This window comes from Paenibacillus sp. FSL R5-0517 (assembly GCF_037974355.1).
Taxonomy (GTDB): Bacteria; Bacillota; Bacilli; order Paenibacillales; family Paenibacillaceae; genus Paenibacillus.
Genome location: NZ_CP150235.1, coordinates 3,806,314 through 3,921,656 on the forward strand (window position 1 = coordinate 3,806,314; position 115,343 = coordinate 3,921,656).

99 protein-coding genes (2 of these 99 only partly in view) are annotated in these 115,343 nt (G+C 46.9%); 22 read left to right on the top strand and 77 right to left on the bottom strand.

Features of this window, described 5'->3' with window-relative positions:
• The 8 genes from MKX40_RS16720 to MKX40_RS16755 all read right to left on the bottom strand — a co-directional run.
• On the bottom strand, window positions 1–1,176 hold the beginning of the coding sequence (locus tag MKX40_RS16720) for a WG repeat-containing protein (protein ID WP_339234167.1). Its footprint begins 1,332 nt before the window's first position; 1,176 of the gene's 2,508 nt are visible here — the first part of the coding sequence; the start codon lies at window positions 1,174–1,176; its stop codon lies beyond the left edge, outside the window.
• Window positions 1,177–1,383: 207 nt separating this feature from the next.
• Complete coding sequence (locus MKX40_RS16725; RefSeq protein WP_339234169.1) at window positions 1,384–1,662, bottom strand: hypothetical protein; 279 nt, start codon at window positions 1,660–1,662, stop codon at window positions 1,384–1,386.
• Window positions 1,649–3,481 (bottom strand): hypothetical protein, encoded by a 1,833-nt coding sequence (locus tag MKX40_RS16730; RefSeq protein WP_339234171.1) that lies wholly within the window; start codon window positions 3,479–3,481, stop codon window positions 1,649–1,651. The genes MKX40_RS16725 and MKX40_RS16730 overlap by 14 nt, the downstream gene beginning before the upstream one ends.
• 4 nt (window positions 3,482–3,485) lie before the next feature.
• Window positions 3,486–7,040, bottom strand: coding sequence for a DUF4132 domain-containing protein (locus MKX40_RS16735; protein WP_339234174.1), 3,555 nt, complete (start codon window positions 7,038–7,040; stop codon window positions 3,486–3,488).
• Window positions 7,041–7,059: 19 nt separating this feature from the next.
• Window positions 7,060–8,283, bottom strand: coding sequence for a VWA domain-containing protein (locus MKX40_RS16740; RefSeq protein WP_339234177.1), 1,224 nt, complete (start codon window positions 8,281–8,283; stop codon window positions 7,060–7,062).
• Window positions 8,268–10,736 (bottom strand): DUF5682 family protein, encoded by a 2,469-nt coding sequence (locus MKX40_RS16745; protein ID WP_339234179.1) that lies wholly within the window; start codon window positions 10,734–10,736, stop codon window positions 8,268–8,270. Before MKX40_RS16745 ends, MKX40_RS16740 begins: the two co-directional genes overlap by 16 nt.
• Entirely contained in the window at window positions 10,724–11,824 is a 1,101-nt protein-coding gene (locus tag MKX40_RS16750) for an AAA family ATPase (RefSeq protein ID WP_339234181.1), read from the bottom strand. The genes MKX40_RS16745 and MKX40_RS16750 overlap by 13 nt, the downstream gene beginning before the upstream one ends.
• 417 nt (window positions 11,825–12,241) lie before the next feature.
• Complete coding sequence (locus tag MKX40_RS16755) at window positions 12,242–13,219, bottom strand: aldo/keto reductase (protein ID WP_339234183.1); 978 nt, start codon at window positions 13,217–13,219, stop codon at window positions 12,242–12,244.
• Window positions 13,220–13,407: 188 nt separating this feature from the next.
• Here MKX40_RS16755 and MKX40_RS16760 point away from each other — a divergent pair, with 188 nt between their 5' ends.
• The 4 genes from MKX40_RS16760 to MKX40_RS16775 all read left to right on the top strand — a co-directional run bounded on the left by MKX40_RS16760 (window position 13,408) and on the right by MKX40_RS16775 (window position 16,843).
• Window positions 13,408–14,607 carry a cytochrome P450 gene (locus tag MKX40_RS16760; RefSeq protein ID WP_339234187.1) on the top strand — a complete coding sequence of 400 codons (1,200 nt, stop codon included), beginning with the start codon at window positions 13,408–13,410 and terminating at the stop codon, window positions 14,605–14,607.
• A 40-nt stretch (window positions 14,608–14,647) separates the two neighbouring features.
• Window positions 14,648–14,995 carry a ribosomal protein L7/L12 gene (locus MKX40_RS16765; RefSeq protein WP_339234189.1) on the top strand — a complete coding sequence of 116 codons (348 nt, stop codon included), beginning with the start codon at window positions 14,648–14,650 and terminating at the stop codon, window positions 14,993–14,995.
• Between the two features lie 130 nt (window positions 14,996–15,125).
• On the top strand, window positions 15,126–15,413 hold the full coding sequence (locus tag MKX40_RS16770) for a metalloregulator ArsR/SmtB family transcription factor (RefSeq protein WP_278294764.1): 288 nt from the start codon (window positions 15,126–15,128) through the stop codon (window positions 15,411–15,413).
• Window positions 15,414–15,658: 245 nt separating this feature from the next.
• Window positions 15,659–16,843: an MFS transporter gene (locus tag MKX40_RS16775; protein ID WP_339234191.1), complete on the top strand. Its 1,185-nt coding sequence runs from the start codon at window positions 15,659–15,661 to the stop codon at window positions 16,841–16,843.
• A gap of 120 nt (window positions 16,844–16,963) precedes the next feature.
• On the opposite strand, the gene MKX40_RS16780 is transcribed toward MKX40_RS16775, so the two are convergent.
• From MKX40_RS16780 to MKX40_RS16820, 9 genes are all read right to left on the bottom strand, one after another.
• Window positions 16,964–17,719, bottom strand: coding sequence for an SDR family NAD(P)-dependent oxidoreductase (locus tag MKX40_RS16780; protein ID WP_278294762.1), 756 nt, complete (start codon window positions 17,717–17,719; stop codon window positions 16,964–16,966).
• Window positions 17,720–18,041: 322 nt separating this feature from the next.
• Window positions 18,042–19,769 carry a ubiquinone-dependent pyruvate dehydrogenase gene (gene poxB / locus MKX40_RS16785; protein ID WP_339234198.1) on the bottom strand — a complete coding sequence of 576 codons (1,728 nt, stop codon included), beginning with the start codon at window positions 19,767–19,769 and terminating at the stop codon, window positions 18,042–18,044.
• A gap of 498 nt (window positions 19,770–20,267) precedes the next feature.
• Window positions 20,268–21,029 carry an SDR family oxidoreductase gene (locus tag MKX40_RS16790; RefSeq protein WP_339234201.1) on the bottom strand — a complete coding sequence of 254 codons (762 nt, stop codon included), beginning with the start codon at window positions 21,027–21,029 and terminating at the stop codon, window positions 20,268–20,270.
• Window positions 21,030–21,180: 151 nt separating this feature from the next.
• Window positions 21,181–21,486, bottom strand: a complete 306-nt coding sequence (locus MKX40_RS16795) for a Dabb family protein (protein WP_339234203.1) — start codon at window positions 21,484–21,486, stop codon at window positions 21,181–21,183.
• A 438-nt stretch (window positions 21,487–21,924) separates the two neighbouring features.
• Complete coding sequence (locus MKX40_RS16800) at window positions 21,925–22,176, bottom strand: type B 50S ribosomal protein L31 (RefSeq protein WP_278294759.1); 252 nt, start codon at window positions 22,174–22,176, stop codon at window positions 21,925–21,927.
• Window positions 22,177–22,320: 144 nt separating this feature from the next.
• Complete coding sequence (locus MKX40_RS16805; protein ID WP_339234207.1) at window positions 22,321–22,596, bottom strand: HPr family phosphocarrier protein; 276 nt, start codon at window positions 22,594–22,596, stop codon at window positions 22,321–22,323.
• A 171-nt stretch (window positions 22,597–22,767) separates the two neighbouring features.
• Entirely contained in the window at window positions 22,768–23,835 is a 1,068-nt protein-coding gene (locus tag MKX40_RS16810) for an NAD(P)-dependent alcohol dehydrogenase (protein ID WP_339234209.1), read from the bottom strand.
• An 81-nt stretch (window positions 23,836–23,916) separates the two neighbouring features.
• A complete protein-coding gene (locus MKX40_RS16815; protein WP_339234212.1) occupies window positions 23,917–26,058 on the bottom strand; it encodes an alpha-glucuronidase family glycosyl hydrolase in 2,142 nt (713 codons plus the stop codon).
• The gene (locus MKX40_RS16820) at window positions 26,055–28,244 is read right to left on the bottom strand and encodes a glycoside hydrolase family 52 protein (RefSeq protein ID WP_339234214.1); all 2,190 of its coding nucleotides are present in this window, start codon (window positions 28,242–28,244) and stop codon (window positions 26,055–26,057) included. Before MKX40_RS16820 ends, MKX40_RS16815 begins: the two co-directional genes overlap by 4 nt.
• Before the next feature lie 219 nt (window positions 28,245–28,463).
• Between MKX40_RS16820 and MKX40_RS16825 the strand changes: the two genes are divergently transcribed.
• Window positions 28,464–29,375, top strand: a complete 912-nt coding sequence (locus MKX40_RS16825; RefSeq protein WP_339234216.1) for an AraC family transcriptional regulator — start codon at window positions 28,464–28,466, stop codon at window positions 29,373–29,375.
• 31 nt (window positions 29,376–29,406) lie between these two features.
• On the opposite strand, the gene MKX40_RS16830 is transcribed toward MKX40_RS16825, so the two are convergent.
• Both MKX40_RS16830 and MKX40_RS16835 read right to left on the bottom strand, forming a co-directional pair.
• Window positions 29,407–30,810, bottom strand: a complete 1,404-nt coding sequence (locus MKX40_RS16830) for an aldehyde dehydrogenase (protein WP_339234218.1) — start codon at window positions 30,808–30,810, stop codon at window positions 29,407–29,409.
• Window positions 30,811–30,900: 90 nt separating this feature from the next.
• Window positions 30,901–31,203 (bottom strand): metalloregulator ArsR/SmtB family transcription factor, encoded by a 303-nt coding sequence (locus tag MKX40_RS16835; RefSeq protein WP_076331658.1) that lies wholly within the window; start codon window positions 31,201–31,203, stop codon window positions 30,901–30,903.
• 285 nt (window positions 31,204–31,488) lie between these two features.
• Here MKX40_RS16835 and MKX40_RS16840 point away from each other — a divergent pair, with 285 nt between their 5' ends.
• The 5 genes from MKX40_RS16840 to MKX40_RS16860 all read left to right on the top strand — a co-directional run bounded on the left by MKX40_RS16840 (window position 31,489) and on the right by MKX40_RS16860 (window position 35,471).
• A complete protein-coding gene (locus MKX40_RS16840; protein ID WP_339243107.1) occupies window positions 31,489–32,163 on the top strand; it encodes a GntR family transcriptional regulator in 675 nt (224 codons plus the stop codon).
• A 40-nt stretch (window positions 32,164–32,203) separates the two neighbouring features.
• A complete protein-coding gene (gene uxuA / locus MKX40_RS16845; RefSeq protein WP_339234221.1) occupies window positions 32,204–33,271 on the top strand; it encodes a mannonate dehydratase in 1,068 nt (355 codons plus the stop codon).
• Window positions 33,268–34,131 (top strand): SDR family oxidoreductase, encoded by an 864-nt coding sequence (locus MKX40_RS16850; RefSeq protein ID WP_150366785.1) that lies wholly within the window; start codon window positions 33,268–33,270, stop codon window positions 34,129–34,131. Before uxuA ends, MKX40_RS16850 begins: the two co-directional genes overlap by 4 nt.
• Before the next feature lie 213 nt (window positions 34,132–34,344).
• The gene (locus MKX40_RS16855; RefSeq protein ID WP_339234224.1) at window positions 34,345–35,073 is read left to right on the top strand and encodes a DUF421 domain-containing protein; all 729 of its coding nucleotides are present in this window, start codon (window positions 34,345–34,347) and stop codon (window positions 35,071–35,073) included.
• A 26-nt stretch (window positions 35,074–35,099) separates the two neighbouring features.
• Entirely contained in the window at window positions 35,100–35,471 is a 372-nt protein-coding gene (locus MKX40_RS16860) for a DUF4363 family protein (RefSeq protein WP_339234225.1), read from the top strand.
• Window positions 35,472–35,572: 101 nt separating this feature from the next.
• Here MKX40_RS16860 and MKX40_RS16865 read toward each other — a convergent pair whose 3' ends face one another.
• The 6 genes from MKX40_RS16865 to rpmG form a co-directional block, all read right to left on the bottom strand.
• On the bottom strand, window positions 35,573–36,274 hold the full coding sequence (locus MKX40_RS16865) for a M50 family metallopeptidase (protein WP_339234226.1): 702 nt from the start codon (window positions 36,272–36,274) through the stop codon (window positions 35,573–35,575).
• A gap of 43 nt (window positions 36,275–36,317) precedes the next feature.
• A complete protein-coding gene (locus MKX40_RS16870) occupies window positions 36,318–36,800 on the bottom strand; it encodes a hypothetical protein (protein ID WP_339234228.1) in 483 nt (160 codons plus the stop codon).
• A 165-nt stretch (window positions 36,801–36,965) separates the two neighbouring features.
• Window positions 36,966–38,048, bottom strand: coding sequence for a metal ABC transporter substrate-binding protein (locus tag MKX40_RS16875; protein ID WP_339234229.1), 1,083 nt, complete (start codon window positions 38,046–38,048; stop codon window positions 36,966–36,968).
• On the bottom strand, window positions 38,035–38,928 hold the full coding sequence (locus MKX40_RS16880; RefSeq protein ID WP_339234231.1) for a metal ABC transporter permease: 894 nt from the start codon (window positions 38,926–38,928) through the stop codon (window positions 38,035–38,037). The genes MKX40_RS16875 and MKX40_RS16880 overlap by 14 nt, the downstream gene beginning before the upstream one ends.
• Window positions 38,874–39,581 carry a metal ABC transporter ATP-binding protein gene (locus MKX40_RS16885; protein WP_339234234.1) on the bottom strand — a complete coding sequence of 236 codons (708 nt, stop codon included), beginning with the start codon at window positions 39,579–39,581 and terminating at the stop codon, window positions 38,874–38,876. The genes MKX40_RS16880 and MKX40_RS16885 overlap by 55 nt, the downstream gene beginning before the upstream one ends.
• A 49-nt stretch (window positions 39,582–39,630) precedes the next feature.
• Entirely contained in the window at window positions 39,631–39,780 is a 150-nt protein-coding gene (rpmG, locus tag MKX40_RS16890) for a 50S ribosomal protein L33 (RefSeq protein WP_036613813.1), read from the bottom strand.
• A 169-nt stretch (window positions 39,781–39,949) separates the two neighbouring features.
• Here rpmG and MKX40_RS16895 point away from each other — a divergent pair, with 169 nt between their 5' ends.
• The gene (locus MKX40_RS16895; protein ID WP_339234236.1) at window positions 39,950–40,807 is read left to right on the top strand and encodes a hypothetical protein; all 858 of its coding nucleotides are present in this window, start codon (window positions 39,950–39,952) and stop codon (window positions 40,805–40,807) included.
• A gap of 66 nt (window positions 40,808–40,873) precedes the next feature.
• On the opposite strand, the gene MKX40_RS16900 is transcribed toward MKX40_RS16895, so the two are convergent.
• The gene (locus MKX40_RS16900) at window positions 40,874–42,073 is read right to left on the bottom strand and encodes a GTP-binding protein (RefSeq protein ID WP_339234237.1); all 1,200 of its coding nucleotides are present in this window, start codon (window positions 42,071–42,073) and stop codon (window positions 40,874–40,876) included.
• Window positions 42,074–42,296: 223 nt separating this feature from the next.
• On the opposite strand from MKX40_RS16900, the gene MKX40_RS16905 reads away from it, so the two are divergent.
• Complete coding sequence (locus tag MKX40_RS16905) at window positions 42,297–43,331, top strand: permease (protein ID WP_339234239.1); 1,035 nt, start codon at window positions 42,297–42,299, stop codon at window positions 43,329–43,331.
• An 83-nt stretch (window positions 43,332–43,414) separates the two neighbouring features.
• Window positions 43,415–44,395 carry a TIGR03943 family protein gene (locus tag MKX40_RS16910; protein ID WP_339234241.1) on the top strand — a complete coding sequence of 327 codons (981 nt, stop codon included), beginning with the start codon at window positions 43,415–43,417 and terminating at the stop codon, window positions 44,393–44,395.
• A gap of 121 nt (window positions 44,396–44,516) precedes the next feature.
• Here the strand turns inward: MKX40_RS16910 and MKX40_RS16915 are convergent, their stop codons facing one another.
• The 6 genes from MKX40_RS16915 to MKX40_RS16940 all read right to left on the bottom strand — a co-directional run bounded on the left by MKX40_RS16915 (window position 44,517) and on the right by MKX40_RS16940 (window position 51,336).
• Window positions 44,517–45,818 (bottom strand): pyrimidine-nucleoside phosphorylase, encoded by a 1,302-nt coding sequence (locus MKX40_RS16915; RefSeq protein ID WP_339234243.1) that lies wholly within the window; start codon window positions 45,816–45,818, stop codon window positions 44,517–44,519.
• 282 nt (window positions 45,819–46,100) lie between these two features.
• Window positions 46,101–46,808 (bottom strand): purine-nucleoside phosphorylase, encoded by a 708-nt coding sequence (gene deoD, locus MKX40_RS16920; protein WP_017688193.1) that lies wholly within the window; start codon window positions 46,806–46,808, stop codon window positions 46,101–46,103.
• 99 nt (window positions 46,809–46,907) lie between these two features.
• Window positions 46,908–48,086: a phosphopentomutase gene (gene deoB, locus MKX40_RS16925; protein WP_339234244.1), complete on the bottom strand. Its 1,179-nt coding sequence runs from the start codon at window positions 48,084–48,086 to the stop codon at window positions 46,908–46,910.
• Between the two features lie 30 nt (window positions 48,087–48,116).
• Window positions 48,117–49,304 (bottom strand): NupC/NupG family nucleoside CNT transporter, encoded by a 1,188-nt coding sequence (locus MKX40_RS16930; RefSeq protein ID WP_339234246.1) that lies wholly within the window; start codon window positions 49,302–49,304, stop codon window positions 48,117–48,119.
• A gap of 228 nt (window positions 49,305–49,532) precedes the next feature.
• Window positions 49,533–50,183 carry a deoxyribose-phosphate aldolase gene (deoC, locus tag MKX40_RS16935; protein WP_339243108.1) on the bottom strand — a complete coding sequence of 217 codons (651 nt, stop codon included), beginning with the start codon at window positions 50,181–50,183 and terminating at the stop codon, window positions 49,533–49,535.
• A gap of 214 nt (window positions 50,184–50,397) precedes the next feature.
• Window positions 50,398–51,336, bottom strand: coding sequence for a sugar-binding transcriptional regulator (locus MKX40_RS16940; protein ID WP_339243109.1), 939 nt, complete (start codon window positions 51,334–51,336; stop codon window positions 50,398–50,400).
• 234 nt (window positions 51,337–51,570) lie between these two features.
• Here MKX40_RS16940 and MKX40_RS16945 point away from each other — a divergent pair, with 234 nt between their 5' ends.
• Window positions 51,571–52,197, top strand: coding sequence for an FMN-dependent NADH-azoreductase (locus tag MKX40_RS16945; protein WP_339234249.1), 627 nt, complete (start codon window positions 51,571–51,573; stop codon window positions 52,195–52,197).
• Between the two features lie 160 nt (window positions 52,198–52,357).
• Here MKX40_RS16945 and MKX40_RS16950 read toward each other — a convergent pair whose 3' ends face one another.
• From MKX40_RS16950 to MKX40_RS16965, 4 genes are all read right to left on the bottom strand, one after another.
• On the bottom strand, window positions 52,358–52,708 hold the full coding sequence (locus MKX40_RS16950) for a hypothetical protein (RefSeq protein WP_339234251.1): 351 nt from the start codon (window positions 52,706–52,708) through the stop codon (window positions 52,358–52,360).
• A 358-nt stretch (window positions 52,709–53,066) separates the two neighbouring features.
• Window positions 53,067–53,729 carry a class II aldolase/adducin family protein gene (locus MKX40_RS16955; RefSeq protein WP_339234253.1) on the bottom strand — a complete coding sequence of 221 codons (663 nt, stop codon included), beginning with the start codon at window positions 53,727–53,729 and terminating at the stop codon, window positions 53,067–53,069.
• A gap of 71 nt (window positions 53,730–53,800) precedes the next feature.
• The gene (locus MKX40_RS16960) at window positions 53,801–55,291 is read right to left on the bottom strand and encodes a rhamnulokinase family protein (RefSeq protein WP_339234255.1); all 1,491 of its coding nucleotides are present in this window, start codon (window positions 55,289–55,291) and stop codon (window positions 53,801–53,803) included.
• A gap of 125 nt (window positions 55,292–55,416) precedes the next feature.
• Window positions 55,417–57,207, bottom strand: a complete 1,791-nt coding sequence (locus MKX40_RS16965; RefSeq protein WP_339234258.1) for an L-fucose isomerase — start codon at window positions 57,205–57,207, stop codon at window positions 55,417–55,419.
• A gap of 412 nt (window positions 57,208–57,619) precedes the next feature.
• Between MKX40_RS16965 and MKX40_RS16970 the strand changes: the two genes are divergently transcribed.
• Entirely contained in the window at window positions 57,620–58,636 is a 1,017-nt protein-coding gene (locus MKX40_RS16970; RefSeq protein ID WP_339234260.1) for a LacI family DNA-binding transcriptional regulator, read from the top strand.
• A 185-nt stretch (window positions 58,637–58,821) separates the two neighbouring features.
• Here the strand turns inward: MKX40_RS16970 and MKX40_RS16975 are convergent, their stop codons facing one another.
• From MKX40_RS16975 to MKX40_RS16985, 3 genes are read right to left on the bottom strand one after another with little or no spacing between them, the layout of a single operon-like run.
• Complete coding sequence (locus MKX40_RS16975) at window positions 58,822–59,715, bottom strand: NAD-dependent epimerase/dehydratase family protein (protein WP_339234262.1); 894 nt, start codon at window positions 59,713–59,715, stop codon at window positions 58,822–58,824.
• A 27-nt stretch (window positions 59,716–59,742) separates the two neighbouring features.
• Window positions 59,743–60,465 (bottom strand): SAM-dependent methyltransferase, encoded by a 723-nt coding sequence (locus tag MKX40_RS16980; protein ID WP_339234264.1) that lies wholly within the window; start codon window positions 60,463–60,465, stop codon window positions 59,743–59,745.
• A gap of 30 nt (window positions 60,466–60,495) precedes the next feature.
• Entirely contained in the window at window positions 60,496–61,476 is a 981-nt protein-coding gene (locus MKX40_RS16985; protein WP_339234266.1) for a Gfo/Idh/MocA family oxidoreductase, read from the bottom strand.
• A gap of 381 nt (window positions 61,477–61,857) precedes the next feature.
• Between MKX40_RS16985 and MKX40_RS16990 the strand changes: the two genes are divergently transcribed.
• Window positions 61,858–62,442 (top strand): bifunctional transcriptional activator/DNA repair enzyme AdaA, encoded by a 585-nt coding sequence (locus tag MKX40_RS16990; RefSeq protein ID WP_339234269.1) that lies wholly within the window; start codon window positions 61,858–61,860, stop codon window positions 62,440–62,442.
• Complete coding sequence (locus tag MKX40_RS16995) at window positions 62,439–63,257, top strand: radical SAM protein (RefSeq protein WP_339234271.1); 819 nt, start codon at window positions 62,439–62,441, stop codon at window positions 63,255–63,257. Before MKX40_RS16990 ends, MKX40_RS16995 begins: the two co-directional genes overlap by 4 nt.
• Before the next feature lie 167 nt (window positions 63,258–63,424).
• Here MKX40_RS16995 and MKX40_RS17000 read toward each other — a convergent pair whose 3' ends face one another.
• The 6 genes from MKX40_RS17000 to MKX40_RS17025 all read right to left on the bottom strand — a co-directional run bounded on the left by MKX40_RS17000 (window position 63,425) and on the right by MKX40_RS17025 (window position 70,283).
• Window positions 63,425–64,531: a Gfo/Idh/MocA family oxidoreductase gene (locus tag MKX40_RS17000; protein ID WP_339234273.1), complete on the bottom strand. Its 1,107-nt coding sequence runs from the start codon at window positions 64,529–64,531 to the stop codon at window positions 63,425–63,427.
• Window positions 64,532–64,627: 96 nt separating this feature from the next.
• Entirely contained in the window at window positions 64,628–65,353 is a 726-nt protein-coding gene (locus MKX40_RS17005; protein ID WP_339234275.1) for a ThuA domain-containing protein, read from the bottom strand.
• A 79-nt stretch (window positions 65,354–65,432) separates the two neighbouring features.
• Complete coding sequence (locus MKX40_RS17010) at window positions 65,433–66,605, bottom strand: Gfo/Idh/MocA family oxidoreductase (RefSeq protein ID WP_339234277.1); 1,173 nt, start codon at window positions 66,603–66,605, stop codon at window positions 65,433–65,435.
• A 54-nt stretch (window positions 66,606–66,659) separates the two neighbouring features.
• On the bottom strand, window positions 66,660–67,709 hold the full coding sequence (locus MKX40_RS17015; protein ID WP_339234280.1) for a LacI family DNA-binding transcriptional regulator: 1,050 nt from the start codon (window positions 67,707–67,709) through the stop codon (window positions 66,660–66,662).
• Between the two features lie 280 nt (window positions 67,710–67,989).
• Entirely contained in the window at window positions 67,990–69,072 is a 1,083-nt protein-coding gene (gene glpX, locus MKX40_RS17020; RefSeq protein WP_339234282.1) for a class II fructose-bisphosphatase, read from the bottom strand.
• Between the two features lie 692 nt (window positions 69,073–69,764).
• Window positions 69,765–70,283 (bottom strand): GNAT family N-acetyltransferase, encoded by a 519-nt coding sequence (locus MKX40_RS17025; RefSeq protein ID WP_339234285.1) that lies wholly within the window; start codon window positions 70,281–70,283, stop codon window positions 69,765–69,767.
• A gap of 129 nt (window positions 70,284–70,412) precedes the next feature.
• Between MKX40_RS17025 and MKX40_RS17030 the strand changes: the two genes are divergently transcribed.
• Window positions 70,413–71,003, top strand: a complete 591-nt coding sequence (locus MKX40_RS17030; RefSeq protein WP_339234287.1) for a YitT family protein — start codon at window positions 70,413–70,415, stop codon at window positions 71,001–71,003.
• A gap of 133 nt (window positions 71,004–71,136) precedes the next feature.
• Here MKX40_RS17030 and MKX40_RS17035 read toward each other — a convergent pair whose 3' ends face one another.
• The 19 genes from MKX40_RS17035 to MKX40_RS17125 form a co-directional block, all read right to left on the bottom strand.
• Window positions 71,137–73,716 (bottom strand): X2-like carbohydrate binding domain-containing protein, encoded by a 2,580-nt coding sequence (locus MKX40_RS17035; RefSeq protein ID WP_339234289.1) that lies wholly within the window; start codon window positions 73,714–73,716, stop codon window positions 71,137–71,139.
• A 381-nt stretch (window positions 73,717–74,097) separates the two neighbouring features.
• Complete coding sequence (locus MKX40_RS17040) at window positions 74,098–74,616, bottom strand: (2Fe-2S)-binding protein (protein ID WP_339234292.1); 519 nt, start codon at window positions 74,614–74,616, stop codon at window positions 74,098–74,100.
• Window positions 74,613–77,069 (bottom strand): molybdopterin cofactor-binding domain-containing protein, encoded by a 2,457-nt coding sequence (locus MKX40_RS17045; RefSeq protein ID WP_339234295.1) that lies wholly within the window; start codon window positions 77,067–77,069, stop codon window positions 74,613–74,615. Before MKX40_RS17045 ends, MKX40_RS17040 begins: the two co-directional genes overlap by 4 nt.
• Before the next feature lie 32 nt (window positions 77,070–77,101).
• On the bottom strand, window positions 77,102–78,016 hold the full coding sequence (locus MKX40_RS17050) for an FAD binding domain-containing protein (protein ID WP_339234297.1): 915 nt from the start codon (window positions 78,014–78,016) through the stop codon (window positions 77,102–77,104).
• A 272-nt stretch (window positions 78,017–78,288) separates the two neighbouring features.
• Window positions 78,289–78,954, bottom strand: a complete 666-nt coding sequence (locus tag MKX40_RS17055; protein ID WP_339234299.1) for a nucleotidyltransferase family protein — start codon at window positions 78,952–78,954, stop codon at window positions 78,289–78,291.
• Entirely contained in the window at window positions 78,920–80,194 is a 1,275-nt protein-coding gene (locus tag MKX40_RS17060; protein ID WP_339234301.1) for an XdhC family protein, read from the bottom strand. Before MKX40_RS17060 ends, MKX40_RS17055 begins: the two co-directional genes overlap by 35 nt.
• A gap of 41 nt (window positions 80,195–80,235) precedes the next feature.
• Window positions 80,236–81,558, bottom strand: coding sequence for a 5'-deoxyadenosine deaminase (locus tag MKX40_RS17065; RefSeq protein ID WP_339234304.1), 1,323 nt, complete (start codon window positions 81,556–81,558; stop codon window positions 80,236–80,238).
• A 95-nt stretch (window positions 81,559–81,653) separates the two neighbouring features.
• Window positions 81,654–83,249, bottom strand: coding sequence for a gamma-glutamyltransferase (ggt, locus tag MKX40_RS17070; protein ID WP_339234307.1), 1,596 nt, complete (start codon window positions 83,247–83,249; stop codon window positions 81,654–81,656).
• Window positions 83,243–84,484 carry an alanine--glyoxylate aminotransferase family protein gene (locus tag MKX40_RS17075; RefSeq protein ID WP_339234309.1) on the bottom strand — a complete coding sequence of 414 codons (1,242 nt, stop codon included), beginning with the start codon at window positions 84,482–84,484 and terminating at the stop codon, window positions 83,243–83,245. The genes ggt and MKX40_RS17075 overlap by 7 nt, the downstream gene beginning before the upstream one ends.
• Window positions 84,485–84,490: 6 nt before the next feature.
• Entirely contained in the window at window positions 84,491–85,798 is a 1,308-nt protein-coding gene (locus MKX40_RS17080) for a M20 family metallo-hydrolase (RefSeq protein ID WP_339234312.1), read from the bottom strand.
• Window positions 85,795–87,198: an allantoinase AllB gene (allB, locus tag MKX40_RS17085; protein ID WP_339234314.1), complete on the bottom strand. Its 1,404-nt coding sequence runs from the start codon at window positions 87,196–87,198 to the stop codon at window positions 85,795–85,797. Before allB ends, MKX40_RS17080 begins: the two co-directional genes overlap by 4 nt.
• Window positions 87,199–87,241: 43 nt before the next feature.
• The gene (gene uraH / locus MKX40_RS17090; protein ID WP_091019526.1) at window positions 87,242–87,619 is read right to left on the bottom strand and encodes a hydroxyisourate hydrolase; all 378 of its coding nucleotides are present in this window, start codon (window positions 87,617–87,619) and stop codon (window positions 87,242–87,244) included.
• Window positions 87,619–89,124: a factor-independent urate hydroxylase gene (gene pucL, locus MKX40_RS17095; RefSeq protein WP_339234318.1), complete on the bottom strand. Its 1,506-nt coding sequence runs from the start codon at window positions 89,122–89,124 to the stop codon at window positions 87,619–87,621. Before pucL ends, uraH begins: the two co-directional genes overlap by 1 nt.
• A gap of 238 nt (window positions 89,125–89,362) precedes the next feature.
• A complete protein-coding gene (locus MKX40_RS17100; RefSeq protein ID WP_339234321.1) occupies window positions 89,363–90,985 on the bottom strand; it encodes a PucR family transcriptional regulator ligand-binding domain-containing protein in 1,623 nt (540 codons plus the stop codon).
• Between the two features lie 427 nt (window positions 90,986–91,412).
• On the bottom strand, window positions 91,413–94,157 hold the full coding sequence (locus MKX40_RS17105) for a CHASE3 domain-containing protein (RefSeq protein ID WP_339234322.1): 2,745 nt from the start codon (window positions 94,155–94,157) through the stop codon (window positions 91,413–91,415).
• Between the two features lie 178 nt (window positions 94,158–94,335).
• A complete protein-coding gene (gene fumC / locus MKX40_RS17110; protein ID WP_074095411.1) occupies window positions 94,336–95,724 on the bottom strand; it encodes a class II fumarate hydratase in 1,389 nt (462 codons plus the stop codon).
• 131 nt (window positions 95,725–95,855) lie between these two features.
• The gene (locus tag MKX40_RS17115; RefSeq protein WP_339234323.1) at window positions 95,856–96,866 is read right to left on the bottom strand and encodes an aldose 1-epimerase; all 1,011 of its coding nucleotides are present in this window, start codon (window positions 96,864–96,866) and stop codon (window positions 95,856–95,858) included.
• 179 nt (window positions 96,867–97,045) lie between these two features.
• A complete protein-coding gene (locus MKX40_RS17120; protein WP_339234325.1) occupies window positions 97,046–97,855 on the bottom strand; it encodes an MBL fold metallo-hydrolase in 810 nt (269 codons plus the stop codon).
• A gap of 180 nt (window positions 97,856–98,035) precedes the next feature.
• Window positions 98,036–98,302, bottom strand: a complete 267-nt coding sequence (locus tag MKX40_RS17125; RefSeq protein ID WP_339234326.1) for a hypothetical protein — start codon at window positions 98,300–98,302, stop codon at window positions 98,036–98,038.
• Between the two features lie 239 nt (window positions 98,303–98,541).
• On the opposite strand from MKX40_RS17125, the gene MKX40_RS17130 reads away from it, so the two are divergent.
• The 4 genes from MKX40_RS17130 to MKX40_RS17145 all read left to right on the top strand — a co-directional run bounded on the left by MKX40_RS17130 (window position 98,542) and on the right by MKX40_RS17145 (window position 102,858).
• The gene (locus MKX40_RS17130; RefSeq protein WP_339234328.1) at window positions 98,542–99,774 is read left to right on the top strand and encodes an aminopeptidase; all 1,233 of its coding nucleotides are present in this window, start codon (window positions 98,542–98,544) and stop codon (window positions 99,772–99,774) included.
• Between the two features lie 87 nt (window positions 99,775–99,861).
• A complete protein-coding gene (locus MKX40_RS17135) occupies window positions 99,862–101,094 on the top strand; it encodes an aminopeptidase (protein WP_339234330.1) in 1,233 nt (410 codons plus the stop codon).
• A gap of 242 nt (window positions 101,095–101,336) precedes the next feature.
• A complete protein-coding gene (locus tag MKX40_RS17140) occupies window positions 101,337–101,927 on the top strand; it encodes a sigma-70 family RNA polymerase sigma factor (RefSeq protein WP_339234332.1) in 591 nt (196 codons plus the stop codon).
• Window positions 101,905–102,858, top strand: a complete 954-nt coding sequence (locus MKX40_RS17145; RefSeq protein WP_339234333.1) for a hypothetical protein — start codon at window positions 101,905–101,907, stop codon at window positions 102,856–102,858. The genes MKX40_RS17140 and MKX40_RS17145 overlap by 23 nt, the downstream gene beginning before the upstream one ends.
• Window positions 102,859–102,860: 2 nt before the next feature.
• Here the strand turns inward: MKX40_RS17145 and MKX40_RS17150 are convergent, their stop codons facing one another.
• The 13 genes from MKX40_RS17150 to MKX40_RS17210 all read right to left on the bottom strand — a co-directional run.
• The gene (locus tag MKX40_RS17150; protein ID WP_339234334.1) at window positions 102,861–103,373 is read right to left on the bottom strand and encodes a hypothetical protein; all 513 of its coding nucleotides are present in this window, start codon (window positions 103,371–103,373) and stop codon (window positions 102,861–102,863) included.
• Window positions 103,374–103,655: 282 nt separating this feature from the next.
• A complete protein-coding gene (locus MKX40_RS17155) occupies window positions 103,656–104,972 on the bottom strand; it encodes a hemolysin family protein (protein ID WP_339234336.1) in 1,317 nt (438 codons plus the stop codon).
• A 372-nt stretch (window positions 104,973–105,344) separates the two neighbouring features.
• On the bottom strand, window positions 105,345–106,928 hold the full coding sequence (locus MKX40_RS17160; RefSeq protein ID WP_339234338.1) for a sigma-70 family RNA polymerase sigma factor: 1,584 nt from the start codon (window positions 106,926–106,928) through the stop codon (window positions 105,345–105,347).
• Window positions 106,929–107,142: 214 nt separating this feature from the next.
• Complete coding sequence (gene gerQ, locus MKX40_RS17165; protein WP_339243111.1) at window positions 107,143–107,544, bottom strand: spore coat protein GerQ; 402 nt, start codon at window positions 107,542–107,544, stop codon at window positions 107,143–107,145.
• Between the two features lie 159 nt (window positions 107,545–107,703).
• A complete protein-coding gene (locus tag MKX40_RS17170) occupies window positions 107,704–108,126 on the bottom strand; it encodes a cell wall hydrolase (RefSeq protein WP_278294688.1) in 423 nt (140 codons plus the stop codon).
• A 160-nt stretch (window positions 108,127–108,286) separates the two neighbouring features.
• The gene (locus MKX40_RS17175) at window positions 108,287–109,972 is read right to left on the bottom strand and encodes a hypothetical protein (protein WP_339234341.1); all 1,686 of its coding nucleotides are present in this window, start codon (window positions 109,970–109,972) and stop codon (window positions 108,287–108,289) included.
• 204 nt (window positions 109,973–110,176) lie between these two features.
• A complete protein-coding gene (locus MKX40_RS17180) occupies window positions 110,177–110,926 on the bottom strand; it encodes a glucose 1-dehydrogenase (RefSeq protein ID WP_339234343.1) in 750 nt (249 codons plus the stop codon).
• 147 nt (window positions 110,927–111,073) lie between these two features.
• Window positions 111,074–111,466, bottom strand: coding sequence for a DUF2500 domain-containing protein (locus MKX40_RS17185; RefSeq protein ID WP_339234346.1), 393 nt, complete (start codon window positions 111,464–111,466; stop codon window positions 111,074–111,076).
• Between the two features lie 355 nt (window positions 111,467–111,821).
• The gene (locus MKX40_RS17190; RefSeq protein WP_339234348.1) at window positions 111,822–112,970 is read right to left on the bottom strand and encodes a collagen-like protein; all 1,149 of its coding nucleotides are present in this window, start codon (window positions 112,968–112,970) and stop codon (window positions 111,822–111,824) included.
• Window positions 112,971–113,283: 313 nt separating this feature from the next.
• Complete coding sequence (locus MKX40_RS17195) at window positions 113,284–113,877, bottom strand: C39 family peptidase (protein WP_339234351.1); 594 nt, start codon at window positions 113,875–113,877, stop codon at window positions 113,284–113,286.
• 41 nt (window positions 113,878–113,918) lie between these two features.
• On the bottom strand, window positions 113,919–114,461 hold the full coding sequence (locus MKX40_RS17200) for a GNAT family protein (RefSeq protein WP_339234354.1): 543 nt from the start codon (window positions 114,459–114,461) through the stop codon (window positions 113,919–113,921).
• Window positions 114,462–114,504: 43 nt separating this feature from the next.
• On the bottom strand, window positions 114,505–114,999 hold the full coding sequence (locus MKX40_RS17205) for an AAA family ATPase (protein WP_339234357.1): 495 nt from the start codon (window positions 114,997–114,999) through the stop codon (window positions 114,505–114,507).
• Between the two features lie 34 nt (window positions 115,000–115,033).
• Window positions 115,034–115,343: the 3' portion of a GNAT family protein gene (locus MKX40_RS17210; protein WP_339234360.1), read on the bottom strand. The gene runs 233 nt beyond the window's last position; 310 of the gene's 543 nt are visible here — the last part of the coding sequence; its start codon lies beyond the right edge, outside the window; its stop codon occupies window positions 115,034–115,036.

The following is a 115,343-nucleotide window of genomic DNA, read 5'->3' on the forward strand; positions in this document are numbered from 1 at the left end:
ATAACCATACAGACTCACCGTTCCATCTGTCTGACCAGGATTGGAATCGTAAAACAACGCTCGGCCGTCCTTCATATTCGAGATATACGGGTATGCCCGTTTGATCAGAACTGTGCCTTGTTCATTAATCATCTTAAATCCTTGAGAATCAATGGTTATCGCCCGTTCTTCAGAAAAGGAATTGATGGAATCGTATACAGGTTGAACGACATACTTCCCTTGAAGATTAATTACGCCGGCATGACCATCCTTCACAACCACAGCCAATCCATTGGGCTGGAACGCTTGCGCGTCATCCAGAACTGGCTCAAGCCGAATGTGACCTTGGGCATCCATATACCCCCAACGCGTCCCATTCGTGGTTCGAATTGAGATGGGGTATAACCATGTTGTTACCCGAGCCTGGCTTATGGGGACCATCGCCTGCTTAATTTTCTTTTCCAGTTCCTGTAGTACTTCCCTGGAAGGATACGCTTCCGGGAAACGGAGTGCCTTCTGAACGGAAACGAGTGCTGCCGGATACTGACCTGCATGGTACTGAGCATCCGCAAGGTAATACCAGTAGAAGATATAATCAGGATATTGCTGGGTTAGTTGCTCGTAATATTGCACCACTTTGGGATAATAGGTTGCATATACGTCCGGTGCAGGAACCCATTTCCCGTTCTGCCATCGGATAATCTCTACACGATAGGCTTCACCTGTGTCATGAATCCAGAGTGCAATCTCCACCTTACCATCTCGACCATGCGGACCAGGCATATCTATAATCTCTGCATAGCTATAATATAGATCGTCAGGCGCCAGATCTTTGAGCCCTGATTCAGTCCACTCATATACAGCAAGCTTAGACCAAATAGATCCAATCTGCCAACCAATGATGAGATTGTTCCTTGCCGTTGAAGTTACAGGGGAAGCAGTCATTAAAGTCACCCCATAACCCAATCCCTTAATTAGTGCCATCTTGATCCAATGCCCTTGAACAAATTTCAGAATGAGCAAATACAGCTCACCATTCAACTGATAGACTGCAGCAATCTCCGGCATACCGTCACCGGTAAGATCTGCCGCATAGATTGCTTGATGTTGAACAGGTTTATCAATAGTGACGACCGTTGCACCAGCCGGAATATGTTGATTCACAATTTGCGTTAACAGCGGTTCGCTCATGGACATCTCAGTTTCCTCCCTTATGACCGCATTCGCCTAATGGTATGCGTCATAAATTGGGATATGACATGTAATTCATTTAATCTTACTCCACGATAAAAAAGATTTGCAGTGACCTTGTGGCCTTCTGCAAATCTTCTTATTTCTATGCTATATCTTATTTTCTACATTATATCGCTTCATGTGCCTTCGCTTCGCGGTTATTATCCAGTATCACGTCTCTTCTTGCACACTAAGCTGTACATATTGCGTGAGACGGCAATACTGAAATAACAGCATCTCTTCATTACCTTGTCCCAGAGCCACGCTACGCCCTTCCTTGATCATGTGATTTAACAACTCGTGAAGGAAACTCATCTGCAAACGCATGGATTCCGCTGCCAGCTGCTCAAGAACTTCAATATCTCGGATCGCAAACTGGGATCCCCCCCGCAGGAGCAACTCTTCAGACCAGCTGCTGATTCTTTGCATGAACTGATTATGCTCTTCCAAGTCTTCCCATCCTTCCATTCCCGATATCCAGTTTAAGACTAAGCACCGTTTGACCCTTCAGGAAACTGATTGGGCTAATCCGTCTTGATTCCACACGCACGAACGCATAGAAGTGTTCAAGGGATTGGGAACCATATCCTGATTCCAGTCTTTGGATCATGGTCTGCCAATCTGTTGAATACGGGAGAGTGAGTGTCAGTAGTTCTCCATCGGCACTCTCAACCTTTAGGACAAGATCTTGCGTTTGTTTGACAAAGCTATGGTCCACAATTCGAGCAACTTTGATCACAGCCAGTCGTTCTCTAGGCGCAGTGAATAAGTCAAATGTTCGCGATTCCTCTTGAAGTACAGACGATGCATCCTGCATGATTTTGCCCATATTCAGCGTTTCCACGCCCGAACGTGGCAAAATGGTAAGCTTGGCGCCTTCTCCGGAGGAAATCCGGTGTTCTTCATTCACTTTCACGGAGTGGAATTGAACTTCTTCACCCACGAACTGACGAAAGGTCACATGAGGCAGCCATGGTGTAAATGCACCATAATGCTCTGTATATGAGAACTGCTGATCATCATAATACACAGCACGTACATCGCTATAGGTGTAGATTTCCCCATCATCGAAACAATAGAAGTAATAGGTGATACCACGGAAACCGGATCGTGTCTCCCATGCATCGGCTCCCAGTCCATATAGGTGAAGTGAAGGAACCGTAAAGTATTTACTTCGAAAACTGCCAATGAGCTGACTCTGTTGAATGGTTGACACCTGTTTCTCTTCAAGAGCCTGGAGTGCAAGATACAGCTTGCTTACCCGATCCAGCATGGATTGCATGGAGAAACGGATATGTCTGTTGAGAAACAACTGTAGTTCGCCTTGAATCCCTCGCAGACTGCGTTCGATGTCAGGCAGGTTGCCACTATGGGCAGCAATGGCCAGTGTCTCCAATTGTGCCATATAGGACTGCGGAAGACGGGCCAGTCCCGTCTTCAACAATCCTGCCAGCATCATGCGACATTCCTGCACGGTCTGCAAAGAAAACTTGGCTTCGTACACTCGTCCACTTAATGCATCCGTATCATCCAGCCCTTTTAGTGCACGATACCGTAACAATGCTTCAAGCTTGGCCAGCTTTCCGGCTGTCTGCGGCACCTTGCAAAGAGCTTTCGCAAGACTGGCTTCCTCAGTAAAAGACACCTCCATGTTCTGGCTTGTCAGCTGTACCGTAAGAAGTGAATCTTCAATGATCTTCACCTCTTCAGGGTACCTTAAGCGGAATACAACTTCCTCTATCATGGAGGCACTATATGGTTTAATTAACACGCTAGGATCAGACTCCGTCATCCAGCGGAAACGAGACTCGATCTCACGAGATGCTCCATGCGAAACTACGTTTGAATCATCCCTATTTGATCCTACGTTTGACACAGAGTCTGGTACTGTTAAACCTTTTAATACGTCCAAGGAATTCTTTTCCGATATCCCTGAGTCCTTATCTGGCATTTGCTTCTCGTCAACACTGATCGAATCCTCTAACGAATGTTTCCGTTGATCATATAGAATTGCAATCAGCACATGCTTGCAGATATGCTCTGACGGACAGGAACAATTCCAATGATCCAGCGTATCCTCAAGCGTACATTGTGTCCCATCACTTAACTCGCAGCTCACGGATGATTCATTCCATGTGTATCTTACAGTTACACCATTGTCCAACTCTTTCAAAGACCTTTTGTACAATCCCTTGTTGGCGTAACGGATCAGATAATCCTCTGCACACAGCTTCGAAAAAATCCGGAATTTCTCCTTGAACGCACTCACGTTATCAACGCCCCGTTGCTCTCAAAATATCGTAGATCGTTTCACTGAATACGCGACCTGAAACGTTGCCCAAAGCAATGGGTTTGTTGTCACCGTAGTAATAATATTGCTTGTTATTCGGTTTGAAGAAATGCAGGGATTCCAGGGTAATGTCATCCAATCCTTCGTAATACGTAATACTCGTACCACTGAATTGCAATTCCGCAACAAGATCTCCGTACTCTTTATAAAATTCATGATACCAGCCGCCGTCCTGTGCAGGCCCCTTGATCCAGCCGTATTTCTCCAGTGCTTTGGGGAAAGACGTTGGTGAGAAATCAGACTCAGGTAGACGATCGTATTCATTCTTGGTCTTGTCCTCATCTTCAGGCTGATGAATTTCACGATTCAGTTGTTCAAACGGCTGCTTGATCTCGTAATCCTCCAACTGCGTTATCCAACCTTCAAGCGTCGCCTGATCCAGTTCCAATGGGTGTATAAGTCCCACTTGTGCACCTGAAGGCAGATCAACCTCATCTTCATCCACGGAATTAAAGGTGCCGTCCTCCATATAACGGAACGTGCTGATCAGAACGCCATCCTCATACGTTCCCCAGATCAGACCAACAGCAAATTTTTGCATGATGACATTATCAACAAACAGAGATTTCCACTCATCGGCAGACCACAGACGTTGCTTGGACAATGATTCTTCCAGACGCTGCGCCTGAATGTTAACCATGGATTTGAGATCTTTTTTCAGCTGCGTAAAACGTGCCTTGGACTGTGCTGCGAGTTCAGCATCGTCTTTCTGTGCAGGAGCAGGCAGACTCTTCACGGATTTGCCCGTTTCTTCATTGAGTACAACCACTTGCAAGTCTCCATTCACCTTAACCAGGAAGGAGCGCTCCCCGTAACTCAGCTGCATGGTCCCTTTTTCATCAAAACCAAGTGTAGTGACCAACCGATCTTCCAATTGTTCCGAGGTAAGTCCCATATTATCAGCTGCAAGCTGCAATGCTTCTTCAGCTGCACCTTTCACTTGGCGGTTCTTCACACCACGTTTGATCTTGTCAATCGCCATAAGAGCGGATGGATCTTTCAGATAAGCGAGCACTTTTACAGCATCCGCTGCAATCGCACCACGACTGTTTTCGGTCCATTCCTTAATTTGCGGAGCCAGAATATTTACAATCTGAATATCACCAAAGAGTGCTGAAACATACATCACCCACTTCTCTTTCGCGGGAGCACCTTCCTGAATCCAGACCTGAAGCAATTCACTTGCAAAACGAGCGAGCGATGCCTCACTTACGTAGTCCCGTAATTCATTTAACCTTTCATTGGGACCAGATGTATGATCCAAGGATTGCACCAGCACATAAAGCTTAATTCGGTCATCTACCTTTTCATTATCCTCTGTCCGTATCAGGGAAGGGAGATCTTTCAGGGACAACCAGCTTAGTCTGGACAGCTTTTTGCTATCTGCCTGATCAGCAAGCGCAGCATGGGCATACTCCGGGCTCAGATCCGCGGTATCGAGCAGAATTTGAATCAGGTTCTTCCAATCGGCTGCCTTCTCCTTCTTCAAAAGCTCACCGTACAGCTCCTTGCTGTTTTCCAAACTGCGGATTGCGGTCAGAGCCATCTCTTTGATTCCCACTTTTTTCTCCGAAAGGTATACGAGTGTATACAAGTCCTGATCAGGTATCCGATTGAATTCGGCTAACGCCACACCGTTGGCCTTCTTGGACGAATCCTGCAGTCCGGCACGAATCGCTTCGGACAGTTGTTTCTTCGAGAGCTCATCACGCTGTTCAAAAGTAATCTCCAGAATTAAAATGCGCGTATCCGTTGGCAGTTTCTTGTACTGTGTCAGTGCATAGTCCAGATTCTGCTGAATGATTCGGCGGTATTCGTCATGTGGCATGGCTTTGTATCTGTAGTCGGTCATGCCATTGAGAGAGATCAGGCTGGTCAGCAATTTTTCACGTTGCACCTCAGGATCTTGTCCATAACGTTGAAGCAGTTTCTCTCCACTAAACGCGTATGAATTATACATGTCTGAGACAATATCCAGCGTCCAATCGGGATGAGTGGTCAGGATTGCGAATCTGCGCATTGCTTCCGACTCCAAGGGCAGAAAACTAATACTGATGAGAATATGAACACGCTTCTTGTCCCGATTCAGTTGATTAAACAACGCACGACTATTCGAGTCTTGCCAATATTCCTCAAGGGTGTTTTCCCCACTTAAGTATCTTGCAATCGCAATTCCCTGGCGCCCCCCATCCAATGGATGCCGCAAAGCGCTGAATACTGCTTGCTCCAATGACTCCTCTGCATTGGGCAGCTCCAATCCCTGATCCTCCATGAATTTTTGAATGCAAAGTTTGAGGAATGGCGTTTTGATCAACTCGTAAGCTCGAATTGCTTGTTCAGGATGATTCGTGACCGCGGATCGTAGCATGTTCCAGGATATGGTATACATATTAAGCTCGTCTCTCAGCATTTCAACCAACTGATAAGGCTCATCCAGAGGCACAAGTCCAGCAAGCAGATCATTGGGACTCTTTGCTCTCGGGTCCATACTCAGCAAGTAACTTCGAACTTCAAGTGGATAAATCTCATGTAACTGATGCAGGGTGTGAAGCAAAACATTCCCAATCTCACTCTTTGCATCAAGAAACCGTTGTTTGCCTCCACTAATATTAATCAGGTACAGCAAGGCACTGCTCACCAGTACCATCGTTTGATGGAATACAGCGTGTGAACATTGCTCTTTAGGAGAGAAAGACGTATTGGGATACAGCTCAGCTATGAGCTGACTACGCTTTTGCTTGAGGAATTCATCTTTTAATTCTTGGGAAGAGCCGTTATGCTTCCCTTGAATGTTACTGACCACTATAGGTTCGATCAACGTATGTAGCTCATTCCGCAACTGATCAGGATCATTCGCCATCACATGTTGAAACAACGCTGGCAACGATTGCGCAGCAGATTCAACCTCTGCATGAGAAGAGGTATCACTTAGCTTCGAATATAGTTGCAGGAGCATTAATGCATTAATGACATCCCGATAATTCCCCTGACTGTCCGCTTTTTTGGAATCAAAAAGCCACTGGGCACGTTTTAATTTGCTCTTCAATTCAGCCAGAATTTCGTTTTCGCCCGCAAACTGTTGGATCTTCTCCAACCTGGCCAACAACCCGCCCATGCGATCAGAACTTTTGCTCTTCCCGCTTAAGCCGTAGGCTTCAGAATCATTTCCCATACAGATGGTAAAGGCATCCGTTCTCCATGTATTTCTTTTGGAATAAGTCGATTCCAGATATATCACAATAGCCCCGGCACGGTAAAAGATGTCTCCGTCCTCTTTTTTGGCGAGCTTCATGAGCAGATCAATCGTCTGATACACATAATGACTCGAATTTCCCAACATATCCGGGAACTTGTCTGTCGTTCCCAAGACATAATCAATAATCTCGGAGCTTCGATCTGTTTTTAATGAATACTCGTTTGAACACGTTACTGCGAATTTCTCCACCAAAGTTTCTACTGCACGATCTGTGGTAAGCATTACACATTCCTCCTTGAATTTAAGTGATGATCTCGCCAATCCAATCCGCAAGCTCGTTTGGGGTAATTGCTGCTACATGTGCGCCCATATTGGTCAACGTCTGTGCGGCATGTTGGTTATAGACTGAATCTCCGTTAAAATCGAGCGCAGTGAGAACCAGCAATTTGCAGCCTGCGTCGATGATATCTTTACAGGCTTTGTACATCTGCGCGATTGGGTAACCTTCCTCCAGGTCACTGACCAGAATAAAGATCGTTTTGCCTGGATTATCGATTAACGTCTCGCCGTAACGCAACGCTTTGGTAATATGTGTGCCCCCGCCGAGCTGAACATTCATGAGCACGTCTACGGGATCCTCCAGTCTGTCGCTCAGGTCAACCACCTGCGTATCAAAAATGAATAATTTCGTGCGCAGCGCATTCAAGCGATAGAAGATGCTGGCCATCACCGAACTGTAGATAACTGAATCCAGCATACTGCCACTTTCATCCACCCCAATAATGATGTTCCACTTGTTATGAGGTTGTATATTCCCGTCGAAATAGAGGCGATCAATCACAAATCTGCGCTTATTTTTATCATAATTTTTCAAATTTTTGGTAATGGTTCTTTTGAAATTCAGATTGCGCAAGGATCGTACTGAACTCGAAGTATAACGACTGCGCTTACCCATGATACTGGCTCGAGTCTGAGATTCCAGCTTGCTGCGGAGTTCCTCAACCACCGTTCGCACGATCTCTTTGGCGCTCTTTAACACCTCACCTTTCATCCGTCCTTTGAACTGCATAATGTTCTTGAGCAGATTCATGTTGGGTTCAAGGGACTCAAGCAGCTTTTTGTCTGTTAACAATTCAGTCAGTCCATAGCGGTCGAGTGCCTGCTTCTCCAATATTTCTACCGTTGGTTTGGGAAATAGGTCCCTGACCTTGTGTAACCATTTCGGTACAGTCAGGTTGGACGCACCGCGTCCTCCTTCTTTTCGGTAACCTTGTTCTTCACCGTATTCACGGTTGTAGAGATAGCCCAGAATCTCATCCATTTCCGTATATTGAAATTCACTCGAAGTGTATTGGTCTGTATTGCACAGCCCTTCTTCGGCCGATTCACCAAGAATCAGACGCCAGCGATTTAAGGTTTCAGCAGAAGGATGCTCCCCTCGTTTGCCTCCATCCAGATTGGAACTTTCCTTGATTACTCTGGGTTCGCCCGCGCTCCGATTCGCTTCATTCATATTAGCTTCCATGCGGCAAACTCCTTTCGAAGCGCTTCGTCCCATGCTTTGGACTGGATCAGCATCTGTTCATCAACCGCAGGTCTTGACATCTCCACTGGTTCAACCTGATGCAGACTTGCCACCCGTTCAGCAATCAAGCCTGTTTCCATTGGTGTAAAGTAAGTGAATGCCAGCCTTAATTCCGGTACCATGCTGATGAAGTCGTCGTATGACAGCTTTTCAATCAACACATTCAACTCGGATAAGAGCTGATCTTCATATAAAAAAGCGTCACGTGCGACTGTGAATACGCCCTGTAAAAAAAATGCCGTTTGACGGGTCTGATCCGGTGTACCATGGATATACCCGCGAGCACGATCAACAATCTCATCTCGGGGCCTGTCGCCGAGCCCTGAGGAAATAGCCACACACACACCCTCCAGCTGTGCAGGAAGCTGGTGATCAGACAAAAGCTCATTCAGATGAATTCGGAATGTCTCATCCTGAAAATACGCCTCCGATGACTCCGCGAGCATGGCTAGCAGCTTCAGTCCCTGAATAATGGCTTCATGTTCATCCGGATTGGCTCTGGAGAGCTGCAACAACTTGTCCACGGCGTTCCTATAAGCTTCGGATACCAGGTCAGGGAGATGTTGCTCGTCAGATAATCCCAGCAACCTGCGGTGTTGATGAATTCGGTTCAAGACTTGCAAGCTGTTACATAAGGATAGGAAATTCCCGTCGGTTCTCAGCGCCGAGCGCACCTGTTCATAGAGCTTCATTGCTGTGTTCTGAAGTCCCATGAGCAGTGCTTGAAGCATGAGCCCGGCAAGTTCACCGCTATGATGATCCGGGATCTCCTGCATTTGTTCTTCCATTTTGCGTGTGGCTGCTCCAGCAAGCGTTCCGCCATAAAGGGAGTTCTCTATCAATCTGGCCTCAATGCGGGAAGAGTACATATAAACCCAGGTTTCACGAACCAGATTCATGTCACGCTCTGCGATCCAGTCTGGCCCCGATTGCCGTTTTGCGAATTCTGGAACCAGATACGTGATGCATTGAATCAATTGGCTGATCTGACGATGCTCCGGTTTCGCATACAGATCCAGCACTTTCTTGTGTTGTCCTGTTGTGCGAATCTGCAATTTGTAGACTGTACAACGCGCCTTGAAATCCTCCACGATGGGGATACTGAATGAATTGGGAGCCACGCTTCCAATGACGTCTCCTGTCAATAACTGCTGTAGCTCTTGCAACGGTTTATCGGTAGCCAAGGTAAGCTCCCCCTTCACAAAGGAAGAGAGTGCTGCATCCATCAACTCGTACACGCCGCCTTCCCTTTTACCCCGAAGACCGGCAAGGCCCTGAATCATACTGTACGCCTCAATTGCATCACTGGTTGATACATGTTCGTGACCGTCCCGTAATTTGCGCATCAGCCGAGATAACAAGTCCAGAGCCGTTAGATTGTATGGTGTACTCTTCTTGCGAAGCAGCTGGTTCCAGATCTGATCGTAATAATTCACATAAGGCATGCCGCTTGCATATCCATTAAGCCGATCTGCTTCAGCAAAGGTATAGACCATCGGGTACATCTGTTGGTGAACCGCACTTGGATCAAACGCACTGTGTGGAGACCTACCTGGTTTACCTTGTGCATCCAAATGTTGTTCTGCATGTTGTTTATCCATTTCTGGCTGTTCCAATTCTGATTCATGTTTCTCTGACATCAACAGTCCATAAGTATGAAATCCACCGGTAATGACAAGCACACGCTCATGCTCAAGTACCGCTTGTTGAATACGTTGTTTCATATATGCTTCTCTTGCCAAATCACCTGAAGACTGTAATCGTTCCGTGGAATAACACATTCGGGATAGCGTACAATACGTGAATACATCCTGCACGAATTCCTCAGTAGATTTCTCCAGTCCACCAATCTCAAACACCTTTTCCCACAATTCATCAAAACTGCGACAGTTTGTTTTTTGGCACAATCGGTTGATAAATTCCGACCCTGCAAGCAAGGTTTCGTCTTGGATGGAGATCTCCTTTTGCTCTATCTGGCCGGATTTGGATGCATGAGTGGAGAAATGTTGGTAGTCCAGGTCAATAAACTTCGCCGGAATGCCCAGTCGTTTTGCTTCTTTCATGGCCACATATTCAGGCGAATAACGAAGCATCGGATAATAGCAGGCTTCTCTCTGCAACTCACTCTCATAGGTGTAGTACAGACTGACAGGAGGCAAGGTTGCCTCATCACTCAGAACCGAAATGAATGGATTACCGCTCTCTGGTCCTTCGATCAGAATGATATCCGGCTTGTACTCTTCGATTAATCGTAACAAGTGATATGAACATACAGGACTGTGGTGTCGTATTGGGTAATAGACCGTATGATTACTCAGGTTATAGACATGGGACTTGAACAAGGATTGTAACTGATCAACATCAGGGTCCAGAACTGCTGTTAACCGATCCATTTTCTCTCCTCATAATAGTCCTTCCATATTCCCTCTTCCCTGGAACGTTCTTTAACAACCTTGGAGAAGTAGGTTTTGAGAATGGACAGATCCTTGTCGTTTTCCTTCGCAATGGTCCCTAGCATGTTCTGCACTAATCGATCCAGCGCAATAGCCTTATCTTCGTAGTAATAGGAAGTCATCGCACTCTGGACATAGACTGACACCGCTTCTGCTGTACTCATAGAGGCTTGAGGTGTATCAAGCTTGTAGCCCTCCCGTGTCATGCCGGTGCGCAGTTCCATAAAGGTTGTAGCCAGCAATTCAACCACATCCGGGTTAATTTCAATATCAATTCCACTATGTAATAACAGGCTTCTTGCCTGGGATTCAATAATTTTGGCTTCCATCTTCACGTTATGAATGGGCTTGATCGTTTCAAAATTGAACCGCCGTTTCAAGGCACCGCTCATTTCGTTAACACCTTTATCCCGAATATTGGCTGTAGCAATAACGTTAAATCCCGGCTGGGCAAACAGTACACCGCCATCCAGTTCGGGAATGCTCATAACCTTGTCACTGAGAATACTGATCAGACTATCCTGCGCTTCAGCGGGACAACGTGTAATCTCTTCAAATCGGGTAAGAATGCCTTTCTTCATTCCGTTATATAACGGCGATGGTACAAGCGCCGCTTCCGAAGGGCCTTTATCCAGCAACATGGCGTAATTCCATGAATACTTGATCATGTCTTCCGTCGTACCTGCTGTACCTTGAATCGTGTTCAGGCTGGTGCCGGAGATCGCTGCGGTTAATAGTTCGCTAAGCATGGTCTTGGCTGTTCCGGGTTCTCCCACAAGCATTAATCCCCGATTGCCTGCCAAAGTGACTACTGCACGTTCGATCAACACGTCATTGCCATAAAATTTGCGGGTAATCGGGATTTCTTCTCCATTCCATAGCGCTGGCTTATCCCTGCCAATAATAAAATCACGCACATAGGCGGGAGATAACAGCCAGTTCGGGGGACGTTTTCCCTGATCCTCTTCTCGCAGTGCACGTAATTCAACCTCGTATAATGTCTCGGCGGGTGGTTTAAGCATCTCCATCGTCAAGGTGTCTCCTCTCACATAAACAGATCGTATGTTCTTATTCCTATCATTTTATCACAGCACCCTGACATCTACCCGGTAAAACGATAAAAATGGTTGAAACGTCCTTCTTATCAGCACTCTTCCTAAGCCCATGGACATATCCTCTAGCACAAATATGAAGTTGAATTATCCTTATAGTCGTTTCGACACACGGGTTTCGAGCAAAAGAGCATGCTTATGACTAGTACATTCGCAGTGTAGGTCATATGATCATAGGAATCATTACACTTTCCATATTGTGTTTCAACCAAATGAGGCCAGATATCACAAAGAAAGACACAGCTCAGCAACCGTGTCTTCTTCTACAATCATCTTTCACACAATATCTATTAATTTTTCGATCAAAACGAAGCAATCCTCTGATATCTCTAGTTACATCCTACGCCCGCATGAAGCGGAATACAGCTCGTACCACTCATAACGGGTAAGCTCCATATTTGCTGCATCACGACAGGCCAGAATACGTTCTGGTCGAATCGAACCAATGACTGGCTGAATCCCTGCTGGATGCTTCATTAACCAAGCCAGTACAATAGATTCCGGTGTCACCCCACGCTCCTTGGCCATTCGATCAACCAGCCCAGCCGTATGCGCAATCTCCGGGCGTTGCCCTTCGACGACCCTGCCCGTATATCGACCTTGAGCAAGGGGACCCCAAGCTTGCAGTTGAATATGTTCTGCCTGACAATATTCCATCGTGCCATAGGGAAATACGTTGTCTCTGGCTTGGGGGCGATTCACCGTCACACCAGCTTCTACGAATCCAATTTTGTCCAGACTCATCTCCAACTGATTCACAATCAGAGGTACTTTACTATGAAGTTGAAGAAGGTGAATCTGTTCAGACCCCATATTGGACACACCAAAATGGCGTACCTTACCGGAATGATGCAGCTCAGCCAGTGCTTCTCCAATCTCTTGTGGATGGGCTAGTGGATCAGGACGGTGTAACAGCAAAATGTCCAGATAATCGATGCCAAGCCGTTCCAGGATACCGTCGACACTCGCCAGGATATGTGCACCTGAAGTGTCATAACGCTGCGGTCCTTCATCATCACCCACAAGACGTATACCACACTTCGACTGTATAATGATCTGTTCACGTAAGCCAGGAGTTTCGGATAAGACTCGCCCCAATACATGCTCTGCCTTACCACGTGTGTATATATCCGCCAGATCAAAGTGATTAATCCCTATTTCGATAGCCGCTTCGACCGCTCGATGACCCTCCACGACAAGATCTGAAGTAATGGGAAACCCGTCCCATTCGCCCCCAAAACGCATACAGCCAAGAACCATTCGACTTGCCGGAATCCGGTGTTGATGCAAAGGAAGTTGTGTGTAAGACATGTCAGCGTTCACCTCGTTTTCATTTTTACCAAGCATATTAATCATTTCTATCTACCATGTCTTCTTCCATCTTCCTCTATTTTCCTGCTCAATCATTCACCTGGACCAAAAACAAGGTTTCAAAAGCCTACGTATTGAATATATAGAAGGTGCAGACATATGAAGGAATATGAGAGGAGATTTTGCATTTGAAACCGAATGAAATAAACGAATCCTCAAAGCCAGCGTTTTTTACCAAAGAATTCACACATAACCCTTACCCGGTGTATGAAAAGTTAAGAAAAGATGAGCCTGTTTTCAGAGTCATGTTTCCACATGGAGAATTCGGTTGGATTATTACCCGATACGAGGATGCAGTCCAGATTTTGAAAGATCCTCGCTTCAGCAAAGACATGGTCCGACGTTATGGCGCTGAAAATCAAAGCATTTTCTCGAATAATATGTTATTCTCCGATCCGCCAGATCATAGACGTCTTCGGGGACTTGTGCAGAAAGCATTCACACCCAAAATGGTCGCTAACATGCGAAGCCATATTCAGGACATCGCTGATGAACTGCTGGACAACCTCCCGTCACAGGAAAAAATGAATCTGATCGATGATTTTGCTTTCCCGCTGCCCATCATTGTTATCAGTGAAATTTTGGGAGTCCCTGCCCAGGATCGTGACCAATTCCGCATATGGTCCAATACGGTAATCGACGCTTCCACAGCGGAGAGCGCTGAGCTGTTTGAGCAGCATTCGAAGGAATTTACGGATTACCTTACGGCCTGGTTCGCGAAAGTACGCCAAGACCCGGGCACAGATCTGATCAGCCAGCTCGTCATTGCAGAAGAATCCGGGCAGCAGTTAACTGAACAAGAATTGCTTGGCGTGGTCTCCTTATTAATCATTGCCGGTCATGAAACAACCGTTAATCTCATCGGGAACGGCATTCTCGCCCTGCTGGAGCATCCGGAGCAACGCGAACTGCTGATCAAGCAACCCGAGCTTATTCACAATGCCATTGAAGAGATGCTGCGTTATAATGGATCGGTAGAGTTCAGCACATCCCGTTGGGCTCTTGAAGATATTGAATTCCGTGGACAGCATATTGCTCAAGGTGAACTTGTCATCGTTGCGCTTGATTCCGCCAACCGGGACGAACAGCAGTTTAAGGATGCTGATATCTTCGACATTACCCGCGAAAAAAGTTCACATCTGGCTTTTGGCAAAGGCATTCATCTCTGCCTCGGAGCCCCGCTTGCTCGTCTGGAAGGTGAGATTGCAGTCAGCACACTTCTGAATCGTTTTCCAAATATGCAGCTTCAGGCAGATGTGAATGAACTGGAATGGAGACCTGGCATGATTGTTCGTGGTGTCAAGGAAATCCCGGTTCAACTTAAATAATGGCTAATAAGGAATACATGAAAGCGAGGCACATGACATCATGGAAATGAACACCTTGATATGGATCGTTCTGTCGCTTCTGATCCTAGTAGTATTGATCCGAGTTACCAGCCTGCAACGCCAATTGAATGAATTGAAAAGAGATGTGGAGCGTCTGGAGAATGGTTCAACCGCAATCGCCAGCCCACGCTCCGACTACAATTACACCTTGTCGCCGAAGGAAGCATCTCCTTCACACACAAGCCCACCGGGTCAAACTGATCTGGATTTGGAGCTGCTTGCACTTATACAACAAGGGAAAAAAATTATGGCGATCAAACGACTGCGCGAGGCCAGAGGTCTTTCGTTGAAGGAAGCCAAAGACTATGTTGATTCCCTGGAACGGTAATATACAACTATATACAACTCACATCACTCTCGGGGGAAGAATCTTCGTCCGAGAGTTTACTTTTCAAATGGCATATGATACTGTATTTCTATATTACTAGAAATAAGAAATAAAGACGAAAGGACGGATGATGATGCAACCAAACCCGAATGAACTTGAACAAGTGGTCAAAATTCATAAAGCACTTGGTGAACATACACGCTATAAAATCATTCAGATTCTATCGGGCGAAAGCAACCTGTGTCCTGCCGATCTGGAGAGTCGCCTTGTTACCGTTGCCCTATCAACTCTGTCTCATCACCTGAAACAGCTGTCCGATTGCGGCTTGCTCACCTCACAGAAGAAAGGTACGTATATCTACTACAGCCTGAACACGGAGACCGCACAGAAGTATGTTCCCTATCTTCTAAATAAATAAAAAATTTAAGTTATATTTCTATATAATTAGAAATATCGAAACAGTGAACAATTATCATTGTAGAATGAGGTCACATAAGTTTATGCTTATGCCAATCTTCAGGATCTCAGTTGTTACATCACCATTCGCAGATGGGTTACATTTCACATATGATTTGCATTCACAGATTCATGCCTTGTTCTCTCGTCTTTATTTCTATATTTCTAGAATTATAATAATTATGAACAGAAAGAGGTTATGTATCCATGTCTTCTACGCTCAAAATCTATGTTCTTGCCTTGGTCAGTTTCCTTGTAGGAACGTCCGAATATGTCATTGCCGGCATTTTGGATCGCATTGCAGATACCATGAATATCTCTTTGATCGCTGCCGGGCAACTCATTACGATTTTTTCGCTCGTATATGCGCTTGGTACACCTGTCATTATTGCACTGACTTCGCGCTGGGATCGTCGCAGGCTGTTGCTGTACTTCCTTGGTCTGTTCGTTCTAGCGAATGTACTTGCTTATCTGTTGCCGGGCTATGGTCTGTTCGTCGCAGCACGTGTCTTGATGGCTCTGGGTGCAGGCGTCGTTGTTGTCACGGCGTTAACAGTCGCTTCCCAAATAGCTGCCGAGGGCAAACAAGCTAGTGCAATTGCCACAGTAATCACTGGCTTTACCGCTTCATTGATTGTTGGCGTTCCGCTAGGAAGGCTTGTAGCTTCATCATGGGATTGGAAGCTTGTTTTCGCAGGTATAGCCGTTCTCGGCATTCTCGCCATGCTGGTTATTGCGGCCACCATTCCGCCTTCAAAAGCGGAAGCATCTGTTCCACTGAAGAAACAACTATCGTTGCTCAAACAGCCACGAATTGGTTTAGCACTGCTCGTGACATTTTTCTGGTTAGGTGGTTATTCCATTGCTTACACGTATATTTCACCTTATCTCGTAACCGTTGCAGGAATGAGCGAAGCACTGCTCAGTTCGGCTTTACTCGCATTCGGCATAGCTAGTCTGATTGGTTCAAAAGTAGGAGGATTCAGTGCTGACAGATGGGGTGTCAAACGGACGTTAATCACAGGCATGACACTGCATATCGTGAGTCTGGTCCTGCTGAATATAACGGCAAGCTCTCATCTCACTGTCTTGCTTGTTCTGATTTTGTGGTCTTTTGCCGCATGGTCTTCGGGTCCAACTCAGCAATATAATCTCGTGACGATGGCTCCCGAATCCTCAGGGATTATGCTTAGTCTGAATAGTTCGGTCATGCAACTAGCCATGGCCGCTGGAGCAGGTATTGGTGGCATCGCGGTCAGCAGTGTATCATTGTCATCGATTACCTGGATTGGGGCTGTCGGGGTCGTTGTGGCCATCATCATTGTTATTGGCTCGTATCGTTCATCATCTAATAAAAGCACACAAACTGATGCATCACACAACGTTGCCTGATATGGATCCGCAATACCATTCGTAGCATAAAAGAGGAATCAAAAAGAGAGGCACTGTACACATACAGTGACCTCTCTTTGACCATCTTAAAAACTATTTTATTACCGATAAGCTTAACGCTTATTGAGCTGTTACTGCACCATCGATCGGGTATACTGCACCATTGATATATGGCGCTTCATCTCCCAGAAGGAAGGAAACCAGGTTCGCGATCTCTTCCGGTCTGCCAAGGCGTCCAGATGGAATGCTGTCCACCGTTGCTTTGAACACTTCAGGATTATCTTTACCAAACTGAACAACCATCGGTGTCTCAATCGTGCCTGGCGCAATCGCGTTCACACGAATATTGTCCTTGCCATATTCAATTGCAGCTGTGCGGGTCAAGCCGACCACGCCATGTTTGGTTGCTGCGTAAGGTGCAACCGCGGGTACACCAACAATACCGGCTGTGGAGGCTGTATTCAGAATGGAACCCCCACCTGTCTTGAGCATTTCCGTAATCACATACTTCAACCCGTAGAACACACTTCTCAGGTTAATATCAATAATTTGGTCAAACTGCTCGATCGTATGTTCAATCAGCTTGATCCCAGGACCCGCAATACCTGCATTATTAAAGAACATGTCGATTCGTCCGAACTCTTCGACTGCTTTTTTTACATAATTCTCAACTTCAGGTGCTTTACTCACATCTGCTTGTACAAAAATAGCTTTACTTCCCAGCTTCTCAATCTGCTTAACCGTTTCACGACCTGTCTCTTCGACAAGATCCACAACGACAATGGATGCGCCTTTCTCAGCCAGCTTTAGCGCTGCTGCTTGGCCCAATCCACTCCCTGCTCCAGTGATAATGGCTACTTTTCCTGCGTGACTCATGTTGATCTCCTCCATGTGTGTGTGTCATCTTGTGATTGGATCGATGAATACGATATGAAACGTACGTACATGCAATGATGCCATATGTAGGTCAAAAATGGCATAAAACCTTCCTGACTTTACCTATTCTAATAGACTTTCGACATAAAAACAAATCATATAATATGTATCCATATTATATGACATGTCACATTTTCATCATTTCATGGAAGGAGCACGCAACTAGAATGTCTTGTTGCATGCTCTCTTTATTACATAAATAACCCTATTAAAATTAGTGGTTCCACACCTTCAAACGTGCATATCCACTTTAACGTAACGCCTATCTCAGCAAATTGGTTTTTGCCAATTCAATGATCTCGTCACCGCGTCCGTTCAGCACGGCTTTCATCATCCATAAGGTGAATCCTTCTGCCTGTTTGAACTCAATTTTCGGAGGTAAGGACAATTCCTGACGATTCACCACGACATCAATCAGTACAGGACCATCATGCTGAAGTGCACGCTGTACAGCCCCTTCCAGTTCAGCCGGATCTTCAACGCGAATGCCTTCCATGCCCATCGCCTGGGCAACCATCGCAAAGTTCGGATTGACAAGCTCTGTTCCCGACTCCAGGAATCCGGCAGCCTTCATCTCTAGCTCAACAAAACCAAGTGCTCCATTATTAAACACCACAACCTTGATCGGCAGATTATGCTGTTTCAATGTCAACAGATCACCCATCAGCATCGTAATACCACCATCACCCGACAACGAGATGACTTGTCTGCCGGGATCAGCGACCTGGGCACCAATCGCTTGTGGCAGCGCATTGGCCATCGTACCGTGACTAAATGAACCGAGCAGTCTGCGGTTGCGGCTCATCTCAATATAACGGGCTGCCCATACTGTCGGTGTACCGACATCACATGTGAAGATGGCATTCTCTGCGGCGGCATCACTAATGACCTTGGTCAGGTACTGCGGATGGATGGGCTTTTTACCCGGTTTTCCAACAGCCAGCTCGTCCAGTTCTTTACGTACTTTCACATAACGATCCACACTTTTACGCAAATGTTTGTCACTGTGTTCTTCTGTTAGATATGGAAGCAAGGTTTCAATGGTCGATTTTACATCCCCACACACGCCGTAATCCAGCTTCGTACGACGGCCGAGATGGGAAGATTGTATGTCGACCTGAAGTACTTTTGCATCTTCGGGATAGAATTGACGATATGGGAAATCCGTTCCCAGCATCAATAATACATCACAGTCCATCATGGCATGATAACCGGATGAATACCCGATCAGGCCGGTAAGACCGACGGAATAGGGGTTGTCATACTCCAGATATTCCTTGCCTCTTAGCGCAATAACCATGGGGGATTTCAACCGATCACAGAGCTGCATCAGGGGTTCACGAGCGCCCGCGCAGCCTGCACCGCACAACAATGTAATTTTTTTGCCTTGATTCAGATATTCCGCCAATTTCATGAGTTCCGGCTCAGAAGGATGGACCACAGGGTTGGTCGCATGATACACATGTTCAGGCACAGGTAGGTCCGCCGCCTCAAGTCCAGCTACATCCCCCGGCAATACAACGACAGATACACCTGAACGTGCGACTGCTGTCTGGATCGCCATCGTAAGGGAACGAGGCATCTGTTTTGCTGTTGTAATCACTTCACAATAATCACTGCATTCCTGAAACAGATACTCCGGATGAGTCGCCTGAAAATATTCGCTACCAATCTCGTCACTTGGGATATGTGCAGCGATGGCGAGTACAGGCACACGATTGCGATGACAATCGTACAGACCGTTAATCAGATGCATGTTACCCGGACCGCTGCTACCTGCGCAGACAGCGATACTTCCACTGACCTCAGCGTCTGCCCCGGCAGCAAAAGCAGCCACTTCCTCATGCCGCACATGAATCCACTCGATCTTGCCTGAACGACGGATGGAGTCAAGCACCGCATTCAAAGAGTCTCCAACAATGCCATATATTCGTTTGATGCCAGCGTTCAATAAGGATTCAACCAGAACGTCCGCGACTGTTTTTTTCATAAGTGATGGGTCTCCTTTGATAGCTCATTTTGATTATGTTTCCACTCGGGTAATATACCTATTCTTATACCCCAATCTGCTGAAAACCGAACCAAATCATATGTATATCTGGATATATGAATAATTAAGCACCTTATAACGGTTGTTTCATTGTTAGCAAAATTCCAAAAAATTAGGCTTTTCAAAAAGAATACCGCTTCTCTCCAATGACTAACGAACGCCGACGAACCTACTGCACCTTAAAAGGAAGATTATCATCAGTTGCAAGATTTAACGAACCCCAGCAACGCTATATAGTCATAAACGGGCTTCTACACCTAAAAAATCAAGTGAATCGACGAAATAACGTCTCTGTGATTCGTTAGATCTCAGATCTCGGCAAATGGGGGCGAATAACGTGTGTCAGGTTCATTACAAAAAAAACAAAGCAAAGAGGATGCCCCCGCCATATTCATGACTTATGGGACACCCTCATTAAGGTTGAACTCTTATTCGTATTTAGATGGCAGGCATCACATTTCCACCACTTACCGGGATATAGGCACCTGTGATAAATGAGGACAGATCCGAAGCGAGAAAAGCAACTGCATTGGCAATTTCCTGATCTTCACCCCTGCGCTTCAGTGGCACGGTACGCGTGTATGCTTCATCGTGTCCAGGCTCACTGGAGCGATCACGTTCACTGATTGTCCATCCAGGTGCAACCTGGTTTACGGTAATCTGATACTCGCCAACTTCCTTGGCTAGCACGCGATATACGCCATCCATTCCACGCTTACCAGCGGTGTAGGCCGATTGGTGAGCGAAGTTTTGCATCGCACATTCGGTATTAATGCCAATAAAGCGACCTGCTTTGACGTTTTGCATATGTGGAATGAAAGCTTTGGCAAGATACACACTCTGCATAACACAGGACTCGAACTGACTCAAATAATCTTCAGGAGACTGTTCCAACACCGTTGTCCATTCATATTGAATGACCGCATTGGCAACGACGATATCCACTCCGCCGAGGACAGGCTGAATTTCATCACGAATCCGAAATGCCGTATCCTGCTTCGTAATATCTCCCTGTACAATTACAGCCTTACGACCAAGTGCTTCAATCTCACCCTGGAGCTCCCGAGCTTTGGTATCATTATTAATGTAATGTAAAGCCAGATTGGCGCCACAGTTGGCCAACGTGCGTGCGATGACTCTCCCCAGTTGTCCGGTTGCGCCTGTAACAAGAGCCGTTTTTCCTGTGAGATCCAATTGCATAACAGCGAAAACCTCCTTTAATTTATTTTAACGAAAACGGTTTCGGGAAGTGTTGTATTATCTCTACAATCACGCATTATGAAGAGAAGAATACAGCATTGTACAATGCTGTATATGGTAAGTCAGCTTGCTTCCCTATATGTAGAGAATATTAATGATTATGCTGGATCAGATCAATTTCCTGGAAGCGACTGACTTCCTTTTCCCAACGCTCTTCTACATATTGACGGTGAACCGGGTGATTGTTGTATGCATCATACGCAGCCTGATCCGCGAAGACCATCGAGAAGCTGTAGTCAAACTCATTCTTCTCACTTACCTGTCTCAGAACCCGAAATTGCTCTACCCCAGGAATGGCTGCCAGTGCATCCGAACTTTCCTTCAAAAAGGCTTCTGCCTCCGGTGTATCTTTACCTGCGTATAGTGTAAACGTTACCATATGTGTGATGCTGCTCATCTCTATTTCCTCCTTCATATGTTCTTGCTCTGTTTTCTAGTGTACATCCGAATGTGTTGTAAGCGCAATAATTGGTTGAATTAATTTTTAATCAGATGGTTATCTCTATATAAATTGAACTACAGAATATTTACACTGGTCACTTTGATGACAGAACAACCTTCCGATCGCTGTTATCCCCAGATTTTTTTGATTCCTTCTATAAAAGGGGTAAATCCGGGGATAGCTTATGCTTCCGATGTAGCTTTCTTGCAGAAAGCTTGTAGGCGAACGCTACGCTTATTCAGGTTCTTTCTGTCCTCTCCGTTTTGTGTAAATGTTTAGTTCAATTTATATAGTTACAAATATTAATTAAAAATCACAAGGTTTTACCCTGAATATGTACACAAAAAAACCTCAGGACGAACCCCGAGGTTTTCTTGTAATGTATGGACAAACTTATTTGTTGATGTTGTATTTACGGTTAAATTTATCAACACGACCACCGATATCCACGTTTCTTTGTTTACCAGTGAAGAACGGGTGGGATGCGGAGCTAGTGTCCACACGGATTACCGGGTAAGAGTTACCATCTTCCCATTCCATAGTTTCGTTAGAGGACTTCGTGGAAGAACTCAGGAATTTGTAATCAGCACTTGCATCGTAAAAAATTACGATTTGTGTCTTTGGATGGATGTCAACTTTTGGCATAATCTATTTACACTCCTTTAATATGGGTACTTCTTTAGAATCAAACTAAATTTTATTATACTCTTTTTTTGGACAAAGTACCAGCAGGATTTGAGGAATAGCCAAAAAAAATATGATATCTGTGATTTTGCACCTGATCAGGTGTTACGCCGTCCCTTTCTCCAGTACATTCAGCATGTACTCCAAAGCCTCCAGTTCATCCCTGCCCCTTGTCTGTAATCTGACAACACTACCATATCGAATGGGTAGTAACGCCATTCCAAGCAGGCTTTTGACATCTACACGATGCTCATGCTCAGACTCCATATACGACAAAATAATATCCGAGGAAAAACGTGACGCTTGAGAAGATACCGACATCAGATCATCCCGATGAAAATCAGCGTGAATCATAAATTCATGTACTCTCACAACTTTCATTTCCTTTCGCTAGGTACTTATTCAAGGTACTTATTCACCATGATGGTGTGTATCCTTTTATATATTAAAATCTTCATGAATTATACCATGTTATGGGAGCTTGTCTATCCCTTAATTTTGTGAAAAAAACAAAAAAAGAGTCCTGAACTGCCGGACTCTCTCAAGTTGTGCCTATCTGCCGTTCGGATATACCATGACCTTCAGACTACCGCTCTTATTGTGTAATGCACGTTCCATCGCCTGCTGTGTCTCTTCGAGTGAATAACGATCTGTAATCAGGGACATTACGTCATGCTGGCCGGAGCTCAGGAACTCGATCCCTGCCGGATACGTGTTGGCATAACGGAATATGCCATAGATATCAACTTCATTGTCCGCAATAAATGGAACATTGAGTGCAATCTCATCCTGTGCAGGCAGACCCACAATCGCAAGTTTACCTCCACGTCGAAGGGAATACAGAGCAGATTGTAGCGCCTTTGGATTGCCCGCTGTTTCCCATGCGGTATCGACACCCACACCACCTGTTAACTCGCGAATCACAGCCAGCGCATCTTCATTCCGCACATTAATGGCATGAGTGGCACCCATGCGGCGTGCCGCTTCTAGCCTAACTTCTTCCAGATCCGTTACAATGATCTTCTCTACACCGAAAGATTTGGCAGCAGCCACAGCCATGAGTCCAACTGGACCCATGCCCATAATCGCCAGGGTTGTACCCGGAGCCAATTTGCTCCGGCGTGCAGCGTGAATCCCAACGGAGAATGGCTCGTTCATTGCTGCTTCTTCATAAGACAGATGATCTGGAATCGGGAATACCATATCTTCACGCATCACCATGTATTGTACAAATGCGCCATCCACGGGAGGGGTCGCCAGAAATTGTACATCCGGACACAGGTTATAGCGACCTTCCTTGCATGCCGTGCAACGTCCGCAAGTCACCCCAGGCTCAATAGCAACCCGATCCCCTGTTTTCAAACGTGATACGTTCGAGCCCACAGCAGCAATGATCCCCGCACACTCATGACCCAGAATGATCGGTTTTTCCACGACAAATCTGCCTATGCGCCCATGTTCGAAATAATGCACATCCGAGCCGCACACCCCGACAGCCATCACCTGGATTAACACCTCATCCGCTTCTGGTTGGGGAACGGGTTGTTCCTCAATAATAATATGTCCTGGCTTTGTCATGACTGCGGCCTTCATGTTCTCGGGCAGTTGATGTTGTCCCATACGTATCTCCTCCTCAGGTATGTCCATGCTGTCTATTCTACATCAAAGAAAACAAGGTATCTTCCCTCTTTACATCACCAATCAATAGATTGTTCGACCTTGTTCATCCGCAATACCGCTCTTGCGATAGAAATACGTATTGATCATGTCCCGCCATTCCTTGGCATGTTCGGCCTGGTTATCCTGTAATGAAGCAACTTTGCTGAAAATAACCGGGTCGATATGGCCCTCAAGCTGTCTCCATGTCTCAGCTAATGCCTCTGCCTGTGCAACACCTTCAAAATGTGTATCATAAATATGCTGAATGACCGTTTTACCAGAATGCAGAACATGGGTATATGGCACGTGATGGAAAAATAAGATCAACTCATCCGGACAGGTGTCCAAGGACTCATAGCGATCCGCATTCTCAGGGTGATACTGTGAGGTGTATCCTGTACCGCTCTTCACGGTTCGATCTACACCAATGCCATGACAATCGGCAAAGTGATACGTCCCCCATTTGGAATACTCGTATCCATCTACATTCGGTCCATAATGATGTTCGGGATTAACCATCCAACCCACACCGAGAGGCGCCGTATAATTCTCATAGATATCTAGTGAAGTCAAAAGCATATCCGTAACCTTCCGCACGACTTCGTCTTCATGTCCAAATGTGAGTCTCACCCACTCATCGGCAATCTCTTCTGCCGACAGCTCCGGATTCCACGCAAGTCTCCCGTATCCATACAGATTCGCCTGCGCGAGTGGGTGTCCTGTCCAACAGGCATCAGCACCAATGTTGGAGACTGCCGCGAAGCCGCTGTGAGGTCGTTTATACAGAGAACCATCCGCGATTCTCTTGATCTCTGAACCTTTGCCTTTGGCGTAGGTGTCAAAGTCCAATACTTCTTTCCACTGGGGAACCAGATAACAGAGATGACGCTGTTGTCCGGTATACTCCTGTGTGATCTGGAATTCAATCACCTGATTCGTATGTTCCATGGCTCCGAACAGTGGGGATACCGCCTCCCTCACCTGAAAGTCCATCGGCCCATTCTTGATCTGCAAAATGACATTTTCGGCAAAACGCCCGTCCAACGGCGTAAAGTGGTCATATGCTGCACGTGCACGGTCAGTGGAACGATCCCGCCAGTCCTGCTTGCAGTTATAGACGAAGCAACGCCATATCACCAATCCACCGAATGGTCGAAGGGCTTCCGCCAGCATGTTTGCACCATCAGCATGATCACGGTTATACGTGAACGGTCCCGGACGATTCTCGGAGTCTGCCTTGATCAGGTAACCGCCAAAATCCGGAATGGCTGCGTACACCTTGGCCGTTTGAATGTTCCACCATTCCCGTACCTGCGCATCCAGCGGATCTGCTGTACGTAACCCGCCAATCTCGATTGGACTCGCGTAGTTGGCGCTCAGGAACAATCGAATACCATACGCTCTGAATTCAGCAGCAACCTTCGCCACATCGCTAAGGTAACGTTCCGTCAAAAACAAGCTCTCACGGCGGTGTACATTGACATTATTGATCGATATGGCATTGATGCCTGTCGAAGCGAGTAAACGTGCGTAGTCCCTGATGCGGTCCAAGTCCAGTGTGAATTCCCCGTTATCATAGAAAATGGAGTCTCCTGCGTATCCACGTTCAATGCTGCCGTCCACGTTATCCCACTGATTGATCATCCGTAGCGCATTGGTAGGCTGCTCTGTAATGAAGCTCCATTTACTCACAGCGCCATCCGCCTCACTTGCACTTCCTTGATCCATTGTCAGTTCCCGAAGCAGATGGAATGCACCATACAATAATCCTTGGGGAGTCTCTGAACCAATGACCAGCACACCCTCGCTTTCACGAATGATGTACCCTTCTCCTTGAACAGCAGAACGCTCTGTCTCACTGAACGACGCAGCCACCGAATCGCTCCCTGTCCAAGTACCGATTCGTATGGCGGGCTCGGAATCGTGATTGTGCCGCTCACTTTGCTGAGCATCAGACAGCTGACTGACTGTCGGTTTCACGCCATACAGCTTCTCCAGTCCCCGTGAAAGTTCGGTCAGCGCTGTTGTGATTACTCCATGCTTCTCTTCCGCCAGTATCAGCTTGCTCCACGCAGGAGCCTTCTTACGGGCAATTCCATTCGCTTTTGGCAATTCGGAGTGATACCCCAGCCATGCATCATACTGTGGACCTGACAAAGTAGATTGAACGATAGATTGGTTCATTGTACCGCCTCCTTGGTAGCATAGATCTGTGCAAGGTGATTCCCTTTTCCTTCGAGTAGCCATAGAATCGACGTTACACCACGCGGATAGTACTTGCTGCCAACCGCTACACCAGACAGGATCTGATCACTCCAGCACCAGTACGATTCCTCCGGATGCAACAGCCAGTTGACATGAGCCGCGTCTGCTGCCTTGCCTGTCTCATTCCATTCCACATCCAGCAGCTCTCTAGCGATGAACTGGGACAGATAGATTTTGCTCAGCCACGAGTTATTGCTTGTTGAGGACAGTTTCCAGCCTCCATCTTCGAACAGGCATGTTCCTGGTACAAGAACCGTCTTCAGATGAGTTTGGAGTGCTTTCAGATAAGGTCCAAAACGACCATTGATATCCAATGCTGCTTCACAGCCTGTAAAGTAAGGGAATACCAGACCTTCAATCGCCGGAATGATTCGGGAATCATTATTTTCTGCAATAACAGCTGGAATGTAGCCGCCATCCGTCAACTGTGCAGCAATACTGGCTGCGCAGCGATCCGCCTGAAGCCCCGCTTGATGTGACAGATCCGCCAACTTCTCCGTTGCGAACAGCTTCTCCAATGCAACATAGACCGCCCAACATTTACCCGCCAGATAGATATTATTGCGCGACTGACCCAGTGACACATCAAGGCTGTCATAAGTTGTAATTTCCGCTCCACCTTGGGTACGGCTGCTATCTAGGCCCATCAGACCGTTACGCTGCTCCGCGATAGGATGGTCACGATTAAGCATACTTTCGAAGCAATTTTGGATAACAGGCAGCATGTTTTTCACAAATGCTTGATCCTGTGTCTGTTCAATGTATACGGTCGCGCAGCAGAGCCAGTTCACCAGTTCCTCGTGGCTCATCTGTGAAAAGCAGTCGTCAATGCCAACCAGTTCATATGCCGAGTGTCCGGGGCGTGAGAACACGTTGGCAACACCCATATCATGGGTAAAGGTTATTCCGCCCGGATGTAACTTTTCTTCCCCCGGGAAACGAACCTGATCGGTATAACTGTATCGTTTGACAAACCACTCCAGCTCATTACGCACCGTCCATGGATTCAAGGCAAGCTCGAAGTACAACTGATCGGCCGTCAGATCAAGTGTGTTCATCATCCGATACTCCCCTTCGTTCACCACCCAGAGTGGCTCGCCATCGGCATCCAGCAATTGAGTACTGGCATAATAACTGTGAATGGAATGAGCAAGCATGAATGATTGATCTTCGGTCAAAGCAGCCGTTCCAAGGCGCTGTTCAACCTCTCCACAGGATGCGGTCAACTCACTGAATCGTTGGAGTGCATACGCTCCTGTTGCCTGAATATCGGAGAAGTAGCGCGTATACCAATACGTTGTGTCCATTCCAGTTGTCACAATGCCCCCGCGATAGAAACATACGGCGAATTGATACGTACGTTTCTCTCCAGCCGGCACCTCCATCAGTAGTGCAGCGGTTGAGCCAAGTCCAAATGCCAGATTATCCCGATGTTTCTCCTGCAAGAGCTTCTCCAGCGTGAATCCGCGTGCTGGCCACAGTCCGTCATCTGCCGACATAATCGCTGTAAGTCGACCTTGTCCCACACCTGTGATGGAGCCGCCCTCAGGTCCCCCAATTAGACGCATTGCAGAGTACGGATCATTGCCCTGATAGCCAAAATAGGCTTTACGTGCTTGCTGACCTTGCGTATTGTCAATCGTCATCTCGACCAACACGGCAGGTACGAGTGCATCCATTAAGGCTTCACGATCTCCACTCGTTGGATCAGGTACTGGACGTACAGGCGAGTAGATACAAAATGTCAGATCTCCTGCAGTCCATGTATCTGTACCTGAGGTGAATTCACGGGTAATCTCTTCATCACGAAAAGCCGCAATCAGAGGTTGCGGAACTTTAGACGCTGTGGTCAGCGCCGTGTCACCATTTTCCAACTTCTCTACATCATAACGGCTGCTCTCATCCTCGGAAGCTTCATAAAAAGGAAGCGCCTGATAATTCTCTCCATCGCGAGATTGTAATCCAATATATACATTCTGGTCTGCCGGTTTGCCGAGCTCAAGACCCAGCCCGCCTTTGGCTCCTTTATATCCCAGTGTAAAACTCGCAAAAGCACCAATCGGTGCGTGATGTGCGTTATAAAAGATGGATTTCGATGTGCTCACGAATCATAACCCCTCTCAAAATAGTTTGCATACGTTTTCATTAGCCCCATCCTAACATGTGGTTCCACCACAGACCATGATCAAATCAATCTGATATTTACCCAAATCAAGCTGATAGACTATAATGGATTAAAGCGGTTACACAAAAGCATTCCATTTGAAATACGTACGTAATCAAAAGCGCTTTTTTGAACAATCTCTATAAAAGGGGGATCTTCCATGTCGTCAACGTTCTTGCCTCCTGCTTTGGGAGAAAGTGTCCATGAAGTTTTTTATCCAGATGTGCAAACAACGGTCAATCTGTTCGCCATTCATTTACGAAGAGTTGGTACGGACTGGGATTATCCGGCGCATGAGCACCCTCAATATGAACTGAATTATGTTACCGAAGGCGAGCAAAGGATGATGGTGAACGGTACCCTATATATTCAAAAGGCTGGCGAACTGCTCCTGATTCCACCGGGAAGCATTCATTCCAGTCAGAGCCATAACGGCAAGGGATTCACGTATTTTTGTATGCACTTTGATATTGATGATCAGTTGTTCCTATCGTTGTTGGCACGCATCAAGCAAATACGATTCAGCGCGGATAGTCCGGTTACACAGCAGATTGAGCCGGTTTTACACAAATTGATGTCATCTGCGGATGATGAAACTGCTAATACGATGGTGCAGCGTATGCAGTTGCAATCTGCGGTATTCGAATTATTTGGTCATCTGTGGGAGGCGGTCTCGCAAGAGGCAGCACAATGGTTTACCGACGGACATGAAAAGATCGAACTCGCCCACCAGATTCGCAATCGACTGCAGGGCCTGATGAGTCAGCAATTCAAACAGGGACACGAATCGAGTGGTCACTATGGCATTGATGATATTGCAGCCGAGCTGGGTATCAGTTCTTCTCACTGTAATCGCGTGTTCAAGCAGGTATTTGGTCAGTCTCCCCGTGCTGTATTGTCCCAGTTGGTTTTGCATGAAGCGAAGCTACTTCTGGGCAATCCGAAGCTATCCGTTCAGAATATTGCCGTCATGCTTGGTTACAAGGATATTGCCCATTTCAGTCGTCAATTCAAGCGCTGGTCCGGCATGTCACCATCCCGTTACCGACAGGAAAAGCCTGCTCTGGAGTGAAATCCAGTAGCAGGCTTTTTGTCTTTCTTATTTATTTCAACAAACGTTTAATCAGCTTCAGCTTGTTATCATAAGGTGGATACAGAATCGGCAGATTCAGTTTGGTGCTTTTTTTCAGTACACTTTTGAGATGGGAGAACGTTTCGAAGCTGTACTTTCCATGATATGAACCAACACCGGAATGACCAACACCGCCAAACGGCAGACGCGGATTCGCAACATGTGTGATCGTATCGTTAATGCAGCCACCTCCAAAAGAAACTTCCCGCAGCACCTTGTCCTGAATCTGTGTGTCGGAAGTGAACAGATACAAGGCGAGTGGTTTCGGCCGCTTTACGATTTCCACAATGGCTTCATCAAGCTTACTATAGCTAATGATCGGCAGAATCGGTCCAAAAATCTCATCTTCCATCGTCGCTGCATCCCAGGATTCAGCATCAATTAATGTAGGTTCAATGAAACGGTCTTCCTCATCCGATGCGCCACCATATATCACTTTGGCCTGATCCCGTTCGATCAACGTCGTCAGACGTTTAAAATGACCCTTGTTCACGATCCGCCCATAGTCCTTGTTGTGCTGGATATCCGACCCAAAGAAGGATACGATCGCTGCTTTCATCTCCGTAATTAACGGTTCCTTCACGCGCTCATGCACGAGCAAATAATCGGGTGCGATACAGGTCTGTCCTGTATTGAGCAGTTTGCCCCATATAATGCGCTGCGCAGCTACTTTGATATCCGCCTGTTCATCAACGATGACCGGACTCTTGCCTCCCAGTTCTAACGTAACGGGAACGAGATTTTTGGCAGCTGCCTCCATCACAATCTTGCCTACCGGTACACTGCCTGTAAAAAAGATATAGTCAAATGGCGCATTAATCAGCGCTGTCGTTGTGTCTTTGGCACCTTCAAGCACTTGTACGTATGCCGGTTCGAACACACTCGCAATCATTTCTCTTACAACAGCGGACACTGCCGGTGTATTCTCTGACGCTTTGAGCACGGCTGTGTTGCCTGCCGCAATCGCCCCTACCAATGGTTCAATTAAGAGTTGAAATGGATAATTGAATGGTCCGATGATCAGAACGGCTCCATAGGGTTCAGGTATAATAACACTTTTGGACCCCAAGAGTGCCATTTGCGTTTTCACTTTAACGGGTTTCACCCATTTTTTCACTTTACGAATGGTGTGTGTAATGCTGTCCATCATAAATCCAATCTCGGTCGTGTAGGATTCGAACTCGCTTTTGCCCAAATCCTGATGTAGAGCTTCTGTCAGTCTGGTCTCATACTTTTGAATCGCCTGCTTGAGTTGGGTCAGACGGGCAATTCGAGCTTCTGCTGATCGTGTGGCCCCGGAATGAAAGAATTGTCGTTGCTGCTCCAAAATCAGTTCAACTTCCTGACTGGTTACTTCCTGCATAGTCGTTGTCATATATACATACTCCTCTGTTTAGTTTTGATTAAGAGTTTAAACTTACGAACCTATTAGGTACATGCAAAAGCATGTTACAGCACTATTCCTCTACAGGCACTCTTCTTCCAAAGCAGCTACCAGTTCCTTCAGCAGTTCCACCGATGCATTCAATGAAGCCGAATAATATCGCTGTGTGCCCTTTTGTTCCACGGATATAAGCCCCTTCTCTAACAAAAGCTTGAGATGATGAGATATGGCTGGCCGGGATAGACTGGATTGCTCAGTAATTTCATTCACGGTCATTCTGCCCTTCTCGGTGAGTGTCAGCAAAATGGCTTGACGGTGATTGTCACTTAACACCTGAAATAACGGGATACAGGTTTGAAAAACGCTAATTGCTTTTTGTCCCATGGTTTCACCTCTATACGATTTCTGTATATTTCTTTATCAATATTCCAACGTGTAATTTCTCCGTTATTTGCGTCTGTTGGTTTAAACATTCGAACCTAATAAACTGAATTGTACTCTGCATTTCCTTGAACTGCAAGTGAATCATCAACTAAATTTAATATAATGCCGATAAAGCGCTTCCATACTACCATACAAGTATGGTAGTATGTCAATGAAGGAGTTGAAGTTGTGGAATATACCCCGAAGTTATCATCCAAAGCCGGTTTGTTACCTGTTGCGAGCAGCATGTCCTCCATGAATAAACAATCTTATTCAACGCGAGATGTCGTTTACTTCACGCTGAAACAACTCATTTTAAGTCTGAAAATGCCTCCAGGAACAGCTATTTCTGAGAAGGAAATTTCAATGGAGTTTCAGGTAAGCCGGACACCTGTTCGAGAGAGTTTTGTAAGACTTGCTCAGGAAGGTCTGCTGGAAGTGTATCCACAGCGTGGCACATACGTCTCTCTGATTCAGGTCGATCTCGTTGAGGAAGCACGGTTCATGCGTGAACAGCTCGAACGAGCCGTAATCAGGCTCGCCTGCGAGAACTTTCCAAACGAACAAATGGTAGCTCTTGAACAGAACCTTGCGTGGCAGCAGGAATGCAGGATCAAACCGGATGATGAACGAATGTTTCAATTGGATGAGGAATTCCATAGCACTCTTTTTGCAGGCTGCAATAAAAGCAACATCTGGACTGTTATCCAGCAGATGAATGTACATTTGAATCGAAGTCGCATGTTACGCCTGTCCTCGGATCATCAGTGGGATCATTTAATTGAACAACACCTGTCGATGGTCAAGGCCATTCAACAGCATGATGCCGACACAGCAGAGCGACTGATGCAGGAACACTTGCATTTAACTGTTACCGATTTGGCTGTCCTGCAGGATACATATCCTTCCTATTTTCAATGACTGCATTTTTCTTACTACTATTCATGATGAGGTGAACGTGATGAGAATGGTTTTTCGCTGGTTCGGCGAAGGCAATGATACGGTAACGCTGGATCATATCCGGCAGATTCCGGGGGTTGAAGGTATTGTGTGGGCACTGCACGATGTTCCTGCTGGCGAGGAATGGCCAATGGACAAGATACTCGCTGTCAAAACGGCAGCGGATAAGGCCGGGTTACATCTGGATGTCGTTGAGAGTGTGAACATCCACGAAGATATCAAGTTGGGTCTGCCATCAAGGGATAAATACATTGCGAACTATATTAAAACGATGGAGAAACTGGCTCAGGTGGGTGTGAAGGTCATCTGTTACAACTTCATGCCGATCTTCGACTGGCTTCGCACGGATATGCACAAGGAAATGGAGGATGGTTCAACTGCCCTCTTCTATGAGCACAGTAAACTCGCAGATATAGAACCTCTAGAACTCGTTCGACGCATTACGGAAAACTCCGCACTTACCATGCCAGGTTGGGAACCGGAACGATTGCAGTATTTAACAGGTCTGTTCGAAGCCTACAAGGATGTAACCGAGGATCATATGTGGGAGCACGCACGTTATTTCCTGCAAGAGATTATGCCTACAGCCGAACGGCTGGGGATTCGAATGGCCATCCATCCGGATGACCCGCCTTGGCCAATCTTTGGATTGCCGAAGATTATTATAAGTCAGGAGAATGTTCGGAAATATTTGAATCTTTATGATAGCCCTTACAACAGTGTGACACTATGCAGTGGCTCTTTGGGAGCAAATGCGGATAATGACATTATCGGCATGATACACGAGTTCAAGGATCGGATTCCATTTGCCCACATTCGTAATGTCAAAATCTACGAAAACGGCGACTTTATCGAAACTTCACATCGCAGTCAGGATGGTAGTGTTGATATTGCGGGGGTTGTTGAGGCTTATCACGATATCGGTTATGAAGGTTATGCAAGACCCGACCACGGTCGTCATCTCTGGGGAGAACAGTGCCGACCTGGCTATGGACTCTATGACCGGGCTTTGGGAATCATGTATCTCTGGGGCGTCTGGGATTCCCTGCAAAGGAGGGCAAAAGCATGAGTGAACACCAATATGAACGCTCAACTCGTCTCGAAGGCAGAACAGTTGTAATCACCGGAGGTGCTGGGGTATTATGCCGCTCCATGGCGGAAGAACTCGCTCGACATGGTGCAAACGTAGCCATTCTGAACCGTACCGTGTCCAAGGGACAAGAAGTTGTAGCTACAATTGAAGCTGCGGGTGGCAGAGCGATTGCTGTTGCCTGTGACGTAACCCAGGCTGAGAGCGTGCAAGCGGCGGCAGATGCTGTGCTGGAGCAACTTGGACCCTGTGATATTCTTATTAATGGCGCCGGTGGCAATAACGCCAGTGCCAACACCACGAATGAAATTTTCAGATTGGAAGATCTGGCGCAGAGTGATGTCACTACGTTTTTCGATGTATCTGTAGAGGGATTTCGTCAGGTGATGGATCTGAATTTTGTCGGTTCTCTCATCCCCACTCAGATCTTTGCAAAACATATGATAGAGCGCGATGTTCCTGCCACTGTCATTAACATTTCTTCCATGAGCGCTCCATCGCCCATGACGAAAGTTCCAGCGTATAGTGCTGCGAAGGCCGCAATTAACAACTTCACGCAGTGGCTTGCCGTTCATCTGGCCGAATCCGGTATTCGTGTCAATGCTATTGCACCCGGGTTTTTCCTGACCGAGCAGAACCGTAATCTATTACTGCAACCAGACGGCTCACCTACGGAGCGTTCCAGTAAAATTATTGCACATACACCCATGCGCCGCTTTGGCAAACCGGAAGACCTGCTTGGCACATTGATGTGGCTTGCGGATGAAAGACAGTCCGGCTTTGTCACTGGCACAGTCATTCCGGTAGATGGTGGATTTATGGCGTACTCGGGTGTATAACGATAAAAGCGAATGCTTCCTTTTCATAGTTTTTTCTTTTATCTTCGTTACATGTAAATGATTCAGTTCAACTCATATAGGTCATTATTGAAACCGATACTTGGAATACTTATCCATGTGTCGGTTTTTTGCGTTCAAGCATAAGATCACCCAGCCTAGGAAATGCTTGTCATAGAGAATTGGAGAAGTGAAGTAAAGGAAGGTGATACATATATGATGGAAGAAACATGGGTTGTTGCAGTAAGGTCTATTATTGCCTTCCTGACCCTCATCATCTACACAAGGGTGCTGGGCAAACAGCAAATGGGTAACTTAACGTATTTTGATTACATTAACGGCATCACAATCGGCTCCATTGCGGGAACGTTTGCAACTGATCTTTCCTCCAAAGCGTGGATTCATTTTGTGGCCTTGACCATTTTCACAATCATTACGATCATCTTTCAGTATATTACACTGAAGAATCGTACCATCTCCAAACTAATGGACTCTGACCCCACATTGATCATCCAGAACGGTAAAATTCTCGAACAGAACCTGAGCAAAATGCGAGTTAAATTTGACGAGTTGACCATGATGCTTAGGCAAAAAGATGTATTTGATATCACGACGCTAGACTATGCCATTCTTGAACCGGATGGAAGCCTCTCCGTCGTTTTGAAACCTGAGAATCAGCCTGTAACCGCAAAAGACATGCATATGCACCCGCCCAAGAGCAAGCTGATGACAGAAATCATCATTGACGGCCTTCTGATTAAGCAGAATCTGGAGGAACGAAACAAGGATATCAATTGGCTCAGCGAGCAGCTGAAAAAGCAAAAGATCACGATACAGGATATTGCTTTTGCCGCGATATTGCCCAATGACAAATTGTATGTTGATCTGTTCAAGGACAAGATCACCGATAAAATCGATATGGGCGATTATGAGGGGCCTTTCTAAACTCTTTACATCAAGGAGGCGGTTGAATGAAAACGCGTTTCTGGCTGTTATATGTGCTTCCGATCTGCCTCATTCTTGTGTTCGTTGCAATTATGGCTAGCGGAGCCTTTCTTAAAAAGCCATTTGGCACCGATGATCGCTTGCTTGAATCTATACAAACATTAGAGAAACAGGTTGAGGGTAAAAAATGGACTGAAGCCAAGTCTCAAGTTAATTACGCCATGAAGGCCTGGGATAAAATTGTCAACCGCATTCAGTTCAGTGTGGAACGTGAAACCATATATGATATTCTGGGCACCCTTGCGCGGATCAAGGGCGGCGTTGCGGCAGAGGATGATAAGGCGATTATGGAAGAGATTTATTACTTTTATGTGCTATGGGAAAATCTCGGAGATTAAATTCCGTGTGATCTATATCCGATGTAAATCCAACAGCAAAAGGCACTCTCCCTTCAGGCAGAAAGGAGGTGCCTTCTTTGCTTGGTATATCTTCATATTCGTTACGCTCTTCGTAATCCCCGAGAACGTGATGATCGCGAAGTACTTTCTTTGCGGAAAAAGAGTGTCAGCGCACCTTTGGCGCACCACAGTGCAAACAAAGCAAACAGTGTTCCCCAGAATAGCGCCGGAAGGAATGTCTGCTGAGCGAGATTCGCGGCATCGCCTGCCCGAGAAGGTTGAGTCCAGGACATCAGTCCAACGTATACGGCACTAACGACAGACTCTTCCAGTGTAAGAAACGCCAGTAGTAGATAATAGTACTTCACAATCTTGGCACCGAAAATCATAATGACAACGTTAAGTACGATGAACCCGGTCAGCCATAACATGCCGAACTCTCCTCTTACATATAACAGGAGCGACACCAGAGCGACAGCCGTCATAATCCCGAGTCCCCACATATGCAAGCCTTTGCGGTATAAGTAAAACAACAGCCAGGCGAACAAGGATGCACTGATATATCCTGCGAGAGAAACCAATATAGATCTGCCTGGCGTCAGCATGGATGAATACGTTACACCGCTATGATCAGCGTACAATTCAATCCGCAGCACTTTACCCGACAATATTAACGTCATGAGTGCATGGCCGAATTCGTGGATCATCGTATCCAGGTTGCGGAACAGGGACGAGAATGGGATGAATCGTGTGAGAAAGACGGAGCCTAATAGAAAAAGTATCGTTTTGACCCATTTATTCAATCGTGTCATACCTCCTTTACCTTCAAATAAACAAGCCTATCCTTTATACTACGCTTTTTTCACTCGATTCGTTTCGGCTTCCGAACTGTAAAGCACAGTGCTCCATCCACCAGCAGAAGCTCCGATTGTGTCCAATGAAAAAAGAAGATAGATCATAGCGGCCTTTTTCGGCCTCTAGCGTAACGAGTAGTCGATTCCGCATCCGATGGAGCGCGTAGTGCACGAATTGATCGGCAACTTCACTTTGTACCAGAGTAACATAAGCATAGAGGGAATGATCAACAGGTTCATCAAGCGGACTCACCCCTGCACATGAAAATTCCGTCGTTACCCCCGCCTTCTGAAGGATGGACAATGCGTTCACGAGCTCGGCATCAACTTCAACACCGTTCCATATCTCCGTTTTCTTCGCAGAAACCGTATGTTTGTCGCGTTCCGTCCAGTGCATCAGCTCCAGCTTGCGCCGTCTCCACAGATGGGCAGGCTGTTCACTTAGCAGCACTTCATGTTCTTCATTTAAATTCATCCAATGCGTCCTCCTGTTCTCCTTGATCCGGTCACCTCATCAACAAAGAGAGAGCACATCCCTGTGCTCTCTGCTTCGCAAAAAGGCAAAGGAATGGCACTCCCATTCCTCAGCATGTTGTATTATTGTACCTTTTTCAGTGAAAGGCATCAAACTGATCTTTTATTATTCGTTCAATGCCAGTTTTAGAGCCTCCAGATTCTGTCTCATCACACTAATGTAGTCCATTCCCGACGCGATCTCTTTCTCGGTGAGTCCCTCAATCGGGTTCAGTACTGCCGTCTTGGCTCCCACTTCACTTGCAATCGTCTCAGACACTTTGGAGGACACCAGTGTTTCGAAGAAAATCGTCTTCACCTGATGCTCTTTTGCAAAGTCAATGACGGATGCCATCTGCGCTGCCGAAGGTTCTTGTTCCGGAGACAATCCTGCGATGGGCACCTGTTGCAATCCATATTCCTGTGCAAGGTAGCCAAATGCAGCGTGTTGTGTGATGAAATCCTTGCGTTTGCTATCCGCCACAGCCGACTTGAAGTCTTGATCCAGTGACTCCAGCTGAGCAACGTAGGCATCTGCATTCTTCTTGAACTGTTCAGCATGTTCCGGGGCAGCCTGTGCCAATCCCGCTTCAATATTACGTACTTCTTTGACAGCCAGTGCAGGTGACAGCCATACGTGGGGATCCAGTCCACCGTGATCGTGATCATGTCCTTCTTCCGCCTCAGCGTCATGATCATGGTCGTGTTCATCTGTAGTCGCTCCATTCGCATGGTCATGGTCATGATCGTGTTCTGTTGCCTCAGAATCTCCATGATGGTGATCATGTTCTCCACCTTCAAGCAGGTTGATGCCTTTGCTTGCCTCCACCTGAATGAGCGAAGCATTGCTCAAACTTCCAGTGACCTGATCCATCCATGTTTCCATACCCGCACCGTTGTATACAAGTACATCTGCTTTTTCAATGCTGGCAATGTCCTGTGGTGTGGGCTCCCAATCATGAGGCTCCATCCCTGCTGGAACGAGCGTATGCACCTCTGCCAGATCCCCTGCCACATTTTTGGTGAACTCGTACATCGGGTAGAAGCTGACTTGTACGTTTAGTTTGGCAGCTTCACTCTCTGTGGGGGCCGTATTACCGGTACCTGCAGAACTTGCATTTGTATTCGAAGCGGATTGTTGTCCGCAGCCTGCAACGATAAGTGTAAGACTGAACAATAATCCGAGCGTAGCTTTTTTACTGAATTTCATGTGATGTTTTCCTCCTTGAATGGTTGACCCGAATGACGTGCTGTGATTTTGTTTCTCTGCGGTGACGCTTGCGATTGTATCGTGCAATCAGCTTTTGCGCTGATATTCCAGTCAATAGAAAGACCAGCAGGATAAGAGCAATTGTTCCTCCTGGAGGTGTATTTAGATGGTAAGATGTTGTGAGTCCGCTAAAAATACCGATTAATCCTGTAATTACCGCGACAATAATCGCTGCTGTAAAACTTCGAGACACTCTCAGTGCCAAGGCAGCGGGCAGTACTATGAGAGCTGATACCAACAACACACCGACAATGGGCATGGCTGAAGCTACAGTCATTCCTGTCAGAATGGCAAAGGCAAACGATAATCCTTTCACCTGAACACCCCCTATCGAAGCTGTCTCTTCATCAAAGGTAAAGCTGTACAAAGGTCTGCGTAACAGAATGAAAAAAAGTAAACCAAACACACATACACCTGCCATCATCCACAACTGTATATCGCTAACTGCGACAATTGATCCGAATAAGTATGAGCTGAATGCCTTCGACAGATTAGTTTGGAGACTCATTAACACCACAGCAAGGGCCAGCCCCGAAGTCATGATGATCGCTACAGGCACCTCGCTGTAGGTTCGATAACTTCGCCGCAGTTGTTCAACCAATAATGCACCGATCAATGCGACAGCGAATCCACAGATGACCGGGTTAAGATTCATGACTGAACCGAGCGCAACCCCTGCGAGTGAGACGTGGGATAACGTGTCTGCCATTAGTACCTGCCGCCTGAGCATCAGATAGACTCCGAGAATTGGAGCGATGACTCCAATCAGTCCCCCTGCCCAGAAGGCACGTTGCATGAATTCGTACTCAAACACTGCCATTCCTCACTTTCTTGCCGCTCCAGAGTTATCGTTCGGTCCAATCGATCTCCCATTTCTTCCAGCCCGTGAGTAACCATAATAATGGTGATCCCATGTTCATCAGCATAGTGGCGCATCAGATTGTAGAATCCTTCACGACTGTGGCGGTCCATTCCTGTTGTAGGCTCATCCAGTACCAGAACCTGCGGTTGCCCAGCCATCGCTCTCGCGATACAGATCCTCTGCTTCTGTCCACCGGACAGTTCACCAACTCGTGTATTCCGATACTCCCACATGCCAACTTCACGCAAACTGCGTTCAACGATGGCATCCTGCTCTACTGTGAATCTGCGGAATAGTCCCAGCTTGGTGTAACACCCTGACCGAACCAGTTCAATTACGGTGCTGGGGAATCCACTATTAAACGATGCCACCTGCTGGGGCACATAACCGATATTGGAGTTGTTCCCACGTTTCAACTGTGGATTCATATGTATCGTGCCGCTCCAGGGCTTGAGCAGCCCCAGCAGCAGCTTTAACAGGGTCGTTTTGGCAGAACCATTGGGACCTGTGATGCCAATGAACTCTCCCACATGGATATCCAGCGACAGTTGATCAATGACTGGCTCTTTGCCATATCCAAATACAACATCACGCATGGAAGATAGGATCATGCCGCTCCCTCTTTTCGTAAATTTTACGATTTAAAAACAACAAAAAAATTCATCTGGTTTCCCGGTGGATCGTCATTTTCTTCAAACGTGGGGAATACTTTTTCATCTCAAGTCTCTCCGGATGGTTACGCTTATTTTTGGTTGTTGTGTAGTTGCGATCGCCGCACTCGGTGCAGGCTAAGGTTACAATGACTCTCATGGTTGTTTCCTCCTCTTATTTAATCGTAATAATTACTATTTAATGATATTAGCCTATGCCTTTTCTTTTGTCAACTTAATATCTACTACAGTAAAATTTTGTATGCATATTATAATTTCATATGATATACTGCTTTGGTATCATTACACTTTACCTACGGAGGAACTAGATGAAGATCAAAAAATCAACTTTTATTGGGTCATTGGTAGCATGCAGTTTGGCTTTCGGTGCCCTGGGTGTAGCAGCTTCAAACGGAATTCAAGATATTGAAGCAGCACTCGACAGCAACATTAGCTTTAAAGTAAACGGTTTGTCTTGGACACCCAAGAATGAAGCTGGAGATAAACTGAATGCTCTGGTATATGACGGTGATATATACTTGCCTGTAAGTACCACAGCCGAAGCACTCGGAGCCAACGTATCTCTGAATGTTAGCAACAAAGTTGTAAGTATCACTAATTCAGGAAGCAGTAAGCCCAGCAGTTCGAGTAGTAATAACAGCAGTACAGGTGCCAAAGGTTCTGAAGATTCAAGTAAACCAAGTAGTTCAAGTAACTCAAGCACTTCAGGCTCAATCAAGATGACTGGAACTGACGCTCAGATGATCGTCAAATTGCAAAAAGAATCTTTAACACTGATCAAAATGTATGGTAAAGCACTTAAAACAGGAAGCACTAGTGAATTTGATAAATACATAGATGCTAAAGTTATTGAAAATCCCGAGATCGACATTTTTGATCTGGGTAAGCAATCCCAGAAAGATAAATTTAAGACTACAGTCAAAGGTATCATTGCAGCAAATGATAAAAAAACGCTGACTAAATATGCAGATCAGTTGATTAATGTGAAATCAGCTGATTTTAAAGTGATTGCAATGGATGATAAAACCAAAACAAGACACAGTTTCAAAGCCATTTATTATCCACAAGGATGGACGGGTTCCTATGGAGTGTACCTTACCTTTGTGTTTAGTCCGCAAAAAAGCGGCAACGGTGATTTTTATTTTGGCGATTTGTACTTTAGCTAAAACCTTCAATACAATATCATCATTGATCTTCAGGGGCACTATTGCACTTGAAGATCTTTTCTTTTGTCAACTCCACGCCGGAAAAGGATCTTTCAATTCACGCCAGTTCAATTGCATCTCCTCCTCCGTAAGAAGAGTCTCATCCAAAGTACGTTCAATCTCTGCCCGATCCATATCAATGCCGATAAATACTAATTTCGTCACCCGGTCACCCCACTCATCATCCCAATCCGGTATGTTTGGTAATGTATCGCCAAAGTGAAGTTGCCTTTCCTCCTCACTCATCGCACCTACCCATATTCCTGCTGGCGCAAGCTGCTTCGATGTCCCTGCATGACTGAACGAAATCGCCATATGGTTCCTTGTCGCCAGCCACATCAGACCCTTGGATCGCATGATGCTATCTGGATATTTGGCAATCCAACGCAGCAAGCGTTCCGGGTGGAATGGACGTTTACGATGATAGACAAACGAATGTATTCCATATTCTTCGGTCTCGGGTGTATGCTCTTCTTTCATCAATTCGCGGATCCAGCCCGCGGACTGGCTTGCTTTTTCAAAATCAAAACGTCCTGTATTCAATATTTCTCTGGGATCAATCTGCCCATGTGTTGTGCGAATGAGCTTGGCTTCCGGCTGCATGGCGTGTAACGCCTTTTCAAGCTTTGTCAGTTCTTCCTCCAACACCAGATCACATTTATTCAAAATCAGCACATCACAGAATTCCACTTGGTCCGTCAACAGATGAACAATTCCTCGAACATCGTCCTCGCCGGCTTCCTGTCCACGGTCCTTCAATGTTTCTTTGGAATAAAAATCACGCCAGAACTGGGCAGCATCAACAACCGTAACCATCGTGTCCAGACGAGTGAATTTCGTCAAATCAATGCCGAGTTCCTCATCAATATACGTAAACGTCTGTGCAACAGGCACCGGCTCTCCAATACCCGTGGATTCAATCAATATGTAGTCAAAAGAACCATCCAGCGCCAGCCGCTCAACTTCTTTCAGCAGATCCTCCCGCAACGTGCAGCAGATGCAACCATTCGACATCTCTACCAGCTTTTCATCAATACGTGATAATCCTCCACCATCTCGTATTAAGCCTGCATCGATGTTAACCTCACTAAGATCATTCACGATGACAGCAACCCGCATTCCCTCGCGATTATGAAGCACATGATTGAGCAGTGTCGTTTTGCCTGCACCCAAATATCCACTAAGTACGGTTACTGGAACCCGATGTTGAACCTGTTGATCTGACATTTCTACTTCCTCCACTCTGTTTAAGTTGTAGCCTTAATCGTAATTATTACTATTAAGTATGATCAATCCGAACTATACCTCAGTTTTCTTTAGATTGTCAACTCTACTATGATAAAGAATCTTGATTAATCGTAAAAATGTTGATTAGAACACAGGAATGATGTATGTTGCCGCACGTACAAGCATATATTTTAGCAAAGTCCGAGTTGTGGAGGTCTGTTTCATGAAAATGGCAGCCAATCTGAAGCTCCTGTCCTTCCTGATCCCTTGTGCATTTCTTGTTCCCGTGTTGATCACGATGGCTCCAGATCTGAAGGAAGCATGGAACAGTGAAGCTTTGCAAAATATGAAAACCGTATTCATAGGTATTTTCCTTGAAGCCGCACCGTTTCTGCTCATGGGTGTGTTATTGTCTTCGCTCATGCAGTGGTTCGTATCCGAAGAAATGGTCCGCAGACTTACGCCTAAGAACCCGATCGGCGGTGTGCTGGTTGCGGGGCTGCTTGGTATTATTTTTCCTATCTGTGAATGTGGCATGATCCCGGTCGTAAGAAGGTTGATGCACAAAGGCATGCCTGCCTATATCGCAGTTACGTTCATCTTGAGTGGGCCTGTAGTGAATCCCATCGTATTTACCGCAACCTTGCTCGCCTTTCCCTCCCATCCTGAGATTACCATTGCCCGCATGGGACTGGCCTTTGCCGTGGCAGCTTCCATAGGTGGATTGGTATATGTGTTCGTTCGTCGAAATCCCCTTCGGTTGCCAAAAGTTGCAGTGACAGAGGTCAAGACGCATCCTGGATTTAAAATGGCTCAACCTCATGCTCATGCAAATGCTCATGAACACAACCATGTGAAAAACTGGCGCAGCTTCTTCATTCATGCCGGAGATGAATTTGTCGATATGAGCAAATATCTGGTGATCGGTGCCCTGATTACAGCCTGCATCCAGACATTCATTAGCCGCAGTGATCTGATCTCACTTGGCAATGGTCCTGTCGCCTCCTATGTGTTCATGATGGCCTTTGCTTATGTACTGTCTCTCTGCTCCACTTCGGATGCTTTTGTGGCTTCTGCGTTCTCCCATACGTTTGCACTGGGGCCACTGGTATCCTTCCTTGTGTTAGGTCCGATGCTGGATTTTAAAAGCACGCTTATGCTGCTCTCGACCTTCCGTACCCGGTTTGTTATCGGTCTAAGTCTGGCGATTATCACACTCGTCTTTGTCGGCTCTTGGTTGATTAACCTGCTGGTATAAACGTTGAGCAACATACTTCATGATCTGAATGGTTAACCCCATGAACTTTCATCCTGACTATGATATAGAAATGAGGTGATGATATGAACCACACTGTTTATACGATAACCAAATCTCCTGTTCCAAGATCACACTTCATCCAATGGCATAACCTGATCCGTGCAGGATGGATCGGCGGGTTAGCAGTATACATTATTCACTTGAATTCGAGTGATTCTCTTCATTATTATTTGGCACCAACGATGCAAAAATTGCTGTTATGCTGCCCTGTTCCCTTTTTATTTATTGCTGTTATCATGGCTTGGCATGGATTATTCGGCAGAAACGAGGTTCATTGCGACTGTGAACATCCACCGCCTTCCGGTTTGCTACGTAGCTCGTTGGTCTATAGTCTGATTGCTATTCCCTTGTTGCTGGGATTTCTGTTACCTGATCGGGCTCTTGGCAGCTCTATGGCCAGTCAAAAAGGCATGTCTCTCACCTATGCTCCTCCGGAGATTCGTCGTAAAGAGCCTTTACCTGAAACAGTAAAATTAAATGTACAGGATCTGACCCAACCATCAACGGCTGTTCAGTCTGCATCGTCTGCAAAAGTTCAATTCGTTCCGCCGGATGAGTACAGCCGTGAATTCGCAGAACTGGCAGAGAAGTTGTATGCCGAACAGGTCATTCGAGTCTATCCTGAAATTTTCTCTGAAACACTCGGCACGATCGATATGTTCCAGCGACAATTTGCAGGCAAAGATATCTCGTTATCCGGGTTTGTTTATCGGGACAAAAGCATGGATCATGAATCACATTTTGCACTCGGACGATTTCTCGTCATGTGCTGTCCTGCTGATGCTGCTCCCTTCGGCGTCATGGTTCACATCCCAGAAGCAAATAATCTCCCTACTGACAGCTGGGTGCAAATCGATGGCACCATCGGCTCTGCACAAGTAGATGGCAAAGATACCATTGAGATTCGTGCAACAAAGGTGACACCTGTATCCGAGCCGTCCACGCCTTACATTTATACAAGTGCGGACTCGGTGATGGCGTATGAACAAATAAAGAATCAATAATCGCTAGTGAGTAACCGTTTTTTCTTCAGTAAAAAAAGCCCCAAAACTATGGATTTCATAGTCTGGGGCTTTCGTGTTCAGTCAGATATTAGATTAGATTTCATCTGCTCTGATTTGTTTATTATTCCGTAACGATATCATGAACCAATACAGGAGCATCGGCATGATCCGCAATCGTAATGTTTTCTTTGATCTTCGCAATGACATCTGCTACATCTTCACGATTCGCATGGATCGTTACGAGGGACTCACCAGCTTTGACTGGGTCACCGACTTTTTTGTTCAGCATCAGACCAACCGCGAGATCGATTTCAGACTCTTTTGTTGCACGGCCCGCGCCCAGCAGCATTGCAGCAGTTCCGATTTCGTCAGCAACGATTCCGGCAACATAGCCGTCTTTGTCTGCTGGAACCTCAACCAGGAATTGTGCTTGTGGCAAACGATCTGGATGATCCACAACCGAAGCGTCTCCGCCTTGGTTTGCCAGGAAATCTTTGAATTTCTCCAGTGCTTTACCATTCTGGATCACTTCTTTCAATTTCTCCTCAGCATGCTCCAAAGAATCTGCCTTACCAGCAAGGAATACCATCTGACGTCCAAGTGCCAGGCACAATTCTTCCAGATCTTTCGGGCCTTTACCTTGCAGGGTGAGGATAGCTTCTTTTACTTCAAGCGCGTTACCAATCGCCAGACCCAGTGGTTGGGACATGTCGGAGATAACCGCCATCGTTTTACGTCCAACATTGTTACCAATGCTAACCATGGCATGTGCCAATTCTTTAGCATCTTCCGTTGTTTTCATGAATGCACCTGCACCCGTCTTAACATCCAATACAATCGCATCTGCACCTGCTGCAATTTTCTTGCTCATGATGGAGCTGGCGATCAGTGGGATGGAGTTAACGGTAGCTGTTACATCACGCAGAGCATAGAGTTTCTTGTCAGCTGGCGTGAGGTTACCACTTTGTCCGATAACGGCAACCTTATGCTCGTTGACGAGACGAATGAACTCTTCTTTTTCAAGCTCTACATGGAAACCAGCAACGGATTCAAGCTTGTCGGTTGTACCACCCGTGTGACCAAGTCCACGTCCGGACATTTTAGCAACAGGGACATCAAGCGCAGCAACGAGCGGAGCGAGTACCAATGTTGTTGTATCACCCACTCCTCCTGTGGAGTGCTTGTCTACTTTGATTCCTTCGATAGCAGACAGGTCAATCGTTTCACCGGAATTCACCATCGACATAGTCAAATCCGCGCGTTCCTTGTCTGTCATATCTTTGAAGAATACCGCCATCGCCCATGCGCTGACTTGATAGTCCGGAATCTCTCCTTGTGTATATCCTTGAACAACAAAATCAATCTCAGCTGTTGTCAGTTCTTTTCCGTCGCGTTTCTTGGCAATAATGTCTACCATTCTCATGATGATCTCTCCTTGTGTGTGTATTGATTGTATAGAACACTTTGTAGTTAGACCGTTCTGGCCCCGGATCGTTCTTATGATCGCTGTTGTCTCCAAGTATTTTTGATCCATTTTACAATGGAGAAAACTCCGAGACAGCGTATCCTTCCGAAGCAGCTTTCTTTCAGAAAGCTTTTAGGCGAACGCTAACGCTTCTTCAGAATCGATTCCGTTTCCTTCACTCCGTGCTTAAAACAAAAGTTTCGATCAAAATCAAATGATGATGAATATAAAATACAACAATTACAGTGTGATTGCTGTGTCCAGAGCCACTACCATCATGTCGTTAAACGTTTTTTGACGCTCTTCGGCAGATGTTTCTTCGCCTGTCAGCAAGTGGTCACTTACTGTCAGGATGGTCAGTGCGTTAACACCGAACTTGGCAGCGATGGTGTACAGTGCTGTTGTTTCCATCTCTACGCCGAGTACGCCGTGCTTCATCAATTTCTCAGTGACGGAACGATCATCACGGTAGAATGAATCGGAGCTGAACACGTTACCGACATGAATCTTCATGCCTTTAGCTGTTGCACGGTCATATGCTTCTTTCAGCAGAGAGAACGTAGCGATTGGCGAGAAGTCATATCCACCAAATACATGTTTGTTCATGCTGGAATCCGTACATGCTGCTTGTGCAAGGATGACGTCACGTACACGTACATGCTCCTGCATACCGCCGCAAGTCCCTACACGAATTAGGTTTTTCACGCCATATTCACTGATTAACTCGTTAGCATAGATTGCAAAAGACGGAATGCCCATCCCTGAACCTTGTACCGAAATCCGGTGTCCTTGATATGTACCTGTGTAACCAAGCATTCCACGAACCTCGTTGTAACATACAACATCTTCGAGGTACGTATCTGCAATATACTTCGCGCGCAAAGGGTCTCCTGGCAATAGGATTGTTTCTGCGATATCTCCGGGTTTTGCTCCAATATGTGTACTCATGAATGAATCTCCTCCAGTTATATATTTAGTCTATTATGATGGCAGGAACCGGAGCAGCAGAGCTACTCCGATATCCCCTATCCAGTTTTCAGCAAAAACCTATTTCAGATCCTTCAGGAAGCTTGTGCCGTGTTCCGGCATTTTCACGCCAAAGTTCTCAGCTACGGTTGCACCAAGGTCAGCAAAAGTGCTGCGCAGATCAAGCTGTTTGCCCTCGCTGAAGCGCGGAGAGTAGGCAAGCAGCGGAACATATTCACGTGTATGATCTGTACCACGGTAAGTTGGATCGTTACCATGATCAGCTGTAATCAGCAGCAGGTCATCGTTGGTCATTTTGGCAAAAATCTCTGGCAGTCTTGCATCATAGTCTTCAAGCGCCTGAGCATACCCTTGTGGATCACGACGGTGACCATATAGGGCATCAAAGTCAACCAGGTTCAGGAAGCTGAGTCCAGTGAACGCTTCATCCATCGTTTCAGACAACTTGTCCATGCCATCCATGTTAGAAACGGTACGAACAGCCTTGGTTACACCTTCGCCATCATAGATATCTGCGATTTTACCGAGGGCAATCACATCAAATCCGCTATCTTGCAGTTCATTCATTACTGTACGACCAAAAGGTTTGAGCGCGTAGTCATGACGATTCGCAGTACGTTTCCAGTTACCCGCTTCACCGACAAATGGACGGGCAATAATGCGGCCGAGCATGTACGGATCTTCAAGTGTTATTTCACGGCAGAACTCACAGATCTCATACAGTTCTTTCAGTGGAACAACGTCCTCATGTGCTGCAATTTGCAGAACCGAATCCGCGGATGTGTAGACGATGAGCGCGCCAGTTTCAACATGCTCTGCACCCAGTTCATCCAGAATTTCAGTGCCACTTGCCGGTTTGTTACCGATGACCTTCCGGCCCGTTTTCTCTTCAATGCGCTGAATCAACTCATCGGGAAAACCATTCTCGAACACACGGAAAGGTGTATCAATATAAAGACCCATGAGCTCCCAATGACCTGTCATGGTGTCTTTACCTCTGGATGCTTCCTGCATCTTGGTGTAATACGCTTTAGGTGCATCCGCTACAGGCACACCCTCAATTTCTTTGATATTGGACAGTCCGAGACTGGCCATGTGAGGCATGTTCAGACCTCCGCGTTCACGTGCAATGTGACCAAAGGTATCTACATCAAAATCATCAAATTCTGCTGCATCCGGCGCTTCGCCGATCCCTACAGAATCCATAACAATCAGATGTACTCTTTTAAATGTTGACATAACCTAAGCACTCCTTCCAAATAATCCAGCTTACAAGAACAGTCCAGTAATAATCGCTGACAGCACGCTGACAAGCGATGCACCGTAAAGCAGCTTAAGACCGAAGCGGGCGACCACATTACCTTGCTTCTCATGGAGTCCCTTCACCGCACCAGCAATGATACCGATGGAGGAGAAGTTGGCGAACGACACGAGGAAGACGGATACGATACCCGTTGTTCTGGCAGACATTGCAGTCTCCTTCAAATTAAGCATAGCGACAAATTCGTTGGATACCATTTTGGTTGCCATAATACTTCCTGCCTGAATCGCTTCTTTCCATGGAACACCCATGATGAAGGCAAATGGTGCAAACACATAACCAAGCAGCTCTTGGAACGAAATGCCAAGCACCGAGCTGAAGACTCCGTTAACAAGGGCAATCAAGGCAACAAAACCGATTAACATCGCAGCTACGATGATAGCAACTTTGAATCCATCCAGGATGTACTCGCCGAGCATTTCGAAGAACGATTGTTTCTCTTCATCCTGCACTTCCAATATATCTTCTTCTTCCGTCACCCGATAAGGGTTAACGATCGAAGCAATGATAAAACCGCCAAACAGGTTCAGTACAAGAGCTGTAACCACATATTTCGGCTCGATCATGGTCATATAAGCACCAACGATGGACATCGAGACCGTGGACATCGCCGAAGCACACAAGGTGTACAGCCGATGTTTTGGCAACAACCCAATTTGTTTTTTCACAGAAATGAACACTTCAGATTGCCCCAGTACAGCCGAAGCAACCGCGTTATATGATTCCAGTTTGCCCATTCCGTTGATTTTGCTTAATACCAGACCAATATATTTTATAACAAAAGGCAAGATTCGGATATACTGCAATATCCCAATAAGTGCCGAGATGACAACAATCGGCATCAACACATTCAGGAAGAAGGGCGCCCCCCCGCTCTCTGCACCTACGGTAGTTAAACCCCCAAATACAAATGCGATACCTTCATTCGCATAGTCGAGTAAACTTTTAAATACGGTAGCGAAACCGCCAATTAAAAAAGTACCCACTCCTGTATTCAACAGAGCATAAGCTAGTATAACTTGCAAAACAATCATGATAGCCAGCGGCCGGTAACGTATCTGTTTTTTACCGTTGCTTGCGATATAAGCCAGTCCAAAAACAACGAGTAAGCCGATAATGGCAATTAGAAATTTCATTTGATCTCTCCTTTGAAGGTAGTTAAGCCGGATGTGAAATTCAGCTCAAAGGGTGCTTAAAGCATTTTTAACAGTAATCTTTCAGAAAACTTATGAAGCGCTTACAATAAGTTCCGTTAATTAAAATATAAGTGTAAATTGTATTCCCTGTACCTGAGACGAACGCTCAAGTACAGAGAACATAACATTACTTTTGTTGGATAAGCTTGTGCTTGTTCAACCTTTTGCTTAATAAGAAGATGTAGATTGACCGCCCTGCATAATCTTCACGCCAGAGCTTGCACCGATCCGAGTCGCACCCGCTTCAATCATTTTCTGCATATCTTCCAGGCTACGTACACCACCGGAAGCTTTAACGCCAACATCAGGACCTACAGTACGACGCATCAAAGCGATATCTTCTGGCGTTGCTCCACCTGTAGAGAAACCTGTAGAGGTTTTAACAAAATCAGCTCCAGCTCGTACAGCTGCCTGACAAGCACGTACTTTCTCATCATCCGTCAACAGACAAGTTTCAATAATAACTTTCACCAAAGCTTTACCCGCAGCCGCTTCAACGACAGCACGAATATCTTGTTCAACATAATCATCCTTGCCATCTTTCAAAGCACTGATGTTGATGACCATATCGACTTCAGTTGCACCTTTAGCAATCGCATCCTTGGTTTCGAAAGCTTTTGTTTCCGTTGTGGATGCTCCCAGAGGGAAACCAATAACGGTGCAGATGTCTACGCCAGTACCCTGCAACTGCTCAGCAGCATAAGCAACCCAACCTGGGTTAACACATACAGAAGCAAATTGATATTGCTTCGCTTCTTCGGTTAACTTGGCCATTTCACTTTGCGTTGCGTCCGCACGAAGCAACGTATGGTCGATCATTTTAGCTAATTGTGGTGTAGTCAATTGAATCTCTCCCTTATCTGAACTAGTTATTTTCTATACCCTTACACTAACATGAACATATGTAAAAATCAACTTGAACTTTTGTTCACACCTTGACTTACCGTTCTTGCCTCATTATATTTTCTGCCTAACAAAGCAAAACATCCGCCCTTTTTACGTGGCAGATGTTGTCATCCATATCCATTTGAAATTAGAACCGCAGTAATGCCTGGGCTGTGTACTGATCCGTAACCAAAATATTCGCATAATGACCTTTAAGCGCGGCGTGAATCGCTTCAATTTTGCGTTGGCCCCCGGCGACCAGGATTGATTTTTCCTTATTTCTCAATTCAGCCAAGTCAATACCGACGGTTCTACTGTTAATCTCTTCACTGATCAACTGACCTTCCGCATCGAAAAAGCGTGAACAAATGTCACCTGCACCAGAGTTCATTAATAATTGTTGCTCTTCTTCATTGAAGTAACCGAGCCTGAACAGTAATGCATCTTCTTTCACAGTACCCACGGTGAACAAAGCGATATTGGCCTGTCTGCCAAGTTCTACAATTCTGCCGATATGCCGATCGGCCTCCACCATGTTCTTCACTTCAATGTTGTCGAAAATAACGGGCAGTGGCAAATACCTTGGTACCGTGTGGAAAGCTTCAGCGAATAAATGTACAATCTCAGCGGCATACGTATTGACATGGGAGTGGCTTACTCCCCCCTTCAATTGTACAACTTCGACACCTTTAACCTGCTTGGGACGGAGCTGACGTGCTACGGCATGCATGGTTGTTCCCCAAGTCACCCCGATAATATCCGCATCCTGAACCGTCTCCTGAAGGTAGTCTGCTGCTCGTTTGCTGATATGCTTCTGTATTTCCTCATCACTCTTCAACGGGGCAAAACACACAAGTGCCGTATCCAGATCATATTTCGACCTGAGTTCTCCGGCAATGATATCGATATCCTCCAACGGGTCCATTATTTCAATCCGGACGTATCCCCGATCTTTCGCATACTGAAGTAACCTTGATACGGTTGGACGCGACACGCCCAATCTTGCAGCAATATCCTGCTGGCTGTAATCGGACTGATAATACAATTTCGCTGCTTCAATGCTTAATCGTTGCTTCTCCAGGTCCATTCCCATGTGCGCTCATCTCACTCATCCCTATTATCGTTGGAACACAAATACTCGTCCTGTATATTATACATGGATTTAGTATCTGGTTACTATATAGCATTCAATTCAGTATCGGCTCCATCCATTCAATTCCTTTCTGACGTATAAAACGAGGAAAACGATGCATACTACTGCGGTCGCTTCATTATTGCCAAGATTGGTTCGACCATTAATCGCACAGAGAGGAAGAACTGCATGTCTACCTTATTGTATATTACTGCCCATCCTCATGATCATGAAACCTCCTTCAGCATGGCTACGGGCAAAGCATTTATTGATGCGTATCGTGAAAGTCACCCTTCCGATGAGGTTGTTCACCTCGATCTGTACCGCTCGGATATTCCGCATATCGATGCGGATGTCTTCAGTGGCTGGGGCAAACTGCAATCGGGCAGTGACCTGACTTCGGAAGAGCAGGCGAAAGTAAGCCGTTTGAATGAACTGTCGGATCAATTTGCCTCAGCAGATAAATATGTTTTTGTAACCCCGATGTGGAACTTCTCATTTCCTCCCATTCTGAAGGCATATGTGGACTCTATCTGTGTGGCCGGCAAAACATTCCGGTATACAGAACAAGGTCCTGTTGGACTGTTGTCTGACAAAAAAGCGCTGCATATTCAAGCACGCGGTGGCATTTATTCCGAAGGCCCAGCGGCTCAGATGGAATCCGGTCATCGTTATCTAAGCATTATCATGTCATTTCTCGGTGTGCCGAAGCTTGATGGCATCTTTGTAGAGGGACATAATCAATATAAAGATCGTACAGATGAGATCAAGCAACAAGCCATTGAACAGGCGCGTACTTTCGCAAAACAGTTTTAGAGAGGTAGTTTCATCCCATCTTCTCGGTACTGAAAACCTAACTTTTTGAACACTCACTTAGAGTGTATTAAACAAAACTGAACCAAAAACAAAACCCGCGTGTGACCTAGGGATATTCCCAGGAAACACGCGGGTTTTCAATGTATAATCAACCTAGAGCTTATTGACGTCCAGCGCTGGCACGGCTCATCGTTTCAAGTTTACGTGTAATCGCATGACGGTCCACTTTCAATCCCCATATCATCTCGATAATCTGCTCTTTCTCTTCCGGATTGTCCGCATGCTTCAGTTGCATTAACAGATCATGCATCTGTTCATTAATGCCTTCAAATTGGTTCCATAGATCCTGTCTTACCTCTGTTGAATCCAGATGATGATTCGCATCGACTTCTTCCTTCAATGCTTGCAGAATGGCATCTTTCCATTCGTCATCACCTAGCTGTTTCGCAATGTTCAGGAGATCCAGATAATCGTCAACAAGAAGTGAGTTCAATTCAGCATGTGTTTTCATCGTTTATTGCATCCCCTTTTCGTCTATTTACCAAGTATTATACTCGGTATTTCAGCATATGCAATAGCTGTCGGAAAAAGTTGCTTTATGTAGCCTGTGCCTATCCATTCAGATAGCTGCATAACAGTCCGCGTTCTGTTCCGCTTACGCCTGGACCAAGGCAGTAGAAAACCAACTACAACGCATTGTTCGGATTTGTGCTGATAGCCACGAATCCAACCTTCGATGCTTTCTAATTCAACAATAAAAAAGAGCATTTTACATCCTTTAGTCCAACGTTTAGCTGGAGGATGCAAACTGCCCTCATGGAAGTAATATTTTGAATCATGAACACACTCACGAAGGAACAAATAAGGTCTCAGGACTCGAGTTGTTGCAGCAACTGCACACGGTATGCTTCACTCTCAAGGGATTGAATTTCCTTGTATTCTTCGGCAGTAAGCACTTTGGGTTCCCCCGCTGCCTTGGCGATCATATACACCTTCGCACTTTCTTCCACGACCTGGGTGCGGTAATAGGCTTCACGGAGGTTTTTACCCGTTGTGACCAATCCGTGATTGACTAGAATGAGTGCCGTATGTTCCTCTACCTTTGCTGAGACTGCATCCGCGAGAAGTTTGGTCGTTGGCAGAACGTAAGGCACGAATCCGATATCACCCACCAATGCGGATTGATCCGGAAACAAGTGTGGCAATTCATTGAAAACGAGACTGAGTGCGATTGTATATGCCGGATGTGTATGTACAATGGCTTGAATATCCGGATTCACACGATAGCTGTACAGATGCATCAAGACTTCAGAGGAAGGGCGTGTTGCTCCGGCACGAGTCTCCCCTGTCTCGATATCAATTGCAATCCATTCTTCAGGCTCCAGATCTTCAAGCGCGTAACCACTCGGAGACAACAGCATCGTTCCCCCAGAGCGGGCACTCAGATTGCCGCCGGGTCCTACCACCAACCCTTGAGCAACTGCTCTGCGGGCATATTTCGTCAGCTCTTCCCTTATTTGCTGTTCAGACATGTTCCTCACCACTCCTCGAACTTTTCTTTTTTAGCATTTTGCGTCCATGCTCATTACTTTGAATCTGTTCATTACCTTTTTATGTGATTCAGACTTTGGTAGTTTTCATAAGCTTCTTGCCACACCTCTGTATCCTCAGGTTCATAGGTTTCGGGGGAAAAGGAAGCAGCCATGACCTCCCGAACATCGGCCAAGCTACTCACTTCTCCATGGGCAAGGAATTGCAGCATGCAATTCCCGGCTGAAGTCGCCTCTGCGGGGCCTGCCACCACCGGTACACCGGCTGCATTGGCTGTAAACTGACACAATAGTCGATTGTGCACACCGCCACCAACCATATGAATGACACCAGGTCTTGTACCTGTAATCAACTGCAGTTCATCCAGCGTCTGTCTGAATTCCAGAGCAAGACTTTCCAGAATGCAGCGTACAACCGCTCCAGTCGATTCAGGTACAGTCTGTCCGCTGGCGCTGCATTGTTGCCGTATTCGCTCAGCCATATTCCCTGGCGCCAAATATACGCTATCTCCCGGCGATACGTAACTTTGATGCGGCGTTGCCAAGGCAGCCAGCTGAACCAGTTCTTCATGTGTGAAACGTTGATTCTCCCGTTCCCATTGCCGTTTGCATTCCTGTAGCAGCCACAGACCTGAACGATTTTTCAGGGTACGCACTTTACCACTTACGGTGCCTTCATTGGTGAATCCCAATGCACGGCTTCGGTCATCCAATACAGGTGTATCACGCTCCACACCCATAAGAGACCAGGTTCCACAGCTGATAAAAGCGAAATTCGAATCCATCGCAGGGATGGCTGCCAAGGCAGATGCGGTATCATGTGAGCCCACAGAGACCACCTGCATCGGTCCAGTCCGTAATTCGGCGCACAACTCAGGTGTTAAATTGCCCAGTATGGTACCAGGCTGAACGAGTTTTGGAAATAATGTTTCCGGTAGACCGAGACGCCCGAACAGGTGCTTATTCCATCGCGCCTCACCTGCATGCAACAGCCCGCTGGTACTTGCAATCGTATATTCACAAGCCTGCTGACCGGATAGATAATAGTGAAATAAATCCGGCATGAATAACATCCGCACATCCGGACGCAAACCTTCGGCCTGCTCTCGTACACTCCCTAGCAGTTGAAATACGGTGTTGATCTGCTGCGGCAGGACACCGGACATGGCATACAGTTCTTCTTCTTTCACCATGTGCAGAACTTCTTCCATCCACTGTGCATTGCGTGCTTCCCTATAGTGACGTGGGTTCGAGCACAATCTTCCCGCACCATCCACCAATCCATAGTCCACCCCCCATGTATCCACTGCTATTGAACGGACCGATGGAGAGATACCTTGCGTCCCTTTCACAATGCCTTGTTTTAATTCATGAAAAAGTCGCAGGAAATCCCAATACAATCCGCCCCCCAGCTGCACGGGTTCGTTGTTGAATCGATGTACTTCTTGTAACGAGAGTTTGCTTCCATCAAAAGAACCCCGGACTACACGTCCACTACCAGCACCGTAATCGGCAGCAAGCACATGTGTTGCTTGATCGCCCAATCTACCAAGCCTCCTTAACGCTACGCGATGAGCCGTATTCAAGTTCTGAACACAGCTTTCAAGAGAACGCCATGGTACCTTCATTTCACAAGGAACATGGCGTTTGACAGGAATGGAACTTTATTTTAACGATACAACGGGCCAAACACACTGCAAGCACGGTAGTCTGCACTCTCGGGTTCACTGGTGCCGAATAATCCCCATGCACGCGGGCGGAAAATCTCCGATTCTGGTACATTATGCATATTTACCGGAATGCGAAGCATGGAAGCGAGCGTAATCAGATCAGCACCGATGTGTCCATACGAGATGGAGCCATGGTTCGCACCCCACTGATTCATGACCTCGTATACGGAAGTAAACGCTCCTGCCCCGGTTAGAACAGGTGCAAACCAGGTGGATGGCCAGGTTGGATCTGTCCGTTGATCCAGCGTATCATGCACGGCTTCAGGCAGATCGACCGTGTAACCCTGAGCGATCTGCAGCACTGGTCCCAGTCCTTTGACAAGATTCAGACGTGTCATCGTTACGGGCATACCACCTTTGGTCAGGAAATCCGCAGAATAGCCGCCTCCGCGGAAATATTCAACGGATGCCGGTCTCCACGATGTTGCTTTCAGACAGTCCTGAACTTCCTCATCTGTAATTTCCCAGAAAGGCTTAAGGACAGGCTTCCCGTCTCTAGACTGTTGTCCTGTGCCATCCAAAGCTGCGGAACCGGAGTTAATCAGATGCAAAATGCCATCCTTCGCGTTTCCTTCCAACTGATGCCCCGTCACACGCTGTACCGAATCCGGACTCCAATACGTACGTACATCAGCGAAGATCTGAGCCGTATGTGTGAGCAACGAACCGAACAACATCGATACGCCATTCAAGCTATCATTCTCTGTTGCAACCAGATAGGGCGCGCGCTTGCCATTCCAGTCAAAGGAAGAGTTTAATATCGACTCCAGAAAATCTCCATTTGGAGAATGGTCCGTCCACTGCCGTTGTCCCTGGAAGCCGGATACAATCGCGTGGTGGCCCATCGATTCCTCTGTAAACCCAAGCTCTGCCAATCTCGGGTTGCCCGCCATCAAGTCACGCACGATTTGGGTCATTTTCACAACCGTTTCCCATTCGTACTCTTTGCGTTTACGATCCGTTTGCAGATGGGCAGCGTTGTTATCCGGACCTTCGCTACAATTCTCCTTCACCCATGCCAGCGCGAGCTTATACTCCTCGGGGTCGTAGATTTCTTCTCCGATACGGCGAGTAAGTTCGCTCATATCCACGTATTCATTGCGCATACCCAAATACTCCTGGAAAAATGAATCATTCACAATCGAACCCGCAATTCCCATGGATACCGATCCAATGGACAGATACGCTTGCCCTTTCAAGGTAGCGGCTGCAAGACCCGCACGGCTGAACCGGAGCAATTTCTCACGCACATCATCAGGAATCGTTGTATCCCCGCCGTCTTGCACATCCTCTCCATAGATCCCAAAGGCCGGAATCCCCTTCTGTGCGTGGGCAGAGAGTACCGCTGCCAGATATACTGCACCCGGACGTTCAGTCCCGTTAAAACCCCAGATGGCAGTAGGGATGGATGGCGACATATCCATGGTTTCCGTACCATAACACCAGCATGGTGTCACGGTGATCGTTACGCCCACATTGGAACGACTGAACAGTTCAGATGCTGCGGCCGCCTCGGCCACACCGCCAATACAAGTCTCAGCGACAACACATTCCACCGCGGAACCGTCCGGGTAACGCAGTTCGGCTGCAAGCAGCTCGGCAACGGATGTCGCCATCCGCATCGTCTGCTCTTCCAGTGACTCACGGACCCCTTTGCGTCTTCCATCAATCGTTGGACGAATACCAATCTTGGGGAAAGCCTGCTTATAACGATAATCCTGATGTGTCATACTAAAGTGTCCTCCTTCAATTCGTTTCATAGAATTTGGGTTGAATTGAGAAATCTTTTGTCTGATCCATGTGTATTGAATGGCATGAGATAGTGATGGTATTACAACCGATACCCGGGTGGCACACAAGAACTGCATATACAGATTATCAAGAGCTTTCTCGACTATTGAATACGTTTACATGTTTGAAAAAATACCAATAAACCATTTCATTAATCAGCTATATATGTAGTTCCTCTATTCTAGAAAATGGAACGTGCATGAGCAATTTAACAAAATGGTTTATGTGGTAGTGACGTTCAGAACCCTTTAGGGTTATCGGTAACCCTAACATAGCATGAGCCTATCTTGCTGTCAATTGGCATTATCCTATAGAATGGTAAGACTATGTTGCGGAAAGGTTAGATCTCTTATGATTACCATTTACGATATTGCCAAAAAAGCCAACGTCTCCGCCATGACGGTCTCCAAGGTCATTAACCATACAGGCCGCATAAGTTCCGCTACACGTGAACGTGTGCAACAGGTGATCGACGAACTTGGCTACATCCCGAACTCGAATGCGCGCAGCCTTGTGCTTCAGCGAACCCAGATGCTCTCGCTGCTTATTACGGATATTACCAACCCTTTTTATACAACTCTCGCCCGTGGTGCTGAAGATGCAGCCCATCTTCGAGGGTACCGTCTTTTATTTGGCAACAGTGATGAAGATTACAATAAGGAAAAGGACTACGTGGATGCGATTCTGTCAACTCGCGTCGATGGTGTACTCTTTGCCCCGGCGGGAGATCGGTCTCTGCCTCATCTGAAACAGTTACAGGAACGTCACATTCCGTTTGTCTTTCTGGACCGCACCGTACCTGGCATTACATCGGATATCATTGCGGGTGATAGCCGGGAAGGTGCAATTGAGCTGATCCGTTATTTGGTGCAATTGGGACACCAGCGCATTGCACTGGTCAATGGTTCTTCCGAGGTTTCTACCGCCAGACTGCGGGAGGAAGGTTATATAGAGGGTATACGTGAGGCCGGAGCTGAGATCGATCCCGAGCTTGTGCTTCGAACAGGGTACCGGAATTTCACCGATGAAGAGGGACTGGATCGACTACTCTCACAACCGGAGCAACCAACCGCTATTTTTGCAGCCAACAACATGCTGGCGATTGGGGTCATCCGACTTTTGCGCAAACGTGGACTACGTGTACCAGAAGACATATCTGTCGTGTGCTTCGACGATCTGGATCTGGCTTCTGCCTTTGATCCATTTCTGACCGTAGCGGCACAGCCTGCATATGACTTCGGGTTTCAGGGGGTACAAATGCTGATTGACAGGATTGAGGGAAAAGCCCCTTCCGAGCCCCAAACCATCATTTTACCGTCAGAAATTCGCATAAGGGCTTCTGCCTCTGCTCCACGAGAGCCACACTGACAGAACAACCTACCCATTGCTGTTATCGTTATCGTGTACGTGATTTCTCCCTCCTATCTGGATTGAGTCACGTTCAAATTCTGAAAAAAAGTACAACATAAAGAGGGTGCACCAGAGATTACGCTCTGGTTGCACCCTCTTTATGTTCATTCCGTGGTATTTCAGTTCTATCCAATGCGATATGTCTACCGCTCCGACTGTAATGCGAGAGCGACTTCTCGAACAAGTCCCGGGAACCAGTCCATCAGAGGTTCGAACGTATATCCAGCTTGTTCTGCCTTGGTCGTCACCATCGTCCATGATTGCTCAACGCCGAAGGGAGACATATCTTCTTTCACCGTTTCCGTAAGGATCTGGGACTGCATGCCCGTGACCGTCTCGATCAGATGTATCATGGCTGACAGCGTAATTGCACCCTTGGAAGCTGCATTCACCGGCCCGGTAATGGACGAATGTCCAAGCCAGGCAAGGAATCTTGCCGCTTCGGTGGAATTGATAAATCCAATCTCTGCATCCGGATTTGGCATGCCAATCGGTTTTCCTTTTTGCACATGTTCAATATGAAAATGGAGTCTTCTCGTATAATCATCAATCCCGAGTACAATTGGAATACGCATCGCTACGACCGGGAAATCCGCTTCCTGAAAAAAGACAGCCTCTGCAAGCCGTTTACCTTCTCCGTACGAAAAATCCTCCGCACTCCCATACTGTAATGGATATGTATACGGGTCAAAATCCGTTTCCTTAAATCCAGGTCTGGGATCACCGTAAACGGAGAGTGTGGATGTCAAAACGTATCTTTTGGTTCGCCCAGCGAATGCCTCGCATGCCGATTTTGCCGCATCTGGTGTATAACAGATATTGTCGTACACGACATCCCACATGTCTGTCTGCGCAACCTCTGCCAGAGATTCCGGGTCTTCACGATCCATCTTGATCCGGTTCACTTCGGGTCCGAAGTCGACATCCGTTTTACCACGAGTGGCGACTGTGATCTGCGACTTCCCTTCCCACAGTAAGTGATCCACGAGACGTTTTCCAAAAAAGCGTGTACCCCCAAGTATAAGGACTTTATTCATCCGAAAAACCTCCTATCTTGTTCAATTCTATTTAACAATGTGAAGCATGGTGTGAGCATTCCGTTGAAACTCATATGACGTTGGTTCTTCGGAAACGGCGTATCCACGCTGTTCGAGTATTAATTTTAATTCATCCATGTGCTTGTAACGTTCGCCAGACAGATCCACTGTTGGGAAAATGCGAACCTCTCGTTTGCTCACACGCAGCAGCTCCATTACGGTTGCAACATGAAAATCAACATGCAATCGATCCGCATACGTAAACAGGAAATGAGCGGATAACGTCAGATCGAATTGTTCATCGGCAAAAGGAAGATCCGGGAGCGCAGACGCCACATAACGGTCAGGGAACATTCTCATATCTGCGATGCAATCTGTGATGGCACGAGTTCGCTCTTCCTTTAACCCCTGGATTGATCCAAATTGATCCCACACATATATGTTTTGCACGGGTTCCATATGTTTCATCGTATGCTCAATATCCTGATATCCCTTTACTTCAAGCTCGTCGATCCCGTATTCGTAGGCAATATCTATCGCTATGGGGTCTGCACCCAACTTGCGCGCCTGACTGCTGAACGAACATGCTCCGCCGGGACAATCCAGAATCGACTTGCCAGTAATCTCCTCTACCGTTAAGTTGAACATTTTCATATATTCCTCGAAGGTTCTTCCTATAAAGACAATCTGTGACAATTCCAAACTACCAGAATCATTGGAGAGTTTGTTGCTCTGCTCATCTCTGCTCATCTCGTCTCAGCTACCTTTCCTGTTTTGGAATCAATCGTTAGGGAACACAAGCCCAATCTGCTTCCGAATCTGATCCATGACCTGCATCGTAACATAAGAGCGTTCATACGTGTTCATACTGGACTCCATCTGGCCTTCCTGAACCAGATTCACGAACTCCTCCACTTCATAATACATCGCCGGATGGTTTTGTTCGACTGTGAGTTGCTCCACCGTACCGTCATTGTATCGTATCTCTGCATGTTCTGGTGAACCAATCTTGTCAATGATGATGCTTCCCAGTTCCCCCATGATTTCGCTTGGTACATGAGAGTTGGAGATTTTGGAATAGGTAACGACCGCATCCATCCCATTATAATCCAGAAGCACACTCCCTTGTCCATCCACGCCAGATTCCAGCATCATCGCTTGGGACTGGACACGGTTAGGTGCACCAAACAATGTAATCAACGGATAGAGACAATATACACCGAGATCCATTAACGCACCATTGGCGAGTTCAGGCTTGAACGCGTTCAGGACAATCCCTTCTTTGTACTTGTCGTAACGCGAAGAATACTGAGAGTATCCTGCTACGTATTTGCGGACAGGACCGATTTTATGCAGGTTTTCCTGCACCATTTTGAAGTGGGGAACAAGAGTAGATTTCATCGCTTCCATAAGCAGAACCTGATGTTCTTGTGCTGTATCGATCATACTCCGAACTTCGGCGCTATTTGCAGCCAGAGGTTTCTCGCACAATACATGTTTGCCATTTCTCAGAAAAAGTTCAGCCTGCTCTGCATGAACCGTATTCGGTGTTGCAATGTAGACTGCATCGATCACATCACTTGCCGCCAACTCTTCCAGATCGGTGAAGCGATGCTCAACATCATATTTATCTGCAAATGCATTAGCCTTATCTTCAGTTCTTGAATACACGGCGGTTAATTTGAATCCTTCAACCTGTGCTGCGGCTTCAAGAAGCTTTTCTGTAATCCAGTTGGTACCCACTACGCCAAAACGAACCATGCCTACCTACCTCTTTCATCTATAAATTTCATTTGAGTTCTATATGAATCCAACTAAAGTATCTACACTTACCACTCCGATGACAGAATAACCTTCCGATCGCTGTTATCCCCAGATTTTTTTTAATTCCCTTCTTCAAAGGGAAAATCCGGGGATAAAGGCGAACGCTTCGCTTCTTCACGTTATTTCCGTCCTCTCCGTTCTCGTGTAGAAAGTTTAGTTGAACCTATATAACCTTTTATACCATCTTGTATATTGTAGCTCATATTTCGTTCAGATTGAAGAAAGGTACGGTATCCCGGTATTGATATCTTGCTTTTTAAGCTAAAACTTCGTCAATCCCTTGGAATCAGGGGTATAATTAGAGATGAGGTGATCACCATGGAAAGTCCGGATCAAGATCGCATACTGCCCAAATCGATAGATGAAAAATACTGGCGTGCCATCATCCACAACGATAATTCTTATGATGGAACGTTCTTTTACGGTGTACAGACAACAGGCATTTTCTGCCGCCCTTCCTGTAAGTCCAGAGCACCCAAAGCTGAAAATGTGCTGATATTTCAACGTGTTGAAGAAGCGTTGGCACGAAAGTTCAGGCCCTGCAAACGTTGTAAACCTACAGGGGAGCGGGTACCTGATCAGGAGTGGATATATGGGATCACCGATTACATTGAACATCATTACGCCGAACCGCTAACCCTGGATGTCCTTGCCACCGTGAGTCATGGCAGCCCTTATCATCTGCATCGTGTATTCAAGCGGATTACAGGCCGCACACCGGTTCAATATATTCAGGATAAACGAGTGACCGAAGCCCGGAATTTGCTTGAACATACCAGACTAACCGTCACGGATATTGGACGCCAGGTCGGTATACCTAACTCGGCTTATTTCATTACTGTATTTCGCAAACACACAGGTCTTACACCTGCACATTACCGCGAAAGGTATGACAACTCATGAAAACCAACCTTTCTTACAAAGTACCTAAAACGTTACTGAACAAAGGAACAGGTTTCCTTAATGGATATACACATACGTTGAATCCGTACACAGGCTGCGCCTTCGGTTGTTCCTATTGTTATGTCAGACAGATGCCAGTCTCTCTATTTCGCAAAGAGGATTGGGGGAGCTGGGTTGATGTGAAACAGGAGGCCTCCCGAGTGTTCGCCAAAGAATTGCAGCGTGCCCTGGCGAAAGGCAAAGTCACGCTGTTCATGTCATCCAGTACAGACCCGTATCAACCCGCCGAATACAAGGAATGTATCACGCGTTCATTACTTGAAACGATGGTACAGTATCCGCCCGATTTTGTATTGGTCCAAACCCGCAGTCCCCTCGTTACCCGGGATATAGATCTCTTACTACAGTTAGGAGACCGGGTTCGGGTCAGTATGACTGTCGAGACGGATTTGGACGATATGCGCAAACATTTCAGTCCTTCTGCTCCACCGATTGCAGGCCGATTACGTGCATTGGAACAGTTGCGGGATGCCGGAATACCCACACAGGTTGCGATTGCTCCCGTATTACCCAGCAGTGAGGATTTTGCAGCCATCTTGAGACCTCTCGTTCAGCGTGTATGCATTGACGATTATTTCATGGGCGATGGCAGTGAGGGCAAGCGCACCCGGCGACTCGGCATGGAGTCGCTCTACCAGCAAGTGGGGATGGCGGACTGGTATCATCCAGATGCGTATCAGATCGTCGTTGAGCGGATGAAAGACTATTTTGCCGAGGATGAAATCTGGATCAGTCAGGCTGGATTCGAGCCGTAAATGACTATATAAGTTGTCCAAAGAATATTTACACTGGACACTCCGATGACAGAACAACCTTCCGATCGCAGTTATCCCCAGATTTCTTGGATTTAATAAAAAATAGCCCCTTTCCTGATTTGCAGGAAAAGGGGCTATTCGTTATGACATAAACAATAATGGCTATCTTACTTATCCAATGTATACAATGGCAGATCCGCTGGCAATGCAGCCGGGCGCTGACACGAGCTTTTCATCTGGTAGAAAGTCTGTTCGTCGGATGAATCGTGGAATGCCCACATGGCCTCAAGAACATGGTACGCCAGTTCCCCGCTCGCCCGATGTGCGCGTCCGCTATGAGCTGCATAGGCCATATCTGCCACACCAATGCCGCGAGTATTTTCCTGATACCCTGGTAGAAGCGGAACTTCCGTCCATTCCTGTTCACCCAGCAAGCGGTAACGAACAGGACCGCCGAAGGTGTTGGGATCAGGTACCTGCAAAGTACCGTGCGTGCCATATATCTCAATCGGTGGCAGTGCACTTCCGCCAAATACGTCAAAGCTCGTAATCAGCGTGCCAATGGCACCCTGCTCAAACTGCAACAGACCCGTAACGTGAGTTGGAATTTCGACGGGAACCACTTGACCTCTTTTTTTCTCACTCGTAATCGTGCGTTCTTCCATGGCTTTACCTGTCATGCCCGCAATGGACTTGATAGGCCCCATCAGTTGAACCAATGCCGTGAGGTAGTACGGACCCATGTCGAACATTGGCCCACCGCCTGACGCGTAATAAAACTCCGGATCTGGGTGCCAGTGCTCATGACCACGGCTCATCATAAATGCGGTCGCCGCTACCGGCTTGCCGATCACTCCTTCCTCCACCAATTGAAGTGAAGTCTGGATGCCTGATCCAAAGAACGTCTCTGGTGCGCAGCCTACGAGCAGTCCTTTACGCTTCGCTGTTTCGAGCACAGCCTGACCTTCCTCACGGGTAACTGCGAGCGGTTTCTCCACATAGACATGTTTGCCTGATTCGAGTGCCCGCAAGCATACATCCGCATGAACGGAAGGAATCGTCAGGTTGATGATCAGCTCAATCTCGGGATCAGCCAAGATTTCATCCACGCTGTATACGTTTGGCACGTTATAGGCTGCAGCCTGCTCCTCTGCACGTTTCCGATCAAGATCCGCAACAGCAACAAGTTCCAGCACCTCGAACCGGTGACAGTTTTCCATATATATACCGCTGATTTTACCGCAGCCAATAATGCCTACTTTCATTGTTTTCATGCCTGGGGCTCCCTTCGCCGTGGATCAGAAATGGTTTATCCATTGAGGATGAATTGTTGACACTGAAGTTACGTTTGCAATCAAACTACGATCTCATTAGTTCTGGTTGTCCGCCATACCTGTATACACTTCAGTTGCGGCACTTACTCGACTCTTGGCAAGTTCCTTGCCTGCTGCTGTCCATTTGAAACCACTGCGCATCATTTCAGTCACAGGTTTCATGTCTACAATGTCTGCATGGTGTCCCAGTGAGTTGTAAAATACCCGTCCTGCTCCCCATCGTTTCGTCCAGACAACAGGCATATCTACGGGGCCATTCGCTGCATGCGGACCACTTACCACTGGAAAACGAGTTGTGGCCAACACTTCCACAGCCGGGTCAACGTGCAGGTAATACTGTTCACTTTTCACCTGAAAATCTTCAATATGATCCAATAACGGGCTGGAGCCACGTTTCATGTTCACCATGTATTCCACACCATCGTTACCTGGATGGGCAACCCATTGTCCACCCGTCATAAACTGCCAGTCCACGTTATTTCGGAAGGCATCACACATCCCACCATGAAGACCAGCCAAGCCCACACCGCTCTGAACAGCCGCTGATACGTTATTGACCAGTTCCTGCTCAATCTGCCCCATCGTCCACAATGGCACGATCAGATCCAGACCCAGCAACTTCTCTGCATCTGCATAAGACTCCAACGTATTCGAGACTTCAACCTCGAACTGCTCTTCCTTCAAAATGCGCTCAAAAATCGCTGCTACTTGCTCCGGTTCATGTCCATCCCAGCCGCCCCATACAATCAGTGCTTTACTCATCGTTTTATCACTCGCTTTCGGATATATTAGTTGTGTTCTACTCTAATCCTGATGTCTCTGTCTCGCTATCCATCTTTGCTTACATTTCTTCAAGCGTCACCCAGCGCCGCTCCGTCACCGAACGTTCCACCGCTTCCAGTACAGCCTGACAAGCGACCCCATCGTGGAAACTCGGTGATGGTTGTCGTCCTTCAGAGATCGCTGTCACCAGCTCCAGCATCTCATGTGTGAACGTGTGCTCGAATCCAATCGTATGTCCGGCAGGCCACCAGGCCTCAGCATATTTGTGTGCAGGATCAGTTGCCAGTACACGGCGGAATCCCTGTACGTCCTCTTCATCCTTTGTAAAATATACTTCCAGTTCGTTCATCCGCTCAAAATCAAACCGTACACTCCCGAGACTTCCGTTAATCTCAAACGAGTTCGTACTGCGATGCCCCGCTGCAAAACGTGTAGCCTCGAAGCTGCCCAGCGCACCTCCTGCGAATCGTGCCAGGAACAGCGTCGCGTCGTCAACGGTCACTTCTCCTTTCGGTGCATCCGCATTCGAACTGCCCTTAGCGCTCAGTCCTGTCATCTCGGCTGCGAGCGGTCGTTCTTTGATAAATGTTTCGCTCATACCGATAACTTCCTGGAATTCACCAACGAGGAAACGAGCCAGATCGATTAAGTGTGCACCCAGATCCCCATGGGAACCGGAGCCTGCAACTTCTTTTTGCAAACGCCATACCAGCGGGAACGAAGGGTCCATGATCCAGTCCTGAAGGAAAAACGCACGGAAATGATAGATTTTGCCCAGTCGTCCGCTCTCCACCAGATCCTTCGCTAATTGCACTGCTGGTGAGAATCGATAGTTGAACCCGACCATATGAGCGACTCCGGCCTCCTCTGCGGCCTGAAGCATCTCACGCGAATCCGCGAGGGACAGAGCCAGTGGTTTCTCACAAAAAAGGTGCTTGCCCTGACGGGCTGCTTCCAAAGCAATTTCCTTGTGGGCATCACTTGGCGCGTTAATATCAATCAGATCGATATCATCCCGCTTCACCAGTTCGCGCCAATCGGTTACACTTTCGGACCAGCCGAACTGATTCGCTGCCTCCTGCACTCCCTGCTCGTTACGTCCACAGATCACAGACATCTCAGGCTGCAGCGGAGCAGACGGGAAAAACATCGGCAGACTGCGATAAGCATTACTGTGGGCCTTTCCCATAAATTTGTATCCAACCATTCCGACACGAAGACGATTTGACATGGTCATTTCCTCCTTTGGAATAATAAAAATTCTTTTCATATGTGTACCAATAAACTATCGACGGATAGAAGAAGCACGGATGATCAGTTCGGTAGGCAACAACGCTCTCACTGATTCGGTTACCGTTGAAACAGGGTTATTCGCTTGATGCGTCTCACCCACAGACACATGCATAACCTTCGATGCTGCAAGTTCACCCATCTCAAAAAATGGAACCCTGACGCTGCTCAGCGGCGGAACCGCCATCTCGGCGGCATCGGAGTCGTCATAACCCACAAATGCCGGAAAGTCAGCAGGCCCTATTCCCCGCTCACGCAAACCATGCATCACACCAATGGCCATCCGGTCATTGGCCGCAAATACAGCATCAATCTCATGTAGCCGATCTGCTACAATCGCTGCCGCCTCAATGCCGCTTCGTCTGCTATAATTCCCCTCAAGCAACAGACTCGGGTCCAGCTCCATACCTGCTTCTTGCAGGCCAAGACGGACACCTTCCATTCGTTCCTGGCTGTTGGAATAGCTGTCTGGACCATTGAGAAAAGCGATTTTGCGATACCCCTGATCCGTAAGATGACGTATGGCAAGCCTGCTTCCTTCCACATGATCCGCATCCACTTCCGTGAATGATTGGCCCTCAAAATGCTGATTCATGACACAGAATGGGTGTCCTTCCTGGTGAAGCTGCTGCATGGCCGCCAGTTCTTCATGATCATCTCTGGCACCAAGGATAATGCAAGCGTCCACTTTCTGACGCCGGAACAGATCCGTATAATTCATTACTTCACCGGGTGTCCGGAACATAACCAGCAGATCCATGCCATGGTCTCTGGCTTTGCTTCCAATCCCACTCAGCATTTCCGAGAAAAAATACGCCGAGAACAGATGCGCCTTCGGAACATAAGGTAATACCACGCCAAGGTTCCCGCTTTTACTTCTGGCAAAACTGCGAGCAAGAGCGCTGGGCACATAGCCTAACTGTTCGGAAGCTTCAAGAACCTTGCGGCGTGTCTCTTCTTTAATAGGACCTACCCCATTAAGCACCCGGGAGACCGTTGCCTCGGAAACACCCGCAAGATCAGCCACTTCTTTACGAGATGCCATGAATTTCAACCCTTTCTAGCTCATCATTAAATCATATAATGGTTAAAAATAAATATTTATGTACGCGCGTACATTTTCTCATGCCATGTAACCGTTGTCAATGCTTTTAACACAAAAAATAATGAGGGCTGTGGATTAATCCAAGCCCTCATTATTATCTTACCAGAGATGGTACTTTCAATGATTCAAGCACCTGTAATCTTAGGGGTTCAAGTTACTTATCAACACTCAATACAACGATTTCAGTTGATCCTATTTGTTCAATTATGGAGAGTCCAGCTCACAACGTGGTTGGAACGCCATGATCAACGGAGGATTGACTAAACTCAGCCTGCTCCATCGTTTTCACAAGATTCGGAATGCGGTCCGATGGTTCTGGCGTGGATTGGAGCTGTCTTACCTTGTGCAGCACTTCTTTGTTAGGTAAGAAGTGTTGGGAACGAATAAACCGAATGGTTTTGGTTTTGGCACGCATGACAATCGAATCCGTCTCGGCGCGATCATCTGCAAGATATCGTACCCCTCCCAGGATCTCCCCTGGCGTTACACCCGTTGCGGCAAAAATGACGTCCTCCGTGCCGATCATATCCTGCATCGTTAACACTTTGTATGGATTATCAATCCCCATCTGCAGGCAGCGCTGGAATTCGTCGGCGTTGGCAGGCATCAGGCGACCTTGAATCTCGCCCCCAAGGCAAGATAACGCTGCGGCTGCCAGCACTCCTTCTGGCGCTCCTCCAGAACCGACATACAGATCAATGCCTGCCTCCGGGAAGGCCGGTGCCATTGCACCCGCCACATCACCGTCACTGAGGAACTTGATCCGCACGCCTACCTTGCGCAGGGTTTTAATTGTGCTCTCATGGCGCACACGATCCAGAATCATCACCGTTAGATCCGAGATATTTTTGTTCAATGCGGTAGCGGCTTTCTCCAGTGTGACTTCAACCGGATCTTCAATGCTGACCTTGCCTACAAGCGCAGGTCCTACCGCCAATTTCTCCATATACATGTCCGGTGCGTGGAGCAGGTTACCTTTTCCCGCCACTGCAATAACCGATAGAGCGTTGTTTAGTCCTTTGGCCACGATTTCTGTACCTTCGAGCGGGTCTACAGCCACGTCAACCTCAGGCCCCTCAGCGTTGCCCACTTCCTCGCCGATGTACAACATGGGTGCTTCATCCATTTCTCCTTCACCGATTACCACCGTGCCGCGAATAGACACGGAATCGAACATGGCGCGCATGGCCAAAGTAGCCGCTTCATCTGCACTGTTCTTGTCACCTCGTCCCATCCAGGGTGCTGAAGCTAACGCAGCCAATTCTGTTACTCTGACAATTTCCAACGCCAGTTCGCGTTCCATTTTTCCCACTTCCTTTCCAATTTCCAAAAGCATATCGTGAAAGCGCCACTAAATCCATCGCAAATCTATATGAAATTGATCTGTAATCGGCGCAGCAGCGCCTTTCGGACGATTTATCCCTTATTTATCCAATTAATATTTTGATTGATTTCAGTCCTTTTTTTGGCTCGTTTCAAGAGCCTTATTCGCCTGATTTTCACTTAAAATATTAATTTTATTTTCCATTTTCCGCGTCTAAAACCAAATAGTTTAACATGATGAATTAGCACGCCCTTTTCATGCGCAAGAAGTTCTTTTAACATAGTATATGTACAACTCATATAGTGATTATTAAGAACGTAACACGATCTATTAGACGACAAACGAAAACGATTTTCAACTGGCTGTCCAAACGCAGAAATAAACTAATACATTGTAATAACATACTTGAGACCAGCCTGCTCCCTTGAGGGATATTGAGCTAAACAATACTGCCAATTATGTATTAATCAGGACTTTAACTTTTACTAATGCCATAGATGCAGCTTATAATGGTCATCGAAAATAATAAGTTTACATAATATTTATTATGAAATGTTTCTCGTCCATTTCTACATTTTATTATTCAACGGTTCTGGCAAAACATAAAAAAGCCCGAAAGAATTCTGCTTAATTAGCATTTTTTCTCCCAAGCTTTCCCCTCAATGAACCAGTTACAGTATCGTTTTGGTCATTATCAAATCAATCTGTTCATCATCTCCCATGTAAAAAGCATGAGCTCCAGTCTGTACAAACCCCATCTTTTCATAAAAGGCGATGGCATTTTCGTTTTTCTCCCACACCCCTAACCAGATACTCGTTTTGTGATGTTCTGTTGCCATCTCTATGGCTTTATGGAGCAATACTTTACCAAGGCCCTGCTTTTGGAACTCTTTTCTGATGTATACCCGCTCAATCTCGAGGGACTCCAAGCCCATCTTCTCAGACTGCGCATCATTGATATTTACCTTCATATACCCTGCAATTTTATTGTTCACATAAGCAAAAAGAAATTGTGATTCCGCATTGGATAGTTCAGTCTCTAATTGCTCCCGATTAAACGCCTTTTCCAGATAAGCATTCATATTTTCGGATGAATTTTGCGCTTCAAACGTTTCATTAAACGTCTCATAACTAATCTCCTGCAGTTCACATACATGTTCAATGGTACATATGTCTATACGAATCGTCATTTAGGTTCACATTCCTTTAACACGTTAATCATGAATCATTTGTTGCAAATGCAATAAAAAAGGATTACATTAAATTTATCTTATTTTTGTTGCACTTGCAACATAATATCAAAAAAGAGGTTGAATGAATTGAAATATGTGCTTTTTGTCGCAGGTATTCTCATCTTGACGCTTGGCATTTCCCTTACCATCCAATCTGAACTGGGCACCTCACCGTTTGATGCACTTCTGGTGGGGCTTTCCCAACATGTAGGGCTAAGTGTAGGAAGCTGGGAGGTCATCATTGCACTCTTATTAATTGGATGCAATTCGCTTTTGAAGCAGCAAAAACCCGAGTTTTTGGGTCTCGTCACCGCGTTCATTACTGGTATGGGGATCGATATATGGTTATATGTATCTGAATCTATAATCACGCCTGAGGTCTGGTACAGCAAACTGATGACTTTTGTCATTGGATTAGTGATCATAAGTATCGGCACGGCCATCTATTTACAAACCAATTTCGCACCCATTCCAATTGACCGCTTAACCTTAGTTCTGCACGAAATCACGCGAACGCCCTTATTTGTATCGAGAACATTGATTTACTTTGTATTTTTGATGCTGGCATTCCTTTTTGGCGGACCGATCGGGCTTGGTACATTATTAACTGTATGTTGCGCAGGTCTGCTTCTTCAGTTCATCATGGGCCATACGAATAAGATCATAGATCGCATATGAACAGATAGGTATACATTGTCACGTACTGAGCTTTAAAAAGAACATTCCTTCTAACGAATGTACACCGTCTACATCATAAAAAGCTGGATCAGAGGTTAACTCCCTGATCCAGCTCCTCAATGTTCTCTCTTCCTTACGGCTCAATTCCCCATACCAGCTGACCATTCACATACCCGGTAACCTTATCATGGTTTGCAAACTGACTGCCAGATGCCTTGAACGAGTAATCATTAGTCTGGGTGTAATTCGTCCAATTGTTTTTGGAGAAGCGAGCTTGAACCTCTGCGCTCTGCCCTGCATTCAATGTTCCCGCTGCACTTGTAAAGCCCACTTCAAGATAATGATCTGCCCCTGCAACTGGAGTGGCCAATTTAACGAATTGACTGGTTACATTTGCACTTCCCATACTGGCCCAGTCCGACCAGAACGTCTGAGTTTCTTCCCCGTCAATCGTATAGTAATACCGAAGTTTGACATCACTCAACGGAATGGCCGAATCACCAGAGTTGATCAATTTGAATTTGGGTGATATTCCGTTGGTGGATGCACTTGTATTGCCGTTAAACGCTTGAATCGTCATATCTCCGGCAGGCACAGTAACTGTACTGTCTACTACCTTCACTGTTAATACAGCGTTATTTCCTCCATTGAAGTGAAAGGTCAATACGTTTTGGCCCAGCGGCAGCGTGGCAAGATAGGATTTGTTCAACACAATAGCAGCGCCGGATGCCGTATAATCCTGACCCGCTACAAGCGTCACATTCCCCTTCGTGATGCTTGTAAGCTGACGGCCATTCAAGGTGAGAGACACATTCATATCTTGCGCGTAATTCGTCGCTTTATCGAATGTTGCATTCACAGGTGAAATCACAGCATCGGTACTCGGTGTTGAATCCACGATTTTGACTTTTAACACAGGGTCCTGGCCTTGATTAAAATCCAGAACAATCGAATGCTCGCCAACGGGTAGTGTCGCCAGATAAGCTTTTTTCAGCAGCAGCGTACTTCCGCTCAGGGTATAGTCCGTATTTACGGTCAACACATGGTTGCCGGCCCGAAGAGCGGTTAGCGTATGACCATTTGCATTTACCGTTACGACTTTGTCAGCTTGATTGGGTGCATATTTATCAAATTCGACGTTTGCAGGTGTAATGGATGCGCTTGGGTTGGGATTGTTAACCTTTAAACTCGGCAGCTCATCCAACGTAATGACATAATCACTTTGATAAAGCGTTTTCAATGTTGCCGGGTAATTAAATGCAGAACTCATCAGATGCTCGCCATACCAAGGACAGAAGTACAGCCAACCTGATTTCTCCTCTGTCAGATTTTTCACGCTTGGAATCGTGTCGTTCTCCGTCATCGCTACCATTTTGGTACCACCCGTCAACTCAACAAGCTTATAGAAAATCGAGGTAATCGCATCCTCATTGGGCACGCCCGACAAACCGTCATAACGGTTGTAGATCGTATTGTATTTGTCGTATCCGACAAGATCTACCTGGTCATCACCCGGATACCAAGCCGGAGAAGTACTATATACATAGCTGTTGTACGTCCAGATCAGATTGTGCAAGCCATACGTCTCGGTCAGTTCAGTATAGAGCAGATCCCATAGCTCTTTGTACACGTCTGCGCCTGCTGAAGCCCACCAGAACCATGCGCCTTCCCCGTTCAGTCCGCCGTTGCCCTCCGCTTCATGATACGGACGGAACAAAACCGGCACGTTGTTGTCCTGCAAAATCAGCAGTTGTTCTGCCAGATCCTCAATGGTCATCATCACGTATTGATACTCTTTGGTACCGGGAATGACCGCATTCGCTGTATTAAAATTCGTCTCGGTTGGCTTATACGTAGCTTCTTTCCAATCAACAAAGTCCCCTAGTTCATACGTATTGAAATTGCGGGGTACATTGATATGCCAGGAAGCTGTTGCAATACCTTCACGATTATTCACCCAATCAATCATGCGATCGGTTGTACCGTCCTCCCAACCATACAGCGGATTGTAATTCATCATATCAAAGCCGCGAATAGCCGGATACTTTCCGGTCAGATCATGAATCCATTCGAATTCAAGTTCTGAATCTCCGTCATTCCCTCCTCCGTAGATTTCTTGCTGCCCAGAAATAATATGGTTACCATATACCTCCGTTAAATAGTTCATCAAAATTTGTGTTTCCGGTGTCGCCTCAGGATCACTTAGAATTGGCTGTACATTCAGAGGGTCCAGTTCCGCATAATCCACGGTAAAAGTATCAAAATACGCGAAGCCCCAGCCAGCCTTCAGCTCAATGGTATTGCTACCCTGGTTCAGCTTGTGAAATCCAAAGTCGAAGTCTGACCATGTTGTCGTGTAAGGCAGCATGTACGCACCTTTTGTAACACCATTTACGATTAAATTTTGAGACCTTCCATCCGCACTGAGCTCCTGCATATATCGTGTGGAGATTGCGTACATGCCGGTTTCCGGGACAGTAACGGTGAAGGTTAATGTGCCAGAGTTCTGCATCCAGACAAAGCCAGCCCCTGAGAATCCGGGCTTGGGTTGTCCATAGATCGAAGTGACCACTTGAAGATCCGGGGTGAGCTGCGCATCTTCGCTTTCGATGGTGAACAGTGGGGTGTCTGCATGAACGGGCGCTGTCATTAATCCAAGCAGCAGAGCCAATGCCAGCATCATTGCGGTTGCCTTTTTGAGCAAATTTTTCATCCATTCCATCTTCCTTCCCATGTAAAATATAATAATGAAATGTCAATGAACCCATTCATGATGGCGCTTTCATTTTAAACATATCACGCCCGTCAATATTTGTAAATATATGGTTAAAGTAAACATTTGAAATTCCTTTGTACCAGTACTTTGAATGCCATATTCCTATTATTTCACCAATATTGATGACAATCGAAAACGGTTCATTATCTAACCAGAATCGGGCGTAAACCTCATCTCCCATTATATGATTGTACTTGGCAGAACACCTAAAAAAACAAAACAAAAAAAGCATTCCTGGATCGAATGCTTTTCTAAAGAATGATTCTTCAATTCTCCTAGTTTTTGTTTTTATGCCTACGCATACGTCCCGGCACCCATTCAACTAACGGTTTCTTCGGCAGACGTTTCCTTTATCGCACAGCGTTCCCCTGCCTTGCGTACCGCCCGAATAATGCCACCATAGCCGGTACAACGACACAGATTCCCGCACAACCCCGACTCAATCTGTTCTTGAGATGGCTCTGGATGTGCATCCAGTAATGCCTTGGTTGAGATCACCATGCCCGGAGTACAGTAGCCGCACTGGAAGCCTCCTTCCTCCACAAAAGCTTGTTGAATCGGATGCAGGGTGCCTTTCTCCTCGCCATGCAGACCTTCAATGGTCACAATGTCACTGCCTTCACATTGATAAGCCATGACAAGACAGGAATTCACCGGCTCTCCATCCATCAGAACCATACATGAGCCGCAGCGACCAACTTCGCAGGATACTTTGGTACCCGTCAGTTGCAAATGAGTCCGAAGCACATCGACAAGTCGGGTCGTTTGCGCAATCTCCAGATGTTTATGTTCACCATTCACAATGGCTGTCCAGTGATTCTTAAGTGGCTTATTCATGATGGGCTCACTCCTTCCTGCAAAGGTACATTTAAAGGTCTGACCAGTTGTTCCCTCGGTACAGGAAGACGGTTAACCCATACACCTGTCGCCTGATGTATTGCGGCAGTAATGGCTGGCGCAAGCGCTACGGAACCAATCTCACCGATCCCCCTCGGTCCAAACGCATCACCTTCGGGTAAGTCTTCAATCGCTTCAACCTCCAGTTGGGTATGAATATCCTGAATGGTTGGGATCATATACGTGTCAAGGTTCGTGGTTACATAACGGCTGTCCTGCATGACCGCATCCTCGGTCAACGTGAATCCCAGCGCCATGACACTGCCGCCTTCAATCTGTCCAATATAGCCCATAGGGTTGATAACTGGACCTGCCGCTACGACATGGCGTGTATCGAGCAGCTTGGTTTCTCCGGTCAACGTATTGACTTCCACCTCTGCCGCAACCGCCGCATACGTATACAAATAATGCCCGCCTACCACATTGTCCGGCGTAGTTGGGTAATCGAACTTTGTATCGAAAATCCATTCATCGGCTTCGCCCTGCGTCGCGAGTTCAGCATACGAGATCACGAAGTCTGAACGCTCTCCTTCTTTCGCCTTCGCTTCAATTCTTTCAGCCTTCTCTAGTTTTTCTGCTTCTTCAGACGTTTGAATTATGCCTTCCAGCGCCAATGCTACTTTCTTCTCGCTCTTTCCTGTCCCTTGCACATCTGTTTCTACTTCTGAACTTTCGGCAGGAAGCTGACCTTTGCGCCATATCCCCCCAGGTCCTGTTACCAGTTCATCCGCCGGAATGCCCGATGCCTCAGATGCAACAGCGAGGACATGGGAACGAAATGGAGACTGCAAGCGTTGAAGAGCCATCCAGGCCATCGTTGTTGAACGTGAAGCTGTACTTGATCCGCTGTGTGGCACACGATCCGTATCTCCAATGATAATACTGAGATCCGATGTATTGCACTGGAATAGATCACATAACATAATTTCCAGCGTTGCAACGAGACCCTGACCGAATTCCTCGTAGCTGAATGCCACCTCAATCTTGCCTTCATTATTCAGGGACAAGCGACCGCCCGCAGGATCTGGAATGCCATAACCGAGCCCTGCACCATGCATGGCAATTGCTGCTCCGACACCACGCTTGATCCATGGTGGCAAAGTAGGATCTGTCGGGGGATGCTGATGTTTTTGCCACAGTTCGGAGCGATCCAGTGCCTCCCATACTTGGGACAGTCCATCCGTGACCAAAATGCGTTGATTCAGCGGTCCGGGATCATTCTTTTCCCTCATATTGCGTCTGCGGAACTCCCAAGGGTCCATGTTCATGATTTCTGCAAGCCGATCCATCTGGCCTTCCATGGCAAAAATCGCCTGGTTCCCGCCAAATCCGCGAAACTCACCCGACAATCCATTATTCGTATACACAGACACACCTTCCACATCCACATTCGGAATGGCGTATGGTCCAAGGCAATGTTCGGTACAGAAGTTCAGCACGGGTGCACCCAGTGTGGCATACGCTCCCGTATCTGCTGTAATACGGACACGATGCGCTTGTATGATACCTTCTCGACTCATACCGGTCTGCATTTCAATCTTCATGGGGTGCCGTTTTAGCCCTGCACGCACGGATTCTTTACGTGAATTATGCATTTTCACAGGACATCCGCATCTCAAGGCCAGCAGTGCACCATAAGGCTGTACGTTGAGTTCATCTTTTCCGCCAAATGAACCACCAATCGGTGAAGACACCACGCGAATATCTTCTTCAGGACAGCCAATAATGCGTGCAAGCTGCATCCGGTCTTTATAGCCATGTTGCGTTGCCGCGTATACATTCAGCCTTCCCTCTTCATCCGGGACAAACAAGCCACCTTCTGTCTCCATGTACGCATGCATCTGGCGAGGCGTATAATAGGTCTCTGTCACGATATGATCACATGTGGCAAAGGCTTGCTTGGCGTCTCCACGTTTGATCTCCGTCCGATGCAGCACATTACCTGGACCATGCTCATGCAACTCTGGTGCGCCGGGAGCCAATGCAGCATCTGTACTATTCAACGGTGTGAGTTCCTCATACTCTACACGAATCGCATCCAGCGCAAGTGCCGCACGTTCCGGGGAATCCGCAGCAACCGCTGCAATGGCATCCCCAACATAACGAACGATATCCTCGCAGAACACAGGCTGATCCGGGGTCGCAATGCCAAAACGATTCAGACCAGGTACATCTTTGGAGGTCAGAACCGCATAGACACCTTCCAACGCCTCAGCTTCCGAAGTATCTATAGACAATATGCGAGCATAAGGATATTCGCTTCGCAATACTCTGCCATGAATCATGTCAGGCAGCGTCATATCCGTCAGATATTGAAGCTGACCTGTTACTTTGGGTGCCCCATCTGGCCGCAGGTGCCAGCGTTTCCCGCTCTGTTTCCGATTCAGCAGCATAATCCTCTCCCCCTTTGCTTGATCCCTTTTATCTATACGTGAAGTGCCTCCCATAGCCCGGCACCAAGAAGGTTGCCTGCGGTCTGTTTACGATAATGTTCCGTTGCAAATGCATCGCCATAAGTCGTAAATTCGTCAACCACAGCAGTTGCGAGGGTCGCTGCTTGCATGACAGAAGCTTCGCTACCAAGAAGCTGTTGTTCCGACTTTAGAAGTCGCATCGCCATGCCCGAGCCTCCACCAGCCGCAATCGCAATCTTGGTCCAGCGATGATCCGAATCAATCTCACCGTATAACGCAACCGTCACCAGCGATGCACTGAACGTCTCCCGTCGACCCAGCTTGCGGTAAAAGGATACCTCTCGTGCAGCAGGCTTGTTCCCACTGTCCACATCAAGCAGAGAGGACGGTCTCATCGGGATATGAATCGAGATTAATACGTCCCCTGGATTACGGCTGCCATCCGGTCCACCCTGAAGCCAGGAAGACACACTTCGAATTTCAATTCCGTTGTCCGTTAACCAGTGCAACTTCGCATCATATACGAGCAAAGCAGTCAGGGTATCCCCGACTCCAGACACAATATTCCCGCCAATGGTTGCCACATTACGAATGGAAGGGGCAGCAATTCCATTCACCGCTTCTTGCAGGATCGGCAGTTGATGCAGCAACGCCTGTGAAGCACATTCCTTTAAACAGGTCATTGCGCCAATGACGATCTCATCTTCACGATTCGATATACCGCTCATTTCAGGAATACGAGCCAGGCTAATCATGTGTTCAGGTGCCGGAACCAAGCCGCCCTCCCACTGGGTTCGCAGTAATGTTCCACCTGCTGTGAAACAACATATTCCCTTGAATCTAGTTCTCAACGTTTGCAGTTCTTGCAAGTTCTCAGGCTGCCATATCGAGGGCAATGCTCCAGAACCATATGCCGGTGTTACCATCGCCGCATCCCCTTTCTCTCTCTTCCATGGGCAGGACATTCAACCGTCTGATCCAGATAATTCTTCAAATCATATGAGAGTTAAGCAGCAACGTCAATTACCTTCACATCGTTTTGGATAAATGTCTAAAACCTGAGTTCTATTTGTGCTTGATGCATTATGATCTATCAAAAGCTAACACGAAGTTTCTTTCACCACACGTAAAAAGAAGACAAACAGGCCAACCAGAATGCCTGGCTGACCTCATCATGTAATTAAATTATACATAGTCATTAATCTTCTCCTGTTATATAGCCTGCCTGCCCCGATTCATATACATGATTCAAAATGCGTTCCAATTCCGGTTCTGTATCCGCGTCCCAGAAACTAGTCTCAGACAGTGGCACATGTACTCCTGAATAGTTAGCGCTGCGCATAATCTTGCGTGCCCCCTCATCTCCATGCAGAGACAACAGAAGACCGAACATATGGGAGCGAAAAGCAACGGGCGGCTTGCCTCCCTCACCGTCGGTAGCTGCGACATAGTCACTCAGCTTGTGGGTAGCCAGTGCTGTGCTCACCCGATTAATATCCTGTGCTTTTAATAAAGGCTGATCACCCAGTAACATGAGAATGCCCTCTGGTTGGTACTCCATGGCCGACAATACGCCAGAATGAAGAGAGTTGGCCATACCGCAAACATAGTCAGCACAGGCTACAATTCGAAGTCGCGCTGTGGGATGATACGCATACGTGGCAGAATCAATCCATTTTACAGGCAACCAAGCCAATGAATCTTCCGGTTTGACCACACAGATCACCTGATCCAGATCCGAATCCAGCGCAGCTTCCAGTGACCATGCAGCCAGTGACCTCCCGTCTGGCATGACAACCGAGAGTTTATCCCGACCAAGGCGAGAACTCCTACCTGCTGCCAGAACGATGCCCGTCATTCGCATGTGCAACGCTTCCCATCTGTCCTACCTCGGAACTCAAGGAAGAAACCTTATGTTTACATGCGATCAATTCCGCTGCAATGCTGATGGCGATCTGTTCAGGACCGTCTGCTCCGATGCTCAAACCAACGGGAGAATGCACATTTTTCAATGGTAGTAAACCATCCAGCAGACGGGCTGTTCGTGTTTTGGAACCCATGATCCCAAGATACGCATACTCACAGTCCACTAACATCTCCAACAGTTCACGTTCGCGGGGGAAATTGTGACTCATCAAAATCAAATAATCCCCTTTGTTTACGTTTAACAGAGGCATGATCTCACATGGGAAACCCAATACGAGTTCTGTTCCAGGGAACCGTTCCAAGGTGCATATGGACTCTCGCCAATCGGCTACAACTACACGGAATCCTGCGGACCGGGCGAGTCTGGCAACAGGAATAACATCATTTCCGGCTCCGATGATAATCAGGCGAGGTTTGGGTGTGTACTGCGAAGTCAGTTGCTGCGGGAGATCCCAGGGATTCGTTGAGATCGCATCGTTAGTCGGTATATCAGCCTCAGAGATATGTTGTGAATCACCAGATAGATCGGAAGAGTGAGATCCGTTTGACGTAGCAGGTATCATTTCAGGCACAAGCGTAAGGCGAGGTATATCGGGAGAATGTTGTGTTGATGCCGTATGTTCATGCTTGATATTCCCACTACTGTGTTGTACATCAACCTGCAATGAAGCTGGATTATTGTTCGTCACGCGATCATGAGGAGGGACGAGCGAAGGACGCAAGACCGGATGCCCCTTTGCCGTAGGCTCAACTCGTTTCCAGCCATATTGAACCCTTGTGTAATCATCATGGAATGTTCGGATTAACGTTGTTGCAGCGCCGGATTGCAAACACTCATGCATCTTCTGCAACGTAGATCGGAGTTCACCACACACAGGTTCAAGCAGCACAACAACGAGTCCGCCGCAGCCAATGGTCTCCCCCCAGGACAGATCATCCTCGGGACGCATGTCGTACTCCACGAACTCCATCTGGTTTGTATCCAGCACATGGCTCACCCGGGCCTGAAGATCACTCTCCAGGCATCCCGGACTGATACTGCCAACCATTTGGCCTTCCTCGGTCAACAGCATAGAGACTCCCTGCTTACGGTAAGCATGACCCTCTACCTTGATCGCTGTTGCGAGCACACAGCGCATTTCACGGGCTGCGATTGCACACAGATCATGCATTTCCATATCGGTCTCCATCCTTTCTGAATTGCATACGTTTCTTTCGATCAGATACGCTTCATCAATCTCGCAATGCTTTTATCCGACTCACGCAGTACAATGCCACGATCAATTGTCTGAATCTTGCGATTCTTGAGTACAATGCTGCCATCGATAATTACGGTGTCCACACAACTGCGTGTTGCGGAATAGACCACGCGTGAATAGACATCCGTCTCATAGGAAGGGTACGTGTGGAAATCATCCAGATCCAGCAGCAGCATATCTGCCTTTTTGCCCATTTCGAGACTGCCGATTTCCTTCGACAAGCCGAGCACCTCTGCACCACCCATGGTAGCCATGCGCAATACAGTCCGGGCATCCATCACTGTAGGGCCATGAGGAATCTTCTGCATCAGCGCTGTGAGGCGCATCTCCTGAAACATATCCAGATTGTTGTTGCATGCGGCACCATCGGCTCCGATCCCAACCGCGATCTGACGATTCAGCAGATCCGGAATATCCGCTACTCCGGAGGAAAGCTTCATATTCGATCCAGGGCAGTGAGTGACTTTGACTCCGCGCTTGCGGATGATCTCTTTCTCCTCCTCACTCAACCATACACAGTGGGCCAGCACCAATCTTGGGGTAGCCAGACCAATATGATCGAGGTATACGATGTTACGCATTCCACGTTCATGCTCTACCAGTTCAATCTCTCCGCGATTCTCGGAGGCATGGGTGTGGACTTTGACATGATATTTATTGGACAGGTCGCGGACCTCTATCAGCAACTCTTCGGTACACGATACAACAAAGCGTGGACAGAACGCATATTGAATGCGACCTCCGCCAAATCCGTTCCATTTCTCCAGCAGATCCACACTCTGTTGCAGCGAAGTTGCTGTATTCTCACGCAAAGGTTCCGGAACCTCGTCTCCATGATCCATCATCACCTTGCCGGAGATGACCCGGATGCCGCTCTGTGCCATCGCCTGAAACGCCGAGTCTGTGTGATGTACCGTCTCCATATCCAGAATGGTCGTGGTTCCGCTGGAGATCAATTCGCCAAGTCCGAGCATTGCTGAATAATATACGGACTCCTCATCATGCGCTGCTTCCAGCGGCCAGATCCGTTGACGGAGCCAATCCATCAGTTCCAGATCGTCCGCACGTCCACGGAATAAGGTCTGACACAGATGAATATGCGTTTGGATAAAGCCTGGCAACAGCACTTTGCCACGCGCATCAATGACCTGATCAGCCTGAACATCGATGTGCGTTTCAATCTCCTTGATTTTGTTATCCTCGATCAACAGATCTCCAATGAACACTTCTTCCTCTGCATTCATCGTCACAAGCTGTGCGCCTTTCAGCAGGATCGTTCCCATGCCAATCTCCCCTATCTGTATCTGTCTATATCGTTCAACTCATACATACTTACACTTGCACTCCGATGACAAATTAACCTTCCGATCGCTGTCTGTTACCATCCAATAGCTATACCATCACCTCTGGGGTCTGCCGCGCCGCTGATCATGCCGTCCTCACGAATGACAATGCCTTGCGACTGTCCCATAATACCGTCCCACGGTGCTCTGGCTTCAACGTTATGTCCCCACTGGGCGAGGGTTGCACATACGTCATCATGATATCGGTTCTCCACACGCATCGTATCGCCCTCTTCGCCCCAGGTACGTCCGTACACCCAACGCGGCAAGCTGATTGCTTCCTGAATGTTCAGCCCGTAATCAAGCACGCCGGTAAGCACCGATAATTGGGTCTGCGGCTGGCCTTCTCCCCCCTGTGTACCCACTAGCATATAGGGTTTGCCATCTCGTGTAACAAGGCCCGGCATGAGCGTGTGGAATGAGCGTTTGTTGGGTTCCAGAACGTTAGCATCCCTCGGGTCCAAGGAGAAAAACGACCCCCGGTTCTGCATGATAACCCCCGTATCCCCTGGGACATAGGCTGCACCAAAGTCAAAATACAGGCTTTGAATGAAGGAAACGGCATTACCTTCGCTATCAACAACTGCTGCATACGCCGTGTCCTGACCTATTGTTTTGGACAAAAACGGCTGTGCCACAGGTGGAGCAGACTGAATCTCATTCCACAATTGGTCTCCGTAATCCTTGGATAACAGATGTTCCAGCGGAATGTCCCTGAAATCCGGGTCCGTCAGATATTGGTCACGATCACGAAACGCCTTTTTTACCACTTCCGCCATCAGATGATAGAATTCCGGTGAGGTACGTGCAACCGAGGACAGATCAATATGCTCGAGCATATTTAACATCATTAGCATGGAGAAACCCTGCGAATTGGGCGGCATCTGATGAACCTCATACCCACGATACCCCGTACTGACGGGCTTCACCCATTCTCCCTGATGACCCGCAAAGTCCGCTGGTGCAAGCATGCCCCCATCCTCACGAATAGCCGAAGTCAGACGATCCGCGAGTTCTCCTGTATAAAAAGCATCTCGCCCTTCCGTCTGAATCAGACGAATCGAGGCAGCAAGTTCAGGCTGGATCAGCAGCTCACCTTCCTGCAAAAGTGTACCCCTAGGGGCAAATACCGCTCGCAGCGGTGTATGCCCCATAATGAAATCTTCATCCCTTTCCATCCACAGGCGGAGATTCCGGGATACAGGACATCCTTTTTCCGCATACTGCGCAGCAGGTTCAAGCAGTTGCCCCCAGGTTAACTTTCCGTACCGGGACCAAACTTCCCACCACGCATCGACCATTCCCGGAACCGTGATAGCACTAAGTACACCGCGCTGAGGAATGGCATTCATACCCATCGCTTTGAACGTATCCGCATGAATGCCTGCGGCTGAGCGGCCACTTCCGTTATAGGCGGTAATCTCACCGCTGGCTCCATCATGAATCAGGAAGAAGGCATCTCCGCCAAGTCCGGTCATATGCGGATATACCACGCCCAGTGCTGCACTGACCGCAACAGCAGCATCATAAGCATTCCCGCCCTGCTGGAGGATGGAGCTTCCCACTGCACTCGCCAGATAATGAGGAGTGGTAACCATGACTTCTCTGGAGATTGGCATCTGGTTTAACATAAGGCACCCTCCTTCCCTGCATACACATCCAAAGCAGCCTGCACTGCTTCACCGGCAGGTAATACGTGTCGATGACGCAATAGAACAGCTTCCAGCGCTCCGAGCACATGAAGTACGTTTTTGCGTTGGCAGCTGAATCCCATGGTACCGATCCGCCAGATTTGCCCTTTCAACGGTCCGAATGAACTGGCAATTTCAATGCTGAAGTCGTTCAGCAACATGCTGCGCACCGACTCACCATCAATTCCTTCCGGGATCGTAATACAGGTAACCACCGGAAGTTTACTGGACATATCCCCGTACAGTTGCAGTCCCATTCCCTGAATTCCGGCGACCAACGCGCGTTCATTCATCAGATGTCTCTGGAACCTGGCTTCCAACCCTTCTTGCAGCAGAATACGTAATCCTTCGTGAAGGCCGTAGAGCATGGAGGTGGCTTCTGTATGGTGATTCAGCCGGGCCGAACTCCAGTAATCCTGCAGTTGGCTCAGGTCAAAATAATTACTGGCAATGGTGCGGCCTTCTGCCCGCGCACTGGTTGCGTCTCGGAGTCCACGTTCAACAGTTTTGCGGCTCATCAGCTTCTGTTCCACACGACTGTTGTACGTGAGAGGTGCCATCCCTGAAGGAACCGACAGGCATTTCTGCGTTCCGCCCATCACCGCATCCAGATACCAGGCATCCGTCTCTACCGGTGTCCCGCCAATGGTTGCTACAGCATCGACGACGAGTAAAATATCAAGGTCGCGACAGGCTTTGCCAATGTCGGCAAGGGGCTGCATCTGGCCAGTGGAAGTCTCACCATGAACCATCGCAACCAGACTCGGTTTATGGGCATGGATTGCCTTGATCACCTCTTCCGGATCAAATACCGTTCCCCATTCCGTTTCAAAAAAGACGACCTCTGCACCACAGCGTTCCGAGATTTCAACCAGCAGATGTCCGAATCGTCCATAGATCGGGACCAGAACTTTGTCACCAGGCTGGATCAGACTGACCAACACCGCTTCAATGCCTGAACGGGATGTGCCATCGATCGGATAACACCACTCGTTATCTGTCATATATAACTCACGCAGCATCGCCATCGTCTCGTTCATCAAGGATGTGAACTCGGGGTCAAACTGCCCCAGGATCGGGAAGGATAATGCTCTGAGAACACGTGGATCAACTTCAACCGGTCCCGGGGTCATAATGGTCCGCAAGGACGGAGATAACTCTTTATAGCTGGACATCTGCATTCAACTCCCGTAACCGTATTTATAGAGTAGCCGAACCAGAACCCGAAAACCGTGCATCAGGTCTGCTTCAGCTGTATATTCAAGTGGATTATGACTGATACCGTCCTGACTCGGCACAAAAATCATGGCTGTCGGACAAGCCGGCTGAAAAATCTGCGAATCATGTCCCGCTCCGCTTGGCATTAGCCAATAGGACAACTGCTCCTGCTCACAGGTATCTTGGATGTCTGAGATCATTTCTGCATTCATAGGAATGGGCGTCACCGACAGATGTTCTTCCCAGTCCAGTCCGAGCTGCTGCTCGGCTGCGATCTTACTAAAAACCTGGAGCATATCCTGCCAGCAGCGATCAATACTTTCCTGCCGAATATGACGGATATCCAGTGAAAACACAGCTCGTGCTGCAACCACATTCCCCACACCCGGATCGGCTGTGATTCGCCCAACCGTGGCTACCAGCGGTTCTCCTGCTTGCAATGCAATATCCCTTACTGCAGTAATCATCTCAGCTGCTCCGGCTAATGCATCCTTGCGCCAGGACATCGGTGTCGTTCCCGCGTGATTCGCTTCTCCGCTGACGGTGATACTGAACCGCTTCTGACCTACAATATCGGATACAACGCCAATCGAATGTCCAAGACGTTCCAGAACCTGACCTTGCTCAATATGAAGCTCAATAAAGGCACCATATTTTTTTGCGGCCGGTCTATATGCACTATCGGGTCCAAAGCCCGCATCGCGGATCGCTTGTGCAAAGGTGACGCCGTCTTGATCCTTCAAATGCTCTACATCTTGCAGAGACGTTGTTCCTGTTATACTGCGTGAGCCCCAATATGCAAAAGGGAATCGACTCCCCTCTTCCTCACATAGGGAGACCACTTGAAGTGTGCGCTTCGGTGCTCCGAAATGCTTCTGCAAATACTCCAAAGCAAGGACACCCGCCACCACACCGTAAGCACCATCATACTTTCCACCATACACCACGGTATCGATATGTGATCCGGTCACGATTGGTAATTCTTCAGTACCAGTCGCTGATCCCTTACCCTCGCCCTCCAGTGTGCCATACAGATTACCGGACTGGTCGAACTCGGGAGACAGCCCTTTTTCCTGCATTTTGGCAGCAAGGGCACCTTGTGCTTCACACCAAGCCGAGTCATACAACAGTCGTGTGACGCCGCCCTGTGCATCCGCACCATATGTCGACAGCCAGTCAAGCATGGCTTGCAGCTCCACCTGTTCCACATTTGGCAAAGGAAGCGGTGCGTTATTGGTACCAGATGACCGGTATACTCCAGACTCCGTCATGGCGTCTCCTCCGTTCCCACTTCAATGGGACTAGAAGAATAAGCCGCAATGTGTTGCCCGACAGGCAAAGGAGATAACCCGGATTCCGAGTTGTAGACGCGCTGACCACGGCAAAATACATCTGCAATCTGACACTTAAAGGTACGTCCCACATAAGGGCTCTGTTTATGCGTGTAGAGCAGATCCTCCGTGTTCAGGGTCGTGCCCTTACCCCAGTCAATCAGAACCAGATCTGCATCCATGCCAATTGCAATCTCCCCTTTATTCTCCAGACCAAGCCTTCTGGCAGGCTGCAGAGAGAGCACTCTTCCGAGCAACGGAAGGTCGATATTTCGCTGAAGATGTCCTTCCTCCAGCATGATTAGCAATGTGCTTTGTGCCCCGGATATACCGCCCCAGATTTCAAAGAAGTTATCCGATTGTTTCATGGATGGTGGGCAAGGAGAATGGTCTGAGGCGATAACATCAATCAATCCTGAATTCAGTGCATCCCATAACTGCTCCTGTTCGGAAGAGCTGCGAAGAGGTGGAGCGCATTTTGCTACAGCACCCAATCGAACCACATCCTTCTCGGTCAGCGTCAGATAATGAGGGCATGTCTCCGAAGTGACGTCTTGCCCACGCCGTTTGGCTGCTGCAATCAGATCCAGCGCTTCCCGGGTGCTAATATGCACAAAATGCAGCGCACACCCGGTCTGTTCGCCGTATTTCAACGCTCGGGCAACCGCGACGACTTCAGCTTCCACAGGACGAGACCGGATATAATCCATCGGTTTCGTCTTTCCCTCTGCGATGCTTCTCGTAGCAAGTTCGGCAACGATGCCTTCGTCCTCTGCATGAAGTGCCAGCACACGGTTTAATGTTGCAAGTTCTTTCATCCCGTCCAGCAGCGTATGGTCATCAGCTCTGGCAAAGATGTCTTCCCCATCTCCACCCGGCTCGGACATAAATGCCTTGAATCCCGCAGCCCCCAGCCGTGCCAGTGGAGCAAGTTCATCCCGGTTGCCGGGAACCAAACCTCCCCAGAAAGCAAAATCAACATACGATTGGTCTGCGGCTGCTTTCATTTTCATCTCCCATGCTTCCGGCCTTGTGGTTGGGGGTACGCCGTTAAGCGGCATATCAACATAGGTCGTGATTCCTCCTGCGGCAAGGGCTGCCGAACCTGACTGGAATCCCTCCCAACTCGCGAGTCCGGGTTCATTGAAGTGTACATGAATGTCCACGACACCCGGCATCACTGTAAGCCCCTCAGCTTCTATGATGCAAGTCGCTTCACCAGCAGTCAGCCGCGTGGATAGTTCCGTAATTTTCTCACCCGTAATGCCAATATCCAGTTGCTCTACCCGATCTCTCAGCACCACCCGGGCCCCCCGGATGATGGTATCAAATGTAATCATGTGGATGACCCTCCCCCTGAATCAGAACCGGATATGTGCATGTTCAGCTTCCCCGGTATGTACTGTAACCTCCTGGAGCAATCAATAATGGAATATGGTAATGGCTTGAGGCATCAGATACGGCAAACCGTATCGGAACAATCGTCCATAATGCCTGCCCCAGCTCCTCCAATGAACGATGTGCGTAATAACTCTCGACATGGAATTGAAGCTCATATATCGCTGGCTCCAACTTGCCTCCATCCAGCAGCGGTGCATCCAAACGCCCATCCGCATTGGTCACCGACTCAGCTACTTTTGTCTTGTTTTCTTGTTCACCATCCCTCTTCAGGGTATACAGTTCGATCCGAACACCCGCAGCAGGCACACCTTTGGAGGTATCCAGCACATGTGTTGTAATTCGGCCATCAGACATCGACATTAGACGTCACCTTCTTTCCCGGCGTCACGGCCGCCTGTTCCCAGATCATCCCTTGTCATCGAGAAACCCTGGAATCCATAAGGTGGTCTCGGTTCGGTAAATACTTTGCCTTCTCCCTCCTTCACTTCCTCCAGCACTGTCTCCCAAGTCCGATTGTTGGATTCAAATGAAACCTCACTCAGTTGCTCAAATCGACTTAACAACCTCCGTCCAATCTGGTAAATCAGATGTTGAATGGAAGCAGATCGACACTCGTGAAACACCGCAGCAGCCAAGTCTCTGACCTGTTCCGCCGCTACATACCGTCCACGCTGATCATCCATGCCATCTCTCGGATCTTCATAACGCCAATTGATGTTCAGGAAAATAAATAACGGTCGATCCCATGTCTCTGGAAGAGTGGTATATTCATCCTGCATAAATCCGGCAAATTCACTGCCTTTGACCTTGATCAGTCTTAGATCGGCTACACCACTGAAATGGTTGCTTAATTCGATCGAGTCTCCTGTTCGTTCTGCTTCCACGGCAGCTGTCGCACGATCATTCTGTGAATAACGAAATACGAGCGTACTCGGTCGATAGCTTCCTTCTAATCCAATGGGTATATCTTCAAAAGGAATCTGGTCCGCTGTCATCTGAACCTTGCTCATCTGCGGATACGTCTCCAGGAAACGACGGCTTACCAGCGCAAGAAATCCTTCCACCGTTGCCCCTGTATAATCCGCTGCATGTTTCAGAATGAAATTTTTCATTGAATCAGTTGCGACCACCAGCGAATTATCCCCTTCTGCAAAAGAAGGCAAGAATTCATCACCCTGCACAGCGACCTTAATGTTTAATCCAAACAGAATATTGCTGCGTCCCATGAACGGCGATTCCGGAATGGACTGTATGCCCGTCAACGGTTTGGCGTAGGAACGGTACATCCACACATCCCCTTTGCCGTAATACATGGTCCGCTGCTGCACTGCGGCTGGCTTGCTCACAAACTCATGTTCATGACCGATCTGTGCGAGCCACTGCTCCAAGCGAATGCCCGCAATCTTGAATACTTCCCTCAAGGCAGTCTCGAATTCTTCTTCCCTGCCTCGGCGATGACGTTGCCTCATGGATTCGAGGATGGAGCTTGCGGTATGGCCTTTTACAGCCAGTATGAATGGAAAGCCGAATTGGCTTGTATATGCTTTGTTTAATTGTTGAAGTTCGTTGTATTGCTCTTGTGAGAGTGAATCAAGGCCTGCACCAGCTTGTTCCTGAACGGAATTGCTGCTCATGCTGATTCGTGCTCCAAGATCCGGGTGATTTCGAAGCAATTGCAACTTCACCTGGTCATCCGATGCCTGAACCACGTTCTTCATCACGTTCATCATCTGTTCAAATGAATCAAACGGTCGTAAAAGCCCGGAACGCTCAGCCACCCATGGTGATTCTTCAAATAAGCCGCCAAACGTATGCACGAACTGCGTGATAGACCAGTTGTTAACAAGTTTAATTAAGTCGCTCATGTTAGAACCTCCGGTCTGTTATGGATTATTGTTCTTCATTCTAAGTGTCGTTCAATGTCGCGACAACAATATTTACGCAATTTTGTAATATAACATAACATCAGAGTTTCGATTTGTTTGCTGTGCACGGGAAGTTCAGCTTTTATTGTCCTTAAACATGAAAAAACCGCACTCCATCAAGGGAATGCGGTTCATGGGTCTAAGACCCATTAGCATTGTCATCTTGCACAATGCGCGGTTAGAGTTGCACATTATGCGGTCTTGCAGCTGCTTTGTCCCGCACAAACTTGCGGAAGGTGAATACCAGCTTTAATTTCAGCAGATCATTCGTCTTCTTAAAGTCCATTTGCAGCAAGCTGCCGACTTTCTCCATACGATAGGTGACCGTGTTTCGATGCACAAACAGCTGCTTGGCAGCTTCATTGATCAGTCCATCGTTCTCAATAAAGGACTCCAATGTATTCATTAATACCTGATTGGGATCACCGTCTCTGGCAAGTAACGGTTCAAGTACTTTATTGCAGTAATTCTCCATGATGTTATCCGGTACATGTTGGAACACATAGGCAAATTCGAGCATTTCAAATTGCAACGCACGGTCTTTCATGCCGAATCGACGAGCCAGTTGTCGAGTATCCAGACATTCCTGATACGCTTCACGGAGCGATTTGGGTTCATGTTTCATTTTGCTGATCCAGAAACGCGGAGCCGGTGCCCCTTTTGCTTCTTGTGCTGCCAGCACATCACCGAACCGGTTCAACAAAAAACCTGACAGTTCCTCTCCATAGTCTCTCCCTGTTGGACAGGTATAGATGGACAGAATGCCATCTTCGATCTGAAAATGCTGTGAGGCCGTGAATTGCATCAGCGGATTGTATTGTAATTCACGATGAATCTGTTTAAGCAGCTTTCCCTCGGCGAAGAGAGTCGGCTCAAGCGTAATCAGTACGCACTGATACGTTCCCTGGAACAGATGTACACCTTTGTTTTCACTCAAGGTGGTCAATTCCTGAATGGTCATTTTGTTATCCAGATACTGTGAAAGTAGTATACGCATCTCATCTTGAACGGTTGGATTAATATGCTCGCGATAAGTCATATCCATATAAAATGCCAGTACATCGGCAGCCTGTTGGAACAGTTCTTCTTCTGCCCGAAGGGATAAGGCTGAATCGGTAAACACCAGCAACGATCCGTATTCTTCATCATTCTGCTTGATCGGTACGCGATGACAACTTCCCTGATTCCATTTCACTCGGTGCATGACGGATTTCCATGGCCAGCCCTGGGTTACAGCATCCCCTGCAATGCCTTCACTGCCATAGAGCACATGCCCACGTGAACCAATGACGGCAAGCGGATAGTTCAACACCGTAGCAAGTTCGGCAAACACATTCCGGTGTGGCTGTTGTTGCAGAGCAAACTGCATTAATTTCTTTTGCTTCTGCACAACCTCATGCAGCAATCGGTTACTGCGTTCATGCTCAGCCTTGAACAAGGCATTCATCTGGTCCGAGAAGGTGAATTGAAAAGGAAGCTCCAGCAATGGTAACCGAAGTCGATCCGCTTCCTCGACAATGCCTTGGGGAATGGACTGCCAGAAGCGTCCCAGCTTGATGCCGAGTCCTGCGCAGCCACGTTCATTCAAGCGCCGCATCAAACGCAGTGCGTCTGTTTCACTGTCTTTCATAATAAAAGCGGTGGTGAACAACATTTCTCCGGATTTGATCCAATCCGCGATATCAGGAGCGTCCATGACATTAACGGATTTCATCATCCGTGAAGTCCCTTCTCCACCCGCAACCAGTTTGGCCTCGGACAACGGGTATACCTGTAAAGCCTCTTTAACCGTAAGTTGCATGGACACTACCTCCCATATATATAACACAAAATCATGTTATTTTCGTTTCAACAGAATTAATTCTGGATTACATTACTAATTACATCTATATTCATCCATTTAACTTTGTTTGTTGTTAAGTATTATAACATCAATTTATTCAATAAAGCTTACACGACAAAAAAATAAAACCTATGACCTAATTACAGCGCACTTTGCTGTAATCGGCATAGGTTTTATTAAAATTATTATGATCCACATAAGTTGAAGTAATCCATTTACACGATAACGGAGAGGGCAGAAAAAACCTGAAAAAGCGAAGCGTTCGCCTTTATCCCCGGATTTTCCCCTTTAAAAAAGGGAATCGAAAAAATCTGGGGATAACAGCGATTGGAGGGTTGTTCTGTCATCGTAGTGTCAGTGTAAATAACTTTTAGTTCAACTACGATCAGATTTCCATGGTTTCGTGATTCATCCATAATTTCATACGGGATAACACATCTTTGACATTCAGCGGTTTGCTGAGATAGTCTGAAGCACCTGCTGCAATACATTTCTCCCGATCCTCTTTCATGGCCTTGGCTGTGAGTGCAATAATCGGAAGCTGAGTCATGCCAAGCCGTTCACGGATCTGGCGAGTCGTCTCATAACCATCCAGTTCCGGCATCATAATGTCCATCATGATAATATCAGGCTTGACGCCTCCACGCTCCAACAATTCCAGACATTCATAGCCATTCTGAGCTGAAATGACATTCATGCCGTACTGCTCAAGAGCGTTAGCTAGCGCATATACATTTCGAATATCATCATCAACGACAAGCACTTGACGACCGCTGAGCAAAGATTCTTCCAGAGGTGTCAATAAAACATCAGATGGTTCGGAAGTCATTGAAGGGAGCTTATTAATCTCAGGTGTAGTGCTTGCCACCTCATTCAGGAACAACCGCGATGCATTCATGGTCTCCGGTTCATCTCTTCGCAGTGGCAGGAACAATGTGAACACACTGCCATGTCCTTCACGACTTGTTGCCGAGATTGAACCCCCCAGCAAAGTTGCAAGCGATTGAGAGATCGACAGACCAAGTCCTGTCCCGCCATATTTACGTGCCGTAGCTCCATCCGCCTGTTTGAATGCATCAAAGATCTGCAAAAGTTTGTTTTCCGCAATGCCAATCCCTGTATCACTGACGGAGAAAGCAATCACTTCGGTCTCTTGGTCTTTCACTTCAGGATGAGCCAGACTCATTCTGGAGATGGTTAAGGCAACTTCACCCTCACTGGTGAACTTGAATGCGTTTGAGAGCAGATTTCGGAGAATCTGATGCATTCTCATCTCGTCAGTCACGATGGTTTCCGGTAAAGGACTCTGGAGCTGAATTCGGAAATCTATTTTTTTCTGCTCCGCTGTTTTCAGGAAATACTGATTCATGACTTCAGGCAGGCTGCTCAGATAGACATCATCAAAATCCACTTCCATCTGCCCGGCCTCTACCTTGGATAGATCAAGAATATCATTGATCAGATTTAGCAGGTCCTTGCCTGACTTGTGAATGACCGAAGCATAGTTCTGCTCTTCACTATTCAGGTGTTGGTTTTTATTCTCAGACAATATTTCGGACAGGATCAGCATGCTGTTAAGCGGTGTCCGTAATTCATGGGACATGTTCGCCAGGAATTCGGATTTGTACCCCGAGCTTGTTCGTAACTGATCTGCCACAACTGCAAGTTCATTGGCTGATGTCTCAGCAGCGCTCTTCTGTATTTCCAGACGTTCATTAAGCATATGAAGCTCTTCAGTCTGCATTTGCAGTTCCTCTGTCTGAGACAGCATTTCTTCGGTCTGAGACTGAAGTTTCTCCGATTGTGCCTGTAACTCTTCATTCAGAACTTGTGACTCATCATATAATTGCTGTAATTCCATGCGAGTGACGGTCGAGTGTAAAGAAACACCAAAAATGTCCGTCAGTTCTTGCATCAGCTTCATATTATTCTCTTGCAATGGCTTCATTGAAGCAAGCTCGATGACCGCAATCGTTCTGCCTTCAAAGAGGACCGGTACTACGGTAAGAGAGGTGGCAGATGTATATCCGAGACCCGAAGAGATTCGAATATAGTTCTGGGGCAGATCATTCATGCGCAAGACTCGCTTCTCCACGGCACTTTGACCTACCAGCCCCTCACCGGGGGCAAGCGACACTTTACCGAGCGAACGTTCTTTCTCACCATCCGCAGCATATGCAGCCACACGCAGCAGTCGATTGTCTTTCCAGTAATACAAGACGCTGTAGGGAACTTCAAACAACATGGCAAGCTCGCTCAGGAACAAGCGGGACAATCCCTCCAGATTGGTCGGATTCTGCAAGAGTGTCGCAATGCCTGTAATCTGGTCCTTGACCCGATTCTGTTCCTGTACTTCATCCAGTAATTTGTTGGTTTCGTGGCCCAGATCCCCCACTTCATCATGTGTCCGCACCTGAATTCGCTGCTTCAGGTTCCCACCTTTGGAGATATCACTGATGGTCTGCATAACATCTCGCAACGTTTTGACGATATTTCCAGATATCACAAGAGCCGCTGCAATCGATAATGCTGCAATAATCCCCCACAGCGTATACATAATGGTCAACAATGTGGAGCTCCGTGTGGCTAGATCGGTTACCCTTGCCTCTGTCAATGCGATCTCTGTGTTACGGAAGGTAGTAAGTTGGGAGCGTAGTAGATCCATTTCAGTTTTACCCGGATCAGTTTGAAAGAATGCAACAACTTTGGCTTGATCCTCTTGCTTTTTCAACTTTACCAACGGCTCCCCAGCAATCTCAATCCAGCGCGTAATATGAGTTTTGATGCTTTGCAGACTCTGCTGCTGCGAAGGATTGTCACTAATGAGAGCATTCAACTTATCATAGTTGGAACTCCACTGGGATAGACCTTGAGAATAAGGTTCCAAGTAACTCTCATTGCCTGTAATCATGAATCCACGCTGTCCTGTCTCCATGTTCAAGACATTTTTTTCAATCGCGTTGGTCAGATTATGTACTTCCAGATCATGATGAGAGATAAAATCATTTTCCTTCTGTAGTACATTAATTTGGGCCGTAAGCACTAGCAGAACAGCTCCAAACAAAAGCACAACCACAAGATAGCCCAATAAAATTTTGGAGCGTATCGTAAATCTTCTCGTTTTTGACAACGCGGAAACCTCCAAATATATACGAATCCCATTCTATTAAATGAAAACCAGTGCATATGTAGTTTATATGGATACGTATAGTCTGACAAGCTTTAAGTTCATCGGTAAGCATAAGAAAAACGACCTGCTTGTGCAGGTCGCCCTCTTCATTGATCTATATTGTTCATTTGGTCTGATTTTAGGCCTTTGGAGCGATCATTTTGGCTGGATCGACATATTGATCAAATTGCTCTTCGGTAAGCAGGCCTGTTTGTAACGTCGCCTGTTTCAAAGACAAGCCTTCTTTATGCGCAAGCTTCGCAATTTTGGCTGCATTCTCATATCCAATATGCGGGTTGAGGGCTGTAACCAGCATGAGCGAATTGTTCAGATTATGTTCAATCTGATCCAGGTTAGGCTCAATGCCTACGGCACACTTGTCATTAAACGCAATAATGGAGTCCGCCAGCAGTTGCACGGATTGCAAGAAGTTATAGATGATAACCGGTTTGAATACATTCAGTTCAAAATTACCCTGACTTGCCGCGAAACCAATCGCTGCATCATTACCCATGACCTGCGTAACCACCATAGTGATGGCCTCGCTTTGAGTTGGGTTGACTTTACCCGGCATAATGGAACTGCCTGGCTCATTCTCAGGAATACGGATCTCGCCCAATCCACTGCGGGGGCCACTGGCCAACCAGCGAACATCATTGGCAATTTTCATCAAATCAGCTGCAAGCGCTTTAACGGCACCGTGCGCATATACAACTTCATCATGACTTGTAAGGGCGTGGAATTTGTTTGGTGCAGATACAAAATCTTTCCCCGTATGTTTACCAATCTCCTTGGCAGTGAAGTCCCCAAAGTCCGGATGAGCATTGATGCCCGTTCCGACAGCTGTACCACCGATCGCAAGCTCCTTCAGGTACTGTACACTTTCACGGATCATACGCTCACTCTTGCCCAGCATGGCTTCCCAACCACTGATCTCCTGGCCAAGCGTAATTGGTGTTGCGTCCTGAAGGTGAGTACGTCCAATCTTGATAATATCTTTGAATGCCTCCGACTTGTCTGCAAAAGTCGCTTTTAATACCGCAATGGCCGGCAAGAGTTGATCCTCAACAGCTAGAACACCTGCGACATGCAGAGCCGTTGGGAATGTATCGTTGGAGCTCTGGGACATGTTCACGTCATCATTTGGATGCAGACGCTCTTCTTTTCCCTTTTGCTCCAGCAGTTGGTTCCCCAGATTGGCAATCACTTCGTTCACGTTCATATTGGATTGCGTTCCGCTACCAGTCTGCCACACGACCAGTGGGAAATGGTCATCGATACGACCTGCAATAATCTCGTCTGCTGCATAAGCGATGGCATCGGACTTAGCGGCAGATAATTTACCTAATTTATGGTTACTGGCCGCAGCACTTTTTTTCAAAATGGCAAGGGCACGGATAACTTCCATCGGCATATGTTCGCTGCCAATCGGGAAATTCTCCTTGCTGCGCTGCGTCTGAGCTCCCCACAGCCTGTCGGCTGGTACTTTCATTTCGCCTAACGTATCTCTCTCAATGCGGTATTCCACTTGCTTGTCCTCCTCCAAAAAGATGGTTTGGGTCTCTACAAAGCGTGTGTATCTCGTCATATTATACATGATTTACGAGCAGGTTTTCACCTTTCGACAAAATTGTAAGCGTAGCGCAAAACGAATATCAATTATTTTTGTGCCGCAATTGGATACAATCGGCTGCTCTGTTCGAATAGTTCACCTGGTTCCAGACCGACCAATCCGATTTCTTCTGCCGGGATGCCTTCAACATTAGGAGCGTTAACCAGGTTCATCTGTGGTTCAGGACAGAAGAATTCGCCACCCATGTTATTATTCCAGATCATCCAGTGCTTGTAGGAAGTACCTACATCATAGACCAGTTTGTCTCCAGTACGGTGGTCCGTGAGCTCCATATAGTTACGACCATTTTGCGGTTCTGCAGTGTAATGATTATCCATGGCAGCAAAGAACGGACTAACTCCGTCTTTCTTCAATTGTTCTTCCTCAGGTGTAAGCGGTTGAAATTGTCCTGTTGGCAGAGAACGCTCATTCAATTCACGTCGTTGTCCAATCGTAACTTTGGCCGTGTAATCCGAGGATTGACTATCCGGTGCAAAAGGAACAGCAATTGCCGTGTGGAATGCAAACAGATTAGGCATGTATTCTTGCCCGTTATTACGAACAATTAATTGTTGCTGAAGCCCTTGGCTGCTCAAAGAGTAACGAAGCGTCACGGTGAACGTAAACGGCAGGTACTGATGGAATGTATGTCCTTCTTTCACGTCCTGGCTAAGCAGTACATAGCTTTCCAACTGATCAGAACCATATCCTTCGACCTTCCACTCCGCATCATGCAAAAATCCATGTAAATGGTTACCTGTAGCCGGTTCGTTCACAGGCAACTGATAGACTTGACCATTCCAAGGGAAACGTCCATCCTCATAACGATTCGGCGGAGATAGAATCGGAATTCCATAGACCGCTGGTGCAGCCATAAACTCATCCATCTGATCCTGATTCGGCTCTCTTAAGTAACGGAAACCCTTTTCTGTATCACGGAAAGCAACGAGGTTGGCACCCACGCTTGGAATAACAGCCGCTTCAAACTGATTAAAACGAAGCCAAATGGCCGGTATCCCTCCAAATTGTTCTTCAAATGCTGCATTTTGTTGTGTCATCGTTATATGTACCTCCTGCATACTAAGGTTATATTATACGGCTCGACTATATCATGCCCGAGCACAAAATACCAATCTATGAAAGAGAACAAATTCATGATAGAAAAACAAAAAAGACAGGAAAAAGACAGCTGCAATCCCCTGCGGCTGTCTCTGCATACTTTCATATGTTCGTTGAATTAATCCACATATTTGCCGTGATCCGGCACAGTGCTTTCTTCAAAGTCCATATCAAGCCTCTTCAGGGATTCTCTCAGCATATCTCCGCTCAAGGCATGCCCATGCCCGGTAATCGCAAGTTTCGGCTCCAGATGCCTTATATGCTGGACCGATTGATGAGCAGCCTGCCAATCGGTTGTAAAATAGGAAGGCGGGCCATGCAACTGTTTGTCCTGAAGCAACACACTCCACAGCGATTCCTGCTTCACTGTAATGATTGCGTCTCCCGCAATTAACAGACGGTCCGCTTCACGAAACAGTGACACATGTCCAGGTGTATGACCTGGCGTGTGCACCCACTCCCATCCTGCTAAGCCTGGAACAGTGTGATCTTTGGGTAGACTGAATATCCGATCATCCAGATTGATTGCCTCATTGGGATACGCGAATGACAACCTGGACATTAAACCTCCACCTACAGAAGGGTCCGCTGGCGGGTAATCTTTCAATCCCGTTAAATACGGAATTTCAAGCGGATGAGCATATACGGGCACACCCCAGAATTGTTCCAGTTCAATAACGGTTCCTACATGGTCGAAGTGACCGTGTGTCAAAATGATCGCAGACGGCGGACCTTGAAATCGTTCTGTTGCAATCTGAACAATATGATCTGTGAACCTCGCCATTCCGGTGTCCACGAGGACCCAGTTCCTGCTTCCTGGCTCTCCGATGAACACGACATTAACGAATAGTGTACGTAAACTGAGAATATCGGGCGCGACTTCTTCAAGTCCCGTCAACCCTTCTGTAATCAGATTGTCAGATGCCATTCACGGTTACCTCCCATTTGGCGGATTATTTCTCTGGTTCCATTCATCTCGTAGACTTCCCTTTTCTGGATCATCTATTCAACATTTCCAATAAAATAGACGGTATACACCCTGTTTCGGGCATACACCGTCTAGTATAGTCATCGACACGACACAATAGAACAAGAACATCTCGGCCAGTTAAGCCGGATATGCCTCCAAAGCAGCATCGAGCAATTGATTGTACAGATCATCATCATTCTCCAGTAACTCGTCCATACGCAATAGCTCTTCTTCATCACCGGATTGCTCCGTGAAATGCAAACTGTAGTCCCAATCTTTTCCGTTCTTGCTCATGAAGGTAATCTCATATACTGACTTTTCGCCTTCTGTACGGAAAACAGTATTCCCTACGAAACTTTTTTCATCTTCACGGCGCATTTCAGCACTTATAATTTCAATATTCACAATCATTCTCTCCTTTAATCTTTCATCTACAGCCGGTCTCCAACATTTCTGGTAAACCTAGTTTGGTAATTATTATTGGTTAATTGTACAATATATAACGTAGCAACGTATACCTTATTCAATGAAGGAACCATTTGAGTCCTTACATAGTTGTAATGAGGACTATAATACGTGTTTGACCAACATCTATAATCGCCAACAAGCTACGATATTATTATCACATTGGAGGAAAAAATAGCATGAATAATTTCGAAACGAATCTGCAGCAGTATGCTGAACTGGCTGTACAAGTCGGTGTCAATATCCATCCTGGACAGACACTTGTGGTTAACGCACCAATCTCGGCAGCACATTTTGTACGACTGATTGTCAAAGCAGCTTACGGTAAAGGTGCCAAATTGGTTAAAGTAAACTGGAGCGACGAAACGGTTACACGTCTACATTACGATCTTGCACCTGATGAAGCCTTCTCCATTGAACCGAAATGGTTTGCAGCTGAAATGACTGAACTCGTTGAAGAAGGAGCAGCTGTACTGCACGTCATTGCTGAGAACCCGGATCTGCTGAACGGTGTAGCTCAGGAACGCATTATTACGAGTCAAAAAGTGCGCGGTAAAGCGCTCGAAAAATATCGTTCATATCAGATGGCTGACAAATTCAGCTGGTCTATTGTAGCCGTTCCTTCTCCGGAATGGGCAGCTAAAGTATTCCCGGACCTGCCGGAAGCACAGCAAGTGGACCGCTTGTGGGATGTTATTTTCAAAACCGTACGGATCGGTGAACAGGATGCTGTTGCCGAATGGAAAACCCATTTGCAAAATCTCGATTCCCGCGCTGACCTGCTGAACAACAAAAAATACAAGAAGCTTCACTATACAGCGCCAGGCACAGACTTGACCATTGAACTTCCAGAAGGTCATATCTGGGTATCCGGTGGAAGTGTGAATGAGCAAGGACATGTCTTTATTGCCAATATGCCTACCGAAGAAGTATTCACAGCTCCCCTGAAAACCGGTGTTAACGGTACCGTTCGCAGCACGAAACCACTGAGCTACGGCGGTAATCTGATTGACGGATTCTCCCTGACATTTGAGAATGGTCGAATTGTAGATTATACCGCTGAGCAGGGACTAGACGCACTGAAAAACCTGATCGAGATGGATGAAGGCGCACACTATCTGGGTGAAGTTGCTCTTGTTCCTCATCAGTCACCGATTTCGGATACGAATATTCTGTTCTACAATACGTTGTTTGATGAGAATGCGTCCAATCATTTGGCGATCGGTAATGCCTATGCCTTCTGTCTGGAAGGTGGTAAAACGATGTCCAAAGAAGAGTTGATTGAACGTGGCATGAACTCCAGTCTCACTCATGTGGACTTCATGATTGGATCTGGAGAAATGAACATCCACGGTGTAACCTCCGAAGGTGCGGAAGATCCGATCTTCCTGCAAGGAAACTGGGCTGTTTAATCGCTTTGATGTATTAGGAGAGAGGGGATCACTCCTCTCTTTTCCTGCGTCAACAGGTCACTAATTCAACAATTGGAGGTAACTCATATGTTAAGTTTTGAACAAAAACTGGATCGTTACGCTGAACTGGCTGTAAGAGTAGGCGCAAACGTGCAGCCAGGACAAGTATTTGTCATTAGTGCAATGATTGATACCGCTGAATTCGTACGCTTGCTTGTGCGTAAGGGATACGAGGCCGGTGCCAAGCAGGTTATTGTAAAATACAGTGATGAAACGGTGAATCGATTGCGGTTTGAGATGGCCCCAGAGGAATCCTTCCAAGAGCCGCCGAAGTGGCATGCATCGGAGCTTGAAGAACTGGCGGCCAATAATGCAGCCTTCCTGACCGTATTGTCATCCAGCCCGGATCTGATGAAAGGTATTGATCCTGCGCGGATCTCGGCCCATCAGCGTACATTTGGTCAGGCGATGGCCAAGTACCGACAGTATCAACAAGCGGATAAAATGAGCTGGACGGGTGTGGCTTGTCCTTCTCCCGCTTGGGCAGCCAAAGTATTCCCGGATCTTCCGGCAACGGAGCAGGTTAACCAGCTGTGGGAAGCCATTTTTGCTGCGGTGAGAGCCGACCTGGAGGACCCTGTAGCGGCCTGGGAAGAGCATATTGAACGACTGGAAACCAAGGCTGTGGCACTCAATAACAAAAAGTATCATGCACTTCATTTCCTCTCCCCCGGGACGGATCTTACAGTCGAGCTTCCAGAAGGCCATATTTGGGCGCAGGCGGGTAGCGTAAATGAGCAAGGCATCCCTTTTGTTGCCAATATCCCGACAGAGGAAGTATTCACCGCTCCATCCAAGCATGGCGTTAATGGTAAGGTGTCCAGCACCAAACCACTCAGCTACGGTGGCAGTATCATTGATCGTTTTTCACTCACATTCGAGAACGGACGCATCGTTGATTTTCATGCTGAAGAAGGTCAGGACACACTGGAAAGACTCATTTCGATGGATGAAGGATCACATTACCTCGGCGAAATCGCTTTGGTTCCCTTTCATTCACCGATCTCTGAGAGTGGCATCTTGTATTACACGACATTGTATGATGAGAATGCGTCCTGCCACCTTGCGATTGGCAGTTCCTATGCATTCAATATCGAAGGTGGCAAAACGATGTCTCCCGAAGAACTTGCTGCTCGCGGCATGAATTCCAGCATTACTCATGTGGACTTCATGATGGGCTCGCCCGAGACGGATATCTACGGTATTACGGCAAACGGTGAACGTGAAGCCATCTTCCTTAAAGGAGATTGGGCATTTTAACTGATTACGGAAAAGTGCTCGAAAGAAACATTCTCTTTTCGGTCATAAGGCTGTCTTGCAACCATGTGGTCATGGTTGCAAGACAGCCTCTTTATTAATTTTCAGCAAACTGTCCGGAGGCTGCACATGCTCTCTTCTTCTGGTTTTTCTCGGACCAACCTCCCATTGTATCGTTTCCATATTATGTTGTAAAATGTAATGATACCAATGTTTGTGGATTGTTCACCAGAAAGGAGAACATCATGGCCAATCGGCTCCAGTTACTACTCGCCTCAGATTTCCATAATTTAGGCTCTGCACTTCAGGAAGAAGTGTATTATGAATATTATAATATGGTACATGGTCTTATCGTTTATATCATCAAGGAGCGTGCTGCAGCAGAAGATATTATTCAGGAAGCTTTTATCAAAATTATTAAAAACAAACCCATTTTCGAAGACGAGGTCAAACTGAAAGCCTGGCTCAAGGTCGTCACACGGAACACCGCTATTAATTATCTGAGAAAAAATAAAAATAACCGTAACCAATTGGATACGGATAGTGTTTTTATAGATATGGAGACGATGAATCAGACAGCAGCTTCCGTGGAAAGTATGGTAGAAACGCAGATGATGGAAGAGTCCATTGAATATTATCTCGGACAGCTCAAACCGGAATACCGTGTACTGGTGGAGTTACGGTGGAAAAAAGGTCTCTCCTACCGAGAGATGGCCGAACTGCTGGATACCTCCGAAGAGATTGTGAAGCAACGCTTGTTCAGAGCCCGCGGCAGTATCAAGAAGAAATTACATAAGGAATGGGGTGGAAGCATTGAGCAAAGGCAAGTCCGATAAGCATGTGGAGCAATTCGATCCCGAGCTGGAAGACGAATATTTCGACGCTGCGTTTGAAATGGCTTTTGATGAGGCTTTCCATCAAGCTGTCTCTGCCCCTTCCGCCTCCCATACCGAATCCATGCAGCAATCCTGGCAGAAGGTACAACGGGAAATTAACAGAATCGGTTTACGTAAAAAAAGAATACGTACCTTGCGACTTTCAGTTGTCGTAGCTGCATCCGTGACCATCGGGGCGGTTATTTTCAGCCTGCCATCCGGTACGCAAGCGGTATCCCCATTCGTGCAATCCATCAAGGATTGGGGCAACGGCATGAAATCCATTATCATCGAAGATCGCACGACCCATCTGGGGGCTGATCCGTCAACCGCCAAAACGCCTCCACCACCGGAAACATCATTGGAAGATATTCTTAGAGTACAAGAAGAAGAGGCTCTTAATACACCTTCGTATGAGTTATCGCGCCACGTGCTTCGTCCAGTGCTTGTTACGGAAGAGATTGCACGTGAAGGGTTCATGGGTGACTTTCTGTTATCCAAGGCCATTCCGGAGCGATTCAATAAGGTCAAATTCGAACTTGTGCTTGATACAGAAAACCCTGTGAATCCAGACGATTATTATGAGTCCACCCAAATGAGAGTTCAATATACCAGTGAAGGCAAGAGCATAGAAGATGAGATTATCCAGTTTGATTATGTTTATGTCATGCCTGGGGAGAAAATTGAAGGGGCCATGCTTCGTGATATGAGCACCGTTAAGCTGGCAGACGGTACGGAAGCACTAATGTATATCGGCCCACCCTATAACTCCTTTCAGTGGATGATGGGCTCGAACAATATGAGTCTGTTTGGCACCCTTTCAGAAGAAGAAATGACTGCGATTGCCAACGATTTTCAAGAGCAGAAGTTTCCTGGCAGTACCCGCCGATAATATCAAAACAACACGGTGCCAGAGACATGTTTGCTTGTATCCGTAGTACTTCCATCATACGCTGTATGAATACTGGTAACGCGATAATAATATCCTGGCATAACGGTCCAATCCGATGAGGCATTGAGTAAGTTTGTATTCATTTCATTGTTGGAACCAGCTTTGAAAGTCACCCATGCTGTTCCTGTCCAACGCTCAAGCCGATAATCTACGGAAAGTGTCTTCATTGCTGTATAGGTCGTAGTCTTGGTATTCACGATGGCCGACAGTCCTCCACCAGGGATGACTGCACCGACCGCTTGATAGATATGTCCCCGTTCGCGAGTGTTAGCGAGCGAATGGATGGATGGTTCTGGCGGCGGTGGAGCTGTAAGTGCACCAGAGGACACCTTCATAATCGGGCTTGCAACGGCTGGTTCAGACGTAGGAATAACCAGAAGTGTTGGCACCATGAACAAGGCAACAAGGGTTATTTTTAGTATAGATACTGCACTCTTATTATTCATCTTCCGCATATTGATCCATCCTCCGCTTCTATACTTCATTTTGTGTAAGGGTATAAACGGACGAATCAGGTGACAGGTTTCAAAAAAAATTAGACGCTCCGATTCTATGTCGGCAGCGTCTTTTGTTTTTTTATACATTTTCAAATATGGTGAAACCTAAATTATTCCATCCCGTATGTATTCAGTAATGTAAGTATTGTTGTTCACACCCCAGGAATCATGAGCATGCAAAGAAGCCGTACGATGACCATTCGTCACCATACAGCTTCATTTGTTCGAATTTCGATCTGGCTAAGCGCCTTCTTCTTCAACCAACAGTTCCAGCTTAATCACATTCACTCGGGAAATCCGCTTATGCTCTGTCTCTTGAATGACAAATACATAACCTCCATACTCAACCGATTGACCGACCTCAGGTGGAATGGCATCCACTCTGGAGTATAGCCAACCTCCGATGGTATCGTAATCGGCACGGTCCATCTCCAGTCCGAATCGTTCACTGACTTCTTCAATCAGCATCATGCCATCAATGGAGTATTCCATCTCATCCACTTGCTCAATGGCAGGACGCTCCTGGTCGAATTCATCCTGAATCTCGCCTACGATCTCTTCCATGATATCTTCAAGTGTGACAAGCCCGGAGGTTCCCCCGTATTCATCAATCAGAATCGCAATCTGCGTTTTGCTACGCTGCATACGCTTAAGCAGATCACTGATCAGGGTGGTATCTGGCACAGCCAGGATAGGCCGGATCACGGAGATGGTATCCGTAAGTTGGGATCGCATCAGATCCTTAATGTGAATAAAGCCGATAATATGATCCTTGTCTCCGTTATATACCGGATACCTTGTTCGCATACTCTCACTGGCAATCTCCAGATTTTCCAGCATGGACTGATTGGCATTCAGACAGATCATTTCCGTCCGCGGAATCATAATTTCACGGGCGGTTGTATCCGTAAAATCAAATATATTATCAACAAGTGCTAATTCAGTATTATCAATTAAACCGCTCTTATTGCTTTCTTTCATGAGAATACGTAATTCATCTTCACTATGCGCGTCGTCCATCTCGGAAGCGGGTGCCATTCGGAAAAGTCTCAACAAGCCATTAGCCATACCGTTTAGTGCCCATATGAATGGATACATTAACTTGTAGAAGAACGTTAGCAAGGCTGCAGACCACAGCGTGATCGTTTCAGACTTTCGAATCGCCATCGTCTTGGGAGCTAGTTCCCCCAGTACAATATGCAGGATTGTAATAATTACAAATGCAATGGCAATAGAGATTCCATGAACGTAGACGGGTCCTAGTCCAAATGCGGTAAACATGGGCTCTAACAAGTGTGCAATTGCGGGTTCTCCCAACCATCCAAGTCCCAGTGAAGCGAGCGTTATACCTAATTGGCAAGCTGATAGATATGCATCCATATTACGTATGATATTGGAAGCATATATTGCATTTTTGTTGCCTGTTTCCACCAAAGTCTCGATCCGGCTTCCACGAACTTTCACCATCGCGAATTCCGCCGACACAAAGAAACCATTCATCAATACAAGTAAACCAATTAATACTAAATTTAAAATACTCGGTAAGGGGTCACTCAAATTTTCATCCTATTCGCCGTCATTCTTCGGCAAATAGGTCCACCTCCTTCGAAAATGTAGGATATTAGCCATTCTGCCGTTCATATGCAATTTCAACTTCCCAATGCTTCCACCTCCACCTTGTTCTGTCGAATAACAAAGATATGCTTCTTTTATTATATAATTCTACACTACACAGTCAATCCGTGTCCTATGACAACGAAATGGCACAATCGCCTTTTTTCTTTAACAAAAGTAATGATTACGCTGTTTTTTTTAACATTTCACATACAATCATCTAACCAAACCAAAGAGAGCACCCTCGCTCATGCTTCCGCATGGCTGGATACTCTCTTTTACAATACTGTTCTTTCCCCAGATTCTATCCACTAATTACGATGTAGACTCAATCTCCACTACAGTCTCAGAGGCAGGATTCCAGCGCCAGCTGGGCTGTTTCCCACTTGCATTATGCAATCCACCGATCCAGAATTCATCCTGTTTCAGCAGTGCCCAATCGACTTCTCCATTCAATACCTGAATTCCGAGTTCCGTTAGCGACAGGACTCCATCCCGGAATGTTTCATCATGCTGCTTGAAATTAGGGAAAGTTGTTGCTCCAATCATATGAAGCAGAGCATGAGGGCCTTCTGTCATCCGCCTCAGATGTGCCCAGTATTCAAGATCACCCATCCCAAGAATATGCAGCTTCTCCCCTACCTCGCGAAACAAAGGATATGGACGATCTACTCCCGCTCTAACGGTCTCCAGGGTCGTCTGTTCAATGACTCCAAGACCATTGGATACCGACGGTACACGGGACAAATGCGCCTTAAAGGCAGCTTTTGCGAAGGGTAGCGCAGAAGTATCTGCCTGTAAATAATCCAGATGATTCCGTATATCCGTTGACGTATAGGCTTCCCAGAACTGTGCACCTGCTTGTAGCTCCTTTTTCTCAATCAGATGCCAACTCCCGGACAACCGTTCGATCTGCGAGGAAGTAAGCTGACCCAATCCCCTAAAGTGCTCAATCTCTGGATACGAGTCAATACAGAGCAGGTTCAGCTTCGTATTCTGGAGCGCTTGTCCGTTGAAATAATGTAACAGGTAAGATAACATCGTCTGGTCATAGAGATCGTATTCAAACCATAAGACAATCTCCTTATATTGTTGAAACGAATGCAACTTGCGTTCAAGTTCCTCAATCTGCAAGTATTCCGTCTGTGGAATGCCCAATTGCCGTTCCAATACGGATGCCCGATTCTTCCGCTCTTCTGCGTCTCCCATATCTTGGACTACCGGTCCAAACGTATATAATTCTCTCCATACGAGGATATCCCCCTCAATTCCACTCTCTCTTAAACGATTGGCAGCGTGGTCCCCATTCATAATGTGTAACAATCCTTTTCCTCCTTCATATAAATCATTGAACATCGAGGCAAGATCTCTCACAGGCATAGAGCGCTTGAGTTTGGATCGGGCATCGAACAGTCTTTTCTTTAATGCAGGTACGTTGACTCCGAGGAAATCCGATATTTCCTTGAGCGAGTATCCTTCCAAATAAAACAGTTCAACAGCTATCCGCATCGATGATGGAAGTATTGCAATAGAATCACGCAGCGTACGATTCATTTCGTTTTGCACCGCTTGTTTTTCCGGATTATGCGCCTGATCCTCTTCCTGGAAAACATGCTCCAACTCCTGAACGGGAATCATGGTATGCTGCTTGCGTCGTAGCCAGCGATAACATTGCCTCTCTACGATTACCTTGAACCACCCCGGGAAGGCCTCTGGGTCCTCCAGTTTGGACAGATTGCCAAAGGCCTCCGTAAAGGCCTCCTGCACAACATCTTCTGCCCAGAATGGTTCCCCCAGCCGGTGATGGGCTACAGTAAGAGCCATTCCGCGATATTGCGCCATCAGTTGCGCATAAGCTTCGGGTTCGCCCTTCATTGCTCCTTCAATCCATGACTTCAATGCTATGGACTCCCTTCATATAGGCATGTTGCTTGTTCTGTTCATATATAAGTGCCATCTTTTTATCAAAAGGTTACGTCTGACTCAATTATTTTTGTAACGATTTCGCTTAAATGCTTATGTAAAAAGCCGTCCCGTCCGCGGATCATCTCCACATTCGGGACAGCATAATATATCAGGATGTGTTAGACATATCCAATCAATTGAAACCGAGTTAGAATCTGCTTGGAGCTTGTGGGTAATTGCCTACCACGCCCGGATATTGATACAACAATGGCTCATCAAATGTAGCATAGTCGAAATTGACCATCAACAACATGATCCGTCTACCAGTCTTCGGGTCGCTGATAATAATATGGTCACGGCCCGCTGCCTCAATAATACCTTGGAATATGCGAGCATTCCATTCTTTGTTGCCTTCATATGTCATGTAGAACGTGCCGTACTTCCCAAGATTCAGACGCAGAATATTTTCAATGTACGATTGCTCAAATTGAGGAGCCGTTGTCGTAACCACAGCACCCGAGGGAGTCATTGGACTTCCGCTGGATACGAGTGGCGGTACACTAGTTGAGCTAGGGGATACCATTCCTGGCGTTGGTGACATGCTAGGCATGCCGTTACCAATTTTGTAAGATGTACCTTGAACCTGAGAGTTGGCTTGTTGACCCAACACAGAATTCGCTTGCTGGCCCAATACGGAATTCGCTTGCTGACCCATAGTTTGAGTCGTAGGTTGATACGGTTGATTAATCATAGTGATTCCTCCCCAAATTTAATAGACTTCCGGACAGTCGTCGCCTGTCGGACTGAAGAAACAATGTGCTTTGAAACGTCCTGTATTTTGCTGGTTATACCACGTATCCGGACAGTCGCCCACAGGTCGGAAAAACCACAATGAATTGCTGGCTGGCCAAAACCGTTCTCCATTAATTACACGTTGTGCCAGACGAATCTCGGATTGTCTCGCCCGTTGGTAAAAGTAACCCTTCTGTGTTGACTCGAAGCCTCCGGGGTTCTGAAATACCATGCGGTTGATGTCACGAATATCTTTGAAGTCCAGACAATCCACCAGCACCCGGTTCACACCTACATTACCTACAAGCAGCATGCCTTGTTCGCCGTCACCTTCAGCCTCCGCCCTCAGCAGCCTAGCCAGCAGCTTGACGTCCTCTGAGTTGGCTTTAATAACAGCCATAGTCTGTTTCCTCCTTTGTTTCAGCTGTTCATCACCGTACATCGTATTGTGCAGGAGCCCATTCGGTGACACGATTCCATCCTTTTTCCATAAAAAAAAGCCCGGAACCCCACCCAAGGTGAAGTCCCGAAGCAATTCGTTTCTTATAATACTCGCCGGTTTAAGGCTTGGCTTCAATCCAATAATCATAGGCATGTACAATGTTGCCTTGGTAAGCCTGATGCTCGGCCAGCAGATCCGGAAGCTTGGCGAGCTGAAGTTCCATTTCCGCCGCCCCTTTCTCATAAAAAGAAATATGCTGACCTTCATGGTTCTGCTTCATTTCTACCGAAATCATTAACCTTTTGCCCAGACGATCTGCAATCTCCATCTCCTGACTCACAACAGCAGCAATGCCATTGGACCCTTCTGCCTGATTACGGAATGCCATCATCGACACATGATCAAGTGTATCGATCATAAACTCTGTCACAGACATGTCTTTTCCCGGCAACGGGAAGGTATCCAGCCATACAGCAAGGTCTGCACTTGTTTCGAGATCACTGTCCTTCTTCGTTTCTTCCTGGAAAAATGTAATGTTGGCTGCCCATTCGGTCAACAGGGTGTCCCGATTATTCTCCCATTCCGGCAAAGTGTAAGGTTCAATATCCAGATGGATACCTTCAAATCGTTCATCCGGCTCGGATTCCGCATTATAGTTTTTCACATAATCAATCAGGCGCTGAATGCGTGGACGGTTTTCCTTTTTGCCCCAGATCGGATGTCCGCCCATGGCATGGATTTCAATGCCCTGTGCATTGGCCCGTTTTACAAAACTGCGGTAACTCGAATACGGTTGATCCAGATCTAACCGAACATACAACCAGTTAATATTTTGCGCTCTGGCAAACTCTAGTATGTGCTCTCCCCCGTCATTCGTCACCTGAGAGGCCTCCCAGATATACGTCCCCCGAATCTCGGGCTGATTGGCTGGAATCTCCGGTAATGGCAGTTCTGACGGCTCCAGTTGTCCCCAGTATACGATGTCATGTACAGCAGAACCGGCGTATGAAGTATGTTCACTGAATGCGGAGGCAACTTCTTCAATAACGCTTTCCAGCTGCGCTGCACCTTTACCGGCAAAAGTCGTGAATTCCTCGCCAGGCATTGGTTTGGTGTTCAACCCAACCGTGACACTCACATTGCTGGCGTCGGCCCAGTTCATTTCCTGTTCAATTAAACGTATGATACCGTTGTTTCCTTGTGCGTTATCACGGTAAGCGAGTAAAGTGACATGATCCACTTGTTCGATGAACCAACGTGACAATGGTTCGTTATCTGCATCCTCCGAAACTCTATTCCCTGTGATAGTATAGGAATCCAGCCAAAATGGCAGGTCCATATTCACGGCAACCGCGCCATTCTGTCTCACTTGCTCAAATAACAGATTCATATTGGCCACCCAGGATTGTACCAGTGGCTTAGCATCTTCTTGCCAAGCTGATAACACATAGGGCTTGATATCCAGATGTATGGCATCAAATTGCTCGTTGGGCTCAGCAGCCTGATTGTAGTCACTTACCCAGGACGCTAATCTGAGCATGGGGCCTTCACGGCCACTGACTGCCCAGGATGGATCGCCTCCTAGCGCTTCAACCGCGATATCTGCACGGCTGGCTTTGGCTATAAACGTCTGGTATACCTCCTTGGACAGCGTCATGTCTACATTTACGTATAGCCTGTTTATCTTATGTCTAGCTGCATTGGCCAACAGCTCATCTCCGTTGCTAACAGACTGTGCCTGCCATACCCAGGCCGCCCGTATATCCGCGCCGTCAGCTTCAGCAGGTGACTCATTCCCTATCATTATCATCCCTCCGATCAGCAGTAACAGCCAAAATACCTTCCGGGATTGTTTCCCGAACATATACTCCCTCCATTCCTCTACGGTTGTAAAATCACATTTATTATAGCAACCGAGTTATCAAAAACAAATAAGCCCAAGTGCTTAACTTGGGCTTATTACTCTTAAGTTGGTATAGTGGCGGGCTCGCCCGGATCGATCCCGGTTCTAGTCCTCATATATCATTTTTCGGGTCATGCCTCCATCAATAATGAGGTTGGTCCCTGTGACAAAGGTATTGCTTGGATCAGATAAATATAGACAAGCACGGGAGATATCCGAAGGAACACCCACTCGACCGGATGGATGCTGTTCATGATCCTCCTTCTTCAATTTCTCCACGTCACCCGTTTCAATCCATCCCGGACTGATACAATTGACCCGAATTTGGTCTTTACCCAGTGAGACCGCCAGCGCATGCGTGAGAGCTACTATCGCTCCTTTGGATGCGGCATAAGCTTCGGTATCCGGCTCAGACATCAGTGCACGTGTAGAAGCCATGTTGATAATGGCACCCCCGTGCTCATTGCTTTTCATATGTTTGGCTGCTTCCCGACTTGCCAAAAAGCAACTTCTCACATTCGTATTGAGTACATCGTCCCATTCTTCCAGCGTTAGCTCATAGGGGGACTTCCATTTGGCGAGTCCTGCATTATTCACCAACACATCAATTTGATTGAACTCTTCCACGGTTGTGCGAAAAAGGTTCGTAATGTCCCGCTCACTCCGAACATCACATTGGACAAAAATGGCTTCTCCACCTTCATTACGAATGGAAGCCGCAGCTGCCGCACCCTCCGCTTCCTGGTAGTCAGCAAGTACAACTTTGGCACCGGCGACCGCGTAAGCCTCAGCCACACTCCGTCCAATTCCCTGTGCCGCACCGGTTACAACAACAACCTGGTCTGTAAATGACATGTTCATTGCCTCCTCTATGGTAATGATCCTTTGATCATAATCTCAGTATGCCTCTTCTTATATAAATACACGTTAAAGCCATTAAGAAACGCTTGTCCAGCAAATAATCAAAAAAAGCTCACGCCATCCTGGCGCAAGCTGCTTAGTTTAACCCCGTAGGCGTTCGGAATACACACGATTATATCGCTCGAAGCCTACATAACGCGTTCCTTTGAACGAGAGCCGTCCTTCGTCTCCCTCAGCACACAAACCATACTCTTCGCCATTAACTTTGAATTCGAGTCGATCTCCACTCTCCACTTCAAAGGTGACGTAGTATAACGTTCGTGCTGTACTGCCTGGTTCAGATTGCGTCTGGCTCAACTTCATCCGTCTGCTGGTGATTCGTGAAGGCACGGTCAACAGCGGCTCCGAGTTGTTGCGTCCCCACCTCCATACCTCTTTTCCCATCGACAGAAGGACTATACCTATAATCAGAACAAATACAACCGGAAAGACGGTTCCAAACAAATCAAACATCCAGGATGATTCAATGCCCATGTCTCTCCCTCCGTTCATACAACTTAGGACAGCCGGAGTCTTGACCCGTCTCCTGTAATGTATATGCGGACGGACACGGAACTTGTTAACCCGATTAAATATTTGAACAATTAAATCAAAGAAGGAGTAAATGAATAGGTATGCTTCATTGAATAACTCTTGTCCTCTACCTGCTACCGAAACAGGGCTAATATTATTTTTTGGTCTTCAAATCTAATTAATATGTACAACATCAGCCCCAACGGAGATAACAGCCTGAGTAAAGCACTGAGATCTCCGTTCAAGCACACCAATGTTACATTGGGGATGCCTATTTAATAAAGCAAAGTACACTTAGCCAGGGCTGATAACGGACTCATGCTAATTGTGTGATCACAAGATGTGCCGATACAGGTCTTGTTCCGCCCGCAAGTGGCGTAATTGTTAACGCAGTAGAATTACCAGCCGGGTTTCGAACGGTCAGAATAGAATTAATCACGGTTGTCTGTACCAAGGCCATACCCACAATCTGAGACGTACCCGTAGCTCGCCCAACTACTGTAGGGGCCAAATCTGCCCCATTGAGGGTCAAGATTAATTGACCCGCTTCATTGATGCTCACTTGGAACAAAATCTGATACGTACCAATGGCTGCCAGATTGAATGAACTAGGCCCCGTGCGGGCGATAGTTGTTCCACTTGTTGGCCCATCCTGAGGAAAGCTTACATCCGTACCGGGAGCAACCGTTGCAGCATTATCAGGTGGCATCAGTGCGAAAAAGTCAGCGAATCCCAGCACGCTTCCGGCTGCTCCGGTCGCTCCTGTAGATCCTGTTGCCCCAGCGGGACCAGCTACTCCTGTCGCTCCTGTCGCGCCCACTGCTCCAGCAGGGCCTACCGCTCCTGTTGCACCAGCTGTGCCTGCAGCTCCAGCAGGGCCTGTTGCTCCTGTTGCACCGGCTGGTCCTGCCGGGCCTACTGCTCCAGCAGGGCCTGCCACTCCTGCTGCACCGGCTGTGCCTGCCGGGCCCGCTGCTCCTGTCGCACCCGTCGGCCCAACAGCTCCAGGGGGACCAGGAAAACCTTGAGCTCCAATTGCACCGGCAGGCCCAGGATTACCTTGCGGACCCTGTGGCCCTACAGCCCCTGCTTCTCCCGGAATGCCCTGGGCTCCCATGGGGCCAGCAGGTCCGACCGGACCTTGAGAGCCTACGGCTCCAGCAGGACCAGGCTGTCCCTGAGGTCCTTGTGGTCCAGGCGGCCCTCCCGCTGGTCCTTGAGCTCCAGGTGGCCCTTCTACCCCTTGTTTACCTGGAATACCCTGTACACCCTGCACGCCTTGTATCCCTTGCGGTCCTGTTGGACCAACGACAGTAGGGGTAGATATATTCACTTCTGGAGGCGGACATTTTACGTGAACGAACTTCTTAACCACTTTCAATCGGCGTTCTTTTCTTTTAAGTTTACACGGATATAATGTTGCCTTTTTTCTCTTCATTCGTTTCTTCACTTCTGAATGACTCACCGTGTGGACACCTCCCTATGGACATAGTTTAACGTACGTATGTAGATAAATAGATGCGTGGACGAACAACCAATTAATTAAAAAGCTTAGCCTGATTTATAAGAAAAACTATAAATTCCGTAGCAATTGCCCATACGTTTTATCTATATTCCATAACCATCGACTAAAACGAACTTGTTTACGTGAGTAGATTTGTTCACAGAAAAACTCATGCCAATTGGGCATGAGTTTCATATTTTGACCATGCAGAATTTTCGAATAATGCCGATTCGTTCGTTCAAAGTAAAAATACCTGTCCCTTGAGCGGGCCTTCTTAAGTCTTCTTCGGATGTACGACGATATATGAGTTCTGACAAAAGGGCAACCATGACCTCCATACCGTGTTGAGTTCATTGATGCTGATTTTTCGGTTGTAATACTCTTCATCACAATTAACCTTGTGATCTAACGATTCTGCCAAGTAAAAATGCGTTTCATCATAACCAACAACGGGAACAAAATGCAAGTAACGTTGTTTGGCATGGACTTTAATAAATAAAATAACAGGCACCCCTTGGCTGATCTGTTGCTTCAACGTATTCACATTACCACGTAAGTACATTGCCTTGTATCCTAGCTTTCTGAAAAAAACAACAACCGCTTTCGGATATACGGTTCCATCCAGTAATTTGCGAGGATAGGATTCATAAAGCTTAGTTCCGTTGGACTCCAAACCGAAATGTCTCAAGACGAACGCACTGGAAAATGCAGCACATTCATTATTCTTTTGCATATCCAGTTGATTGGAAGATTGAATGTAATATGTACTTGGCACGTTGACGCTGTTCATGCGATCTTTCTTGGGAAAACTGAAATAGATAGATATCACCCAGAGGATGATCAACCAAAGTAATCCATTGAGAAACAATCCGTGCCCTCCTTCGCTTAGCAGACGATATACTCTACCGTTTAAGTATCCCATTCACCAGATAACAGACTATAAGTCAATATATTCTCGTAATGATCGTAAACCCATTGAGCTTCTCGTGATGTACCCTCATTAGTAAATCCGATTTTCTCAGGTATGGCTCTGCTTTTAAAATTGTTTTCTGCACATTGAATGATTACACGATTTAACTTCAACTCGTTGAAGAGATATTGAAGCAATTGTTCTATGGATTGGGTAATAATTCCTTTACCCTGTGCTGACTCAGCTAAAAAATATCCAATGCTCGTTGCTCTATTGTTCCAATCAATATAGTGCAACCCTAACATCCCGACCAATTGTCCATTAAACCATATTCCGGAATCAAAACCGTTTCGCTCTTCATAATTACGTGTCCATAACTCTATTACAGAATCTAAATCTTGGGGCGATTGCCGTTTATCAACCCAGAGTAACCACGTTCTCAAGTGCTTTCTATTCTCATCTATTAATGCATACAACACATCTCGATCTTGAGATTCGATCAGCTTTAATACAATAGATTCATTTACTTGAAAAGGTAACATCTGTTCCTCCCACTCAATCTAACTATAAGGTTATTTTAGGTGTTCATTCCTCGCACCAGTTTTTTAGAACCCATTCTTTGATCTGTTCAGCTACTTCCTCTGCTGTAAGTTCTGCCGTTTCGATTTTTTGCATGGGTGGGTCAAATGCAGTTTCCGAATTCTGGAGTAGCCAATTTGCAAAATCCTTGTGATCTTCGATCGAGTTCTCATCCCACCCACGAGCTCTTAAACGCGTCTCGCGAGTAACGTCGTCACAATGCAAATTCATATATAGAATCTGATCGAATCGATCGATGTAGTCGGACGATGCAATGTTTTCCGGCACCATCGTTCCGCATAAAACGGTTCCTCGTCCACTTAGGGATATGCTATACGCAATCCTCAACCAATTCTCTTTGGCAATCTGCCAATCCACATTATTGATGATATCCATATCAAAGACGTCAATTTCGGGAAGCAGCTTGCGAACAAGCGAAGAGATCGTTGTTTTTCCTGTTCCACTTGCGCCTGTTACTATAAATAGCGGTAATTTTCTCATAACTAGCTCCTTTAAATACATACATTTTAATTAATTACGTTCTCCATTGATCTGCTTTCAAGCCATAGATAATTCTGTTTAGATAAACACCGTTAATATATTCGTAATCTCTTAATTCACCATCATGTTGAAAGCCTAATTTTTCAGGAATTGCGCGGCTTTTGAAATTATCTGTCGCTACGCCAATTTCAACCTTATTTAATTCAAGTTCATTAAAAGCGTAATCAATTAGCATTTTAATCGATTTTGTAATAAGTCCTCTACCTTCATATTCCTTACCTAGCCAATATCCTATTTCAGTTTTCTTGTTTTCTTGATCAATGTATAAGTAGCCAATAGAACCA

Excerpts from the sequence above, each read along its gene's own strand:
- uxuA (WP_339234221.1), top strand. The coding sequence starts at position 32,204 with ATGAGAATGGTTTTTCGCTGGTTCGGCGAAGGCAATGATACGGTAACG.
- MKX40_RS16895 (WP_339234236.1), top strand. The coding sequence starts at position 39,950 with ATGAAGATCAAAAAATCAACTTTTATTGGGTCATTGGTAGCATGCAGT.
- MKX40_RS16765 (WP_339234189.1), top strand. The coding sequence starts at position 14,648 with ATGGAAATGAACACCTTGATATGGATCGTTCTGTCGCTTCTGATCCTA.
- MKX40_RS17025 (WP_339234285.1), bottom strand. The coding sequence starts at position 70,283 with ATGACGATTCGTATAGACATATGTACCATTGAACATGTATGTGAACTG.
- MKX40_RS17055 (WP_339234299.1), bottom strand. The coding sequence starts at position 78,954 with ATGCGAATGACGGGCATCGTTCTGGCAGCAGGTAGGAGTTCTCGCCTT.
- MKX40_RS16875 (WP_339234229.1), bottom strand. The coding sequence starts at position 38,048 with ATGAAATTCAGTAAAAAAGCTACGCTCGGATTATTGTTCAGTCTTACA.
- MKX40_RS17115 (WP_339234323.1), bottom strand. The coding sequence starts at position 96,866 with ATGACACAACAAAATGCAGCATTTGAAGAACAATTTGGAGGGATACCG.
- MKX40_RS16930 (WP_339234246.1), bottom strand. The coding sequence starts at position 49,304 with ATGAAATTTCTAATTGCCATTATCGGCTTACTCGTTGTTTTTGGACTG.
- MKX40_RS16985 (WP_339234266.1), bottom strand. The coding sequence starts at position 61,476 with ATGGTTCGTTTTGGCGTAGTGGGTACCAACTGGATTACAGAAAAGCTT.
- MKX40_RS16950 (WP_339234251.1), bottom strand. The coding sequence starts at position 52,708 with ATGAAAACACATGCTGAATTGAACTCACTTCTTGTTGACGATTATCTG.
- MKX40_RS17010 (WP_339234277.1), bottom strand. The coding sequence starts at position 66,605 with ATGTCAAATCGTCTTCGTGTCGGAATGGTTGGATACAAATTTATGGGA.
- MKX40_RS16740 (WP_339234177.1), bottom strand. The coding sequence starts at position 8,283 with ATGGAAGCTAATATGAATGAAGCGAATCGGAGCGCGGGCGAACCCAGA.
- MKX40_RS16970 (WP_339234260.1), top strand. The coding sequence starts at position 57,620 with ATGATTACCATTTACGATATTGCCAAAAAAGCCAACGTCTCCGCCATG.
- MKX40_RS16780 (WP_278294762.1), bottom strand. The coding sequence starts at position 17,719 with ATGAGTCACGCAGGAAAAGTAGCCATTATCACTGGAGCAGGGAGTGGA.
- MKX40_RS17005 (WP_339234275.1), bottom strand. The coding sequence starts at position 65,353 with ATGAGTAAAGCACTGATTGTATGGGGCGGCTGGGATGGACATGAACCG.
- MKX40_RS16885 (WP_339234234.1), bottom strand. The coding sequence starts at position 39,581 with ATGATCCTATCTTCCATGCGTGATGTTGTATTTGGATATGGCAAAGAG.
- deoB (WP_339234244.1), bottom strand. The coding sequence starts at position 48,086 with ATGTCAACATTTAAAAGAGTACATCTGATTGTTATGGATTCTGTAGGG.
- MKX40_RS16815 (WP_339234212.1), bottom strand. The coding sequence starts at position 26,058 with ATGAACCAATCTATCGTTCAATCTACTTTGTCAGGTCCACAGTATGAT.
- MKX40_RS16770 (WP_278294764.1), top strand. The coding sequence starts at position 15,126 with ATGATGCAACCAAACCCGAATGAACTTGAACAAGTGGTCAAAATTCAT.
- MKX40_RS16755 (WP_339234183.1), bottom strand. The coding sequence starts at position 13,219 with ATGTCTTACACACAACTTCCTTTGCATCAACACCGGATTCCGGCAAGT.
- ggt (WP_339234307.1), bottom strand. The coding sequence starts at position 83,249 with ATGTTAAACCAGATGCCAATCTCCAGAGAAGTCATGGTTACCACTCCT.
- MKX40_RS17080 (WP_339234312.1), bottom strand. The coding sequence starts at position 85,798 with ATGACGGAGTCTGGAGTATACCGGTCATCTGGTACCAATAACGCACCG.
- MKX40_RS17035 (WP_339234289.1), bottom strand. The coding sequence starts at position 73,716 with ATGAAAAATTTGCTCAAAAAGGCAACCGCAATGATGCTGGCATTGGCT.
- MKX40_RS17200 (WP_339234354.1), bottom strand. The coding sequence starts at position 114,461 with ATGTTACCTTTTCAAGTAAATGAATCTATTGTATTAAAGCTGATCGAA.
- MKX40_RS17045 (WP_339234295.1), bottom strand. The coding sequence starts at position 77,069 with ATGCTGCTGAATCGGAAACAGAGCGGGAAACGCTGGCACCTGCGGCCA.
- MKX40_RS16860 (WP_339234225.1), top strand. The coding sequence starts at position 35,100 with ATGAAAACGCGTTTCTGGCTGTTATATGTGCTTCCGATCTGCCTCATT.
- MKX40_RS16955 (WP_339234253.1), bottom strand. The coding sequence starts at position 53,729 with ATGTCTGAACAGCAAATAAGGGAAGAGCTGACGAAATATGCCCGCAGA.
- MKX40_RS16900 (WP_339234237.1), bottom strand. The coding sequence starts at position 42,073 with ATGTCAGATCAACAGGTTCAACATCGGGTTCCAGTAACCGTACTTAGT.
- MKX40_RS17130 (WP_339234328.1), top strand. The coding sequence starts at position 98,542 with ATGAATAATTTCGAAACGAATCTGCAGCAGTATGCTGAACTGGCTGTA.
- MKX40_RS17000 (WP_339234273.1), bottom strand. The coding sequence starts at position 64,531 with ATGAAAACAATGAAAGTAGGCATTATTGGCTGCGGTAAAATCAGCGGT.
- MKX40_RS17135 (WP_339234330.1), top strand. The coding sequence starts at position 99,862 with ATGTTAAGTTTTGAACAAAAACTGGATCGTTACGCTGAACTGGCTGTA.
- MKX40_RS16775 (WP_339234191.1), top strand. The coding sequence starts at position 15,659 with ATGTCTTCTACGCTCAAAATCTATGTTCTTGCCTTGGTCAGTTTCCTT.
- MKX40_RS16995 (WP_339234271.1), top strand. The coding sequence starts at position 62,439 with ATGAAAACCAACCTTTCTTACAAAGTACCTAAAACGTTACTGAACAAA.
- MKX40_RS16980 (WP_339234264.1), bottom strand. The coding sequence starts at position 60,465 with ATGAGCAGAGATGAGCAGAGCAACAAACTCTCCAATGATTCTGGTAGT.
- poxB (WP_339234198.1), bottom strand. The coding sequence starts at position 19,769 with ATGAAAAAAACAGTCGCGGACGTTCTGGTTGAATCCTTATTGAACGCT.
- MKX40_RS17175 (WP_339234341.1), bottom strand. The coding sequence starts at position 109,972 with ATGATAGGGAATGAGTCACCTGCTGAAGCTGACGGCGCGGATATACGG.
- rpmG (WP_036613813.1), bottom strand. The coding sequence starts at position 39,780 with ATGAGAGTCATTGTAACCTTAGCCTGCACCGAGTGCGGCGATCGCAAC.
- MKX40_RS17170 (WP_278294688.1), bottom strand. The coding sequence starts at position 108,126 with ATGGCTGTTATTAAAGCCAACTCAGAGGACGTCAAGCTGCTGGCTAGG.
- uraH (WP_091019526.1), bottom strand. The coding sequence starts at position 87,619 with ATGTCGATGTCTGATGGCCGAATTACAACACATGTGCTGGATACCTCC.
- MKX40_RS16745 (WP_339234179.1), bottom strand. The coding sequence starts at position 10,736 with ATGGATCGGTTAACAGCAGTTCTGGACCCTGATGTTGATCAGTTACAA.
- gerQ (WP_339243111.1), bottom strand. The coding sequence starts at position 107,544 with ATGCCTAGCATGTCACCAACGCCAGGAATGGTATCCCCTAGCTCAACT.
- MKX40_RS16990 (WP_339234269.1), top strand. The coding sequence starts at position 61,858 with ATGGAAAGTCCGGATCAAGATCGCATACTGCCCAAATCGATAGATGAA.
- pucL (WP_339234318.1), bottom strand. The coding sequence starts at position 89,124 with ATGAGCGACTTAATTAAACTTGTTAACAACTGGTCTATCACGCAGTTC.
- MKX40_RS16825 (WP_339234216.1), top strand. The coding sequence starts at position 28,464 with ATGTCGTCAACGTTCTTGCCTCCTGCTTTGGGAGAAAGTGTCCATGAA.
- MKX40_RS16910 (WP_339234241.1), top strand. The coding sequence starts at position 43,415 with ATGAACCACACTGTTTATACGATAACCAAATCTCCTGTTCCAAGATCA.
- MKX40_RS17050 (WP_339234297.1), bottom strand. The coding sequence starts at position 78,016 with ATGGTAACACCGGCATATGGTTCTGGAGCATTGCCCTCGATATGGCAG.
- MKX40_RS16805 (WP_339234207.1), bottom strand. The coding sequence starts at position 22,596 with ATGAAAGTTGTGAGAGTACATGAATTTATGATTCACGCTGATTTTCAT.
- MKX40_RS16750 (WP_339234181.1), bottom strand. The coding sequence starts at position 11,824 with ATGGAGATGCTTAAACCACCCGCCGAGACATTATACGAGGTTGAATTA.
- MKX40_RS17065 (WP_339234304.1), bottom strand. The coding sequence starts at position 81,558 with ATGGGAACGATCCTGCTGAAAGGCGCACAGCTTGTGACGATGAATGCA.
- deoC (WP_339243108.1), bottom strand. The coding sequence starts at position 50,183 with ATGATCGACCATACGTTGCTTCGTGCGGACGCAACGCAAAGTGAAATG.
- MKX40_RS16795 (WP_339234203.1), bottom strand. The coding sequence starts at position 21,486 with ATGAGCAGCATCACACATATGGTAACGTTTACACTATACGCAGGTAAA.
- MKX40_RS17060 (WP_339234301.1), bottom strand. The coding sequence starts at position 80,194 with ATGGAAATGCATGATCTGTGTGCAATCGCAGCCCGTGAAATGCGCTGT.
- MKX40_RS17040 (WP_339234292.1), bottom strand. The coding sequence starts at position 74,616 with ATGAATAAGCCACTTAAGAATCACTGGACAGCCATTGTGAATGGTGAA.
- MKX40_RS16800 (WP_278294759.1), bottom strand. The coding sequence starts at position 22,176 with ATGCCAAAAGTTGACATCCATCCAAAGACACAAATCGTAATTTTTTAC.
- MKX40_RS16975 (WP_339234262.1), bottom strand. The coding sequence starts at position 59,715 with ATGAATAAAGTCCTTATACTTGGGGGTACACGCTTTTTTGGAAAACGT.
- MKX40_RS16850 (WP_150366785.1), top strand. The coding sequence starts at position 33,268 with ATGAGTGAACACCAATATGAACGCTCAACTCGTCTCGAAGGCAGAACA.
- MKX40_RS16945 (WP_339234249.1), top strand. The coding sequence starts at position 51,571 with ATGTCTACCTTATTGTATATTACTGCCCATCCTCATGATCATGAAACC.
- MKX40_RS16965 (WP_339234258.1), bottom strand. The coding sequence starts at position 57,207 with ATGACACATCAGGATTATCGTTATAAGCAGGCTTTCCCCAAGATTGGT.
- MKX40_RS17100 (WP_339234321.1), bottom strand. The coding sequence starts at position 90,985 with ATGCAACTTACGGTTAAAGAGGCTTTACAGGTATACCCGTTGTCCGAG.
- MKX40_RS17075 (WP_339234309.1), bottom strand. The coding sequence starts at position 84,484 with ATGTCCAGCTATAAAGAGTTATCTCCGTCCTTGCGGACCATTATGACC.
- MKX40_RS16810 (WP_339234209.1), bottom strand. The coding sequence starts at position 23,835 with ATGGGACAACATCAACTGCCCGAGAACATGAAGGCCGCAGTCATGACA.
- glpX (WP_339234282.1), bottom strand. The coding sequence starts at position 69,072 with ATGGAACGCGAACTGGCGTTGGAAATTGTCAGAGTAACAGAATTGGCT.
- MKX40_RS16915 (WP_339234243.1), bottom strand. The coding sequence starts at position 45,818 with ATGAGAATGGTAGACATTATTGCCAAGAAACGCGACGGAAAAGAACTG.
- MKX40_RS16790 (WP_339234201.1), bottom strand. The coding sequence starts at position 21,029 with ATGCAATTGGATCTCACAGGAAAAACGGCTCTTGTTACAGGCGCAACC.
- MKX40_RS17140 (WP_339234332.1), top strand. The coding sequence starts at position 101,337 with ATGGCCAATCGGCTCCAGTTACTACTCGCCTCAGATTTCCATAATTTA.
- MKX40_RS17185 (WP_339234346.1), bottom strand. The coding sequence starts at position 111,466 with ATGGGCATTGAATCATCCTGGATGTTTGATTTGTTTGGAACCGTCTTT.
- MKX40_RS17015 (WP_339234280.1), bottom strand. The coding sequence starts at position 67,709 with ATGGCATCTCGTAAAGAAGTGGCTGATCTTGCGGGTGTTTCCGAGGCA.
- MKX40_RS17205 (WP_339234357.1), bottom strand. The coding sequence starts at position 114,999 with ATGAGAAAATTACCGCTATTTATAGTAACAGGCGCAAGTGGAACAGGA.
- MKX40_RS16855 (WP_339234224.1), top strand. The coding sequence starts at position 34,345 with ATGATGGAAGAAACATGGGTTGTTGCAGTAAGGTCTATTATTGCCTTC.
- MKX40_RS17120 (WP_339234325.1), bottom strand. The coding sequence starts at position 97,855 with ATGGCATCTGACAATCTGATTACAGAAGGGTTGACGGGACTTGAAGAA.
- MKX40_RS16940 (WP_339243109.1), bottom strand. The coding sequence starts at position 51,336 with ATGGACCTGGAGAAGCAACGATTAAGCATTGAAGCAGCGAAATTGTAT.
- MKX40_RS17180 (WP_339234343.1), bottom strand. The coding sequence starts at position 110,926 with ATGTCATTTACAGACCAGGTTGTTGTTGTAACCGGTGCGGCACAGGGA.
- MKX40_RS16880 (WP_339234231.1), bottom strand. The coding sequence starts at position 38,928 with ATGGCAGTGTTTGAGTACGAATTCATGCAACGTGCCTTCTGGGCAGGG.
- MKX40_RS16830 (WP_339234218.1), bottom strand. The coding sequence starts at position 30,810 with ATGACAACGACTATGCAGGAAGTAACCAGTCAGGAAGTTGAACTGATT.
- MKX40_RS16870 (WP_339234228.1), bottom strand. The coding sequence starts at position 36,800 with ATGAATTTAAATGAAGAACATGAAGTGCTGCTAAGTGAACAGCCTGCC.
- MKX40_RS16835 (WP_076331658.1), bottom strand. The coding sequence starts at position 31,203 with ATGGGACAAAAAGCAATTAGCGTTTTTCAAACCTGTATCCCGTTATTT.
- MKX40_RS17150 (WP_339234334.1), bottom strand. The coding sequence starts at position 103,373 with ATGCGGAAGATGAATAATAAGAGTGCAGTATCTATACTAAAAATAACC.
- deoD (WP_017688193.1), bottom strand. The coding sequence starts at position 46,808 with ATGAGTACACATATTGGAGCAAAACCCGGAGATATCGCAGAAACAATC.
- MKX40_RS16735 (WP_339234174.1), bottom strand. The coding sequence starts at position 7,040 with ATGCTTACCACAGATCGTGCAGTAGAAACTTTGGTGGAGAAATTCGCA.
- allB (WP_339234314.1), bottom strand. The coding sequence starts at position 87,198 with ATGATTACATTTGATACCATCATCCGGGGGGCCCGGGTGGTGCTGAGA.
- MKX40_RS16905 (WP_339234239.1), top strand. The coding sequence starts at position 42,297 with ATGAAAATGGCAGCCAATCTGAAGCTCCTGTCCTTCCTGATCCCTTGT.
- MKX40_RS16840 (WP_339243107.1), top strand. The coding sequence starts at position 31,489 with ATGTCCTCCATGAATAAACAATCTTATTCAACGCGAGATGTCGTTTAC.